The organism is Leptospira semungkisensis (assembly GCF_004770055.1).
In the GTDB taxonomy this organism is placed as follows: domain Bacteria; phylum Spirochaetota; class Leptospiria; order Leptospirales; family Leptospiraceae; genus Leptospira_B; species Leptospira_B semungkisensis.
This window is the reverse complement of sequence record NZ_RQEP01000005.1, coordinates 1,436,676-1,552,018: the sequence shown is the minus strand read 5'-3', so window position 1 is coordinate 1,552,018 and position 115,343 is coordinate 1,436,676. Positions and strand designations below refer to the sequence as shown.

108 protein-coding genes and 2 pseudogenes (2 of these 110 cut by a window edge) are annotated in these 115,343 nt (G+C 43.1%); 50 read left to right on the top strand and 60 right to left on the bottom strand.

Annotated features, from left to right (window positions below; translation table 11 throughout):
* The 10 genes in view from nuoL to EHO59_RS07395 are tightly spaced (at most 10 nt apart) and all read right to left on the bottom strand, a layout consistent with a single transcriptional unit that may run on beyond the window.
* On the bottom strand, window positions 1–589 hold the start of the coding sequence (gene nuoL / locus EHO59_RS07440) for an NADH-quinone oxidoreductase subunit L (protein WP_135586231.1). It extends 1,343 nt beyond the left edge of the window; 589 of the gene's 1,932 nt are visible here — the first part of the coding sequence; its start codon is at window positions 587–589; the stop codon falls past the left edge of the window.
* Between the two features lie 5 nt (window positions 590–594).
* Window positions 595–930, bottom strand: a complete 336-nt coding sequence (gene nuoK, locus EHO59_RS07435) for an NADH-quinone oxidoreductase subunit NuoK (protein WP_135586229.1) — start codon at window positions 928–930, stop codon at window positions 595–597.
* On the bottom strand, window positions 927–1,541 hold the full coding sequence (locus EHO59_RS07430; protein WP_135586227.1) for an NADH-quinone oxidoreductase subunit J family protein: 615 nt from the start codon (window positions 1,539–1,541) through the stop codon (window positions 927–929). The genes nuoK and EHO59_RS07430 overlap by 4 nt, the downstream gene beginning before the upstream one ends.
* Window positions 1,535–2,593 (bottom strand): NADH-quinone oxidoreductase subunit NuoH, encoded by a 1,059-nt coding sequence (gene nuoH / locus EHO59_RS07425; protein WP_135586225.1) that lies wholly within the window; start codon window positions 2,591–2,593, stop codon window positions 1,535–1,537. Before nuoH ends, EHO59_RS07430 begins: the two co-directional genes overlap by 7 nt.
* 3 nt (window positions 2,594–2,596) lie before the next feature.
* On the bottom strand, window positions 2,597–3,883 hold the full coding sequence (gene nuoF, locus EHO59_RS07420; RefSeq protein ID WP_135586223.1) for an NADH-quinone oxidoreductase subunit NuoF: 1,287 nt from the start codon (window positions 3,881–3,883) through the stop codon (window positions 2,597–2,599).
* Window positions 3,884–3,893: 10 nt separating this feature from the next.
* Window positions 3,894–4,373, bottom strand: coding sequence for an NADH-quinone oxidoreductase subunit NuoE family protein (locus EHO59_RS07415; protein ID WP_135586221.1), 480 nt, complete (start codon window positions 4,371–4,373; stop codon window positions 3,894–3,896).
* Window positions 4,373–5,587 (bottom strand): NADH-quinone oxidoreductase subunit D, encoded by a 1,215-nt coding sequence (locus EHO59_RS07410; RefSeq protein WP_135586219.1) that lies wholly within the window; start codon window positions 5,585–5,587, stop codon window positions 4,373–4,375. The genes EHO59_RS07415 and EHO59_RS07410 overlap by 1 nt, the downstream gene beginning before the upstream one ends.
* 5 nt (window positions 5,588–5,592) lie before the next feature.
* Window positions 5,593–6,120, bottom strand: a complete 528-nt coding sequence (locus EHO59_RS07405; protein ID WP_135586217.1) for an NADH-quinone oxidoreductase subunit C — start codon at window positions 6,118–6,120, stop codon at window positions 5,593–5,595.
* Complete coding sequence (locus EHO59_RS07400) at window positions 6,117–6,677, bottom strand: NADH-quinone oxidoreductase subunit B (protein WP_135586215.1); 561 nt, start codon at window positions 6,675–6,677, stop codon at window positions 6,117–6,119. The genes EHO59_RS07405 and EHO59_RS07400 overlap by 4 nt, the downstream gene beginning before the upstream one ends.
* Window positions 6,668–7,045: an NADH-quinone oxidoreductase subunit A gene (locus EHO59_RS07395; protein ID WP_135586213.1), complete on the bottom strand. Its 378-nt coding sequence runs from the start codon at window positions 7,043–7,045 to the stop codon at window positions 6,668–6,670. The genes EHO59_RS07400 and EHO59_RS07395 overlap by 10 nt, the downstream gene beginning before the upstream one ends.
* Before the next feature lie 600 nt (window positions 7,046–7,645).
* Here EHO59_RS07395 and EHO59_RS07390 point away from each other — a divergent pair.
* Window positions 7,646–8,110, top strand: a complete 465-nt coding sequence (locus EHO59_RS07390) for a MaoC family dehydratase (protein WP_135586211.1) — start codon at window positions 7,646–7,648, stop codon at window positions 8,108–8,110.
* Between the two features lie 23 nt (window positions 8,111–8,133).
* Window positions 8,134–8,559, top strand: coding sequence for a MarR family winged helix-turn-helix transcriptional regulator (locus EHO59_RS07385; protein WP_135586209.1), 426 nt, complete (start codon window positions 8,134–8,136; stop codon window positions 8,557–8,559).
* Window positions 8,560–8,565: 6 nt separating this feature from the next.
* On the opposite strand, the gene EHO59_RS07380 is transcribed toward EHO59_RS07385, so the two are convergent.
* Together EHO59_RS07380 and EHO59_RS07375 are read right to left on the bottom strand one after the other, a co-directional pair.
* Window positions 8,566–10,281, bottom strand: a complete 1,716-nt coding sequence (locus tag EHO59_RS07380; protein WP_135586207.1) for an HsdM family class I SAM-dependent methyltransferase — start codon at window positions 10,279–10,281, stop codon at window positions 8,566–8,568.
* 141 nt (window positions 10,282–10,422) lie between these two features.
* Window positions 10,423–11,394: an ankyrin repeat domain-containing protein gene (locus tag EHO59_RS07375; protein WP_135586205.1), complete on the bottom strand. Its 972-nt coding sequence runs from the start codon at window positions 11,392–11,394 to the stop codon at window positions 10,423–10,425.
* Between the two features lie 222 nt (window positions 11,395–11,616).
* Between EHO59_RS07375 and EHO59_RS07370 the strand changes: the two genes are divergently transcribed.
* The 6 genes from EHO59_RS07370 (at window position 11,617) to ileS (ending at window position 20,011) form a co-directional block, all read left to right on the top strand.
* A complete protein-coding gene (locus tag EHO59_RS07370; protein WP_135586203.1) occupies window positions 11,617–13,107 on the top strand; it encodes an amidase in 1,491 nt (496 codons plus the stop codon).
* 87 nt (window positions 13,108–13,194) lie between these two features.
* On the top strand, window positions 13,195–13,674 hold the full coding sequence (locus tag EHO59_RS07365; protein WP_135586201.1) for a flavin reductase family protein: 480 nt from the start codon (window positions 13,195–13,197) through the stop codon (window positions 13,672–13,674).
* Window positions 13,675–13,971: 297 nt separating this feature from the next.
* Window positions 13,972–14,262, top strand: a complete 291-nt coding sequence (locus EHO59_RS07360) for an LA_3696 family protein (RefSeq protein ID WP_135586199.1) — start codon at window positions 13,972–13,974, stop codon at window positions 14,260–14,262.
* A gap of 134 nt (window positions 14,263–14,396) precedes the next feature.
* Window positions 14,397–16,628 carry a phosphoribosylformylglycinamidine synthase subunit PurL gene (gene purL / locus EHO59_RS07355; protein ID WP_135586197.1) on the top strand — a complete coding sequence of 744 codons (2,232 nt, stop codon included), beginning with the start codon at window positions 14,397–14,399 and terminating at the stop codon, window positions 16,626–16,628.
* Window positions 16,628–17,266, top strand: coding sequence for a leucine-rich repeat domain-containing protein (locus EHO59_RS07350; protein WP_135586195.1), 639 nt, complete (start codon window positions 16,628–16,630; stop codon window positions 17,264–17,266). Before purL ends, EHO59_RS07350 begins: the two co-directional genes overlap by 1 nt.
* A 6-nt stretch (window positions 17,267–17,272) precedes the next feature.
* Window positions 17,273–20,011: an isoleucine--tRNA ligase gene (ileS, locus tag EHO59_RS07345; protein WP_135586193.1), complete on the top strand. Its 2,739-nt coding sequence runs from the start codon at window positions 17,273–17,275 to the stop codon at window positions 20,009–20,011.
* Window positions 20,012–20,078: 67 nt separating this feature from the next.
* Here the strand turns inward: ileS and EHO59_RS07340 are convergent, their stop codons facing one another.
* The 3 genes from EHO59_RS07340 to EHO59_RS07330 form a co-directional block, all read right to left on the bottom strand.
* Entirely contained in the window at window positions 20,079–20,777 is a 699-nt protein-coding gene (locus EHO59_RS07340) for an Imm19 family immunity protein (RefSeq protein ID WP_135586191.1), read from the bottom strand.
* A 62-nt stretch (window positions 20,778–20,839) separates the two neighbouring features.
* Window positions 20,840–21,586 (bottom strand): LA_1326/LA_4305 family lipoprotein, encoded by a 747-nt coding sequence (locus EHO59_RS07335; protein WP_135586189.1) that lies wholly within the window; start codon window positions 21,584–21,586, stop codon window positions 20,840–20,842.
* A gap of 58 nt (window positions 21,587–21,644) precedes the next feature.
* On the bottom strand, window positions 21,645–22,007 hold the full coding sequence (locus EHO59_RS07330; RefSeq protein ID WP_135586187.1) for an STAS domain-containing protein: 363 nt from the start codon (window positions 22,005–22,007) through the stop codon (window positions 21,645–21,647).
* Window positions 22,008–22,120: 113 nt separating this feature from the next.
* Here EHO59_RS07330 and EHO59_RS07325 point away from each other — a divergent pair, with 113 nt between their 5' ends.
* The 4 genes from EHO59_RS07325 to EHO59_RS07310 all read left to right on the top strand — a co-directional run bounded on the left by EHO59_RS07325 (window position 22,121) and on the right by EHO59_RS07310 (window position 26,608).
* Window positions 22,121–23,941 carry a hypothetical protein gene (locus EHO59_RS07325; protein WP_135586185.1) on the top strand — a complete coding sequence of 607 codons (1,821 nt, stop codon included), beginning with the start codon at window positions 22,121–22,123 and terminating at the stop codon, window positions 23,939–23,941.
* A gap of 20 nt (window positions 23,942–23,961) precedes the next feature.
* Entirely contained in the window at window positions 23,962–24,678 is a 717-nt protein-coding gene (locus EHO59_RS07320; protein ID WP_135586183.1) for an amidohydrolase, read from the top strand.
* An 83-nt stretch (window positions 24,679–24,761) separates the two neighbouring features.
* Entirely contained in the window at window positions 24,762–25,070 is a 309-nt protein-coding gene (locus EHO59_RS07315) for a DUF485 domain-containing protein (protein ID WP_135586181.1), read from the top strand.
* Window positions 25,070–26,608, top strand: a complete 1,539-nt coding sequence (locus tag EHO59_RS07310) for a sodium:solute symporter family transporter (protein ID WP_135586179.1) — start codon at window positions 25,070–25,072, stop codon at window positions 26,606–26,608. The genes EHO59_RS07315 and EHO59_RS07310 overlap by 1 nt, the downstream gene beginning before the upstream one ends.
* Window positions 26,609–27,168: 560 nt before the next feature.
* Here the strand turns inward: EHO59_RS07310 and EHO59_RS07305 are convergent.
* From EHO59_RS07305 to EHO59_RS07285, 5 genes are read right to left on the bottom strand one after another with little or no spacing between them, the layout of a single operon-like run.
* Window positions 27,169–28,266, bottom strand: a complete 1,098-nt coding sequence (locus EHO59_RS07305) for an AI-2E family transporter (protein WP_135586178.1) — start codon at window positions 28,264–28,266, stop codon at window positions 27,169–27,171.
* Complete coding sequence (locus tag EHO59_RS07300; RefSeq protein WP_135586176.1) at window positions 28,259–28,786, bottom strand: cyclic nucleotide-binding domain-containing protein; 528 nt, start codon at window positions 28,784–28,786, stop codon at window positions 28,259–28,261. Before EHO59_RS07300 ends, EHO59_RS07305 begins: the two co-directional genes overlap by 8 nt.
* Before the next feature lie 2 nt (window positions 28,787–28,788).
* Window positions 28,789–29,346 (bottom strand): lipoprotein signal peptidase, encoded by a 558-nt coding sequence (locus tag EHO59_RS07295; protein ID WP_135586174.1) that lies wholly within the window; start codon window positions 29,344–29,346, stop codon window positions 28,789–28,791.
* Window positions 29,343–31,043: an ABC1 kinase family protein gene (locus EHO59_RS07290; RefSeq protein WP_135586172.1), complete on the bottom strand. Its 1,701-nt coding sequence runs from the start codon at window positions 31,041–31,043 to the stop codon at window positions 29,343–29,345. Before EHO59_RS07290 ends, EHO59_RS07295 begins: the two co-directional genes overlap by 4 nt.
* A gap of 6 nt (window positions 31,044–31,049) precedes the next feature.
* A complete protein-coding gene (locus EHO59_RS07285) occupies window positions 31,050–32,102 on the bottom strand; it encodes a Gfo/Idh/MocA family protein (protein ID WP_135586170.1) in 1,053 nt (350 codons plus the stop codon).
* 90 nt (window positions 32,103–32,192) lie between these two features.
* Between EHO59_RS07285 and EHO59_RS07280 the strand changes: the two genes are divergently transcribed.
* The 6 genes from EHO59_RS07280 to EHO59_RS07255 all read left to right on the top strand — a co-directional run bounded on the left by EHO59_RS07280 (window position 32,193) and on the right by EHO59_RS07255 (window position 38,116).
* Entirely contained in the window at window positions 32,193–33,605 is a 1,413-nt protein-coding gene (locus EHO59_RS07280; RefSeq protein ID WP_135586168.1) for a UDP-N-acetylmuramoyl-tripeptide--D-alanyl-D-alanine ligase, read from the top strand.
* A 48-nt stretch (window positions 33,606–33,653) separates the two neighbouring features.
* The gene (gene purE / locus EHO59_RS07275) at window positions 33,654–34,142 is read left to right on the top strand and encodes a 5-(carboxyamino)imidazole ribonucleotide mutase (protein WP_135586548.1); all 489 of its coding nucleotides are present in this window, start codon (window positions 33,654–33,656) and stop codon (window positions 34,140–34,142) included.
* Complete coding sequence (locus EHO59_RS07270; RefSeq protein ID WP_135586166.1) at window positions 34,139–35,260, top strand: 5-(carboxyamino)imidazole ribonucleotide synthase; 1,122 nt, start codon at window positions 34,139–34,141, stop codon at window positions 35,258–35,260. The genes purE and EHO59_RS07270 overlap by 4 nt, the downstream gene beginning before the upstream one ends.
* Before the next feature lie 73 nt (window positions 35,261–35,333).
* Window positions 35,334–36,434, top strand: coding sequence for a glycosyltransferase family 4 protein (locus EHO59_RS07265; RefSeq protein ID WP_135586164.1), 1,101 nt, complete (start codon window positions 35,334–35,336; stop codon window positions 36,432–36,434).
* 14 nt (window positions 36,435–36,448) lie between these two features.
* Window positions 36,449–37,177 (top strand): class I SAM-dependent methyltransferase, encoded by a 729-nt coding sequence (locus tag EHO59_RS07260; protein ID WP_135586163.1) that lies wholly within the window; start codon window positions 36,449–36,451, stop codon window positions 37,175–37,177.
* A gap of 3 nt (window positions 37,178–37,180) precedes the next feature.
* A complete protein-coding gene (locus EHO59_RS07255) occupies window positions 37,181–38,116 on the top strand; it encodes a lysylphosphatidylglycerol synthase transmembrane domain-containing protein (RefSeq protein WP_135586161.1) in 936 nt (311 codons plus the stop codon).
* Here EHO59_RS07255 and EHO59_RS07250 read toward each other — a convergent pair.
* The 9 genes from EHO59_RS07250 to rsmH form a co-directional block, all read right to left on the bottom strand.
* Window positions 38,106–39,710 (bottom strand): LA_3751/LA_3752 family putative glycosyltransferase, encoded by a 1,605-nt coding sequence (locus tag EHO59_RS07250; RefSeq protein WP_135586159.1) that lies wholly within the window; start codon window positions 39,708–39,710, stop codon window positions 38,106–38,108. The two genes, EHO59_RS07255 and EHO59_RS07250, sit on opposite strands and share 11 nt — an antisense overlap.
* A 15-nt stretch (window positions 39,711–39,725) precedes the next feature.
* Window positions 39,726–40,673 carry a glycosyltransferase family 2 protein gene (locus tag EHO59_RS07245; protein WP_135586157.1) on the bottom strand — a complete coding sequence of 316 codons (948 nt, stop codon included), beginning with the start codon at window positions 40,671–40,673 and terminating at the stop codon, window positions 39,726–39,728.
* Between the two features lie 129 nt (window positions 40,674–40,802).
* The gene (gene murC, locus EHO59_RS07240) at window positions 40,803–42,227 is read right to left on the bottom strand and encodes a UDP-N-acetylmuramate--L-alanine ligase (RefSeq protein WP_135586155.1); all 1,425 of its coding nucleotides are present in this window, start codon (window positions 42,225–42,227) and stop codon (window positions 40,803–40,805) included.
* Window positions 42,227–43,303, bottom strand: coding sequence for a UDP-N-acetylglucosamine--N-acetylmuramyl-(pentapeptide) pyrophosphoryl-undecaprenol N-acetylglucosamine transferase (locus EHO59_RS07235; RefSeq protein WP_135586153.1), 1,077 nt, complete (start codon window positions 43,301–43,303; stop codon window positions 42,227–42,229). The genes murC and EHO59_RS07235 overlap by 1 nt, the downstream gene beginning before the upstream one ends.
* Complete coding sequence (locus EHO59_RS07230) at window positions 43,300–44,451, bottom strand: FtsW/RodA/SpoVE family cell cycle protein (protein WP_135586151.1); 1,152 nt, start codon at window positions 44,449–44,451, stop codon at window positions 43,300–43,302. Before EHO59_RS07230 ends, EHO59_RS07235 begins: the two co-directional genes overlap by 4 nt.
* The gene (gene mraY, locus EHO59_RS07225) at window positions 44,448–45,560 is read right to left on the bottom strand and encodes a phospho-N-acetylmuramoyl-pentapeptide-transferase (protein WP_135586149.1); all 1,113 of its coding nucleotides are present in this window, start codon (window positions 45,558–45,560) and stop codon (window positions 44,448–44,450) included. Before mraY ends, EHO59_RS07230 begins: the two co-directional genes overlap by 4 nt.
* Window positions 45,561–45,685: 125 nt before the next feature.
* Complete coding sequence (locus EHO59_RS07220) at window positions 45,686–47,191, bottom strand: UDP-N-acetylmuramoyl-L-alanyl-D-glutamate--2,6-diaminopimelate ligase (RefSeq protein WP_167882080.1); 1,506 nt, start codon at window positions 47,189–47,191, stop codon at window positions 45,686–45,688.
* Window positions 47,163–47,522, bottom strand: a complete 360-nt coding sequence (locus EHO59_RS07215) for a hypothetical protein (protein WP_135586144.1) — start codon at window positions 47,520–47,522, stop codon at window positions 47,163–47,165. The genes EHO59_RS07220 and EHO59_RS07215 overlap by 29 nt, the downstream gene beginning before the upstream one ends.
* On the bottom strand, window positions 47,519–48,466 hold the full coding sequence (gene rsmH, locus EHO59_RS07210) for a 16S rRNA (cytosine(1402)-N(4))-methyltransferase RsmH (RefSeq protein WP_210413033.1): 948 nt from the start codon (window positions 48,464–48,466) through the stop codon (window positions 47,519–47,521). The genes EHO59_RS07215 and rsmH overlap by 4 nt, the downstream gene beginning before the upstream one ends.
* Before the next feature lie 326 nt (window positions 48,467–48,792).
* Here rsmH and EHO59_RS07205 point away from each other — a divergent pair, with 326 nt between their 5' ends.
* Both EHO59_RS07205 and EHO59_RS07200 read left to right on the top strand, forming a co-directional pair.
* Entirely contained in the window at window positions 48,793–50,790 is a 1,998-nt protein-coding gene (locus tag EHO59_RS07205) for a methyl-accepting chemotaxis protein (RefSeq protein ID WP_135586142.1), read from the top strand.
* A gap of 39 nt (window positions 50,791–50,829) precedes the next feature.
* A complete protein-coding gene (locus EHO59_RS07200) occupies window positions 50,830–52,821 on the top strand; it encodes a methyl-accepting chemotaxis protein (RefSeq protein ID WP_135586140.1) in 1,992 nt (663 codons plus the stop codon).
* Window positions 52,822–52,829: 8 nt separating this feature from the next.
* On the opposite strand, the gene EHO59_RS07195 is transcribed toward EHO59_RS07200, so the two are convergent.
* From EHO59_RS07195 to EHO59_RS07185, 3 genes are all read right to left on the bottom strand, one after another.
* On the bottom strand, window positions 52,830–53,183 hold the full coding sequence (locus EHO59_RS07195) for a rhodanese-like domain-containing protein (RefSeq protein WP_135586138.1): 354 nt from the start codon (window positions 53,181–53,183) through the stop codon (window positions 52,830–52,832).
* A gap of 70 nt (window positions 53,184–53,253) precedes the next feature.
* Window positions 53,254–54,129, bottom strand: coding sequence for a CheR family methyltransferase (locus EHO59_RS07190; RefSeq protein ID WP_135586136.1), 876 nt, complete (start codon window positions 54,127–54,129; stop codon window positions 53,254–53,256).
* Window positions 54,130–54,132: 3 nt separating this feature from the next.
* Window positions 54,133–54,420 carry an STAS domain-containing protein gene (locus tag EHO59_RS07185; protein WP_246052684.1) on the bottom strand — a complete coding sequence of 96 codons (288 nt, stop codon included), beginning with the start codon at window positions 54,418–54,420 and terminating at the stop codon, window positions 54,133–54,135.
* A 158-nt stretch (window positions 54,421–54,578) separates the two neighbouring features.
* On the opposite strand from EHO59_RS07185, the gene EHO59_RS07180 reads away from it, so the two are divergent.
* A complete protein-coding gene (locus tag EHO59_RS07180; RefSeq protein ID WP_135586134.1) occupies window positions 54,579–55,328 on the top strand; it encodes a menaquinone biosynthetic enzyme MqnA/MqnD family protein in 750 nt (249 codons plus the stop codon).
* A 193-nt stretch (window positions 55,329–55,521) separates the two neighbouring features.
* Here EHO59_RS07180 and EHO59_RS07175 read toward each other — a convergent pair whose 3' ends face one another.
* The 4 genes from EHO59_RS07175 to EHO59_RS07160 form a co-directional block, all read right to left on the bottom strand.
* Window positions 55,522–56,196, bottom strand: coding sequence for an LIC11874 family lipoprotein (locus EHO59_RS07175; RefSeq protein WP_135586132.1), 675 nt, complete (start codon window positions 56,194–56,196; stop codon window positions 55,522–55,524).
* A gap of 88 nt (window positions 56,197–56,284) precedes the next feature.
* Complete coding sequence (locus EHO59_RS07170; RefSeq protein ID WP_135586130.1) at window positions 56,285–57,640, bottom strand: ammonium transporter; 1,356 nt, start codon at window positions 57,638–57,640, stop codon at window positions 56,285–56,287.
* Between the two features lie 57 nt (window positions 57,641–57,697).
* Window positions 57,698–59,551 carry a SpoIIE family protein phosphatase gene (locus EHO59_RS07165; protein ID WP_135586128.1) on the bottom strand — a complete coding sequence of 618 codons (1,854 nt, stop codon included), beginning with the start codon at window positions 59,549–59,551 and terminating at the stop codon, window positions 57,698–57,700.
* A 225-nt stretch (window positions 59,552–59,776) separates the two neighbouring features.
* The gene (locus EHO59_RS07160; RefSeq protein WP_135586126.1) at window positions 59,777–61,012 is read right to left on the bottom strand and encodes an alpha/beta fold hydrolase; all 1,236 of its coding nucleotides are present in this window, start codon (window positions 61,010–61,012) and stop codon (window positions 59,777–59,779) included.
* 105 nt (window positions 61,013–61,117) lie between these two features.
* Between EHO59_RS07160 and EHO59_RS07155 the strand changes: the two genes are divergently transcribed.
* Window positions 61,118–61,552, top strand: a complete 435-nt coding sequence (locus tag EHO59_RS07155) for a hypothetical protein (RefSeq protein WP_135586124.1) — start codon at window positions 61,118–61,120, stop codon at window positions 61,550–61,552.
* Between the two features lie 6 nt (window positions 61,553–61,558).
* Here EHO59_RS07155 and EHO59_RS07150 read toward each other — a convergent pair whose 3' ends face one another.
* Both EHO59_RS07150 and EHO59_RS07145 read right to left on the bottom strand, forming a co-directional pair.
* Window positions 61,559–63,109 (bottom strand): glycerol kinase 5, encoded by a 1,551-nt coding sequence (locus EHO59_RS07150; protein ID WP_135586122.1) that lies wholly within the window; start codon window positions 63,107–63,109, stop codon window positions 61,559–61,561.
* 159 nt (window positions 63,110–63,268) lie between these two features.
* Complete coding sequence (locus EHO59_RS07145) at window positions 63,269–63,688, bottom strand: host attachment protein (protein WP_135586120.1); 420 nt, start codon at window positions 63,686–63,688, stop codon at window positions 63,269–63,271.
* A gap of 331 nt (window positions 63,689–64,019) precedes the next feature.
* Between EHO59_RS07145 and EHO59_RS07140 the strand changes: the two genes are divergently transcribed.
* The 7 genes and pseudogenes from EHO59_RS07140 (at window position 64,020) to EHO59_RS07110 (ending at window position 72,462) form a co-directional block, all read left to right on the top strand.
* Window positions 64,020–65,294, top strand: coding sequence for a hypothetical protein (locus EHO59_RS07140; protein WP_135586118.1), 1,275 nt, complete (start codon window positions 64,020–64,022; stop codon window positions 65,292–65,294).
* Between the two features lie 92 nt (window positions 65,295–65,386).
* Entirely contained in the window at window positions 65,387–66,025 is a 639-nt protein-coding gene (locus EHO59_RS07135; RefSeq protein ID WP_135586116.1) for an HmuY family protein, read from the top strand.
* A complete protein-coding gene (locus EHO59_RS07130) occupies window positions 66,022–68,490 on the top strand; it encodes a TonB-dependent receptor plug domain-containing protein (protein ID WP_135586114.1) in 2,469 nt (822 codons plus the stop codon). Before EHO59_RS07135 ends, EHO59_RS07130 begins: the two co-directional genes overlap by 4 nt.
* A gap of 45 nt (window positions 68,491–68,535) precedes the next feature.
* The gene (locus EHO59_RS07125; RefSeq protein WP_135586112.1) at window positions 68,536–69,396 is read left to right on the top strand and encodes a heme/hemin ABC transporter substrate-binding protein; all 861 of its coding nucleotides are present in this window, start codon (window positions 68,536–68,538) and stop codon (window positions 69,394–69,396) included.
* Window positions 69,393–70,529 carry a FecCD family ABC transporter permease gene (locus tag EHO59_RS07120; RefSeq protein ID WP_246052682.1) on the top strand — a complete coding sequence of 379 codons (1,137 nt, stop codon included), beginning with the start codon at window positions 69,393–69,395 and terminating at the stop codon, window positions 70,527–70,529. The genes EHO59_RS07125 and EHO59_RS07120 overlap by 4 nt, the downstream gene beginning before the upstream one ends.
* 8 nt (window positions 70,530–70,537) lie before the next feature.
* Window positions 70,538–71,353, top strand: a pseudogene (locus EHO59_RS07115) (heme ABC transporter ATP-binding protein); the annotation flags it as partial.
* Between the two features lie 17 nt (window positions 71,354–71,370).
* Window positions 71,371–72,462 carry a hemin-degrading factor gene (locus EHO59_RS07110; protein ID WP_135586107.1) on the top strand — a complete coding sequence of 364 codons (1,092 nt, stop codon included), beginning with the start codon at window positions 71,371–71,373 and terminating at the stop codon, window positions 72,460–72,462.
* 62 nt (window positions 72,463–72,524) lie between these two features.
* Here the strand turns inward: EHO59_RS07110 and EHO59_RS07105 are convergent, their stop codons facing one another.
* The 3 genes from EHO59_RS07105 to EHO59_RS07095 all read right to left on the bottom strand — a co-directional run bounded on the left by EHO59_RS07105 (window position 72,525) and on the right by EHO59_RS07095 (window position 74,950).
* Window positions 72,525–72,953 carry a DoxX family protein gene (locus EHO59_RS07105; RefSeq protein WP_135586105.1) on the bottom strand — a complete coding sequence of 143 codons (429 nt, stop codon included), beginning with the start codon at window positions 72,951–72,953 and terminating at the stop codon, window positions 72,525–72,527.
* A gap of 108 nt (window positions 72,954–73,061) precedes the next feature.
* On the bottom strand, window positions 73,062–73,643 hold the full coding sequence (locus EHO59_RS07100) for an MORN repeat-containing protein (protein WP_135586103.1): 582 nt from the start codon (window positions 73,641–73,643) through the stop codon (window positions 73,062–73,064).
* Window positions 73,644–73,738: 95 nt separating this feature from the next.
* Window positions 73,739–74,950, bottom strand: a complete 1,212-nt coding sequence (locus EHO59_RS07095) for a metallophosphoesterase (RefSeq protein WP_135586541.1) — start codon at window positions 74,948–74,950, stop codon at window positions 73,739–73,741.
* 144 nt (window positions 74,951–75,094) lie between these two features.
* Here EHO59_RS07095 and EHO59_RS07090 point away from each other — a divergent pair, with 144 nt between their 5' ends.
* Window positions 75,095–76,858: a GAF domain-containing SpoIIE family protein phosphatase gene (locus EHO59_RS07090; RefSeq protein WP_135586539.1), complete on the top strand. Its 1,764-nt coding sequence runs from the start codon at window positions 75,095–75,097 to the stop codon at window positions 76,856–76,858.
* Window positions 76,859–76,934: 76 nt separating this feature from the next.
* Here the strand turns inward: EHO59_RS07090 and EHO59_RS07085 are convergent, their stop codons facing one another.
* Window positions 76,935–78,080 carry a M14 family metallopeptidase gene (locus EHO59_RS07085; RefSeq protein WP_135586101.1) on the bottom strand — a complete coding sequence of 382 codons (1,146 nt, stop codon included), beginning with the start codon at window positions 78,078–78,080 and terminating at the stop codon, window positions 76,935–76,937.
* A 485-nt stretch (window positions 78,081–78,565) separates the two neighbouring features.
* Here EHO59_RS07085 and EHO59_RS07080 point away from each other — a divergent pair, with 485 nt between their 5' ends.
* Complete coding sequence (locus EHO59_RS07080; RefSeq protein ID WP_135586099.1) at window positions 78,566–78,850, top strand: LIC10816 family protein; 285 nt, start codon at window positions 78,566–78,568, stop codon at window positions 78,848–78,850.
* Between the two features lie 95 nt (window positions 78,851–78,945).
* On the top strand, window positions 78,946–79,608 hold the full coding sequence (locus tag EHO59_RS07075) for a DsbA family protein (protein WP_135586097.1): 663 nt from the start codon (window positions 78,946–78,948) through the stop codon (window positions 79,606–79,608).
* A 111-nt stretch (window positions 79,609–79,719) separates the two neighbouring features.
* On the opposite strand, the gene EHO59_RS07070 is transcribed toward EHO59_RS07075, so the two are convergent.
* Window positions 79,720–80,739: a zinc-dependent alcohol dehydrogenase gene (locus EHO59_RS07070; RefSeq protein WP_135586095.1), complete on the bottom strand. Its 1,020-nt coding sequence runs from the start codon at window positions 80,737–80,739 to the stop codon at window positions 79,720–79,722.
* Window positions 80,740–80,831: 92 nt separating this feature from the next.
* On the opposite strand from EHO59_RS07070, the gene EHO59_RS07065 reads away from it, so the two are divergent.
* A complete protein-coding gene (locus EHO59_RS07065) occupies window positions 80,832–81,434 on the top strand; it encodes a TetR/AcrR family transcriptional regulator (protein WP_135586093.1) in 603 nt (200 codons plus the stop codon).
* Window positions 81,435–81,461: 27 nt separating this feature from the next.
* On the opposite strand, the gene epsC is transcribed toward EHO59_RS07065, so the two are convergent.
* From epsC to EHO59_RS07045, 4 genes are all read right to left on the bottom strand, one after another.
* Entirely contained in the window at window positions 81,462–82,004 is a 543-nt protein-coding gene (gene epsC, locus EHO59_RS07060) for a serine O-acetyltransferase EpsC (RefSeq protein WP_135586091.1), read from the bottom strand.
* A gap of 15 nt (window positions 82,005–82,019) precedes the next feature.
* Window positions 82,020–82,424, bottom strand: coding sequence for a phage holin family protein (locus tag EHO59_RS07055; RefSeq protein ID WP_135586089.1), 405 nt, complete (start codon window positions 82,422–82,424; stop codon window positions 82,020–82,022).
* Window positions 82,425–82,433: 9 nt separating this feature from the next.
* Window positions 82,434–82,622 (bottom strand): hypothetical protein, encoded by a 189-nt coding sequence (locus EHO59_RS07050; RefSeq protein WP_135586087.1) that lies wholly within the window; start codon window positions 82,620–82,622, stop codon window positions 82,434–82,436.
* Window positions 82,623–82,695: 73 nt separating this feature from the next.
* Window positions 82,696–83,295 (bottom strand): hypothetical protein, encoded by a 600-nt coding sequence (locus EHO59_RS07045; protein WP_135586085.1) that lies wholly within the window; start codon window positions 83,293–83,295, stop codon window positions 82,696–82,698.
* 249 nt (window positions 83,296–83,544) lie between these two features.
* Here EHO59_RS07045 and EHO59_RS07040 point away from each other — a divergent pair, with 249 nt between their 5' ends.
* The 3 genes from EHO59_RS07040 to leuA2 all read left to right on the top strand — a co-directional run bounded on the left by EHO59_RS07040 (window position 83,545) and on the right by leuA2 (window position 86,374).
* Window positions 83,545–84,270 (top strand): hypothetical protein, encoded by a 726-nt coding sequence (locus tag EHO59_RS07040; protein ID WP_135586083.1) that lies wholly within the window; start codon window positions 83,545–83,547, stop codon window positions 84,268–84,270.
* Window positions 84,218–84,832 (top strand): tetratricopeptide repeat protein, encoded by a 615-nt coding sequence (locus EHO59_RS07035; protein WP_210413032.1) that lies wholly within the window; start codon window positions 84,218–84,220, stop codon window positions 84,830–84,832. Before EHO59_RS07040 ends, EHO59_RS07035 begins: the two co-directional genes overlap by 53 nt.
* A gap of 318 nt (window positions 84,833–85,150) precedes the next feature.
* Window positions 85,151–86,374: a 2-isopropylmalate synthase LeuA2 gene (gene leuA2, locus EHO59_RS07030; RefSeq protein WP_246052732.1), complete on the top strand. Its 1,224-nt coding sequence runs from the start codon at window positions 85,151–85,153 to the stop codon at window positions 86,372–86,374.
* 43 nt (window positions 86,375–86,417) lie between these two features.
* Here the strand turns inward: leuA2 and EHO59_RS07025 are convergent, their stop codons facing one another.
* From EHO59_RS07025 to EHO59_RS07010, 5 genes and pseudogenes are all read right to left on the bottom strand, one after another.
* Window positions 86,418–87,035: a TetR/AcrR family transcriptional regulator gene (locus EHO59_RS07025; protein WP_135586535.1), complete on the bottom strand. Its 618-nt coding sequence runs from the start codon at window positions 87,033–87,035 to the stop codon at window positions 86,418–86,420.
* A 49-nt stretch (window positions 87,036–87,084) separates the two neighbouring features.
* Window positions 87,085–87,675: a TetR/AcrR family transcriptional regulator gene (locus EHO59_RS07020; RefSeq protein ID WP_135586079.1), complete on the bottom strand. Its 591-nt coding sequence runs from the start codon at window positions 87,673–87,675 to the stop codon at window positions 87,085–87,087.
* 5 nt (window positions 87,676–87,680) lie between these two features.
* Window positions 87,681–89,276, bottom strand: a complete 1,596-nt coding sequence (locus EHO59_RS18380; RefSeq protein ID WP_425460219.1) for an efflux RND transporter permease subunit — start codon at window positions 89,274–89,276, stop codon at window positions 87,681–87,683.
* A 219-nt stretch (window positions 89,277–89,495) separates the two neighbouring features.
* Window positions 89,496–90,980: pseudogene (locus tag EHO59_RS18375) on the bottom strand (efflux RND transporter permease subunit); the annotation flags it as partial.
* On the bottom strand, window positions 90,977–92,545 hold the full coding sequence (locus EHO59_RS07010; RefSeq protein WP_135586075.1) for a TolC family protein: 1,569 nt from the start codon (window positions 92,543–92,545) through the stop codon (window positions 90,977–90,979). The gene EHO59_RS07010 and the pseudogene EHO59_RS18375, both read right to left, overlap by 4 nt.
* A gap of 143 nt (window positions 92,546–92,688) precedes the next feature.
* Here EHO59_RS07010 and EHO59_RS07005 point away from each other — a divergent pair, with 143 nt between their 5' ends.
* The 4 genes from EHO59_RS07005 (at window position 92,689) to EHO59_RS06990 (ending at window position 97,759) form a co-directional block, all read left to right on the top strand.
* Window positions 92,689–92,877, top strand: a complete 189-nt coding sequence (locus tag EHO59_RS07005) for a hypothetical protein (RefSeq protein ID WP_135586073.1) — start codon at window positions 92,689–92,691, stop codon at window positions 92,875–92,877.
* Window positions 92,878–93,112: 235 nt separating this feature from the next.
* On the top strand, window positions 93,113–95,410 hold the full coding sequence (locus EHO59_RS07000) for a PAS domain-containing hybrid sensor histidine kinase/response regulator (protein WP_135586071.1): 2,298 nt from the start codon (window positions 93,113–93,115) through the stop codon (window positions 95,408–95,410).
* Between the two features lie 44 nt (window positions 95,411–95,454).
* Entirely contained in the window at window positions 95,455–96,426 is a 972-nt protein-coding gene (locus EHO59_RS06995; protein ID WP_135586069.1) for a YheT family hydrolase, read from the top strand.
* A 121-nt stretch (window positions 96,427–96,547) separates the two neighbouring features.
* Complete coding sequence (locus tag EHO59_RS06990) at window positions 96,548–97,759, top strand: acetyl-CoA C-acetyltransferase (RefSeq protein ID WP_135586067.1); 1,212 nt, start codon at window positions 96,548–96,550, stop codon at window positions 97,757–97,759.
* 128 nt (window positions 97,760–97,887) lie between these two features.
* Here the strand turns inward: EHO59_RS06990 and EHO59_RS06985 are convergent, their stop codons facing one another.
* Window positions 97,888–99,063 carry an acyltransferase family protein gene (locus tag EHO59_RS06985; protein WP_135586065.1) on the bottom strand — a complete coding sequence of 392 codons (1,176 nt, stop codon included), beginning with the start codon at window positions 99,061–99,063 and terminating at the stop codon, window positions 97,888–97,890.
* A complete protein-coding gene (locus tag EHO59_RS06980) occupies window positions 99,023–100,045 on the bottom strand; it encodes a DUF2804 domain-containing protein (RefSeq protein WP_135586063.1) in 1,023 nt (340 codons plus the stop codon). Before EHO59_RS06980 ends, EHO59_RS06985 begins: the two co-directional genes overlap by 41 nt.
* Before the next feature lie 137 nt (window positions 100,046–100,182).
* Here EHO59_RS06980 and EHO59_RS06975 point away from each other — a divergent pair, with 137 nt between their 5' ends.
* A complete protein-coding gene (locus EHO59_RS06975; protein ID WP_135586061.1) occupies window positions 100,183–101,070 on the top strand; it encodes an LIC_13029 family protein in 888 nt (295 codons plus the stop codon).
* A gap of 46 nt (window positions 101,071–101,116) precedes the next feature.
* Here EHO59_RS06975 and EHO59_RS06970 read toward each other — a convergent pair whose 3' ends face one another.
* Entirely contained in the window at window positions 101,117–101,710 is a 594-nt protein-coding gene (locus EHO59_RS06970; RefSeq protein WP_135586059.1) for a hypothetical protein, read from the bottom strand.
* Between the two features lie 117 nt (window positions 101,711–101,827).
* On the opposite strand from EHO59_RS06970, the gene EHO59_RS06965 reads away from it, so the two are divergent.
* From EHO59_RS06965 to EHO59_RS06940, 6 genes are all read left to right on the top strand, one after another.
* Window positions 101,828–102,649 (top strand): aldo/keto reductase, encoded by an 822-nt coding sequence (locus tag EHO59_RS06965; RefSeq protein WP_135586057.1) that lies wholly within the window; start codon window positions 101,828–101,830, stop codon window positions 102,647–102,649.
* 140 nt (window positions 102,650–102,789) lie between these two features.
* Entirely contained in the window at window positions 102,790–103,236 is a 447-nt protein-coding gene (locus tag EHO59_RS06960; RefSeq protein WP_135586056.1) for a MarR family winged helix-turn-helix transcriptional regulator, read from the top strand.
* Window positions 103,237–103,346: 110 nt separating this feature from the next.
* Window positions 103,347–103,784: a DoxX family protein gene (locus tag EHO59_RS06955; protein WP_135586054.1), complete on the top strand. Its 438-nt coding sequence runs from the start codon at window positions 103,347–103,349 to the stop codon at window positions 103,782–103,784.
* Window positions 103,785–104,106: 322 nt separating this feature from the next.
* The gene (locus EHO59_RS06950; protein WP_135586051.1) at window positions 104,107–105,462 is read left to right on the top strand and encodes a sensor histidine kinase; all 1,356 of its coding nucleotides are present in this window, start codon (window positions 104,107–104,109) and stop codon (window positions 105,460–105,462) included.
* Between the two features lie 73 nt (window positions 105,463–105,535).
* Window positions 105,536–105,814, top strand: a complete 279-nt coding sequence (locus tag EHO59_RS06945) for a GNAT family N-acetyltransferase (protein ID WP_135586049.1) — start codon at window positions 105,536–105,538, stop codon at window positions 105,812–105,814.
* Window positions 105,811–106,152: a VOC family protein gene (locus EHO59_RS06940; protein WP_135586047.1), complete on the top strand. Its 342-nt coding sequence runs from the start codon at window positions 105,811–105,813 to the stop codon at window positions 106,150–106,152. The genes EHO59_RS06945 and EHO59_RS06940 overlap by 4 nt, the downstream gene beginning before the upstream one ends.
* Here the strand turns inward: EHO59_RS06940 and EHO59_RS06935 are convergent.
* Together EHO59_RS06935 and EHO59_RS06930 are read right to left on the bottom strand one after the other, a co-directional pair.
* Window positions 106,124–107,377, bottom strand: a complete 1,254-nt coding sequence (locus tag EHO59_RS06935) for a BaiN/RdsA family NAD(P)/FAD-dependent oxidoreductase (RefSeq protein WP_135586045.1) — start codon at window positions 107,375–107,377, stop codon at window positions 106,124–106,126. The genes EHO59_RS06940 and EHO59_RS06935 overlap by 29 nt on opposite strands.
* A 4-nt stretch (window positions 107,378–107,381) precedes the next feature.
* Window positions 107,382–108,248 (bottom strand): pirin family protein, encoded by an 867-nt coding sequence (locus tag EHO59_RS06930; protein WP_135586043.1) that lies wholly within the window; start codon window positions 108,246–108,248, stop codon window positions 107,382–107,384.
* 75 nt (window positions 108,249–108,323) lie between these two features.
* Here EHO59_RS06930 and EHO59_RS06925 point away from each other — a divergent pair, with 75 nt between their 5' ends.
* Window positions 108,324–108,794 (top strand): SRPBCC family protein, encoded by a 471-nt coding sequence (locus tag EHO59_RS06925; RefSeq protein ID WP_135586041.1) that lies wholly within the window; start codon window positions 108,324–108,326, stop codon window positions 108,792–108,794.
* Window positions 108,795–108,895: 101 nt separating this feature from the next.
* Window positions 108,896–110,605: a hybrid sensor histidine kinase/response regulator gene (locus tag EHO59_RS06920; protein WP_135586039.1), complete on the top strand. Its 1,710-nt coding sequence runs from the start codon at window positions 108,896–108,898 to the stop codon at window positions 110,603–110,605.
* On the opposite strand, the gene EHO59_RS06915 is transcribed toward EHO59_RS06920, so the two are convergent.
* The 3 genes from EHO59_RS06915 to ilvB form a co-directional block, all read right to left on the bottom strand.
* Window positions 110,594–111,199 carry an anthranilate synthase component II gene (locus EHO59_RS06915; protein WP_135586037.1) on the bottom strand — a complete coding sequence of 202 codons (606 nt, stop codon included), beginning with the start codon at window positions 111,197–111,199 and terminating at the stop codon, window positions 110,594–110,596. The genes EHO59_RS06920 and EHO59_RS06915 overlap by 12 nt on opposite strands.
* Window positions 111,196–112,614: an anthranilate synthase component I family protein gene (locus EHO59_RS06910; RefSeq protein WP_135586035.1), complete on the bottom strand. Its 1,419-nt coding sequence runs from the start codon at window positions 112,612–112,614 to the stop codon at window positions 111,196–111,198. Before EHO59_RS06910 ends, EHO59_RS06915 begins: the two co-directional genes overlap by 4 nt.
* A gap of 234 nt (window positions 112,615–112,848) precedes the next feature.
* Entirely contained in the window at window positions 112,849–114,579 is a 1,731-nt protein-coding gene (ilvB, locus tag EHO59_RS06905) for a biosynthetic-type acetolactate synthase large subunit (RefSeq protein ID WP_135586033.1), read from the bottom strand.
* Between the two features lie 357 nt (window positions 114,580–114,936).
* Between ilvB and tpx the strand changes: the two genes are divergently transcribed.
* Window positions 114,937–115,343 carry the 5' portion of a thiol peroxidase gene (tpx, locus tag EHO59_RS06900; RefSeq protein WP_135586031.1) on the top strand. 112 nt of this gene lie beyond the right edge of the window, so the window shows 407 of its 519 coding nt (coding positions 1–407); it begins with the start codon at window positions 114,937–114,939; the stop codon falls past the right edge of the window.

Sequence of the window (115,343 nt, the reverse complement as noted above, 5' to 3'; positions counted from 1 at the left end):
ATCCAACTAACCAATATGTAAGAGCAATCCCGGCGATCATTGCAAGATCCGCGATCCTGTTCGTGATAAACGCTTTAATGCTAGCGTTAGCCGCGTTTTCCTTATGAGTATCGAATCCGATCAATAGATAAGAACAAAGTCCTACTCCTTCCCAACCGAAGAATAGAACTACCAGGTTCTCGGCGAGTACCAGATGAAGCATCGCGAATAAGAAAAGATTCAAATAGGAAAAGAACCGAGCGATTCCAGGATTTCCTTTCATGTAACCGATGGAATAGAGATGGATCAAACTTCCGATCCCGGTAATGATCAAGGTCATGAAAAGAGAAAGCTGATCTACTTGGTAAGCCACATCCACTTTGAAGGCACCTACCTCCAACCAAGGAAAGAAGTTTACGATCTGAGGCTGCTGGTTCTCTAAAGGATGATATTGTAAAAAGGCAATCACCCCCGCTCCGAAAGAAGCAAAGGAGAAAAGAGTTCCCACAATGCCGGCGCTGCCTCGAAAATATCTCCCGAAGGCTGCATTCAGAATGGAACCTGCAAGAGGAAGAAGAACAAGAAGAGGTATGAGAATTTCCCAGCTCATCTAAATTACCATTTCATTAAGTTCATTTCGTCCACGAAACTAGTCTTCTTCTTTCTGTGAATGGCAACAACTAAGGCCAAACCGATCGCTGCTTCCGCTGCTGCAATCGCCATCACGAAGAAAACCACCACTTCTCCCTGCACTTGTTGCAAGGATTTGGAAAAGACCACGAATACTAGATTCACCGAGTTCAACATGAGTTCTATGCACATGAAGATGATCACCGCGCTTCTTCTAAAAAGAACCCCGGCGACCCCGATGGAGAATACGATGCAAGCAAGGATCAGCAGATATTCGACAGGAATGCCGGCGATCATCGGTTTTAGAACTCCAGGATTCATACGTCTCCTTCTCCGGACTTTTTGCCTAAATTCTTTTTTCCTAATATGACCGCACCTAGTACGGCCGCGAGCAAGAGTATGGATACGATCTCAAACGGTAAAAGGTAATCCAGGAACATGGAACTTCCGACTACCGCAGTATTTCCTTCTGCAAGAACCGGAGCCTTTCCTTCTTCAACGGATTGAGTGAGAGGATATTCGTACGATCCGGAATTAGAATAACCTTTGGGGGAAAGATCCGTATTCGGAATTCCTTCCCTCACCGAGTTGACTAACACTACTCCCAAAAGAGCGACCACGATCAGAACCAATGCTTTCTTAAACGGGTGATTCCAGAGCTTTGCGATCCCTTCCTCATGCAAGGAAAGAAGCATAAGAACGAATACCACAAGCACCATGATCGCGCCTGCATAAACCAAGACTTGCATGGTTGCGACAAAGATAGAACCTATAACTGCATAAATTCCGGCTAACGCAAAGAAGGTTAACACGAGAAGGATTGCAGAACTGATCGGATTCGGATGAAAGACCACTCCGAGTGCACCTGCGATCAGAATTCCTCCGAATATAAAAAACAGAAGAAGTTGAGGATTATCGAATACTCCTACCATTTCCAAAAACCGTCCAATCCAACGTAAAGACTAGCGATCACAATATTGGCGACCGCCCAAGGGATCATCTTCTTCCAACCTATGGTCATCAATTGATCATAACGGAATCTAGGAAGTGTCCATCTTACCCACATGAACAAGAATGCAAAGAATAAGACCTTAATCATAAAGAGTCCTAGACCGGCCCAAGCCTGCCAAGGAGAACCTGCCAACCAACCGAAAGGAAGATGGTATCCACCGAAAAACAAAATGGTCACTACGCAACTCATAGTGATCATATTCATGTATTCTGCGATAAAGAAGAGGGCAAACTTAAAGGCACCGTACTCGGTGTGAAATCCGACGACCAGTTCGGATTCGGCTTCTGCCAAGTCGAAAGGCAATCTGTTCGTCTCCGCAAACATGGCAACTACGAACACTGAAAATGCGATAAATCCAGGAAGCTTGAATATATTCCAGAGCCCGATTTGAGCATCGTTGATATCCGTAAGTTTCAAAGATCCGGTCAGAATCACGATAGCCGCAACCGACATTCCCAAAGGAAGTTCATAACTGATCATCTGAGCTGTGGAACGGATCCCACCTATCAAAGAATATTTGTTATTACTGGACCAACCTGCGAGAATGATCCCGTATACGGAAAGACTGGAGATAGCAAACAAGAACAGGATCCCAGTATCCGGATTTGCGATTTGAAGATCTAAGACCGAAAAACCGACTTCTTTAGAAAGCCAGTCAGGCAGAACAATGGAACCTCCGAGAGGAACCACGGCCCAAGCCATGATCGCACAAGTCATAGAGATCCCAGGAGCAATCAGATACATAACCTTATTCACATTCTTAGGAAAGATCTCTTCCTTAGTAAGGAATTTGATCCCGTCCGCAAGAGGTTGCAAAAGCCCGAAAGGACCCGCACGATTGGGGCCCTTTCTATCCTGGATATAACCTGCTACTTTACGTTCTGCTAATGTATAATAGGCGCAAGCCGTTATGAATACAAAGAAGAATAGAACGCTCTTGAGCAACCAGAGTAGAACAGTATGCCAATCCATTCTTTAAACTCCGGTCCCCGCTGGTTGTTGAGCGGACTTATCTTTCAATCTGGCTTCGAACTCATGTTTGAACTTTAGGATCGTAGGACGAACCGCACCCACACAAGCGTCAGAAAGAGGACAGATCGTAGTTCCGCCTTCCATATTCCTGGATAAGGAAAGGATCAGATCTAGATCGGCACTGGTACCTTCTCCTTCTCTGATCTTATGCAGTAAGTCTCTCACCCAATGAGTACCTTCTCTGCAAGGAGTGCATTGCCCGCAGGATTCATGAGCATAGAATCTAGCAAAACGATATGTGGTCTCCACAAGATCCGTGCCCTCTCCGATCACGATCACCGCGCCGGAACCAAGCATCGTCTTATGAGCCGCCATGGATTCGAAGTCCATGTTTGCAGTTTTACATTCTTCTGCAGTGAGAATAGGAACGGAAGATCCTCCCGGAATAACTGCCTTCAAAGGCATATCATCTAACATTCCACCACATAGATCGTTGATCAGATCCATAAGAGGAGTTCCAAGTGGGATCTCATATACTCCAGGGCGTTTCACATGACCGGAAACAGAAAAGAGTCTGGTTCCTGGAGATTTTTCGGTCCCGATCTTAGAATACCAGTCTGCTCCCTTATCGATGATATGAGGAACTGTGGAAAAAGTTTCCACGTTATTCACTACCGTAGGACAGCGATATAATCCGGAAACCGCAGGAAAAGGAGGCTTCAGTCTTGGATGACCTCTCCTGCCTTCTAAAGAATTGATGAGTGCAGTCTCTTCTCCGCAGATATAGGCACCTGCCCCTGCATATAGAACCAGATCGAAATCGAATCCGCTGCCCTGGATATTTTTTCCGAGGTATCCTTTTGCATAGGCTTCGTCTATTGCCTTTTGCATAGAATCGATCCCTTTATTGAATTCACCTCGAATATAAAAGAAACCTTTGTTCGCGCCGATCGCTTTGGCGCCTATGATCATTCCCTCAATAATCTGGTGGGGAAGATTCTCGATCAGTTTACGATCTTTGAATGTACCTGGCTCGCCCTCGTCCGCATTGCAGATCAAATATTTCGGTTTAGGGATATCTTTGGGAATAAAGGACCATTTTAAGCCAGTAGGAAAGCCTGCGCCTCCCCTTCCCCTCAATCCTGATTTCTTGACCACATCCACGATCTCTTCGGGAGCCATTTGCAGGGCTTTCTTCATCCCGTCGTATCCGTGAACTGATTCGTAGAATTCCAGTTCGTTCGAGCGAGGATCGTCTATATATTTGGTGAGGATTTTCATTTCGGCCATCGTATTCCTCCTAATTCAGATCTTTCAGGATCTGATCCATCTTTTCGAACGTTAAATTTTCGTAATATGTTTCGTTGATCTGCACCATGGGAGCGTATCCACATGCGCCCAGACATTCTACTTCTTCTAAAGTGAATTTTTTATCTGGAGTCGTCCCGCCGGTCTCTATCCCGAGCTTGGAGCAGAGATGTTTTTCGAGCTTATCATTTCCTCTCATATAGCAACTAGAAGTGCCACAGATCTGGATATGGAATTTGCCCACCGGTTTTTTATTATAGAGAGTATAGAAGGTAGCTACCCCGTAAATTTGAGCGAGAGAAATAGGAGAGCCTATCTTTTCAGCCAAGGCTTCCATTCCTTCTCTGTCCACGTATCCCAATTCTTTTTGGAGAAGATATAGTCCCGGAAGAATGACACTTCTCTTATCAGGGAACATTTCTAGAAGTTTGTTCAGACGAGATTCGGATTCGGGAGAAAAACGATACGACATCAGCAATCCAACTCCCCTGCGATCACATTCATGGAACTCATGGTCGCAACCGTATCCGCAAGAAGAGAACCCTTAACTAATTCAGGAAAAGATTGATAGAACCAGAAACAAGGCCTGCGCACATGCACTCTCCAAGGAGACTTCTCCCCTTCGGAAACGATATAGAATCCAAGCTCGCCGTTTGCTGCCTCGGTTGCCATATAGTATTCGCCCGGAGGAACTTTGATCCCGTGCATGATGAGTTTGAAATGGTAGATCAACTCTTCCATATTATGATACACTTTGGATTTTTCAGGCAGATAGATATGAGGAATGTCCGCATGATGAGCGCCTGATGGAAGTCCATTAATAAGCTGCTCAACGATACGAAGAGATTGTCTCATCTCTTCCATACGAACAAGAGTCCTGTGTAGAACGGAACCGTCCTCTCCAACAGGTACATCAAAGTCCACCTTGTCATAGAACATATACGGATCATCCTTGCGAATGTCCCAAGGAACTCCTGCGGCCCTCAGGTTCGGACCAGAATAACCGTAAGCGATAGCATCTTCTGCAGAGATCCCACCGATCCCGTCCGTGCGATCCATAAAGATTCTATTATTCACGAGTAAGTCTTGGAATTCTTCGATCGCAGGACGAAGTCCTTTGATGATGGTTTTCACATCCTTCTCGAATTCAGGATAAATATCTTTTTCTAAACCACCCACACGACAGAAGGTAGTAGTTAGTCTGGCGCCGGTTAGCTTTTCCAGAACTTGGTAGATATTCTCTCTATGATGGAATAAATGCAGCATCCCGGAGAATGCTCCCAGGTCCACTCCCAGGATCCCGTTACAAATAATATGGTCCATGGTGCGAGAAAGTTCGGATACGATCATTCTCACGTAAGTCACCTTGTCGGGAACTTCTATGCCTAGCATTTTTTCTACAGCAAGGATCCAACCGATATTATTCAAAGGAGTGGATACGTAATTCATCCGGTCCGTGCAAACTAGGAACTGATTATAAGTATAACGTTCTCCTAATTTTTCGAAGCTACGATGCACATATCCGATAACTGATTCGGCTTCGACCACTCTCTCTCCATCGAGCTGGATCACATTCTGCAAGATTCCATGAGTAGAAGGGTGAGAAGGACCCAAATTCACAAGCAGATGGCCTTCCGGCAATTGTCTCTGCTTGAGGCTGAAATGCTCAGCCGTTTTCTCGTACATAGCCGTCATGGTTGCCCCTCCATGTCTTCCTTCAAATGGATGGTAAGAAGATCCTCGACCAGATAGTCCTGACCGAAACCTTCTAAAGGATAATCTTTTCGTAATGGATGGCCTTGGAAATTATCCGGCATGATCAAACGATCCATTCTAGGATGTCCTGTAAAACGGATCCCGAATAGATCATATACCTCTCTTTCCGGCCAGTTTGCGCCTTTAAAAATACTGAGAATGCTTGGAACTTCCTCTCCGTCTTCGAGCCTAACTCTGAACTGCACTTTTGTAGAGGATTTGTTTCCGGAGCGGAGAAGATAACATACCTCGAAACGAGGAGTCTTCTTTCCCAACCAATCGATAGCGGTCAGGTCGTTAAGATAATTCAGTTCAATGCCGGGAGCAGTTTTCAAAGCGGAGAGAACTGGAACGATCCCTTCCGGTTTCAAGAAGAAAGTAGGAAGATTGGAATGGAGCTCTTCTTCCTTTGAGATAAAATGAGGAAACTTGTCTTTAAGGAAACTCTGGATTGTTTCTTTCATCTGACGACCAGGGGTTTGTTTCTTTCGTTCATTTCCCGGATCTTATCCATGACTTCTTGCCTTCTGGCTTCCAAGCCCTGGGTTTTTACTTTTTCTTGGAGTTTGACCACTGCATCTAACAATGCTTCCGGTCTAGGAGGACAGCCTGGAACATACAGATCCACAGGAAGGATTCTATCGATCCCTTGCAAAACCGAGTACGCGTGAAACATTCCCCCTGAAGAAGCGCAAGCTCCGTAGCTAATCACAAACTTTGGTTCCGAGAGTTGGTCATAGATCTCTCTCAGAACTGGAGCCATTTTATACGTAATGGTCCCGAGCACCAGGATCATATCTGCCTGTCTAGGAGAGAAAGAAGGTCTTTCTGCTCCGAACCTCGCGATATCATAGTCCGCACAAGAAGTACTCATGTATTCTATCCCGCAACATGCTGTCGCGAAAGGATACGGCCAGAGAGAAAAGCTCCTGCCCCAATTGACTACGGACTCTACGCTCGCAATTTGGAAGGAATCTCCATAGGAGGTCCCAGGTTGGCTGAGTTGTTCGTTTAATCCCATTCCAATGCTCCCTTCTTCCGAATATAATACAATCCCACAATCAGGGTGAATAAGAAGACAAACATCTCGATGAGAAGAAAACTCCCGAGCCCTGCTTCCTTAAAGGATCTCAAATTCACCGCGTATGGAAAAAGAAAAATGGCTTCGATATCGAAAAGTATGAAAAGCACCGCAACCAAGTAGAACTTTATATTAAAAAGTCCTTTGGCATCCCCGTAATACGGCACTCCGCACTCGAAGGTGTCATGTGATTTGGATCGTTTTTTCGGATTTAGAAGAAAGGCAAGACCGAGTATGAGAGCAGAGAAACCTACTCCCAGTAGGAATTGAATCAGAAGGGGGCCTAGATGCTCTGGCGAACTTCCCATATCTGACTTCTATCGAAACCCGCACAGGGGACTATGTCAATCTAAAATCCCAAACGCTGCCCTTTTACACGAGAGGAAGACCAGATTCTATTATTTTCTATTTTGGATTTTTTCTCGGATCTTGAAACTTTTCCCTCTTTTGAAATCTGAAAAGCGAAGAAGGGGAATGCCCGCTTCGTTTTTTAAAATGAGATTCTATTTCAACAAAGTTTTTAAAAAAGGGAATGAACGTATATTAAAAACAGAACGAACGTTCTAAACCTTGCACAAAACTATTCTTATGCGCAGAAACTATGTTAACTTTTCATAAAGTAACATTCAGTCATAATTTTTATTTTTTACTTTTCGTGAAAAACAAACTAAGGACTTTATATTTTTGTAAAATAAAACGAGCAAGCTTTAGATTGTTCGTATGTATTACTAATTAATAGCAAAGCGAAAAAACAAGGATATCTCTTTTGAAATATCCGAATGCGAATTAATTTTGCCGGCGAACAGAACAGTCGTTCTACTTTTTACCAAAAAGTTGGTGACAAAACTATTTAACCGGTTACTCTAAAACTATACAGAAATCCGGCCATCCGGAAGGGAAGAATCATAATGCCTAAACTAGTTATCTCCAGTTTTGCGGAACTACAAGCGCATGAAGGAAAAGTGTTGGGAGTCTCCGAGCCCCATGAAATCACTCAGGCTCAGATCGATAAATTTGCAGAAGCAACTCTAGATCACCAATGGATCCATACAGATCCTGCTAGAGCAGCCAAAGAATCTCCCTTCGGAACAACGATTGCACACGGATATTTGACCTTATCTCTCGCACCTTATCTGCTCAGCCAGATACTAGAGCTAAACAATATTAAGATGGGAATCAACTACGGAATGGAAAAACTCCGTTTCCTAGATCCTGTCAAAGTAGGCTCAAAGCTCCAACTAAAGGCAGAGCTAGTGGAACTCAAGGATCTAAAGGGTACTGCAAGAATGACCCTAAAATTGAGCTTCGAGGTAGTGGGTGCTCCTAAGGCTGCGGCCGTGGGAGAAGTTATCTATTTGTACCAATTCGCTTAATCGGCGAATAAAAGTAGGTAATCATGAATCCTCGTACAATAATATATCTTATATCTAGAATTAGAGATGAATTTCACAGAAGACTCAACTCGGAGTTAAAAGATAAAGGCCTAGGTCAACTCACGACCACTCACGCCGATATCCTCTTCGCTCTGGCAATGTCCAAAAAAGTCCCCATGCAGGAGATCGCGAGAATGATCGATCGGGATAAGTCTACTCTGACTGCCCTTGTCGACAAACTCCAAGATCTTGGTTATGTGGAAAGAGTCAAAGACGCGCAAGACCAAAGGATCGTAAATCTCCAGCTGACCCGCAAGGCTTACTCGATACGCCCGGTAATGTTAGGGATCTCCAGATCTTTGCTGGCAGGTCTATACAAAGGATTTTCTGAAATAGAAAAAAAGGACTTGGTCCGTCTTTTGGATAAGCTTTACAAAAACTTAAAATAGCTCAATTTAGATCCCGAGGAAGAATTCCTGCTCTATTTTCTTTAGAGTCGCTTCTTCTTCGGGATTTTTTATTCCTTTCTCCCCTTTTTGCCTTCTTCCGGGAGTCCAGGGGCGGATCATCATCCTATAATTCAGCAAGAGTCTCTCTATCTTTTCTTTTTCGGATTCTTTCAACTTTCTGAAATCAGGTACGATGAGAGAATTCAGATCTCCAGGCTCCACCTTTCGTAAGCCTTGCGCATATTCCCTTGTTCTGGATTCCAATTCCTTTCTGACATGAGGGGTAATCAAATAGGCAAACAAGAATTCTTCGAAGTGAGAATACTCCGGCTTGGCTGAAAATCCATGAAAGCAGGTAAGATGGACCGCAGGACTTTGGTTGAATACGAACCGAACCTCTTCTCTATGAAAAGATGTGGCAAGTATCCTGCATGGTCCTCGATTTTCCTGAGAATGCCAAGGCTTTCTCTTAGAAGGAAGAAAACGAGTAGGCACTCCTCTCTTGATCCCTTCTTCTAAATATCGATTGATTCCGTCTAAATGATCCTCTTTAGGAACTTCCTTCGCGTCCAAAAGCCATACTTTTGCGCCTTGGGATTTCAAAATGTCCCAATCATCCCCGGTAAAGAAAGGAGAAAGAGCATATTGCGCTTTTGGAATGGAAGATCTAAGAAAAGAATGAGGGATAGAAAGGTTGGTTACATCTTTTTCGGAGAGGAGGAAGTACCCGTTGTCTCCGGTCGCGATTCCCCTTCTGAAACTTCCGAACTCTTTTATGGGGACCCAGCCGGGACGCGATCCTTTGGACATAGTCACATAATTATTGTTAGTTGAATTTTTATCATCATTTTTTATATTTTCAGGTTCGCACCCTACTTCTTGCAAAAGCCTGGTCCACTTCGTCTCCGCTCGGAGCTTGATCTTCTTCCATTTTAGATCGGTTAGTCGAATACTTTCTTTTTCATTAAAGGAAGCCTCGGCTCTTGACCAGAGAAATCCTTCCTCTTGATGAACTGAATTCTCAAGAAACAGTATACAGGAAGAAGTAACTGCGCCTGAGAATAAGGACCAAGAAGAATCTAAGATTAGTATACGGCGTAAGAAGCCGGATTCTATAATCGCTTTCTTGATCGGAACTCCGTATCCTGCATTCAAGAATTCGTAAGGAACAAGAACAGAAGCTCTTCCACCCGGACTTAAGAGTTTTAGTATACGAAGTAAGAAGAATACGTACAGATTCGCAGTCCCAGGAATCTCCGCTTTTATCTGCTCTTCAAATCCCTCAATAAGTTTCTTCCCAAGTTTAGAATGACTCAATCGAAGGTAGGGAGGATTGCATAGGATTACATCGAATAGCTCCTTAGGCTCCGCATGAAGAAAGTCTTCTCTAAAGAGAAATAGATCCTCGGCAGAAATCCCGGAGGCTTGTAAATTTTTTGAGCACTCTTCGTAGAGCTCTGGATCAATCTCCCATCCGAAAAATTGTGAATGCACGTCGGGAAATAAGCGATGAAATTCTTCTAAGAAGATTCCCTTGCCTGCTCCTGGATCTAAGATCTTGATTTTGCATTTATCAGAGAGACGATCTTCTTCTGAAATCCAATCTAACATTGGTCTTGCAAGAGGTCTAGGCGTGAAGAATTGACCTAAGGCCTTGCCCTTAGATCTTAAACCCGAATCTTCGGAAGGAAATTTTAATCTATCCGGAAAAGAAAATCGCATGTACGCTATTTTCGCCTATATAGCGTTAATATGACGACCTATCTCCGTGACAACCTTACAACTGTTAAAGGAAATAAGAAAAAAGATGAGATAGTGGAAAATTAGGTTAGTATACAAAAACTGTATACTAAAGAGTTTAAGTCACTGAGGTTTTGCGGAAAGTTTTTCTGTCAAAACTCGCTCTAATTCATCAAGATGATATTCTTTTGCCAGATCTAAGGCTGTCTTTGACTGGTTATCCGTTACAGAAGTATCCGCTCCGAGCTGAAGAAGTTTCAAAGCTGCAGAAGTGTTCTTTCTTTGAGCAGCTTCCATGAGAGGAGTTCTTCCTTCTGCATCTCGATGATTGATATTCGTTCCTGCTTTTGCGAGAACATCATAGATCTTTCCGTCAGTCTGAGTGGATTCGGTCGCAAAATGAAATGCGTTTCTTGCTCCCACTTGCTTTGTTCCCACAGGAGTGGAAACATCTTTGAGACGACTCGTGAAGACTGCTTTGGAACCATTCGCCAACAAAAACTCTGTGATCGGCAAACTAGCAGGTGCAGAAGCTCCGCCTACTGCGAGAAAGAGAGGATATTCTTCGACTCCACCTGGATCATGATTCGGATTGGCTCCGTTCTCGATCAGAAATTTCACAAGAGAAAGAGACTGGTGTCGAATGGCCATATTCAGTAGAGAAACCGGATGAGCATCTTCTCCCTTTCTGGCCATGTACTCTACTAGAGCTCCGGATTCGATCAGACGTTTTGCCTCAGCTAGATCGTCCATGTCAGGGATCTTGACTTTTAAAACCGGGATCAATCTGTAGAATAGTACTGAATTTCCATCCGCATCCTGTGCGTTGATATTCGCACCGTGCTTGATCAAGAACTCTACTACATCTTCGCCTTCGGCAAGCATGAGAGCAGTACGACCTTCGTCGTCTTTGGCATCTATGCCGGCCCCTTGAGTGAGTAGTGTCTCAACCTTTTTCAGGTCTCCCTCTTTTACGGAGGCGAGGAACTGACGATCAAGTTCCGTGGTGGCAGAGAGAACAGAAAGGCTCAGACTGAAAACCAGAATCAGCCCGGCTCTCCAGCCGAGTTTGTATTTTTTTATATATGAATTCATCCGAACGCACCAATAAGGCCCATATTGATTTTCCCCTGGATTCTATAAATGAAAATTCCCCAGGCAAAGGGATTATCCTTGACCCAAGCGGATCTCGGTTTATGCCTCTGTCCCTTAGAGTCATTCAAACGTGGAATAGTTCCCATTATAATGGAATTCAACCTAGGGATTGGGCTTTCGACCCGGTCCTAAACTCAATTAGACTCATATCTGGTGGTAATTATGACCCCTTTAAAACATTCCTTCGATTCCTTCGATACGATCGGACTCTCCGAATTGGTCAGAAAGAAGAAGATCCAACCAAAAGAATTATTAGATTTTTCTGAAGCAAAGATTAACAGGTTCAATCCGGATCTAAATGCAGTCGTTCTAAAAACCTTAGATAAGGCGAGAGAACAATTACGATCTGGTAAAATTCCAAAGGGACCTTTTTACGGAGTTCCTCTTTTAATCAAAGATTTGTTACACGAAGTAGAAGGACAAAGGATCACTTCCGGTTCCAAGGCACTCCTCAATTATATTGCTCCCAAGGATAGTGAATTTGTTTCCAGGCTCAGAAAGGCAGGATTTCTTTTTATAGGTACTACGAATGTTCCCGAATTCGCATTGATGGGAATCACTGAACCAAAGGCTCATGGAGCCACTCGAAATCCTTGGGATCCGGAAAGAACTCCAGGTGGATCGAGTGGAGGATCTGCTGCGGCAGTTGCATCCGGAATGAGCACGATTGCAACAGGCTCCGATGGAGGAGGATCCATTCGAATCCCAGCTGCGTACTGCGGATTATTCGGTTTGAAGCCTAGCCGAGGGATTGTCCCAGTTCATCCTTTAGGTAGAGTTTGGCAAGGCGCCTCAGTGGATCATGTTCTCACAAAAACGGTCCGAGATAGCGCAGCAGTCTTAGATCTAGTCGCAGGTACTAGTGTCTCCGAAGCATTTCATTTAGAAAAACATAAAGGTTCTTATCTTTCCGAAATTAAGAAATCTCCCGGAAAATTAAAGATCGCTTATTCATTCACTTCTCCGATAGGCACTCCAGTAAATCAAGATCATATCGATGCGTTACACGACACAGTAAAGCTTCTCAAATCCCTAGGGCATAAATTAGAAGAAGCTTCACCGAATATAGACGGAAAGAGACTGGCAAAAGCATACGTAACTATGTATTTCGGCGAGGTCGCAGCGGATATTGCCAAATTCGATAAGATCTTAGGCAGAAAGGCAAAGATGAGTGATGTGGAATCCACTAGCTGGATCCTTGGATTATTAGGAAAATCTGTTAGTGCGGGAGAATTCGTTTCCACCATCCGATTCTGGGATGAGGCCGCATACATCTCTGAGGACTTCTTAGGATCTTATGATCTATATCTGACTCCGACAACTGCAGAGCCTCCTGCGAAGATAGGAGAGCTCGCTCCCAAACTATATGAAGAAATCGCAATGCAGATCATAGGCAGACTTGGGACTGGCAAATTGCTTTTAGCTACCGGAATGGTGGATCAACTGGTCGAAAAAAACCTAGCAAGAACACCATTCACTCAATTGGCGAATTTAACAGGACAGCCTTCCATGTCGGTTCCTCTTTCCAGAACGAAACTCGGTCTACCGATCGGAATGCTTTTCACTGCAAAGAGAGCGAGAGAAGATATTCTCTTCCGTTTGGCAGGACAATTGGAAAAAGAAAAACCTTGGGCAGATATCGCGAAAGCTTAAGTGCACTTTAAGTAGAAGGATTTGTAAAATCGGAAAAATTCTTTCAATTCCTCTTTACAAATCCTGTCCAAGAACTATCTACTCCTTATGTCCTTGAGCCCTGACGAATTTAAAAACGCACTCTCTCATTTTGCTTCCGGTGTTACGGTTGTGACTTACTCTGATACTACAAGATCGGGAGGGTTGACTGTGAGCAGCTTCAGTGCTCTTTCCTTGGATCCTCCTCTTGTTCTATTTAGTTTGCAAAAGAATATTTCCAGCCACGACCCTCTTCTTGCTTCAGGACAATTCACTGTGAATATTCTGTCCGGAGAACAAGAAGATCTCTCCAACCAATTCGCTTCCGGAAAAATAGACAAGCATGAGCTCATTCAAAAGCTAAGCTGCGATCTAGGTCATAACGGAGTTCCCTATCTGAAAGGAAGTCTTTCTCGAATCGAATGCCAATTAGAAAAGCAAGTAGACGGAGGAGATCATACCGTAGTGATCGGAAGAGTGATGCACGCAAGCTCTGACGATTCTAAAAGACCTCTTTTGTATTATAGAAGGAACTATTATAATATTTGAATTTATGGGAGAAGTTATCCAGGCGCATGCCGCCCTGGAACTTCTTCTTTCTCATCTTTTTCTTTTCAAAATAATCTTTCTCTTCTTTTTATCGATCTACCTTCTCCAAACACGCCTTGCTCAAAGGTAAAAATTTCAGAAAACAATTTTCCTTTCAGAAAATTTTTTGGAACAAATATTCCGCGAAATATAGATTCACATTAGAATAATATTTTATTCTAAAATGGAAAAAAATAGGAGCAAAGTGATGGGGTGAATACCTGAAAAGCTTGAATACGAACCAGAAGGGAGAATAAAATGGGATTAGAATTGATACCGAGACCTTCCAAAAAGCTCCGGGAAATACTTGGACAGGAAGCTACAGAAGATCTCGAAGAGTATGTACAAAAAATGGAGAGGTTTGAAAACAAGACTATGACAGAATTATTGTTAGAAAAATTCGAACGAAGAATATTGGAAGAAGTGGGCAAAGTCAGAAAGGAAATCTCCGAAATACATGGTGCGATCCATAGCCAAACAAAATGGATCATTGGTGCCATTTTTGGAGCGGTCCCATTCTACATGGCGATCTACAAGTTACTCGGTTGATGCATATCAGGCTGATCTGATCGGAAAGCGGACATTTTCCGGTCAGATCCAGCATGTCGAATCCTTGCTATAAGGGTTCTCTTCTCCCTAAAATAGTTTTCAGTGGGGCCTAAGCGAGAAAAACTGGTCCCGTAATGGAAAAAGAATCCGTTTCCCTCCAAGATGCACTCGAACACGGACTCACGTCAGAAGAATTTACCAAAATCCAGGAAATTCTAGACCGGGTTCCTAACTCCACCGAACTCGGGATCTTCTCCGCAATGTGGTCGGAACATTGCTCGTACAAGAATTCTATTCTTCAATTAAAAACTCTTCCTACAAAATCGGACAAGCTTCTGGCCCAAGCGGGCGAAGAGAATGCAGGCGCTATGGACATAGGCCAAGGGCTCGCAGTTGTCTTCAAAATAGAAAGCCATAACCACCCTACCGCAGTTGAGCCTTACCAAGGCGCAGCCACTGGAGTGGGCGGGATCATGAGAGATATATTCACCATGGGAGCAAGACCAATTGTCTCTTTGAACTCTCTTCGCTTTGGGAATCCGGACGAGCCTCGCAATAAATACTTATTATCCCGAGCAGTAAAAGGGATCGGAGATTACGGTAACTCTCTAGGGATCGCAGTCTCAGGAGGAGAACTATTCATAGACGAATGTTTCTCTAAGAACCCTCTCGTAAATGCAATGACCGTAGGGATCGTACAACATGATCAGATGGCAAGCGCGACCACTGGAGGAAAGGTAGGTAACTCTGTCTTTATCGTAGGATCTACTACAGGAAGAGATGGAATCCATGGAGCTTCTTTCGCATCCAAGGACCTAACAAAAGAATCCGAGTCCAAACGTTCCGCCGTGCAAGTGGGCGATCCATTCATGGAAAAACTTCTAATGGAAGCTTCTCTCGAAGCTATTCAAAAAAAGCTGTTGGTTGGGATCCAGGACATGGGCGCAGCAGGAATTTCCTGTGCAACTTCCGAGATGAGCGCGAAGGGAAATACAGGAATGAAGATCAACTTGGATCTGGTTCCTTTCCGCGAAACCGGAATGAATGCTTATGAAGCAATGCTCTCCGAAAGCCAAGAAAGAATGCTCGTAATTCCTCAAAAAGGGAAAGAAGAAGAGTTAATTTCTATATTCAAAAAATGGAATCTAAATGCGGTCCAGATCGGAGAGGTCACGGACACAGGTCTATTAGAAGTTTATAAAGATGGGAACTTGAAGGCAAAAATCCCTGCAGAGTGCTTAGTCCTCGGTGGGGGAGCCCCTCGCTATGTAAGAGATACAAAGCGACCTGAATATTTGGATAAGGTAAGCAAATGGACCTTGGATTCTTCTCCCGATCTGGAAGAAGGAAAACTGACTCCTACCCTCTTAAAACTATTAAATTCTTGGAATATATCTTCTCGCAGACCTATCATAGAGCAGTACGATACCGAAGTTGGTCTCGTTAAACTGATCGGACCTGGAGCAGACGGAGGTCTTTCCGCTATTCCGAATACGAATATGGCCTTGGCCACCGCAACCGATTGCAATTCCAGGTTCACCTATCTGGATCCTTATAAAGGCGCTGCATTTGCGGTTTGTGAGGCTGCGAGAAATGTGGCAGTGACTGGAGCAGAGCCGTTAGGAGTCACAAACAATCTGAACTTTGCCAATCCGTATATTCCAGAAAACTATTATATGTTTTCTGAATGTGTACGAGGAATGGGAGATGCTTGCAGATATCTAGGATTACCGGTAACAGGAGGAAATGTTTCCTTCTACAACGAATCTCCAGAAGGACCGATCTTCCCCACTCCTACCATAGGCATGGTCGGAATATTGGAGAACCAAAAGGATGCAGTTTGGGCCGCTCCTAAAAAAGCAGGATTAAAATTAGCCCTCATCGGAAAATTCCAGCCAAGCTTAGGCGGAAGCGAATACCAGAAATTGTTCTTAGGAACGGTTCAAGGTGAGATCCCTAAATTCGAACTCTCCGACGAAAAGTCATTATTAGAAACATTGGTTTCTCTCAGAAAGAAAGGAGAGCTCTCCTTCGCAAAAGACTTATCCTTAGGAGGAATTGCCTTAGCACTCGCAAAGTTAGTTCTTCTCTCAGGCTTCGGGATCAAAGCAAACTTGAACTCGATCCGCCAATCCAGAAAAGACCTGACTCTTTTTGGAGAAAGCTCCGCGAGCGTTTTAATCGGCTATGAGTCTAAGAATGAAGAAAGCATTCGTAATTTCGTAAAATCTAAAGGATTAGAATTCCATTCTATAGGAAGCGTAGAGGAAACTCCTGAGCTATCCATCCAAGATTATGCGATCCAATTGAACGAGTCACAATTGCGCGAACCTTACGAATTAGGACTTAGGGAAGTATTCAAATAATGTTCAATAAAAAGCAGCTATTCCCCCTACTCATTCTTGCCTATGTATTCTCTGCGGATTGCAGAAGATCTCCTCAGGAGATCTTAGAAACCGCGGCCAAAAATCCTTCTATTATAGATAAGCTAGATCTTGGCCTCGGAAAGATGGGCCAGATTCCTCCGGTTCTATTTACATTCCCGAATCTGAAATGGCTGGATCTCAGAATGAACGAACTTACTTCTCTTCCGGAAAATACCGGAGATTGGAGTAGTTTAGAATATTTGAATATTTACGGGAATGATATTGATAAACTTCCAGATTCCTTCCAAAAACTTCCCAAGCTGAAGTTTTTCTTTGCGGGGAATAACGATTTCGAGACGATCCCTCTGCAATTGATAGGCACTCCTATAGAAGCTGTTTACTTGGATTCGAACAAGATCATATTCAACGAAGCGGACGTGGACACTGTTCTTAAGATCACTCATCTAGAAGTTTTAGATCTGGCGAGAAACAGAAAGATAGAATCTATGCCCAAGAATTTGAGCTCTCTTGCAAGTCATCCTAAGCTCAGAATGATCATCTTTAAGGAAACAGGACTGAAGCCTTCTCAAGTAGAAGCTGCAAGAAAGCTGCTTCCTAAACTGAAGTTAGAATTTTAATCAAATATGAAAGAAGAAGATAAGAAGAACCCGTACTCGAATACAGTCATCCTCCCTCAAACCGAATTTCCTATGAAGGCCGGCCTCGCTACGAGAGAGCCTGAGCAGATCAAAATCTGGCATTCGGAAAAGATCCTTCATAAAATGAAGGAGAAGAGAAAAGGTCGTCCGGAATTTCTTCTTCATGACGGGCCTCCATACGCTAACGGTAATTTTCATACAGGCCACGCACTTAACAAGATCCTAAAAGATCTTGTGGTGAAATCCAAATTCTTCGCGGGATATTATACCGACATGATCCCGGGTTGGGACTGTCATGGTCTTCCTATCGAAGTGCAAGTACTTAAAAATTTAGGGAAGAAGGCGAGAGAAACCGGCCCAGAAGAATTAAGAAAACTTTGTAGAGAATACGCCGAAGAATTCGTAAAGAAACAAAGCGGAGACCTTTCTCGTTTCCTCTGTTTCTGGGAAGAAGGAAGAATCTACAAGACCATGAGCCCGGATTTTGAGGCCAAGATCGTAGAAGTCTTCGGAAGTCTATTCGAAAAAGGTTATGTATACCGAGGCAAGAAACCGGTATATTGGTGTATAGAGCTCGCAACTGCTCATGCAGAAGCCGAGATAGAATACTATCCTCATAAATCTCCGTCTATCTATGTGAAGTTTCCTGTTAAAGGACAGGCAGGAAAATACTGCCTAATCTGGACGACTACTCCTTGGACACTTCCTGCAAATTTAGCGATCAGTTTTAATCCTAAGTTCTCTTATTCCTATTACAAGGCGTCTAACGGTGATCTTTTACTCATTGCGGACGGCCTAAAAGAAGCTGTAGAAAAAGCTGCCGAGATCCAATTGACTAAGTCAGAAGCAATTTCGACAGAAGAGATCGCCAAGCTTACTTTCAGACATCCTTTCTTGGATCAGGATTCCATTCCTTTATTCGGTGAACATGTGACCCTGGATGCGGGAACCGGGGCAGTTCATACTGCACCTGGTCATGGACAAGACGACTATAAGGTGGGACTCGCAGCCGGATTGGAACCTTATTCTCCGGTAGACGATTACGGTAGATATACAGACGAGTTCCCTATGATGAAAGGGATCAAGGTCTGGGATGCGAATCCTAAGATCGTAGAACTACTGAAAGAGAAAGGTCTATTAGTCCATTACTCAGAGTTCGAACATAGTTATCCTCATAGCTGGAGAAGCAAGAAGCCTCTGATCTTCAGAGCGACCCCTCAATGGTTCTTTCAAATTGATTACCAAGGTCTCAGAGAAAAATCTTTAGAGGCAATCGACAAGGTAAGTTGGATCCCGAACTGGGGAATTTCCAGAATACGCTCCATGGTGGAGACTAGACCGGATTGGTGTCTTTCTCGCCAAAGAAACTGGGGAGTTCCTATACCTGCATTCTCCTGCGAGTCCTGCAGCGAGACGCATCTAGATGCAAAATCCGTAAAGTTCTTCACCGAATTAGTAAGAGAGAAAGGGATCGAGATCTGGTACAGCGAACCTGCAGAATCACTTCTTCCACCTGATACGAAATGTTCTAAATGCGGATCTACTTCTTTCAGAAAGGGAAGAGATATTCTAGACGTATGGTTCGATTCGGGAGTTTCCAACTTTGCAGTATTGAAAGAAAGAGCTTCCGAACCTCCTGCGGATCTTTATTTAGAAGGTTCCGATCAGCACAGAGGTTGGTTCCAGTCCAGTCTTTGGCCGTCAATGGCATTGCGTTCCCTTCCCCCTTACAAGGCAGTTCTTACTCACGGTTATGTTTTGGACGAGCAAGGAAGAGCCATGTCCAAGTCTCTCGGCAACGGGATCGATCCTACTACTGATATTATCAATGTTTATGGCGCAGATATTCTCAGACTCTGGGTCAGCTCCCAGGATTTCAGAGATGATGTTCGAGTAGGAAAAGAAGGAATGAAGATCATTGCGGATAATTATCGCAAGATTAGAAATACATTCCGTTATCTTTTGGGAAATCTTTCCGGTCATACCCAAGCTCAAAATCTGGAGCTTTCCGAATTGGAAGAAGTGGATAAATACTATCTCTCTAGACTATCTCATCTCTCGGAAGAACTAAAGTCCCATTACGAGAACTATCAGTTTCACCAAGTATATCAGAAACTTCTACTATTCTGTACTGTTACTCTTTCTCAGGATTATTTCGAAATGATTCGAGATAGAATGTACTGCGATCGAAGAGATTCTAAGACAAGAAGATCTTCTTCTACAGCTTTACAAAAAATATTAGAGACTCTTTGCATCTACTCTGCTCCTATCCTAAGCTTCACTACAGAAGAAGTTTGGAAGGAGAACGGCAAAAAAGAATCCGTCTTCTTGGAAGAATTCCCGGATCTTTCTTCTTATAGAAATAAGGAATTAGAATCTAAATTCGAAGAAGCACTTGCAGCAAGAGAAACTGTCCATAAGAGTTTGGAACTTGCAAGACAAGCGGGTAAATTAGGAAAATCCTTAGAAGCCGCTGTAGAACTTTCCGCAAAATCAGAAAGCGGGTTAAAGAAAGACTTCTCCTTAGATGTTTTGGAACTTGTATTTACAGTTTCTCAGGTAGGCTTCGAGAAGTCTGACCGAGAACTTCTTTCCGAATATTCGGATGAGAAATTCTTCGTTCGCGTGGTCAAACCGAAAGACGAGGAATGTCCTCGCTGCTGGAGACATCCTGCTGAGGAAAGAAAGAACGGACTTTGCAAACGTTGCGCGGAAGCAGTATAAATTAAAACTAAGTCTTAATAATCTATTGATTCCTTAAGTATATCCGAATACTCAGAAGATTAGTATATTATGCTTTTGATGTGGATAATAGTTTGTTAAATTGAATTATACTGTTTCTATTATCATTTCTTATATTTCGAAAACTATTTGCTTGATTGCAGACGATACCGATCCCGTCAACCTCCGAGAATCCGTTTTCAATCTGCAAACCGGCGACAATAGTATCGATAAGATTGAAGACTTCTTTATTTGAAGCAATGGCAGCAAAAACCTTAATCTTTTCATACAAGACTTTCTTAACTTCGATAAGATCGTCCTCATTTGATATGCCGGCTATCGGCAATAGTAGCCAAAACAATAAGCCTTCATCGGTTGCGCCCTCAGTCAAATCGATAAGTTCGCTCCAAGTCAAACCGTACAACATCCAGTGAGGGCCTGTACAACCGATTTTAAAACCATCAATAAAATATAATGTATCTCCAGGATGAAATTCGATCTTAAGTTTTATCGATTTCTTAATTTCAATTTCAAGAAAATTAGGATTATCCAAATAACCGTCGGATTCGTCCATTACCCCTTCATAAGAACCCGTAAAATCGTTAATCCATTCTAAATTGGAATCTAAGTCGATTTTATAAATCCCCTCAACCATTTCGCCAATCGTCAAATTAAGAGATTTATTATATGCATTGGGAAAAGAAATACTAAGATAATAGCACCAAAGTAGATCGTTGTCGTATTTGAAATCGAATGTGCTATATCTCATTGAATAGACCGATCACAAAACAAAACTGGCCCGCCTTTATAGCTTGGGCCTAAAGAACTATCTTAAGGGCGATCGTTATCGTCAGTCAGCTTGAGAGGCTGGTATTGCTTGCGTGGTAAGAACTTGTATTTGCCAGGATTCTTCTGATCAAAGAGAACCCATCTACGAAGCGGAATTCCATCCACGACCCCGAAATCCACAGTCTCTCCGTCCGAGATCTCAGTCCCATCAGAACTATGAGAAAGACGGATCAGGTCTATCTTGGTCCATCGATTGAAATCTAGACCGACATCCTTGTCCACCAGCTCTCTTTTGATCTTTCCGAAAAGGATATTCAACCTTCCTTCTGCGGCCCAAACGATGCAACTTGTGATCTCATCAAAGGAAATTACGGATTGAGTATCATCATATTTGCTCACGATCAGAAGAAGCTTGTCTTTAGGAAGATTCTTAAGCGCGAAAGGAAGATCCCGAGCCAACAGATCCAACTCATGATCCGAAAATACGAAATCGTTAAAGTAACCGATAGTAGAACGTCTTGAGTATCTTAAATTTCCGAAGTAATCTTTGATCCGAGCGGAATCGATCTGAATCGGATGATCTAAAGATTTGGTTTTTGTAATGGATTCGAAATCGGGAATATCGGAACTATCGATCGTGAAGAAGCCCATGCTCTCCGAACGAAATACTTTATCTCGAAAATAATAAGCAGAACAATCTGAAAAGCTAACGTATGTTAGAAGAATTACGAAAACGTGGAATATTTTTCCCGAATATTTTGCGATCTTGCTTGGGAGTAAAAAATTCATTACAGGGCTGCCGGTTAGAATGTTCTGTTTGTTGGAACTTTTTCGAAGAGATTCCGGTTCATTCCGAAGCCAGAAATTCCTTAAAGTCGGGATATTTCTCCAGAAATTCTTCGATCGTGTACAGATTTACAATTCTATCCAGCCCGGAAAGCCTAAAAACGGAATGCAGAGACTTATTTAACCCGAATATGTTTACTGTACCGCGATGGTCCCTGATCTGATTTCTTACCTTGATAATGATCCCGATCCCGGACGAATCTATGAATTTTACGAGGCCTAGATGAAAACTCACTACTGGAGGGTAACCACCCTTGATACTCTCCTCGAATTCTAGGTAAAAGTCCCGGGAATTATCCATTAAGATATCTTCCTGTACCGAGAGTACCAGGTGATTTTCTCGGGAGAGACTTTTCAGAATCATGGGAAAATAACAGGCCCAGGAATTGGGAGTATGTCAAGAAATAAGTATCTTTGTTGATTTATTTCGGCGGACAGGCAGGATACAATTAGAGCGGTTTTCCAGGTATCCAATCCATGTCCGAATTCGATAAAACTAAAAAGAGCATTGGGGTCAATAATCTAGACGATAAAGCCCGTCGAGAAATGTTCGATAAGTTCCAATCCGCAGGGGGCAAGGTAGTCTCCGACAAGGATAAAAAACGGGACGAAGCAATTCGCAAACAGAGGGAACAACCTCAGGTGCGCCAAGGACAGAGAAGCCAAGCTGGCGGAAAAGATCCTAGACAAGGTTCTTCTTCTAAGTCGGCAAAACCTCCGATAAAGCAGGCTCCTCCTAAGATCAATCCTCTTATAGATAGAAAAGCGATGGAAGCGGAGATGGGAAATTTCTTCAACCGCATGGCTGTTCGCTTCAAGTGTTGGGTGTCTAGAGTAACGTCTTTTTCTTCCAGTGATCTTTTGCCTAGCTTCTTATCTGAGATGAATATCGCTGGCAAGAAAGCTATTTTGGAAATGAATTTTGTAGGAAATGATCTTTTGGGAAATCCTGCCTACGCGGCTAAGATCGCTAAAGAGTTAGACACTCAAAATCCTCTATACATAGAACTATTGGGAAGAATGCATAAGGTTTACGATAACGTGGAATTGAACCAGTTATTAGAGACGCATAACGCAGCACCCGATATGCCGGTTTCCATCAGCAGAGTTAGACAACCTCTCTATTCTATCTTCAAAAAACTTTATTATATGTATCCTTTTCAGGGTTCCTATGTCAAGGCTGTCAGCCTAGGTTACCAGGCCTTAGAAAAACTAGAAGGCAAACCTTCTTCTGTTTATAATACAAAACGAAAAAGAGCCCTACAAGAGTTTGATGCTCTTTACGGAAGTATTTTCGATAAGCTTTATCTTGCTATTTTGAGAAGTGAGGACAAGAATATCCCTCTTCTAAGCACTTATATGGAAACCGTCTTAGGTATCCTTCCAGAAGAGAAACTAGGCCAAAGAAAGCAGGGAGAAGAGTTAGACGAAATCTCCGGTGGGGCCCATGTAGACGAGGAAGAAACCGAAGAGGCTCCTGAAGAAAAACCTGTGGATCCTGAAGAAGGATTGAGCAAGGAGCTGAAATACGGCCTGAAACTCATGAGATCCATTCCTTTGGATCAGCTCAGAAAGCGTCATGATGCAAGAGGAGAGCACGAGCTCATTCCATCCGGAGATAAGGCTCTTCTTACCTGGCTATTCTTTAGAGAGTTCGACGAGGAATATTCCTTCGTAATGACTACGAAGAAGATCGACCTTAAACCTACCATAGTCGCCGGCTCCAAAATGGACTATCGGGAGAAGATGATCGATCTTTACGAAACCACGAGAGCGATCCACGAGCAATTCCGTATCTACGACCAATATTACAAGGAATTGGACACCCATCTCAAGAATCCAGGCGCGAATTATATCGAAGCTTCCAAGAAAACTTCTGCCCTTGAAACGAAAAGAAGCCAACAATCGCGTAACGTGAGAGTGACGGCAAAAGATTTCCTTCAGAAAAGCGCAGAACTTCTCTCCAAATTGATCGCAGATATGAAGGGCAAAAAAGAGATCGTTACGAATATGGAAGCTTTGATGACTTTCGATCTTATGGAAGCCAAAAAGAGGTTGAATAAGAAACCGATTAAGCAATGTATTATGGAATCTTATTGCTTCGCACTTGCCCTCGCTGAACGTCTCGAGAACGGAGATCTTTTCGGTGGAGTGCCGGAACTTTCTCCTGAGGAAATGGAGAAGGAATTCGGCATTAAAATGCAGAGTAACGTTCCTGAGGGAGAAATCCTGGAACCGAATCCTGAAGGCGAAACGGACGATAATTTCGGTGTGGACCCGTCCATACTCTCTGATTAAATCACATTCGCAGGTAAAGAGTGTCGTCTGTAAAAATAACCCTTTTCCAAAAGGATCTTTCCCAACCCGTCTCTCCGGAACAAAGATCGAAACTTTCCAAAGAGAAATCTGATTTTTTAATTCTTCCTTTGTATTTTCCGGGAGGAGGAAACGGTTCTCCCGAGTCTCTCGCTTCTAGATCCAAATCTTTCTTGGACGAAGTCTTCGCAGTTTCCGAAGTTTATAAAGGCGCAATCCTAGGTGGAGCAATGTTCAGAAGGGATGACGAAGGTCAACTTCGTCTTTCTGTTCCGATCGTGCAAAACGTAGTGTTAGTGGATTGGTACGACGTAAAATCACTTTCTTCCGAAGACTCTCCCGCAGTTCCAGGAAATGGAGAAGACTCTTTGATCTTGGGAGGATTTCGTTTTGGGATCTTTGCAGGTAAAGAGATCAATGATGCTGCAAGATTGGACAGATTGAGATCGGATAGAGTCAATCTCGCCTTTCATTTGGATGCAGTCTCTGAGAATGGCTCGAATTATTCACAAGATCTAAAAGACTATGCGGACCTTTCCTTGAAATATGGGATCTTTCTCATTCGATCCTCCGGTTATGGAACTCCTTTCGGCAAGAAGAGAATTGGCAGAAGTCTTCTCTCCACTCCGACCGGAGTTACCTGGAAGGTTGCGGAAACGGAACAAGAGAAAGAGATCATCAAGACAGTGAACATCAACGGCATTAACGGCCTATTTTAGAATTCCTAGAAAGATCTTTTTTTCCTTGCAACAACTTCCTCCTATCTTATTCTCCTGGATTGCATTCTTGGAGGACAATAGGGATGAAATCTAAAGCCCATGAATTGATCGAGTCTCCCGAATTTAAAAAATTAGTTCGGACCAGATGGATCGTTAGCTTTCTATTATTATTTTTACTTTTTGCCAACTACTACGGCTTTATCCTAATCATCGCCCTTAAGAAAGAATGGGTTGTAGAAAGGATAGGCCAGTTCGCCAACTTCGGGTTAATCGCCGGAGCGGGAGTGATTGTTCTCTCTTGGATTTTAACCTTTATCTATGTGATTTGGGCGAACCGAGTCTACGACAAAGAAGTAGATGCACTTAAATCCAAATTAGAAGGAGGAAGATAATGGAATCCGCATTAGGACAACCTAATTTTATCTCAGTCGCTTTCTTCTTTCTATTCGTAGTTCTTACCTTAGGGATCACATATTGGGCCGCCAAAAAAACCAAGAGTTCCAGCGAGTTCTATGCAGCAGGAAGATCCATCACAGGTTTTCAAAACGGTTTGGCCCTCTCAGGAGATTTCATGTCTGCGGCTTCCTTTTTGGGAATTTCAGGAATGGTTGCTTTGAAAGGATACGACGGAATCATTTATGCAGTAGGCTGGCTCGTTGGTTGGCCAGCTCTCATGTTCCTACTCGCAGAGCCTCTTAGAAATCTTGGAAAGTATACATTCGCAGACGTATTGGCATTTCGACTGAAGCAAAAGCCAATTCGTATCGTTGCCTCTATCGGAGGAATTTTAGTCACAATCACCTACTCCATCGCTCAGATCGTAGGTTCAGGAAAGCTAATCAATTTAATGTTTGGACTTTCTTACGAGGTAGCAGTTGTGATCGTAGGCGGGGTCATGCTTCTCTATGTTTTATTCGGAGGAATGATCGCGACCACCTGGGTTCAGATCATCAAAGCCTGCCTTCTTCTTTTCGGAGTAACTCTTTTAGTGATCCTTTCTTTATCCGTATTCGGATTTAGTTTAGAAAATCTTTATGGAGGAGTAGAAAGTAAATTCGGAAGGGCAGCCTTAGAACCGGGAGGACTGGTCGCCAATCCGATCGATGCAGTTTCTTTAGGACTCGCTCTTATGTTTGGTCTATTAGGTTTACCTCATATTCTAATGAGATTCTATACAGTTCCCGACGCAAAAGAAGCCAGAAAATCAGTAGCATACGCCACTACATTCATCGGATATTTCTATATTATCATTCCTATTGTAGGTTTTGCTGCTGCTGTGCTCATCGGTAGAGAGCAGATCGCAGGAATAGACAAGGGAGGAAATATGGCAGCGGCCCTTCTCGCTGAATTATTGGGAGGAACACCTTTCTTAGGATTCATTGCGGCAGTAGCCTTTGCTACTATCTTAGCAGTGGTCGCTGGACTTACTTTAGCGGCAGCGTCCACCATCTCCCATGATCTTTACTTCAATGTTTTTACGGAAGGAAAGGCAAGCGAAGAAAAACAAGTCTCTGTCGCAAAGAAAGCTACCGTAGTATTTAGTATTGTTAGCATTCTCTTGGGCATTCTATTCAAAGATCAAAACGTTGCATTTATGGTAGGCCTAGCATTTGCGATCGCTGCAAGTGGAAATTTTCCGGCTTTGTTCTTGTCTATTTTATGGAGAGGATTCAGCACGATGGGAGGAGTTTGGTCCATTTTAGTCGGATCTATTTCCGCCACCGCATTTATCATCCTAAGTCCTACGGTTTGGGTAGATGTGTTTAAATTCAAGGAGGCAATTTTTCCTCTCAAGAATCCGGCCATCGTATCCATGAGTCTTGCCTTTATTGTTGCATTCGTTTTTTCTAAACTATTCCCGGATATGAACGCGAAAGAACGATACGAATCCGAAAAGGTAAGAGTATATTTGGGAGTAGGAGCAGAATAATAGGATAATATGGTTTATTACTTATTCGCCAGTCTGATCGGCGTATTTTTGATTTTTGAAGGTTGCGGATTCCATCGCATAGACTCCGTATTTTTCGATAAAAAAATTCCCAAATCCGAAACGGTCTTTGTGAGAAGTTTTGAAATGAAAATCCTATCGATCGATGGGAAAAAAATGTCAGAGGATCTTTCCCATGATTTTTTGATTCCGCAAGGCACTTATAAATTAGAAGTGCAGCCGTATCCTGTGACTTCCAGGGGCTATTTTGATTTTCATGATCTTTCCGAAGAGGTACAATTTCTTACGATTGATGCCAAAGTTGGAAATACCATTTATCTTTGTTTGGGTATAAAAACGGATACGTCTCGGAAAAAAAGTTGGTCCCCGTATTTTGTCTCAGTACTTCCCTCGGAATCTGCGGCTTTAAAAATTCGTTCTGAAATTGGCTCTAAAGGAGGTTGCACCGGATCTACTTCTAGTCTGCCTTATATTTGGACCCATAATTAGTTTTTGCGAGTATCGCTAAACTTAAATAGTGAATCATTTAACTCTTATATAAATTATAAAAGTCTATGATCCTTCATGGATCGATAGAGTGAGGCGATCGTAACCTTAAGAATAGCGGCAGCTGGAACTGCGACTAGCATTCCTGCGATCCCTAACAAACTTCCACCTACTGTGACTGCTCCTACAACGATCACCGGATGCAAAGAAACCGCATCCGAGATGATCACAGGCTGCACAAAGAAATTGTCCACAGCCTGAGCGATCAAGATCACAACAAAGATAGCGACCATAAGCTCATACATTCCCATTCCATCATTGATTCCATTCGGAGAGAAGATATTCGCTCCTTGGGTCAATGTCATGAAAAGCGGAGGAGCCATTCCTATGATGGGACCCAAATAAGGAATCGAATTCGCGATCCCTACGAATAGAGCGAATATATAAAAATATTTTAATCCGATTATATAGAAGCCGACCATAGAGACTGCAGTAATGATCAAACTCTGGATCACCAAGCTACGTAGATAATTTGTGATCTGCTCGTTGATCTTTGCAGTGACCATTAGAGTCATCTCAAAGTATCGATTCGGAACAAGGCTCACCAGATTCTTATACACTCCATTCCCGTTCAGAAGGAATAAGAAAGTGAATAGAGGAGTAACGACTAAATATCCCAACAAAGTAGGAATCGCAGAAACTAGGCCGTTCACCTGTCCATGGATCATCTCTGCAAGATTCTTGACCAATTCTTCAGGATGAATGGTCTCTTCCCAGCTTGCGGGATAATCGTTAAACTTAAGTTGCAGACCCACAATAAGATATTTGAACTTAGCATCGTCTATGCTCTGTTTCCAATCTTTGATGATAGGCTGCAGGGTCGAAACGATTGGAGGAGCCACCTCTGTCGCAAACCAGTAAATAGGAAGGCAAAGCAAGATAATGACGATTGCTACGGAAACGATTCTCGGAATACCCAAGGTCTCGAAATAGTTGATCGCACCGTTGAATATATAAAACAGGATCAAAGAAAGAGCTATCGGTACGATCAATAACTGCAAACCGATCGAGAAGAATACGATCGCAGCTCCTACTAAAAAGAAGAAGATGATACGGATTACGTACGTGGATAGCGGCTTAGTCGATTCAGGCATTCTTTTGCTTGCCCTTATAATAAGCTTTTTCTAATAGTTGGTTCGTTTTTTGAAGCCTTTCTACAACCACACCTGTAAGACTAAGAAGGATCTCAATCCCGATCTTTGGTTTGGTCTCTATGATTTCCTTTAGGTCCGGTTGAAAGAATCCCAATAAAGTAGAAGGTTCCTGAGCGATTGCTGTTGCAGTCCTTCTTTCTTCGGAGAATAAAGAAAGCTCTCCAAAAAAGGAATGCTCATCCAAATGAGCCAAGTCCAATTCCACTCCGTCTCTAACGGAACGGATCACTACCTTTCCATCGAAGATCATATAGAAGCCAGCTCCAGCCTCTCCTTGTCGGAAAATTTCTTCCCCTTCCGAATACTGCCTAACGTGTACGAGCCTTGCAATCTCATGCAAGGTTCTGCGTTTTAGTTTTCCGAAAACGGAAGTCTCTCTTAAGAAACGGATGATCTCTGGGTTCGAGGTCCCTTTCTTCTTAATGATCTTTTTCCAGATGGGAAGTTGGAGGAGATTCAATGTTACTTCTTATCCTCTTCGAGTTTCATCGTTAGAATTAGTATGACTAGACCTACGCTTACGCAGGAATCTGCGAAATTAAATGCAGGCCATCTTTCTATAAACAACCAGTTCGGCCAGTCGAAGTCCAAAAAGTCTACGACCCCGATAAATCTTCCTGCATACGGATTTTGAATGAAGCCGAACTCAGCTCCGATCCCGATCAATTTTACAAAAAACTTATCAATGAAATTCCCGAACGCTCCTGCCATGACAAGCGCCCAGCCGGCAGGATGTCCCAAATCAGGATTCTTCCAGCGATATGCGATAAGGACCAAAATGGCAACCGCAGTCAACGCAAGAGATGTTCTCGGGAATCCTTGAAAGAATCCCATCACGAATCCAGTGTTGAATGTCAGGGTCAAACGGAAGAAGTCTCCGATGACTTCGATCGGACTATGAGGTCTCAGATATAAGATGGCGATGTATTTGGTAACAAGATCGATAACGGTTCCAAGAACTACGCTAACGATGAATACTGGCGGATATACCTCTAAGAATTTCTTTTCGAAATATTTCACTGACGATTCCTTTTAGAGCTGAATTTATTTTTGATAACGGATAGAGCAAGGAGGATTCCGAAGAAAATGGAAACACCGAATCCGATCATAGCGTGAGATTCGATCCCCTTATCCAATCGATCCGTTCCATAATGTATCCCGAATAATATGAATGAAGTGGAAATGATCTGGTGTCCTAAAGCATACATTCTCTTTGTATGGATCTCCAGATCCGGAAGCTTATATGCCTGTTTTCCTCGGTTTAAGTTTTTAACAGCCTGTAATAATTCCCCAGGAAGGGAAACTGCCTGTCCCCAGATGCCTCCCTCTTGCAAAAGCACCTTCTGCCATTGGTTTTCACCTTGAAAGACCAGTCCCTTGAACGGTTTCTCTCCATAATCCAAAACTGTCCTGTAAGGATCCAATGTGGCAGTGATCCCTACAAGTAATCCCAGCACTCTTTCTAAAGGAATAAGAGAAGTGGGAAGTTGCACCATTCTCAAAAGACCACGTAGACTAGAATTGATCTCTTTTAAGAATTTCAGATCTTCTGGAGTATGGATCTGCTCGAACTTGATATTCTTGAATGAATCCGTATCCGATAGAAAACGAGAAAGCTTTTCCATGGAATAGCGAACCACTTCTTCTAACTTATCCCGGTCCGCTTTTTTAGAAATAAGTCCTAGCTCGTCTAAAGCCTCCACTACCGCAGGATAATCCTTTGCCATGGCACATAGAATGATCTTTCTTAATGCGACGGATTGGCTAGGAGGAATCTCCCCTACTGCTCCAAAATCAATAAAGCAGAGCTTTTCATCGGGAGTATAGATCATGTTTCCGGGATGAGGATCCGCATGATAGAATCTATATTCAAAAATCATTAAGATATAAGCTCTGATGAGAAGATCCACTGGGCGAGACTTGGCCTGTCCTTTTTTAAGAGAAGCAGCCTGAGTGATTCGCATCCCTTCTATAAACTGAGCAGTTAACACGCTCTTGCCGCTCCATTCAGGAACGTTCTTAGGAAATACATAGTCCGGCTCTTCTGCGAAATAGCGTGCCATTCTATCCATAGACTCCGCTTCCAAACGCAGATCTGTTTCTCTTCCGACTAACTTTGCAATTTCCTTATGAACCACTTTAAAATCAAAGCTGACTAGATAACGGTTGATCCTTTTTAGGAATTTACGAACTGCCTTTAGATCCTTGGAGATAACTTCTTCGATCCCAGGATAAAGTATCTTAACCGCAACTTTCTCACCCTTGTATGTGGCGGAATGCACCTGGGCAATCGACGCCGAAGCCAAAGGTTCTTCTGAAATATCAGGAAATACTTCTGCGATATCTTTCCCGAATTCTTTCTTAAATCTTTCTCTGATCTCTAAGAATGGATGAGCGGGAACTCTATCTTGCAGGTCCTGCAAAGGTTCCGTAAAACTTTCCGGAAAAAGATGAGAGAGGCTTGCTAGATACTGACCTAGCTTCACATAGACTCCTCCCATTTTCAGAAAGAAGTCCCTGCATTCGAAGCCAAGGTTACGAAAGAATTCATTCTCTCTTTCTTCTCTCGTTTTGGAAGAAAGGAACAATCTTACAAATTTATAATACCAGAATAGACCGAGTATCTTCTTCCAAAGAAAGAAGCTGCCTCGATAATATCTTCCTCTCGCGGAATATTTGGGAAGCTGGTTGCCGGTGCTGGGAGAACTTTTGGACATGCCTTTTTAAATCTCGGAAACCGTTTGGATCTCTGCCTTCGTTTTGATCCGATGCAAGAGTTCCATGATATTTAGATTCTCGCTGATATCTCCCGTCATACTTTCGGACTTGCCAGTAAGCACTTTGCGAATCGACGAATATAGATTCTCGAACGGATTTGATCCGAGGAATGATTTTTCGGGAAATGAGACTTCCGTCAAACTATTAAATCCCTTGTATATGCGGGAAGGACGGGATTCGAACAGTTTCATTCCATCGTTGGAAAGAAGGATCCTTGCCTTCTCCGTCATGATATCCATTTCGAATTGAAAGTAATCTCTAGCTCCGCCTGCTTCCAAAAAGACGATCGGTCCCGACTTATATTCCAAAAAGGCAACTGCTCGATCCTCTACCGGGATCCCTTTTCGACGAGTGAGAGAAGAACGCACTCTGTCCGGTTTTCCAAGCAACCAATAGATCAGATCCACAGCATGAGTTCCATCATGGAATAATGGTCCTGTCCTTCCCTTATACGCTCTTCCGGGCGCCAAGGCAGAAGTCAAAACGGAAGCGCGAATGGTCCGAACCTCTCCGTACTTTCCGGATTCAATGACAGACTTGGCCCAGGCATATTTGGGATGGTATCTTCTCTCGTGATTCACCCAAATTCGAACCCCTTTTTTTCTTGCGAACTTGTCCAAGTCTTTGGCTTGAACGAAGGTCTCACAAACAGGCTTTTCTATAAGAAGGTTTTGAATGCCGAACTCGATACAATCCAACGCATTTCTATAATGAGATTCGGACGGACTAGAGATAATAGCAAGGTCAGGGATTTGCTTGAACTTCTTCCAATCTTCCCAATCCTCATGCAAAAGCTCTGGGGATAATTTCCATTGCTTGGAGAAGGAGTCACGCTTGTCGGCATTCGGCTCGATCCCACCTATAAACTGAAAATTCTTTTTTCCCCATCCGGAGAATAAGACTCCAGCATGAGTACATGGCTTGTTTCGATACGGATCTTTTTCTAAGGAAGAAGCAATCCTGCCTAGCCCGATCAAAACTACCGTAGATTTCCGCATCTCGCATACAAGATCCGAATTGGAGAAGTCTGCAAGAGGAATTTTTAAAAATAGACTGCCAGTATTTTAGGGAAGAAGAACCTGGGTTGGATGAAAGCTCCATTCCAATACGATCCGGAAACTGTTCGAAGAATACTCCAAAGTCCATCCGAGTTTTCTTTCCAAGTGGAAGAGCAGATCCTGAGCATCACAACCGCTTCTTCTATGGCAGAGCCGAATTCATTATTCGTTCCTTTAAGAGGAAATCGGGACGGACATGATTTCATTGCGGATGCATTGAACAGAGGAGCAAGTTATTTTCTATGCGAGAAGGATCATCCGATCCTAGAAACTCTTTCCGATCTCGAAAAGCGTAAGGCGATCCAGGTAAAGGACACATTACTTGCTCTCGGAAAGTTAGGAGAATTTCATAGATCCAGATTCAATCCGATCGTGATCGCAGTCACAGGCTCTAGTGGAAAGACTACTACCAAAGAGATCTTAGCTTCTTGTCTTTCTCCTTTAGAAGATTCTATGATCGTGACTGAAAAGAATTATAATAATGAGATAGGAGTTCCTTTCACTCTATTTCGCATCGGACCTAAGACAAGATATGTGGTCTGTGAGATGGGAATGAACCATAAAGGCGAAATTGCAAGGCTGACCAAGATGGCAAGGCCGGATTATTCCATCATTACTACGATAGGCACGGCTCATATAGAGATGCTTGGCTCTCGCAAAGGAGTCGCAAAGGCAAAGTCGGAGATATTAGAAGGAATGTTCAAGCCAGGAATACTCTTTTATCCGGAAACGGGAGAATATAAGAATTTCCTAAAGCGTAGAAGTCTCCGTTATGGGATCAAATTCAAATCAGTTCCACTTCAGAAAAGAATAGATATTATAGAAACCAACCGAAACGGATTTAAGATCTCTTTTTTAGATAAGACCTTGGATTGGAATCTTCCCGGAATCCGATTATTAGAGAACCTCGCTCTTTGTATCTCTCTGTTGGAAGAAATAAAAACTCCTACAAATTGGATCCAAGAAGGGATCCAAAATTTCAGATCTTCTGACAAGAGATTGGATCTGCAGATCGGAAACTATAAGATCCTAAATGATACGTATAATGCGAATCGAGAGTCCATGCTTTCTTCCTTAGAGGCCTGCTCCCAGATCAGTGCTGAGGATGGATTCTACGCAGTGCTCGGAGACATGAAGGAAGTCGGAAATTATTCCCAAAAATTCCATACGGAGATAGGAGAATTCGCGGCCTCCTTATCTAATTGCAAAGGGATTTTCTTGTATGGAAAAGAATCGGCGCACGCACTGAAGTCCTTTCGAAAGAAAGCAAAGCAAGACCTGCCTTCCTTCTCCTTTCCAGGAGACGAAGAAGGATTGAAACTTCTAATAGAAACAGTTCGCAAAGAAGTACCTGCAGGCTCTTATCTTCTAGCCAAGGCATCTAGAGGAATGAAATTAGAGAGAGCCGTAGAGGCCTTAAATTCCACAATAACCGTTCCTTAAATCAGTTTCGGACTTGCCCTCGGACCAGGTTCGATGGACTTTGATAGCGTGCAAACCAAAGTGGCCGTGATTATGGGTAGTAGTTCCGATTGGGAAACCATGAAGGAAGCAGTGACCATTCTAAAAGAATTCGGGATCGAATGCCATAAAGAGATCGTCTCCGCACATAGATCTCCCGAACTCATGGTGGACTTCGCAAAGTCCGCAAGATCCAAAGGCTTCGAAGTCATTATCGCGGGTGCAGGAGGAGCGGCTCATCTTCCTGGAATGGTCGCCTCCTTGACCACGTTACCCGTATTAGGTGTTCCAGTGCAAAGCAAGGCTCTATCAGGAATGGATAGTCTTCTCTCCATCGTTCAGATGCCTGGAGGAGTTCCTGTGGGAACTCTTGCTATCGGAACTGCAGGAGCAAAAAATGCAGGGCTACTTGCTGCAAGAATTCTTTCCTTAAAAGACGAATCTCTCTCCCAGAAATTAGAAAAATATAGAACCGATATTAGAGAAGAAGCCTTGTCCAAAAACAAAGATCTGATATGAAGAAAGTTTTACTTCCTCCCTCACGCTTGGGAGTAATGGGTTCCGGACAACTCGGAAGGATGTTCGCGCAAGAAGCGATTCGCATGGGTTACAAGGTTTCAGTATATTCTCCGGAAAGAAATAGCCCAGCCTCTCTTGCTGGCGCAGAAGAGATCGTTGCTCCTTATGAGGATGAAACTACTCTATTAAATTTTCTAAAATCTGTAGAAGCACTTACATTCGAATTTGAAAATGTTCCTGGTGGTGAGTTGAATTTCATTTCTAAGTATGCAAAAGAAAATTCACTTCCTGTTTTTCCGAGTCCGGACTGCATTCGCATTGCACAGCACAGGATTAGAGAAAAAAACCAGTTCGCACAACTTGGACTTCCCACAGTGCCTTTTTTTCCGATCACAAACAAATCGGAAGCGAGCCATGCAGCGGAAACCTGCAAATTCCCCGCAGTATTAAAAACTTCTTCCTTCGGTTACGACGGCAAAGGTCAGACAAAATTCAAGACAAGAGAAGAGTTTAGAGCCTGGGTAGGATCTCTTGGGCAAGGACCGTTGGATCTAATCTTAGAAGAATGGTTCGAGTTCGACAAAGAAGCCTCAGTGATCCTTGCTAGGGATCAGGATGGAAGAATGCTTTCCTTTCCACCTTCCGAGAATATTCATAAGAATCATATCTTAGATCTCACTATCCATCCCGGAAATTTTTCAGAAAAGCTCACGAAAGAAATGGTCCGTGCAGCAGAGACTCTTGCAGAAGGAATCAATTATATCGGAGTCTTTGGACTCGAGTTTTTCATTAAAGGAGAGAAGGTAGTATTAAACGAATTCGCTCCCAGGCCTCATAATTCCGGACACTTCAGCCAGAATTCCGCAGATATCTCTCAGTTCGAATTGCAATTGAGAACGTTAACCGGTCTTCCTTTTCCGAACAAGATCCATTCCCAACCTTCTTCCATGAAGAATATATTGGGGCAGAATTATCTGCCAGGCTCCCAAGCTTGGGAGAAATATCTCTCTGATCCAAGATACACTCTGCATCTCTACGGAAAGACCGATCCTAGGCAGGACAGAAAAATGGGACATTGGAATTATGTAGGAGAACATCCGGAGAAAGCGTTCGATTAAAATCTTGATGGAATCCCAAGACCTCAAAGTATTACTCTAATACCCTTTTAAATCCAATCTAAGTAGAAATCCATTGTCCAAGCCAAACTTATTATTCGTTTCCAGAAAATGGCCACCTGCAGTAGGAGGAATGGAAACATATTCTTACGAACTCTATTCCGGATTATTAGAAAAATATGATATAACCCTGCTTGCCTTACCAGGAAAACCGAACGGAAGGCCTCCTTCCCTTTTATCTCTCGCTCTATTCATCTTAAAGATCACTCTTTATTGCTTCTTTAGAGGAAGAAAATTTTCCAAAGTAGTTTTTACAGATACTCTGATCTTTCCTGCTGCTCTCGCTCATGCCTTAGTAAACCCGAAAGGTAACAGGATCTCGGTATTTTACGGATTGGATCTAGTATATGCCAATCGTCCGGGGTTTTTACCTTTTATCTATGGATTCGTGATCGGTTTCATTTCTTTGGTTCAGAATGTATTCTCCAAGATCGTTGCGATCTCCAAGTCCACACAAATGATCGCAGTCGAGAAAGGGTTTAAGAATATTGCGATTGTAGTTCCCACATTACCGAGCCAAGGGTTTACTTCTCAGATCCCGAAAGAATTCGTCGTTCCCGAAAAATACTCAGAATGCAAATACCCTATCTTCTATTTCGGACGTTTGATTGCGAGAAAAGGATCCCTCTGGTTTGCTAAAGAAGTTCTTCCTTCCATAAAGCAGGACGTCTTATTCTTCGTTTCGGGAAACATTATGGATCCCGAATATGCGAAAGAATTAATCTCTCTTCCGAGAGTGGTGTATTTGGGCGCTGTTCCGAGCGATCAGATCGTAAATTATATTCGTACAAGTTCTTTAGTAGTCATGCCCAATATAGAGATCCCCGGAGGAAAGGACAAAGAAGGCTTCGGGTTAGTTGCCATTGAAGCTTCTTCCGTAGGATGCAGACTACTCGCAAGCGACCTAGAGGGTTTATCTGACGCTGTCCAAAACGGGATCACTGGATACCAAGCGCCTCCAAACCAGCCAGAAGCCTGGGTCCAAAAAATAAATGAGATACTCAAGCAGTCCGAAGCGGATCGCAAGAAATGGATAGAGTCGTCTGCAAAAGCTACCAGAGAGATCTACTCCCCCAAAGAATTGATCCGAAAATTTTCAGAACTATTAGAATCCTGATCTAGGACCGAGACATGGAAAAAGAAACTAGAGAACGAAAGCCTCACGCGATCCTGGATGAAGACTCCAGATACAAGAAGGCAAAGAAGATCCATGTGATCGTAGAAAGATTCGGGCCGAGTAAGACCGGAAATTTTCTAGAAGTAGGAACAGGCTCCGGTTTTATCGCTGCTTATTTTACGAAGATCTTTTCGAAAGTAAATGCAATCGATGTAAACGATCAAAGGCAAACCAAAGAGAATATAAATTTCAAATTGGTGTCCGGTACTAAGCTACCTTTCTCCGACGGATATTTCGATCTAGCGGTCTCAAACCATGTGATCGAGCATGTTGGGGATTATACGAGCCAATTAGATCACCTCTCCGAAATCTATAGAGTGTTGAAGAAGGACGGAATCCTGTATTTGGCCGTTCCGAATCGATGGAGAATTATAGAACCGCATTACAGATTGCCTTTGCTCAGTTGGTTCCCAAGATTCTTATCGGATCTTTATGTGAAACTAACCGGAAAAGGAAAGTTCTACGACTGCCTTCCTCTATCCAGAAACGGCGCGTTCGAGATCTTGCAAAAATCGGGATATGAAGTCCAAGAAGTGACTATAGACGCAATCCGAATCTACGGAGAAGTAGAAGCCAAGAATCCAATCGTAAAATTCATTGCAACGCTCCCGCGTTTCTTCTTTTTGCTATTCAATCCTTGGATCGCCACATTGATCTTTGTCTGCAAAAAGAAATCCAAATAATCCATGAGCATCAAATCCATCAAAAAGATCTCGACTTTCGCCTTTCTTTTGTTGGCGTTTTCATTTTTCGTTTATTATATTTTCGTTAACTATAAGAACCTTCCTCAAATCCATTGGAATTCGATCTCCCTATTCGGTTCCATCGGCTCCGTATTCTTATATTCTTTGAATATATTGGCGGGAGGATTGATCTGGCATGTTCTATTAAGGGATTATGGGGTTACAATTTCCGTGAAGGAATCCATTCATATCGTATGCTTGGCTCAATTCGGAAAATACCTCCCTGGAAACGTTGGACAACATATCGGAAGAGTCGCTATTGCAAATGAGAAAAAGATCCCGGCTGCGATCACATTGCAAACGATTCTGATGGAGTCGATTCTTCTGGCTGTCATCGGAATCTCGATTAGCCTGGTCGGTTTTTTTGCCTATGAGTTTGCGAATCTAAATGATTCTAGAGGTTTTATCCTGCAAATGGTAGTAATATGCTTAGGAGCCTTGTTTCTTCCTAAGATTCTAATACTTCTCGCAAATAAATTTGCAAAAGGGAAATTAGAAAAGCTGGCCGGTGGAAATCCATTAAGAATTCCTAATTTTTCCGCATTATCAATCGCTGCACTTCTCTATGTATTTACCTTCGTAAATCTGGGGATCATTCTAGATATTATTGCAAAGACGATTTTTCAATATTCGGAAAGCAATATATTCTTTTTAACAACTGCATTCGCTTGGTCTTGGATACTTGGATACTTGGCTCCCGGAGCGCCTGCCGGGTTAGGAGTAAGAGAAGCGGTTATCATTGCAAGCCTCTCCTCAAAATACGATCCGGGAATCGCAATAGGCTTGAGCATCGTATTAAGATTTATTACTACGATCGGAGATGGGGCTGTATTCTTAGTTGCACTGGCCTTTAAGAACAGAAGCTTTCTTAAGTCTTAAATAAATACGCAAAATAATCTCTGGCTTCTTTTTCTTCCGAAGATTTTGCCTTCTCTTTCAAGATACGAATGATCTTTTGATTTTCTTCGGCAGAAAGATTCGTATAGTTCAGCACATGAGGGGTCGCCTTCTTTAAAAGAGAAAAGAATGAATCGGAACCGCCACTTTCTAACTTCTCTTCTACGTCCTTCATCTCATGCTTAGAGACTAAGAATAGAATCGTCTTATCTTTTTCTTTGGCAAAGATGCGATCGGTTAGCACATTCACGTCCGCTTCGGAGTAGACCAAAAAGCAAGGCTTGGTCATCACCAATTTGCCGAAATGCCCCGAGATCAATTGGCTTCCGGTAATCACATAATCCGGGTTTAGATCGTTAAGCTCTTTGGAAATCCCTCCTATCTGCTTATAAGAGGCGCGGATCATCTGGAATCCCTTGACCGTGGCCCATAAAGAAACGGAGGTTAATAAAACTAAAGCTACCAACTTCAACTTAGGAAATCCGGATTGAAATGTTCTCAAATACCAATCGTCCAAGACCATCAAAGAAGGAAAAAGAGCAAGAGCCAGATATCTGGGTCCCCAGTTCACGAAGGCTTCGGTTCCCACAAGAAAGCTAATACAAGGTATATAAATTAAATTTAATGTAACAAGCAATTTGACTCTTGGACTAAGCGTCTTGAACTTACCAAGCTGAGAGATAAAAACCCAAAGAAGTAGTGGCATATAACCGAAATAGCCAAGCTTCCAATACCCGAAGAAGAATAGAACAAACATCTGCTTGAGTTTGATCCCCAAGTCCCAAACATTCTTTCCGCTCGCTGCAAACCTCGGTCCAAGAATATTCCCATACATTATAGAATTATAAAGTAAAAAGGAACCGGCGGAGAGCAATATCCCGGAGGCTAATGCAAGGTTCTCTTTCCAAAACCTTAGAGAGAGGATCTCTCGATTTCTCACGAGCAAGATGGAAAGCCCAAAAATAGGAATAAAGATCAAAGGTTCCAAGCGAAGCCAAACCGGAAGGGCAATCAACGCTCCGGAAAGGAACAACTCCGAATACTTTAAATTCAATTCAGAATCTTTAAAGTAGATCGAAACTCCTAAGGCGCTTAAAAGTAAAAACAGAGTATTTTCACTATATTCCAATGAATAGAGCAGAATGGGAGTGCAGAGCAAGGCAAAGAATACTGTAAACTTACTTGGCTTATAGATCAATTCGAAGGAAAGCACCGAGAACAAATAGAGTAGGATACAAAAGGGAACCAAGGCTCCAGTCCCGAGAAGTGCGAGGATAGGCGCAGAAATACAGGAGAATAACCAAGAGTACTGACCGAAAATTCGTCCGTCCGCAGTTTTAATTAAGAAATCTTTATATAGATTAAAGGAATAATCAGGATCTACATCCTTTCCCGGATAAAACACTTCTTGCTTGTGTATGCCGCTCGATAAGATCCCTCTAGTTTGCAGCAACTTCAGTCCAGAATCGGAATTGAAGCCCTTATCCAAAGGAACAGTAGAGATCACATTGGCCAAAAATAAAAGAGGTACGATCCAATAAGAATAGGAAACAAAGAAATTGCGGACGGATGTCATTGAATTGATCTCCTTTTATCCGTTTTTCTTGAAATACTCTCTTTTTCTTTGCAGATAAAGTGTTTCTTCCAAAAACTTTCGATTCATCCCGGTCAAGAATGCCAAGATCCCCGATATAATAAATAAGCCGGAAAGAATGACTAAGACCACTGCAAACAATAAAGACTGCACATGACCCTGCCCTTCTCCCATAGAAAAGAAAACCAAGAAACGGACCGCGATCGCTAACGCAGGTAAAAAGGAAATCGAAGCAAGTAATCCGAAAAAATAAAAAGGTCTATGAATGATCAATAGACGAATGAGTGAAGTTCCGGACTTCCACATATGTTGGAAGATATTCTTGAACAACCTTGATTTTCTAGTTGGAGGATTTGTATGGATCGGGATAGAAGAAACTCCAAGATCCATTTTCACTGCTTGCACGATCGTATCTAAAACATAGGAAAACTTAGTAGTAACGTTTAAGCGAAGAAGACTTTCCCTCGAATAAGCTCTGAATCCGGATACGGTATCCGGCACATCCGTCCCGATCAGATTGCGAACGATAAAATTTCCGAACCACTGCAGCACTTTCTTTAAAGGAGAAAAATATTCCACCTTCCAAGGAACACGGTTCCCGATCACTATATCGGAAGTGCCTTCCATCACTCCTCGGATCAAGTCAGGAATATAAGAAGAAGGATACTGATTGTCCGCATCCGTATTTACGAAAATATCCGCGCCTCTAGATAAGGCCGCCTCAACTCCGGACTTGAACGCCCGCCCTAGACCCAAATTCCTTTTATGAGCGATGAGCTTGCATCCATATTTCAAAGCAATTTCAGAAGTGCGATCCTTAGAACCATCGTCTACGATCTGAACTTCTATAGTTTTGATACCTGGGATCTTTTTAGGAATTTCGGAGAGAACTAAAGGAAGAGTCTTTTCTTCATTATAGCATGGAATATTGATAACTAATTTCATCAGACGATCAGAAGAATCTCCCGGTCAATTTGACCCTATTTACGCTTTCGTCCAATACTTTTTGAAAGCTCATTCTTGCTTTCTATGTAGTCGATCCACGAACTAAGAAATTTATTTCCAAAGTAAATCTTAGGAATTTAAGAATTCCAATCCCCAATCTCTTACATTTCCAGCGCCTAAACTCACGAACACATCTCCCGGAGAGAGAATCTTTTTCAAAATGGGTATATCTGATTTTAAGTTTCCGGACAGCAAGTTCGGCTTCTTCTTCATTTCGTTTGCAATGAGCTCTGAAGAAACTCCTGAAATCGGATCTTCTCCAGCAGAATAGATAGGAAGAAGTAAAACTGTTTCTCCTAGATCTAAACTTTCTGCAAAATCCTTATACAAATTCTGGGTGCGAGTATATCGATGCGGTTGAAATAGAATGACTGCCTTTCCTGACCCCTGAGAAAGCTCTCTTACCGAAGATAGAACTGCCTTCACCTCAGTGGGATGATGTCCGTAATCGTCATATATCTCGACTCCATGCTTGCTTCCGATATACTCTAACCTTCTCTTCACACCTGCATATTGAGAAACCGATCTGGCAGCCTGATCAGCAGGAACTCCTACACACTGAGTGGCCAAAACTGCCGCCAAGGAATTCGTTAGATAATGCCTACCCGGAAATCTGGACGAAAAAGAAAATTCCTCTTTGCCAATCCTGAATATTAGGAATTTATTTACTATTTTATAATATACTAACTGATCAAGGCCCAAATCCGCATGGCGACCGTTGATGCCTTGCGAATTCCAATCTTCTTCCGAAACCTGGGTAAACCCTACAATCCGAGTCTTATCTTGTATCTGAGAAAGACAGTCTTGGATGCCTATATTATCCAAATCTAAAACGATCTTTCCGCTTGTATTGGTAATGAATTCCGCAAAAGCGTTAAGTAGCTTTTCTCTCGTTTTATAAAAATCTAAATGGTCCTCATCTATATTCGTGAGGATCCTGAACTCGGCCTTATGTTTTAAAAAGGTTCCGTCTGATTCATCCGATTCGAATACTCCGAATTTTCCCTGAGAGAATCTTCCTCCGATCCCTCCTAAAAATGCAACATCTCCTCCTACCATCAGAGAAGGAGAATATCCTAGATCATTGAGTATATGAGCCGTCATCGCAGTGGTAGTAGTCTTTCCGTGAGACCCTGCTACCGCGATACAAGTCAGATGCTGAAAGCAAGAATGCAGAACTTCGGAGCGATGAAAGAATCGGATCCCCTTCTTCTTAAAATGAGAGGCGATGGGATGAGAGTCTAAACGAATTGCGGAGGAATAAATTGCGGCGTCATAAATCTCTTCGTCCGGGATCTCAGATAAAGAAGAGAAGATTCGGACTCCCTTCTTTTCTAATGTCTCGGTTACCTGACTTTTTTTGCCATCATATCCGGTCACAGAGAGGCCTGCGTCCGACAATATATGCGCCAGACTAGACATTCCGGATCCCCCGATCCCTAGAAAAAATGGTTTAGAAAATCCTAATGCTCTTTCAAGAGAAGCTTCGGACATCAAATTTTGCTCTCGAAAAAGAATCTAGCCGTTTCCAGCGAAGCTTCCACATGCGAGCATTCTAAAGACTTAATGGACATTTCATTTAATAGTTCAGGATTTTCGGCAAACTCATCCAAGATACGGAATAGCTTGCTTTCGTCTTCGTCTCTTTGTTCCAAAAGAGCGGCAGCTCCGTTCGCTTCCATATACTTTGCGTTGGCAGTCTGATGGTCGTCTTTTGCAAACGGATACGGGATTAAAACCATAGGAAGAGCGTATGCGGCACATTCGGACAGAACACCGGAACCAGAACGAGCCACGACCAAATTGGCCCACTCATAATGTTCAGCCATATTATCCGAATAAGAGATCAGATCTGCGGCCTTTGTCTTTTTAGAAACCTCGTCGTACAGAGCAGTCCCGGTCAGCATTCTGAATCTGAATCTTTCTTGGATCACTTCGTGCTTCATCAGGCTTACGACAATATTATTGATCTGTCTTGCACCTTGGGAACCACCCATTACTAAAACGTTAAATTGTTTCTTCTTCTTAGGGTCCCACTTCTCGCTGAATTTGAGAGCGAGCTTAGGAACAGTCTTGGATCTAAGAGGATTTCCGAGAATCTCCCATTGGCAGGAAAGCTTTGTATCTTTCGGAGGAAAACTGAAAGATACCTTGTCTGCGAATCTAAAGAAGATACGGTTCACTTTTCCGGGAATGCAATTCTGTTCGCAAAGATAGAGCTTCTTTCCGAAGAGGACAGCGTATAGAAGTGCAGGCACGCTGGAATATCCGCCCATTCCGATTATAGCATCCACTTCTAGTTTACTGAATGTAATCCAAGAGCGGATCAATTGGAACACATATCGAAAAGGCAATAAGAGAATATTTCCGGAAAGAGAAGGAGTATTATGCCAGACCACTTCGCAAGGAGCCTGCTTTAGATCCGGATTATCTTTATTACGAATCAGTGAATGAAGGTAAACTTTTTGGATTCCGAAAGCCTCTTTATTTTCTACGAGACTTTCCGCAAGAGCCACCCCTGGAGATATATGTCCACCGGTTCCTCCTGCTGCAATTAAAACGGATCTCATACGCCTAGGTTTTCACGTCTAGTTATATTGACAAGAATTCCGAAAGAGGCCAAGACAACTAGTAGAGAAGATCCTCCATAGCTCATAAAAGGTAGACTGATCCCGGTGATAGGGAGAAGACCGGTTACCACATAACTATTAATAATGAACTGGGTACCTAATATAAAGAGCAATCCTGCTCCTAGATAGAAACCGAATGGATCCTGGACCCTTTTCAATAATACATAGGTTCTCGTTAAAAGTGTTAAGACCAGGAGAAAGAAAAACAAAAACCCGATAAAACCGAAGTCTTCTACATAAGTAGCGAGCACGAAGTCTGTATGACTATACGTTAGATACCTATGTGCATATCCGCTGGCTAATTTATTCCCGAACCAGCCACCGTCCAAGAATGCTCTAAAAGAAGTCACTAACTGGTGACCCTCATCATAACGAAATCTGTACGGATCCAACCAGACTTCCATTCTCTTTCTACGATATCCTACCTGGCTTACCAATACATAAGCTAAGGGAAGAGATACGAGTCCGACTAATAATAGATTTCGAATCGGAAAACCGAATAAGAATACGAATGCGATCACCACGAATAAGATCTCCATGGTGGTCCCGAAAGCAGGCTCTGCTAAAATCAAAACCAAAACGGCAAGAAGAAGAACTGCAGGAAGTATAAATTTCTTAGGATCACGATTCTCTTTCAATTTCAATTTTACGATTAACGAAGAAAGATAAATGACTACGGCAAGTTTAGCAATTTCCGAAGGTTGCAATTGGTACGGACCAATCCCGATCCATCTATGGAAATTTCTTCCGTAATAAGTTCCTACAGATCTACCTATCCCAGGAATAAAAACTAGGATCAACAAAAGCACGCTAGTGATCATTCCCGCCAAAGCGAATCTTTCTAACTTTTGGTAAGGAAAATTTGCAAAGAATAGGAACACTACAAGGCCTATCACTGCCCAGGCGACTTGCTTTTTTAGAAAATATTCAGAATCTTGAAAGTCCCTCCAGGCAGTAATGGAGGAACTGGAATACATAACTCCGATCCCGAAGAGAAGAAGAAAGAAAACCGAAACGATTAAGAAGAGATCGAAAGGAGAATCGGGAGACTCCCAAAATTCTTTGAATTTTCTCCCGATGCCTCTCATTGTATTTTCAAACTGGATAAGGAGATGATAGCAAGAATGATTGCCGCGATCCAGAATCGGATCACTACCTTTGTCTCCGGAACTCCGGCCAACTCAAAATGATGGTGGAGAGGTGCCATCTTAAAGATCCTCTTTTGAGTGAGCTTGAAAGAACCAACCTGTAAGATCACAGACAAAGATTCTGCCACAAAGATACCGCCCAAGATTACGAGAAGTATCTCCTTCTTCAACATCACGCAAGTCAGACCGATGGTAGCACCTAGAAAAAGAGAGCCAGTGTCTCCCATAAAGATCTGAGCAGGATGACTATTAAACCAAAGAAAGCCGATCAATGCTCCGGTAAGAGCTGCCAAGAATACACTGTATTCATGAGCATGAGGCAAATAAGGAATATTTAGATAATTCGCAGCAACCGGAGTTCCGGAAACGTATGCGATGAGAGCAAGAGTAGCAACTACGATTCCTGCAGTTCCACCGGCCAAACCATCTAAACCGTCTGTCAGGTTCACTCCATGAGAAGATCCTAATATTACTAAAATCGAAAATGGAATTGCGAAAAGACCCAATGCTAATACAGGCCCCTTTACGAACGGCAGGAACAGATCCGTAAGATGGAATAATATTTTTCCAGAGGAACCCTTTGGAGCCTCTCCGGTATAGAATAAGAACACTCCGCAAAAGACAGTAGCAAGAACTACGGAGACTAAGAACTTAGTTCTAGCTCTCATTCCTCCTTTGATCTTCTTTACCGACTTCATGTAATCATCCACGAAGCCAAGTGTAGAAAAAGAAATAGCGCAGACTAACAGAAGTAGTGTGTTCAGGTTTCTTAGATTTCCCCAAAGACAAACCGAAAGAACCAAGGCTCCTACTATCATCAATCCGCCCATAGTGGGAGTTCCGGATTTAGCGCTGTGGGACTTTGGTCCATCATCCCTTACACTCTCTCTGAACTTTAATCCATGCAAGAAATGGATTACCCTTCCCCCAAACCAAAAGGTGAGGAACATAGAAGTCAGTCCCGCCATTAAAGCGCGAACCGTAACATAGCTGAAAATTCTTAAGGAATCTAGATCTTGGGAAAATTGTTCGTAGATAAAATAGAACATAGGGATTGGATGAAGACAGGATCGATCGGCGTCGGTTCTCGTAAACGTAAAAAACGGATCGAACTGCTTTCTCTTTTTCTATCGACGAGTTGCCGGGAACCTAGGCAAATTTTTTGACAGGGAACTTACTTTTGCTCTGAATCGAAAGCCTTACGGATCTCTTCCCCATCATCAAAATGTCTTTTTTCTTTCCCGATGATCTGGTAGTCCTCGTGTCCCTTTCCTGCAACAAGAAGACAGGCTCCTTCTGCCAAAGCCGAGATCCCGAAGCGAATTGCGGCTGCTCTGTCTGCCTCCCTTAAGAAAGGAAGATACCCTCCAGTAAAACCTTCTTGTATATCATCCAAGATGGATTCGGGACTTTCCGTTCTGGGATTATCGGAAGTAAGGATGACCTTATCCGCGAGATCTTGGGCGATCTTTCCCATCTTAGGACGCTTGGTCCTGTCCCTATCTCCTCCACAACCGAAGAGAGCGATGAGCTCCTTAGGTCTCGACTCTCGGATACTTCTTAAAATATTTTCGAGTGCGTCCGGAGTATGAGCATAATCCACCACTGCCATTCGTGTCTTGTCCGGACTATAATAAATTTGAAATCTACCTGGGATCTGAGGAATGCTCTTCAGAGAAGAAAGTAACTTCTCCTTTTCCCATCCGAGAGCAAGAGAGGTCACAAAAGCTAAGGCGGTATTTCGAATATTAAAACCTCCTAATAGATTCGTAACTACTTCCGTATTTCCTTTCCAAGTAGAAGGAAGATCGATATTGTATACCGTCCTTTCCAAAGAGAAATTCGGATCTTGAACGGAGATCTCCCCTTCTCCGCTACCTAACGCGAACACAGGAAGATTAGGTGCAATCTTTGGAAGAATAGAAGCGAAGTCTTTGCCTCCAGGCGCCTCAGAATCAAAGACTCCGAATGTGTTCTCGTACGAACTTAAGGAAGAGAATAGAAGTGCCTTACTCTCTAAATAATCCTGCATGCTTGGATGAAAATCCAAATGATCTTGGGTAAGATTGGAGAAGATCCCAGCCTTGAATCGGATCCCGTTGGTGCGTCCTAATTTTAATCCGTGAGAACTAGTTTCTATAAATACGTATTCTACTCCGTCCTTGGACATCTCTAGCAAGATTTCCTGTAAGCTTGCTGGATCTGGAGTCGTGTAACCTGTGTCGACTACTCTACCTTTAAACTTCACTCCTGTGGTTCCTATAATCCCGCAGGACTTTCCTTGAGATTCTCCAAGAAACGCAAGAATATGAGTGAGAGAGGTTTTTCCGTTCGTTCCGGTAACTCCGATCACTTTCATCTTAGAAGAAGGGTCGCCTAAGATCCTGGAGGCGATCGGCCCCGCGAGACTTTCCGGATCGACAGACGACTTCAATAAAACTTTATTTTCTAATTTAGAAATCTCGAATGTATTTGAGATCAGAACAAAACGGGAGGACGAATTCTTCGCGTATTCTATCCCTTTCTCGCCGAGAGATAATGGAACGCAAAAAAGGTCCGAAGCATTCAGCTTTCTGGAGTCAGTGCGTACGAAGGAAATTTCTTCCTCCGTATTTGGTTTGGGATCCTCTAGTTTGATCTCCGGAAAAAGATCAAGGACTTCTGAAATTTTCAAGTTCAGCCTCGTTTCTTTCGGGAGGAAGAGTGACCGTAATAATTCGATCTCCTACGGTGATCGGTAAATAATGATATGTCTTTCTATACAAGGCCTCTATCCTTCTTGCGGAAGTATAGGTAGCCATTCCGATCTTCAAGTCGTCATTCTTCTTTAATAACTTTTCTTTTTCTTGAGAAGCGATCGCGATCTCTCGGTTCAATCTTGCGACCTGAACGTTTTGCCAAATGAATAATAGCACAATGGAAAATGGAAGAAGGATCCAGATAAAAACCCTAGATAAGAATCCCAGATCGGACCAAACTCTGTTGGATAGAAAATCGGAGATGCGGCTCATTCTTCTTCCTCGTCTTCCTCCATATCAATATCGGTGGGAACTGCCTTATGTATGACACGTAATTTTGCAGATCGGGATGCCGGATTTTCCTTAGTTTCTTCATCTCCCGGAATCACAGGCTTCTTGGTCAGAAGCTTGGCGGCCCCATTCCTTGCAAAGTCCCGAAACAAATTCTTAGTGATCCTATCTTCTAAAGAATGGAAGGAGATCACTTGCATAAGCCCGCCGGGCGCGAGAACTTCTAACAACTTCTTCACACCTACTTCGATATGTAGAAGTTCCTGGTTCACTTCGATCCGCAGCGCCTGAAAGACCCGAGTGGCTGGATGTTTTCCTGGAGGCCAAAACTTTCTAGGAATCACTCTTGAAACGAGTTGAGCCAAATCTCCGGAGTAACCTATATGAGAATGTCTCCTTCTCTCCAAGATCGCTTCTACGATCTTCTTGGTCCAACGTTCCTCGCCATATTCATAAAAGATCTTGCTCAAAGCTTTTTCAGGATATGTGTTGATCACATCTTCTGCGGAGATTCCTCCCGAGGATGACAATCTCATATCCAAAGGTTCATTCTCTCTAAAGCTAAATCCCCTTCCCGCATGCAGTAAATGAAATGTGGAAATCCCCAGATCCAAAAGAATTCCATCGGGAGATCCTGAGATCCCATGTTCCTTTAAAAACTCCGGATCCACTTCGGAGAAATTGGCTTCGATCGGAAATATTCTATCCTTGAAATCGGAAAGTCTTGCCTGGGCTCGCGATAGCATAACGGAGTCCCGATCTAATAGTATTAATTTGGATTTGGGGAAGGCCTGTAAGAGAAGTAAACTATGTCCGCCTTCTCCAGCAGTACCGTCTAAAAAAAGGATTTCTCGGTCTTTCTCAAAAACAGACTGGAAGAAGGAAACGATCTCCCTGTAAAGCACCGAATAATGGACAGGTTCCAATTCGTTTTCCAGGTTCTCTTCCCTCATCCAAAACGCAACCAAGAACCTTATCTTTGGAAGTTTCTTTCTATAGGGAAGTAGGAATTCCTAAAGGTAATACTTCCAATAAGACAATAGCTTTTTTCAAAAGATCGAAAAGAGCCGAATTAGACCGAAACGTAAAGATTCTTGACTCCTAGCTTTTACCACGTTACAATGTGCCACTCGATCCAAGAGGGGATTCTTGTATCCTTTTCGTTTTTAAAAAATTTCTTACAAAAGAGACTATTTCTCCTGACGCAATCATCGGACCTCACAAGAACCGATAGGGACCTTATTAAAACCGTATGCAGAAAAGCAGTTTAAAATTCATTCTTCTCGGCGCTGGGATCACAATACTAGTTATACTTACCACGTTAATCTCCGGAGCTGCGTATTATATCGGGCAAAGAAAGATAACTCAGATATATATGGATCAGATGCAGAATATCACTACGGTGGTTGCTCAAGAATTCGACGGATTTCTAAATTCCCATGTCAATGTTGCCAAAACATTGGCTGCAGATTCCAGAGTGATCCAAACTGTTCTAACCCGTAAGCCTTTGGCGGGTGATCTCTTGAAAGAAGTTCATGAACGTTACGGAGTATACGAGAACGTTTTCGTGTTCGCACTAGATGGCGGTCCTGTGCAAATCCTCGCGGACAGCTTGGGTGGAAAATCAGTTGGATATAAAACTCAAGGCACCGAGCTCAAGGAGAACCAAGAAGCCGCCTTACAAGGAAAACATTATTTAGGACCTCCTCAAAAATCCCCGATCACCGGACTTCCTGTTGCGGTGGTCTCGGTTCCTATCAAGGACAACGGGAGGATCATCGGTGTATTAAATATCGCTCTTTCGTATGATGTTGTTTCTGAAAAGATCATCAAGAAGATCCGAGTAGGAGAACAAGGTTACGTTTCCATCATGAGTGATAAGGGATTGGTTTTCGTTCATCCTAAAAAGGAAATGATACTCAACCTGGATGTGATGAAAGAACCGTACGGCCAGCGCATGTTATCCATGAAGACTGGAGAGGTCTTAGAATTCACATTTAGAGGAGCCGACAGATTCTCATCGGTTGCTCGCTTGGATGAATGGAGGATCGTAGTGGTCGCAATCCAACCCAAGTCAGAGGTCAGAGAAATACTTACTGAACTTTTGCTCTTCATAGCATTTGCAGGCTTAGTGACAGTTGGGATCTCCAGTTTCTTACTTTATGTTCTTTTAAAGAAGAGATTAGATCCTTTGGAAAATGCAAGCAAGCTGTTCCAAACCATGTCCCAAGGAGATCTTACTTCGGACGTCCAAGTAGTTTACAACGACGAGATCGGAACTATGAGCGCCGACTTGAATACTTTCATAGGAAGCCTAAGAGCCTCCCTAAAAGATATCCAACGTATCGCCTTAGAATTGGCATCTTCTGCGGAGGAGTTGACAGTTTCTTCCCAAAGCTTTGCAACAGGAGCACAATCCACTGCTGCATCTTCCGAACAAATGTCGGCCACTGTAGAGGAAATGTCCGCGGGTATGGAAAGTATCTCTGCGACCACGGACAAGCAGTACTCGAATATATTAGAATTTCATAGTAAAGTAAAAGAGCTTTCCTCCGGAGTCCGACATATCGGCGCCGAGATCCAAAACACCTTAGGCGTAGCAAAATCCATTTCCGCAGAGGCCAAAAAGGGAGAAGTCTCTCTGACAGGAATGAGCAATATGATTGAAAATATTCTCAAATCCTCCGGAGAAATGAAATCCATCATCGGGATCATCAACGATATCTCCGACCAGACCCAGCTACTTGCATTGAATGCTGCGATCGAAGCGGCAAGAGCAGGAGAGGCAGGAAAAGGATTCGCAGTCGTTGCAGAAGAGATCTCAAAACTATCCGTAAAGACTGCATCTTCTATCAAATCCATTGGGGAAATGATCAATAAGAACAACTCCGAATTGGACGAAGGAGCCAAAGGGATCCGTTCTTCCGTTGATATTCTGCATAGCATTATCAGAAATGTGGACTCGGTTGGAGAAGCGATGAATCATCTCTTCGAGATCACTTCCACGCAAGAATCTGTGAACAAAGAAGTAGATACTCAATCTGATCGGGTCGGCACAGAAGCTGAAGCAGTCAAACTTGCCACCGACGAGCAAAAAAGAGCTGTAAACGAGATCGCTCAAGTAATCACCCAGATCAACGAACACACATTGAATACTGCTTCGGGCTCCGAGCAAATGTCCTCTTCCGCTCAGAACCTGGCAACGACTGCAGAAATCCTCAGAAACATAACAGAAAAATTTAAAATATAATCCGGTTCGAAATAGCTCTCCATCAGGTCCATCTTAGAAATGCAAAGAAATAGTTTAAAGATCATCATACTCGCGGTGAGCACTGCCACCATCGTACTTCTTACTGTAGGAGTTTCTACATTCGCTTACTTTACTGCGAAAGGTTATGTAGAAGACGTTTATATAGATGAGATGAAAAAGATTTCGAGGCTGGGTGGAAAATACATTAAGTTCTTCTTTGATCAGCAATTCATTCTAGCCGAATTCGTATCCACGAATGCTTCCTTTGTTCGTGCCGCAGAAACCAGAGACGCAGCAACACTCATTCCAATACTTGCAAATCTAAAGGAAAGATACGGGACTTATGAGAACGTATTCATTTCTACTCCAGAAGAGAATCCGAATATCTTCGCAGATGCCAGCGGTAAAGCAGCAGGTTTTCACTGGGGCGGGACCGGCTTCGACGAGAATATCAAGGCAACTTTAGAAGGTAAAAAATTCCTAAGTAAGGTTGGTCGTTCTCCGGTTACCCAAGAAGCGGTCACTCTTTTAACTGTTCCTGTTAAACAAGGGAACAAAGTGATAGCGATCTTAGGTTTCTCTATTTCCTTGAACACTCTTACGGAAACGATCGTTGCCGGAATCAAGATCGGTAACGACGGTTATATTGCGGTTGTAGATTCAAGTGGAGCTGTCATAGGACATCCAGACAAGTCTTTGATCCTTAAATTGGATCTAAGTAAGTCGGAATGGGGACAAAAGATCCTTTCGCTCAAGACTGATGAGCATATTGAATATTTCTTCAAGACAGAAAAGATCGCGACTACCTACAATATTGACGATTACAACATGAAGATCTCGGCAGTAGTTTCGAAAGCGGAACTTGCCCAAGTAGTCCATCAGATGCTTTATAAGATCGTGATCTTCGCTATCGTCTTTTTAGTAGTTTCTATATTTGTAATATATAGGATCGTAAACGGAAGACTTCGTCCTTTAGAAGATGCAAGAGAGCTCTTCAAATCGATGTCCACAGGTGATCTACGTTCCGATCTACAGATCTTCCATGAGGATGAGATCGGCGATTTGAGCAAGGACACGAATTCCTTTTTGGAAAGCCTTCGCAATTCAGTCAAAGAGATCCAAAAGATCTCTTACGAATTGGCTACTTCTGCCGAGCAACTTTCCTCCAGTTCGGAGAATTTCTCCAATGGAGCCCAATCCACAGCGGCTTCTACAGAGCAAATGTCGGCTACTGTAGAAGAGATGTCCGCAGGTATGGAGAATATCGCAACTTCTACATATAAACAATATTCGAATATGTCGGAGTTCCAAGGAAAGATCACTGAGCTTTCCCAGAGTGTAAGACAAATTGGAGAAGAGATCCAAAATACCTTGGACATGGCTAAATCCATTTCTCTCCAAGCTAAGAGAGGAGAAGAATCCCTTTCCGGAATGAACAGCATGATCGGGAATATTCTCAAGTCTTCTGGAGAGATGACGGCTATCGTCGGGATCATCAATGATATCTCCGACCAAACGCAATTACTTGCGTTGAACGCAGCGATCGAAGCCGCAAGAGCAGGAGAAGCTGGAAAAGGATTCGCAGTCGTTGCAGAGGAGATCTCTAAATTATCCGAAAAGACCGCTTCTTCTATCAAATCCATTTCCGCAATGATCTCCAAGAATACTGGAGAATTGGATAGCGGAGCAAAGGGGATCCAAGCTTCTACCGAGATCATTCATGCTATTATCAAAAATGTAGATCAGGTATCTGAGGCAATGGACAGGCTCCATGCAATCACAGGATCTCAAAGTGATATCAACCGAGTAGTAACAGATAATGTGGACCGAGTCAAATCCGAGTCCGAAGCGGTCAAACTAGCTACGGATGAACAGAAGAAGGCGGTTCATGAGATCACTCAGGTAATTGTTCAGATCAACGAGCATACGATCAACACTGCCTCCGGTGCGGAGCAAATGTCTTCTTCTGCGAGAAACCTTGCAAATACTGCGGACATTCTTCGCAATATTGCAGAGAAGTTTAAATTATAGATCTAAGATTATTTGGAAGTCGCCGAGAAGAGATGATCTAATCCTCCGGCGTCTTTCACTTTAGTAAAGCCTTCGTCGTTCAATAGAGTCTTGGCTCTTAGGCTTCTGCCGCCTGATTGGCAATACACCACGATCTCCCTATCCTTTGCTCCAAGTTCATCCAATCTTAAGGCAAGACTGCTGATAGGAATATTTGTCGCTCCCGGATAATGTTCGATCGAGAATTCGTTCGGAGTCCTCACGTCGACAACGAGAGCTCCTCTTGCAATGGATTCTGCGAGCTCTCTTTCTTCTTTTCCATTACCACAAGCGATCGACAGGAAAGACAAGAAAAGACATACGATAAAAAGAATTCGGTTCATAAAAAATCTCTAATATAGAAACAGGATCGAAAGCAAGATTCGGGCTCAAAAAAGAACCGAAATTAGGATCTCAGATCTTAGGCTTCTTCTGGTATATGGTGTGACCTAAAAACTTATATGCTTCGGAAATACCGAAGAGTGTCTCCGAATGTCCAATGACCAAGAGGCCTCTGTCCTTCAGAACATTCTCGAAACTTTCGAAGATCTTCTTCTGAGTAGGTTTATCAAAATAGATGATCACGTTCCTACAAAAAATACAGTCCACCTTCTCTCGGATCGGATACGGAGTTTCTAAAAGATTTACCTTTTGGAATTCGACCATTGCCCTCAACTCAGGCTTCACTTGGTACATATCTTCGCTCTTTCCGGAGACATCCTTTACTTTCAGAAAGTATTTCTTCTTCCAAGCTTCACTAACTGGATCCAAACGATCCGGCTTATAGATTCCTTCCTGAGCGGTCTTGATCACATTGGTATCAATATCGGATGCAAATATCTTAATGTCCCAACCAGGCTTGTACTGAAAATATTCTGCACAGGTAATCGCGATAGTATAAGGCTCCTCTCCAGTAGAAGACGCGCTAGACCAGATACGAAGGTTTTTCTTTCCAGACTTTGCAGCTTTCTCCTCCAAGGAAGGAAAGAAAGTATCCTTTAGAAACTCGAAATGGTGATTCTCCCGAAAGAAGTCCGTCTTGTTCGTGGTGATCCGATTGATGAGCTCAGTAAGCTCGCTTTGAAAGAACTTGCGATCGGCCTGTAGTCCTCGAATGTACTCGGACACATTCTGCATTTTATGCATGCGAGCCCTAGAATTCAATCGAGACTGGACCATGATCTTCTTGTGGTCTGCAAGAAAGATCCCGGTTTCTTTATACATCAGATCTTTAATAAACTTAAATTCTTCGTCGGTGATTTGAGAGATATGAGAAAAGGATTCTTCCATAAATTAGCGGATACCCAGAGATTGATCTAGAGAAACTAATTTAATAATTTCTAAAAGTTTGGGACTTACGTTAATCGTTTCGAGAGAAACTCCCTGCACCGTTAAACGATTCGCGAAAGCCACCAGAGATCCTAAAGCCACAGAGGTCAGAACTTGGACCTCGTCCAGATCTAGGATTACGGAACTAGGATTGCCTTCCAGATAGGAATTCAAGTAGGTGCGCAAAGCCTCATGATCTCCATTTAGGATCTCATAATCCACTTTGATCAGAATCGGTTCCGAACGACTCATTCTTTTAATTGGACGAAGAAGTCCCTACAAGAGAATACAGTCGGGAAACTCCCTGGAAAAGGAAAGGAAAAACTATTTTTTCTGGATTAGAAGGGAAGCATCGTTTTTTTGGTAAATGGGCCGAAAAACAGAACGTTTTTGCGGAAAAATATTCGTAAGTGCGAATCGGAATCGTTAAACACCTAAACGCCAGACCCTTGACCTGGGGATTCGAACAGGATTCCGAACATAAGGTAGTCCCAGAAAACCCTTCCCTATTAAAAGATTATTTATTAAGAGGCCTAGTGGATGTAGGCCTAATCTCCTCCATCGAATGCTTGAGACATTCCGACGTATTATCCGTTTCTATGAAGGTGGGGGTCTGCGCCTCTGAACAGGTCCGCTCTATAAAGTTTTTCAAAAATAAGAAGGAGCCGTATCCTCCCTATCGTATCCTAACGGACAACGGATCCAGGACCAGTATGGCCCTTGTTCGAGTCCTTGTGCATAAGGATTCCGGACAATTGCCCGAGGTATCTCCCACAGACCCCAAGATCATTAAGGAAGAAATTGCCATGGGAAGGGGCTCTCACATGCTATTTGGGGACAATGCGTTGTTTGCAGAATGGGATCCCGAAGTCTACGAAGCGAAGGATCTTGCAGAATGGTGGTATGAGACCACAGGCACGTCATTCATCTTTGCACTCTGGGCCTCTAAGAAGCCGCTTGAACTACCCGACGAATTCTACCAAAAATCCCTCGAATACGGCATCGCTCATATCGAAGAAATCATCCAGAAAGAAACCCGCCTGCCCTCGGATCTAGTCCGCAAATATCTGACCCAAGAACTCCACTACGAGATCACAGAATCCGACCGCAACGGCTTCGAACTCTTCGGTCAATACTGCAACGAACTAGGGATTCTATAGCACAAGTCGCCCAACCCAACAACTGGGCGCCAACTTCGCTGTACAAGTCGCCCTTCAATACATCAAGGCGACCTATTCCCCCTAAGCACAAGCTTGGCGACGTTGCCCGAAGGGCAATGTGCCGCAGGCCGAGCGCGAGATCGCAACGCGATACTCGCAGCGAAGCGCCAAGTAAAGATTTATAAGTACAACCTTAATAGACGAAGGTGATGCGATAGTCCCAGGACTTATTCCCGAACTTTTCAATCGTATCCGCGAGAGGCAAACGATAGGCTAATTTTCCTAAGCTTTGCTCTCCTCGATTCGTATAGCAAACGGAAGTGATTGGAAAATTTACCTTGAACACCAAGGCATTTCCCTTGATCAATCTCAAGGTTTCACCTAGAAGTTTCTTCTCTCCATCTCCTTGAACGGACTCCAAAGACTTAGTGATGGATGGGAATTCTCTTTTAATATAGATCGTATTCACCTTCTCTTTTTTGATCTGCACGTTTCCGAGAAGGATACTCTCTAATTGAGAAATATCTGTGAATTCTAATTTATAGCTTACCTTTGCCTTTTCTCGGAACGCACCTGGTTCCGCTTCAGGGCTTTCCATTTTTTGGTAGGTATAGTCTTTTAAGACAAGGCTCTTGAAGAAAAATCCCTTATTCAAACGATTCAATATTTCTTCTTTGCGAGTGGGAAGGAATTTGATGAGCGATTCGTCCGACTTTCTCTTAGTGGGAACTACATAAGTGACTTCTAAGGTTCCGCTTAGATTCGGATTGATGGTAAGGGTCTCTTCATATTCGAAGCATCCGACCAACAGACAACCGAAAAGGATGAGAAGGATTTGTGAGAGGCGGAAGAAAGAACCCGAACGCATTCTCTCAATTCGGGTATAAGTATTCTTTCCGTCAACGGGAAAAGAAAACCTCCGCAGGGCAAAATACGGAGGTTTTCACCGATAGGAATTATTTGGAGATAGGATATGCCTCGTTTCCGTGTTCCAGGATATCCAAACCTTGGATCTCCTCGTCTTCGGATACTCTGAGACCGATGGTGTATTTCAATGCGAGGAAGATAACCGCGCTTGCACCGAAGGCCCAAACGAATGCGATCCCTACTCCAGTTAACTGAACCAGAAGTTGACTGATCCCGCCTCCGAAGAATAAACCGTTAATTCCACCGAACGCTTCCTCCGCAAAAAGCCCCGCAGCAATGGTTCCCCAAGCTCCGCAAACTCCGTGAACGGAAACCGCTCCGACTGGATCGTCGATCTTGATCCTATCGAAGAATAAAACGCTGAATACAACGAGAACACCGCCTACTAAACCGATGATGATCGCAGAGCTAATGCTTACGTTCGCGCAAGGAGCAGTAATAGCAACAAGACCCGCAAGAGCACCGTTTAAGGTTAAACCGATATCAGGCTTCTTGAAAAGGATCCAAGTCACGATCATAGAAGAGACCGCTCCAGCTGCCGCTGCAAAGTTAGTCGTAACAGCGATGATCGCAAAAGTTCCTCCGCCTACGGAAGTAGTGGAGCCAGGGTTGAATCCGAACCAACCTAACCAAAGGATAAAAACACCTAAGGCAGCGATAGTCATGTTATGACCAAGGATCGGTACGACTTTTCCATCTTGGAACTTACCGATACGAGGTCCTAAAACCATGGTTCCGGCAAGACCTGCCCAACCACCTACGGAGTGAACCACTGTGGATCCCGCGAAGTCGATAAACCCTGCATTCACCAAATATCCTTTGTTTTCTGGTTCGAAGAGATTCGACCAAGCCAAAGATCCGAATATAGGATACACGAAAGCTGTAATCAATACAGAGAAGATAACGTAATCTACGAATTTCGTTCTTTCAGCCATCGCCCCGGAGACGATCGTTGCCGCAGTTCCTGCGAACACCAACTGGAAGATAAAAAAGGTAAATTTACCTGCGTCTGGCTTTCCTCCCACGAGCAATAGACTGTCTGCGATAGAAGGAAGTCCTACGCCTACAGCATGAACCAATTGAGGTCCGAACATGATGGAAAATCCGATTAACCAGAATGCCAAGGACCCAAGAGCGAAGTCCATGAAGTTCTTCATGAGAATGTTTACTGTGTTTTTAGCTCTGGTGAACCCGGCCTCTACCAGCGCAAACCCTGCTTGCATGAAGAATACTAAGAAGCCTGCGATACAGGTCCATAGCCAATTCGTTTCATTCCTAAGGACTCCAACCGCGCTCAAAGCTGCCTCGGCTGTAACCGGTGCGGCTTCGTCGGCCCAAATTCCGCTCGAGACAAACGCGAGCATAAGTAATGCTAATATACGCATATTTAATCTAAGTCTCCTTTCTCTTTATTAATAATTCCTGACTTCGCTTATGATTCCTTAAACTGCTTCTTTTCTTTGTTCGGCGCCTACCTCTGCGGTCTTACGTTTCACAAGTTCTTCCAATTTCTTGAGAGAGATCTTCAGATACTCGTTCGTAGGCGCACTCTTGATCCCTTGTTGAAGGACCTTGATCGCTTTAGGAGTTTCATTATCTTTCAAATAACATCTAGCTAGTCTTAAACTAGACTTGGCATAAGTATGGTCTATCGCCAAGGAACGTTTCAACGCTCTCTTCGCTTCAGGGATATTGTTCAATTCGTAATAAGCTCTTCCGAGAAGGTAATGGATATGCTCTGACTCTTCTCCACTTGTGCGGATGTATTTCTCCAAGAACTGAACGCTCTTCTCGAAATTTCGATCTCTGTAATACATTTTTCCTAAGAGCACAAGACTGTCTTTGAGAGACTCATCCATGGAGAATACTTCGAGCGCCTTATCGTAAGCGACCTGATCTTTCTTGGCTTTAGCAGCAGACTTCGCAAGTGAAAGAAGTGTCTTTGCTTTTCCTAATTCAGGATTGCATTGAAGTGCTAACAGAGATACGTCATCTCCATTGCGAATATCTCCCTTGTATCTTTTGAATCTTCCGAGCAAAGAACCCACTAAATCTGAAACATAGATCTTATCTCTTTGTTCTTCGATGGTTGCCTTTTCTTGGCGGATCCATTCTATGAAACGCTGGTTTCCTAGTTCTTGTCGTTGGTCGTTCTTTTGTTCAACGATCCCATCGGTAGGTAAGAACAGAATATCTCCAGGAAGGATCTTGCCGTGCTTCTCTTCGAAATTGCTTCTTTCTACTTCAAAGATCCCTAATGGAACTCCTTGTGTATCCAGTTCCTCGATCCTGCCGGTGCCGTTATGATAATGAAGCATTTTCTGGTGAGCAGCATTCACATAAGAATATGTGTAATCGCTATAGACTTTCAGAATGAACGCAGTGAAATACGTTCCGTCCGGAAGTTGAGGACGAACAGATTCTCCCAACTCTGCCATGGTTTCGGACAATCCCATACCCAAAGCAGTACATCTTTGGAATTGATAGTGAATGGACATTGTTACCAAGGCAGCGGGAATACCGTGACCGGAAACATCCACGATGATAGCAGTGATCGAGTTTCCTTGACGAACCACATTGAAGTAATCTCCGGAAACTTCTGTCATAGGCTCATAGTATGTACCGAAATGCAAACCGTTCCAAGGGGCGATTACAGTCTCAACGATCTGACTTTGGACGTTGCGTCCCATGCGCATGTCCCATTCCAACTGCTTTAAGATCTGAGCCTCTCTTTCATTGGCTTTAACCAAACCTTGGATCAGACGTACGCTTGTGATCGCAAGTGCGAGTTGAGAACCTAGGGCTTCTAGGATCTCCAAGTCATCTTCTCTATAAAAAAATTCAGTGTCCGATTCTACTGCGATCGTTCCGAGACAATCTTCTTTGTACATGATCGGAACACACATAACGGCTCGGGTCGTTTCACCCTCATCGATATATTCCACATGATGGCTTAAGTCTTGGATCAGAAGAGGCATGCGAGTCTTGAAAGTGAACCCGGAATATCCTTCGTCTTGGCTCAAGTCTCTGCGAGGAGGAATGGTCTCCTTAAAAAATCGGGAAGGCACCAGAAGATCCCCTTTCCACATTCTGAGAGTAGTGTTATCGCATTCGAAAATATCTTTACAAAGGCTAATTACGATATCGTAAAGTTCTTCTTCTTTATCCGCGTTTGCAAATTCCTTACTGATATAGAGAAGAATATCGATCTTATTCTTCTCCGTTAATCCTCCGACGACCTTTCTCGCCCCTCGGAAGTTCACCACCTTTCTTTGCCCGAATTTTAGTTCTATCATGGTAAAGCACCTCTACGAATCGGATTCTATCTCTCTTAAGATTCGTTTCGCTCTACCGGGTTTTATGCAAATAGCGTACCAATTCTTCAAACTTCAAAATATGCCCAAAATTTGGGATAGTTTTAATTTAATGCTTATATAATAAGCATATTATTTCATTAAGGAGGCAATGATTTGGTGATATTCCGGGAAGAATGCTACTCTTTTGAGGTGGAAAATGAATGGTTATGTCGTTCTAAGGCCGACTCTTTTGCGAATTTTTCTCTCTAATTGTCCGAACCAACTTAGTTTTTTGGAGGTTCCAAACTCTCGTAAGAAAGATTCCACCTTAGGAAATACATCGTCTTCGGCTTTTTCTCCCAGGATCAGACAGCCATGGCCATAGTCTTCGGTGCAGCCTTCTTCCTTAGAGATTATTAGAAATTTCTTATATTTGGCGCCGGCCCTGTCATAAACAAATTTAACTGTCTCAGGAGTTGCAATCGCATCCTTTGCGCCTGCAATAAATAAACTTGGAACGGTTATCTCTTTTTGTAATTCTATATAATCATGAAAGCCATTTAAAGAACTCATCTTCTTGGTTTCTATCCAGGACATGAATTGCTCTATCAGCCCCTCGCTTATATTCTCGATCGCATTCTTCATGACCTTCTTAACCGTTCTCGGTCGAGTGGCCTTCGGATTGTATAAGATCTCATCGATAGGAGTATAGATCTCCCCTGCGAGAGGCGCAAGCATGGAGGCTCCGAATTTCAGATCCAAGACCTTTCTTGCTCTAGGAAATCTAGAAAGTAGGCCGATCAGGCTCAAGCCTAGATGATTTAAATTTCCCGGCCCACCGATAGAAACAAAGGATGCAACCTTCTCCTTTTCTTTCTTGGTAGAAACTCCCAGATAAGAATAAAGGATCATAGCTCCCATCGAATGCCCTACCCAATTCACTCTCTTACTTCCAGTAATCGAAAGCACTTTGGAAAGAATTGCAGGAACATCATATTTTACTAAATCATCAAAAGTAAAATCCTCATACCCTCCTCTACTTTCATGATAGGACGCGCCTGCTCCTCTCAAAGAAACGGCAAACACCTCGTATCCTCTCAGTTTCAAATAATAAGGAAGAGAGTGTCTCTTGTCCAGATCGATCACATACTTGTTCGTTGCGATCCCGTGCACAACAATCACTGGAGCAAGAGTGTGGTTCGGAATCGGGGGAATATGACGATGCAGAGCTATATTCCATCCATCCTTGGTCTTAGCATAATGAACTTCGTCCGCAATATCTTCCTGACCATACAGCCGAGAGATCCAATCCAAAAGAATCGGATATGAGATGAGGATCGCGATCAAGAATAGAGAGAATAAAATGGCCAGAGAAGATGCAAATATCGCAAAAAACACAATGGCGAAGAAGGTTGTGATAAGATAGAAAGGCCCTCTTCTATTTTTAAGGATGGCGATCACAATCAGAGAAGATCGCTCCAGATAATGCGAATGTCAAGTCTTCCCAAACATGCTTGCAGGTATTTTTACTCAGGACAAGATGACTGAAAACCCGGAGTCTTTCCCATGGACAGCAAAACAGAATACAAATTGTATCGATCTCCCTCCGGATGGTATACTATGGTGATTCCGGGTCACTGGCAGAATATAGTGATCGAAGGCATACCTGCCTTTTTCGAAGAGAATGGATCCGGCGCGATGCAAGTATATGCATTCGAGAACAAAGATGGGGTCTTTGATCCAGAAAAGGAATTGGAAAGATATCTAGGGACTCACGGGATAGAATACGAATCGGATAAGGCAGTCGTATTCAACAATAACGAAGGGGCAAAGATCATTGCCTGCGAATTCCTAAAAGAAGATGGCAGACATTGGATGGTATATCTGGTCTCAGCCCAAAAAAGAATGGTGCTCGTCACTTATAACGGAGACGAGGAACCTACAGACGAGTTGGCCGAGCAACTAACGACTGTAGTTAGTTCGATCCGGATCTCTAATTAGAATTTCTTAATCTATCTTAAGAGTAGATTGAACGGCCCTATGCCAACGTTCTAATTTTTCCTTTCTGAGTTTCAGATCCATCTTCGGTTTGAATATCTTATAGCCTTTTTCTAGACTTCTAAGCTCCTCTTTGGATTTCCAAAAACCGGAACCTAGACCGGCCAAGTATGCTGCTCCTGTCGCAGTCATATCAGGCTCGGGGGCTCTCTTCACATCGACCTGGCAAAAATCCGCCAAGCATTGGAGTAGAATGTCCGACTGAGAGACTCCTCCATCCACCATGATAGAACTTACCGGAACATTCGTATCCTTCTTAATTCCTTCTAGAATATCAAATAAAGATAATGCAATTCCCTCTAGGACTGCTCGAGCCACATGCCTTCTGTGAGTTGCGAGAGAAAGTCCAAAAACAGAGGCCTTTGCATTCGGGTTAAAATGAGGAAATCTCATCCCGGAAGCTGTAGGAACAAAGATCACACCTCCCGTATCTTGTGTCTGGGAGGCCAATTCATTCAATACCTTAGGAGTGTCGGAGAGGCCGATTCCCTTTCCCAACCAATCGATCAGAGTTCCCACTGTACCAGTAAACCCTTCTAACATGTATGTTGGTTTTCCGTTCAATCTCCATGCAACAAGAGGAAACAGCCCTCTCTTAGAGATCTTAGGTTTGTCGCCCATATTCATGTCCACAAATGCTCCCGAACCTTGAGAGATCTTAACTCCTCCCTTTTCAAAGCATGCATGACCGAATAACGCAGCCATCTGATCCCCAACTACTGCTCGGATAGGAATTGCAACTCCACCAAAGAGAGAAGGATCCGTAGATCCGAAATCGGCCGCAGTATCCTTTACATTCGGAAAGATCTTAGTCGGGATCCCGAATATGCCGCAAAGAGGTGCATTCCATTGCAACTGGAACGGATTGAACATCCCGGTAACAGTCGCATTCGAAGGATCACTTAAATGTTCCTTCCCTTTTGTGAGTTTGTATACGAACCAAGTGTCCAAGGTTCCGAATAATATTTCCCCCTTCTTAGATCTTTTGCGCAATTCAGGATGATGATCGAATACCCATTTCAAACGAACGGAAGCATGGTCCGTAGTAAACTTAAGTAAATACGTCGCGATCAACATCGGATGACCGGTGATCCCTCCGAGTATACGGGAAACGAATTGGATCAACTTCCATATCGTATTAGAATTCATTTGGTCGGAGGTCTTGCCTGCTCTTACATCCGCCCAACTGATTAGCTTGGTCAGAGGCTTGCCTGTTTCCTTCTCCCATAGAAGGAAAGAACCTCTTTGGTTACAAATACCGATGGAATCTATATTAGAAGGTTGGAATTTTCTATTTCGAAATGTCTTCTTCAAAATGGAAAGAAGAGCCTGCCAAAGTTTATCGGCATCGTGCTCCAAGGCACCCGGCTCGACTATGATAGGCGGAGTTTTTTCGTACTGTCGCGAAACTATTTTGCCTTTCTTATCGAATAAGATCGCACGGATCCCGCTTCCTCCACTATCGATAGAAAGTACGTATTTATCTTTGCTGGCAGCCATTTCCCCTCCGGTTTTTTCTGAGGTAGGATCGAGCATTATCTGCTCTCGTCAAGTGAATACCAGACAAGATTACGAAATAGGATCCTCTTAAAAATGAAAAGGGGCCGACGATAAAATCGAAGACCCCTTTCTTTTTCGAAAGTTTCGGATACTAACGGATCACATCAAAACAGTTTTGAGATGATTCATCAAACTAGCTTCTCTCTCATGAACAATGTCCTTTGGCATTTTATGATAGATCTTTTCTCGAGATTTATCGTCCAGTTTGCCTAGGATCATTCCCATAAAGCCTGGCTCGGAGATCAGTATGAAATTGGAAAAAGAATCCTTCTTTCTTTCAAGATTTACGAAATCACAAAGTTTACCGGCAAAGGCCGCCGCCACTCTCTTCTTAGGTTCGTGAAAAAAATCAAAATCGGATCTAGAAGCCTGTCCAGCCCCGGTTACCAGTTCGGAATTTCTAAGTCTTCCTTCTGGATTCTCCATGGATTGCACCAACTTCAATCCGTTCGTCGGCCCTTGGTATTCAAAAATTTTTGCCTCACTCCGGTTCGCAACCACCACCCATTTTTTCTTCATATCATACCCTCCTTTTTGCGAAGTCATCCTCTTCCAAATGAAAGAGTTTTCGGCCCGATAGTTTTATCCCAGGAGAAGGGGACTCGCAATTACTTTTCCCAAAAAGAAGTGGCTCCTTCTCGAAATAGAAAGGGGAGAGAATCTTTCGGATAACAATTGCTCGACTAAACCTGAACTAAATCAATTCAACATTCTGAGAATTAATCTCATTTTTGTTTGACAAAAGAACCTTCTTATCGATTTTGAGTCCTAGACTCATTTTAAAAAAGCAAACACAGAAACATGACTCCTCGAAAAAGCTAATGAGAACTGAGTCTCATCAGGAGAAAACATGAAAAGATCTATATTGGGAATCTGTCTTTCCGCCTTATTCGCTCTTAGCTTTGCGAATTGCGACGGATTGGCTTCTAAGGGAAGTGATAATTCGCTTTCCGCCCTTGCGTTAGCGGGCCTAGGCTCGTCCACTAGTTGGCCTCCGGCCAGTGTCAGTTGCGAAACTGATCTAGAAAGTTCCTACACTACTGGAACCTATGCGACCCTCTGTACTCCCGCTTCCGGAACAGATTCTGTTCACTTCCGAGTAGAAGGTTTAGAGGCTCTTGGCTTTAACGGATACTTCTATTTATTCAAAGGTCCAAGCGCCGCCCCAGCAAGTACGAGCACTGCTTCAGGTTCCGGAAACCTTGCCCTTGTTCATGGTAGGAACACCGGTGATACGAACTCCAATACTTGGACCAAGTTCGGAGCGGATGGAAACTACCAAGCGGGCGATTCAAGCACTGTATTTGCAGATGCTACCTTCGGAAATCCAGGTCCCTCTGAGCTTTGCGTAGATATTGTTCGTAGATCCGGCAAGACTCCTAGAGCGATCATCTGGGTCACCGGCAAGAACAACGCGAACTGCAAAGTGAAGAATACACTCAAAGAAGCTAATGCGACTAAGGTGATCTCTAACTGGACCAGTGAAACAGTTTCTCTTGCGTCTGGAACCGGAGCTTATTTCAGATTCAGCAACACTTCTCTTTTGACCGCAAAGAAAATCGTGGTATCTAGCGTGACTGCAACTGATACAACCGAGTGCAACACTTCCCTATCTTCTGTCACCACTCCACAAGCTCTTTGTGAGCCTGACGCAGGAACAGGAAAGCATTATAGATTCAATGGAATCCAACTGAGCGGAAACCACGTCGCATTCTGTATGACCAAGGGCTGGTCCGACGCAAGCTGCATGACTGCCGCCGGAACAGGACAGTTTAAATTTACCTTATATAGCGGCGGACCTCCTCCTCCACCCATGAGCTACGTGGACTTCAGCACGGAAGAAGTAAATACCTCTAGCGTTCCAAGCTTCAAAACTAGCAGCGCAGATATTTGCTATGACCTGACTCAAACGTCACCGCCTAGAGTGACAGTATGGGCAACCGGTACAAGCGGAGCAGATTGCGGAAATAAATCCAGTCTGACCGCGAGCAATTCCATCCTGAACAAATCAGATTGGGTTGATACTTCCATACCAGGCACAGGAACAAGCTACGCTACGATCTCTAATACGACAGGAACCACTCCGGGAACTGTTACCGTATCCAGCGATAGCGTTCTTCCTTAAGAAAACGATCACCAATGTCTTCTCTCTCGTCTCTTTTTGGAGGCGTTAGGGAAGACACTGATCTCTGAATTCGAATAGGAAACTATAACATCATGAAATCAATATATTCTTTTATTATAATTCTTTTGGGAATTTCCCTTACATTTTGCGGAGGACCTGACAACGGAGGCGACGACGCGTTAGCTCTTCTCGCAGCTTCTTCCGATCCCGTAGATCCTTGCCTTAATTTTACAGGAGAAGCGACTACGACCGGTTCTTCTACAAAGTCCAGCGAGATAAACGCCAGCTCTGAATCCTGCTGGGTCTATGTGGATCTAAAATCAGGTGGAGTTATAGTCAGCAAGTCAGGCTCTTGGGACATGAAATTCAAACGCTTCGTTCTGGGTACGAATAGTGGAACAAGCGGAGCCGGATCAGGAGGAGCTTGCTTCAATGCGAGTAATGCTTCTTTGGATGATGTAAATTCTTCTAGCTGCACTTTAGAAGTGGATAAGGAGATGACACAAACAGGAGGCGGAGGATTCGGAAATGCGGACGAGAATGCAAGTCCTAGTTTCTGGGATTGGTATGATTATGATTCCGTCACTCATATCTTAACTCCCAAGACTCGTTATTATTTGGTAAGAGCCTCGGATGGTTCTACTTACTTTGCAGTAAAGATGACCGGATACTATGCGAGTGTAGGAGGAACAAGCGGTTATCCACAGTTCCAATGGAAGATAATTCCATGAGAAGAATTTCGAATTCTTCTTACTATAGAATTCTTTACTTTCTTCTCTTCTCTATTCTATGCCTCTCGGGAGCTCCATTGCTTGCGGAGGCAGATATAGCTCCTGAAAAGACTACAGACGAAAAGCAGGAGAAGGAAAAACAAAAGGGCGACTCCGGATCTGGCACAACTTCTGAGACCGGAAATGGAAACGGGAATAGCGCAAATGATAAAGGCTCCATTATCACAATCACAGGCACCAGAAGAAAAGGTCTTCTCAAAGATTCTACGATCACGACAGAAGTAATCACTCGTAAAGACATCGATGCGATGGGAGCTCGGGATCTGTCCAACACGTTAGGCAACGTTCCCGGGATCGAGGTGAGGCCCGCACAAGCTGGAGAAAGAGGATCGACAGTAAGATTGCAAGGTCTATCCGGCCAAAACGTTCTAATCTTAGTGGATGGACAAAGAACAACCGGACGTTTCAGCGGTTCCATCGACCTAACTCGCTTCAAAGCAGAAGATATCGAAAGAATAGAGATCGTAAAAGGCGCATCCTCTGCGCTATACGGCTCCGATGCGATTGCAGGTGTAATCAATATCATCACTAAAGATCAGAAGGATCCGTACTCTTCTAACTTCAGGACATTTGCAGGAGGAGGCAATCCTCTCTATTACGGAACCGGATTGGAGTTTAGGAATTATGCAAGTGTTGGAGTCCGAAGAGGAATCGTGTCCACTCAGTTCACTGCCGGTTGGCATAGAGGAGATGGCTATGATCTTACTCCTGATGCAACATTGGGCCCTAAGAACGGAAGAATAGAAAGTCTCTCTCCGAATTATTCTCCCTTTCCTACAAATATGCCTCTTGCGACAAAGTTGCTGATCGCAAAGAGACATCTGCCTTATACTCCCCCATTAGAATCCACCTCAGGCAGTGCGTTCGAAGATCTCAACGTTTCGAACAAGACCACATTTGATATCAGCGAAGCTTTGAAAGTAGGATTCCAATTTTATTATAGATATTTAAACCAAAGTGCAGTCGATGCTTCTCTTCCTAATACAGTTTATGATCGTAATAATAAGACCCACGATTTTATGGGAGCCTTGAATGCTGATTGGGAATTAACTAAGAATCTGAATTTAAACTTAAACGCGAATTATGCTCGCTTCTTCGATACATACACTTTGGACCAAAGGCAATCGGATGCCTTGGACAAAAGAGAAAAGTTAGACAATGCGGTTACCGAATTTCGTTCTCGTTTAGATCATAAGATCTCCGAAGGACACGTGATCTCTTACGGAGCTGAGACATTGATCGATCAACTTTCCTCCGCAAGGATTGCCCCGGATTGTAAACGCAATTTCCCGTATGTATGTGTGGATGATCTTTTAGGAATCTCGGATACCTACCAAACCAAGAATGGTTACGCGGAGAGACAGAGAACCGCATTCTATGTCCAAGATGAATGGAGGATCTCGAACGCTCCTAGGATTCAGATTGTTCCAGGACTTCGCTCCGACCACGATTCTATCTACGGAGGACAAACTCTTCCCAAACTTGCAGTTCGCTTGGATGTTACCGATAAGTTCAAGATAAGAGCCGCAAACGGGTTGGGCTATCGTGCTCCCAGCTTTCAGGATCTATATTATAATTTTATAAACCCTGGAGTGGGTTATAGAGTGGCAGGAAACCCGGATCTCAAACCGGAGCTTTCTCGCAGCTATAATCTAGGAGGAGAATGGGAACCGAATCGGACCTTCTGGTTTAGTTTTAACTTCTTCTATAATAACGTAGATAATCTCATCGGTTTCAGAACGAATCCGAATCGAGATGCTTCCGGTCTGATCATCTATTCTACTTCGAATTTCCAAAAGGCTCTCAGCAAAGGATTCGAATCTTCTGTTACTGTCAGAGTACATCAAAACGTTTCCTTAGGAAGCGGATACACTTATACAGATACAAAAGATGAACTAACAAATCTTCCTTTAGAAGGAAGGGGTTATCATAGATGGAATGCGAATATTCGATTAGATCATCCTTCCAGCGGTTTTAGCTTCTCCTTATTCGCGGTAGTGTTCGGCAAGCAACCTTACTATTGTCAAAAGAATCCACTTTGGTGTGATCCTCAGCTTTCTTCCGATTACTCGGCGATCACAAGCCTACTCCAAGCAAATACAAATCATCTAATCCAAGAATTGTTCGGCTCCATTCCTCAAGGTATCCAAGACTATTGCACCGAAAGAAATCTTTCTTATTGCACGAGTGCTCCTACATACGGGGTTCGAATGGTGAACCCACATACAAACCTGAACATTCGGGTTTCTCAGAAAATTTTAGGTGCCTTCGAGTTCTTTGCGGGAGTGGACAATTTATTGGACACCTTTGACCTAACTTATAATCCGCAAAAACCCAGGTTCTATTACGTAGGCATCGACGGAAAATTCAGCGGAACTGAATCCTCAGGGGCCTTTTCTAGATAATCGAAATAATATTATAAAAGTAGAATATAAAATCAGGAGAATTTTATGAAACATTTCTTTCTAGCTCTTTCTTTGCTTCTTGCTTCCTTCTCGGGGATCTTTGGAGAAGAGAAATCACTTCGAATCGTCACATTGAACGGAACGGTAACAGAAATCGTATTCGCTTTAGGAAAAGGGAATTTAGTCGTCGGAAATGATACTTCTTCTCTTTATCCTCCAGAGGCAACCAAGCTTCCTAAGATAGGCTACCAAAGAGCACTTTCTACAGAAGGAATCCTTTCTTTAAAACCAAATCTTGTCCTTGGCTTGGAGTATGCGGGACCACCCGAAGTGATCGATCAGTTAAAAAGCGCAGGCTTACAAGTGATTATTTTTCCTGGACTTCCTTCCCTAGAGCAAACACTGCAAAACATTCTTTCTATAGGAAAAGAAATAGGAGCTGAGGAAAAAGCAAAAAAGCTTACACAAGAAATTCGTAAACAAGCAAATCGAGTTACTGAAAAAGTTTCCCGTCTAAAATCAAAACCTAAAGTCTTATTCGTTTATCATAGAGGCACGAATCTAGCGCAAGTCTCCGGAACAGAGACACCCGCAGACGAAATGATCCGACTCTCCGGTGGAGTGAACGCAGTTACAGGATTTAAAGGATTCAAACCGATCAGTCCGGAAGCAGTTATTTCTTCTCAACCCGATGTGATCCTCATACCAAGCAGAGGATTAGAAGGTCTAGGAGGTATCTCCGGAGTACTCGCCCTACCCGGCTTAAAAGAAACTCCAGCGGGCAAAAATGCAAGAGTGATATCTATCGATGATCTAGTTCTTTTAGGTTTCGGCCCAAGACTTGGACAAGGAATGGAAGAATTATACAACAGCTTGCATGCTCCTAATTCCGGAAAGAAACCTTGAGCATTTCGACCAAAGAAAGAAAAGCGCAAGGAACTTCTCTTAACATGCAAGTCGGAGAAGTTTCTGTAAGAAAGAATCAAAGGATCGCTTCTTCCTATGTTTTTATAGGACTGGGGATCCTGATCATATGCGTTGGGATCCTTTCTTTACGATTGGGGTCTGTATCTATTTCCTTCTCTGAGATTTGTAAATTGATTTTCTTAGGAGAAGATTCTCTCTCTTCGTTAGAAGTCCCACACTCTCTTTTGGTTTGGGATCTAAGACTTCCGCGCTTCCTTCTTTCCTTATTGATAGGAGCAGAACTTGCCTGTGCTGGAGTTTGTATCCAAGGATTATTTCGAAACCCTCTCGTAGAGCCAGGCTTTATCGGAGTCGGCCCTGGAGCCGCACTTTCCGCTGCAGTATGGATTGTTTGCTCCGAAAAAATATTCTCCTTTCTTCCTCCCGAACTTAGAGGAAAAGAAAGTTATTTTCTACAAGCATTCGCATTCGGAGGAGCACTCTTAGTTTCCTTCTTCCTTCATTTAGTTTCCAGAAGAGAAGGAGGAGGATTCTCTCTTGTGCTCGTGCTTACCGGGATCGCAGTGAATGCGACTGTGATCTCTCTTTTGGGATTCTTATCCTATCTAGCCGACGATACTCAATTGAGAAATCTCACCTTCTGGAGTTTAGGGAGCATAGCAGGAGCAACATGGCATAAGGTTACTTTATTAAGCGTAGTCTTGACATTCGTTGCCTTATCCTTTCCTTGGTTAAGTAGAGGCTTGGATGTATTAGCCTTGGGAGAAGCGGAAGCATTCTATAGCGGATTTAAAATAAAGAGAATCCGTAATATAACGATTATCTTATCTAGTCTTTTAGTCGGAAGTAGTATATCGATCAGCGGAAATATCGCCTTCGCAGGATTGATCGTCCCTCATATTCTGAGGATGCTATTAGGACCGAGTCATAAAACACTTTTGCCTGCCTCTATTTTAGGAGGAGGACTCTTAGTTTCCTGCGCAGATCTGGCTGCAAGAACCATAGTATTTCCTTCCGAACTTCCGATCGGAATTATTGCCGCCGGATTAGGTGGTCCCTTCTTCTTATCACTCATCCTAAAAGCGAAACGAAAAGAAGGAGAATTCAGATGAGCTTAGTGCTATCTAACGTTTCCTTGGCCCGAGGAGGAAGACTTCTACTTTCCGAGATCAATCTGAGTTTGTATCCAGGAGAATTCTTAGTCATACTCGGTCCGAATGGAGCAGGAAAATCCACTCTACTCAGACTTTTATCGGGAGAGATCTCTCCAGACCAGGGATTTGCACTGCTTGATGGAGTTCCCATCTCTTCTTTCTCTCCGGAAGAATTGGCCGTTCGTAGATCCGTTCTCTCTCAAGAAACTGAGATCCATTTTCCATTCTTAGCGGATGAGATTGTTCGAATGGGCAGATCCTCTTTTCAGCTCAGGGTTTCGAAAGAAGAAGAGGACAGAATGTCTTCGAGAGCGTTCGAAGAAGTTGATTTAGGAGAAAGAGAAAGATTCCAAATTTATAATAAACTTTCAGGGGGAGAGAAGCAAAGAACCCAGATGGCAAGAGTCATTCTGCAAGATATGGATCCTCCTGTGAGAGAAAGATACGTCCTCTTGGACGAGCCTGGATCATCTCTGGATCCGAATCGACTTCATTCATTATTAGAAAATGCAAAGAATCTAAGCAAGAGAGGAAGAGGAGTACTATGTATCCTTCACGATCTAAACTTAGCTCTACGGTATGCGGATCGGATCGCAGTCCTGAAAGAAGGTAAACTGGTAGCCGATGGAACTCCAGATCTGGTCCTGGAGGAAGATTTCGTTCTCGAACATTTTCGCCTCAGAACGAAACGCATATCATTTCCAGAGGGAGGCTTCTATCTTCTTCCCTTAGGACCTGCCAGAAATGAAATTCAAGAAAACTTAATATATAAATCTAGCTAATAAGGAGCACGAAAAAAATGTCCGCCATCGAATCGTCGAACGCAAAAAAACTGATCCAAGCCTGGAAGACTTTAAGAGAGTCAGAACCACGCTTAAGAATGAGAGATATCGCCTCTCGCTTGAATATTTCTGAGGCAGACCTACTCGCTTCCTCTGAGATCACAGAAGAACAAGACTTTCCGAAAGTAAAAAGCCTGGAAGAAAACTGGGGAGATCTATTCTCCAGATTAGGAAGCCTAGAATACGTCATGGTATTGACCAGAAACGAGGCTTGCGTGCACGAAAGAAAGGGTCGTTTCGAAGAAGTCAGTTCCGGCCCCGGAAACATTCTAGTCGTAGGCCCTGATATCGATCTCAGACTATTTCCAGGTGCTTGGAAATTCGGTTTTGCGGTAGAAGAATCCAAAAAGGAAGGAGTCCAAAGATCCTTTCAATTCTTTGACGCAAAAGGAGATGCAGTACATAAGATTTTTCTAACAGAGAGATCTAATATAAAGGCCTGGGAGGATCTAAGATCCGAATTTTCCAAAAAGAATCCTCTCACAGACTCACTACTCCTTCCTAAAGAAGTATTCTCTCCTTCTTCTTTGCCTAAGAAAGAGATCAATGCCGAGACCAAGGAGCAATTCCTTATGGATTGGGGAAGATTAAAAGACACTCATGAATTCTTTCCTTTATTAAGAAAACATGGAGTATCCAGAATCCAATCCATGGAATTGGCAGAAGGAAAATTTAGTCGCAAGCTAGACTCCTCATTGGTCCTAAAAATGTTAGAACTAGCTTCCTTGGATAGAATTCCTATCATGGTATTCGTAGGAAACCAAGGAGCCATTCAGATCCATACAGGAGAAATCACAAATATTAAGGTTTTGGAAAGTTGGTGGAATGTATTAGATCCTGAATTCAATCTGCATCTTAGATCCGATCTGATCTCAAGTTCCTGGATCGTGGAAAAACCCTCCAACGATGGAACAATTCATTCTATAGAAGTCTATGACGAGAACGGAGAATTGATCGTGCAATTTTTCGGAAAAAGAAAACCGGGACAGCCGGAAAGAACGGATTGGATAGGAATACTAGACAGTCTCTCCTCTTCCGTCTCTGCGTAAATAAGAGCGATTTAGATCATCCGAGAAATCGGATGATCTAAACTTACGAATATTTTAAAATTCTAAACGCTCTTGTGTGTCTCTATATAGAAATCGGCGGAGATACGGCCCGATCCATATAAAGAAAAATGCAAAAGTAGCAGTAGTATCATGGAAGCATAAGGTAGATTCGATCCTGGAGATACAAATCCTTCTCTTGCATGGATGAATAGAACAGCGCCGACTAATACAGGCAATTGCAACATCGCCGAGAATCTAGTCAGAAGTCCTAACAATAACAATACTCCTCCGCAAATATGCGCGATCACTATGTAGTGAGCGAGCAATGTAGAAGCATAGGGAGCGTTATTCAATTCCATCAATCGGATCAATGAATCCGTATCCGCGAGGAACTGCAGTCCTTTATAGACAAGAACTCCTCCCAAATACATACGAACTAAATCGATCCACCAATCCCGATGATTTTCTAACCAATCATGCCATCTTTCCATACGGACCTCCGTCCATCGGAAAGATATTCTATCTGTCTTTATATGAAATGCAAGAGCACTTAAAAAAAAGATATCTCTATATCGAACAAACGTTTATTAATGACCGGGTTACTTACAAAGAACTTTATTATTTTCTAACCTACATTTACGAGACTTGCCATTCTTTGTATAGTTACCGTTGCCGGTTCCTTCTCCCGTAAAAGAACCGCTGAATATGGATCCATCCCTAAAAACATAACGTCCGTTACCTGCTTTCCTATCTCCGGACCAGTTCCCTTCGTATCTATCTCCGTCCGAGTAGGCTAGTATTCCCCAACCTTGTCTGAGTTCTCCGGAGAATCCTCCCGAATAAACATCGCGGGTATCATAGAGATAGATACCTTCTCCATTCTTGCAATTTCCCTTCTTACATCCGGGAGCTCCACTTGCATAACTTCTCAAACTAGAAGAAGGAGAAGCTGGTTCCGGTTTTCTTTCGATGCGCTTTCCGTCCGCGTCCTCATCGAAGTATTCTCTGTTCGAAAGATCCGCGTCTTGGTCCCTGTCATCCACCTTCTTCTTAGGTTTCAATCTCTCGATCTCGGTATTGGACTTAGGCTTGGGCTTAGAGCAGTCTAGAAGAAATAAAAACGAAAAGGAGAGAAGAAGAATGGAAGAAACAAAAAATTTAGAGATACGAGCAATATGCATTCTGATTCCTGAAACTCACACTAAGGAGCCTCAGTAGATCAGAATGTCAATTCGAATACGAAAAGATAGAGATCTCTTTGCTTACTATCTGAAGTCTAGGAATGTTTTTCTAATACCAAGACTGTGATCTCGGAAGGAGCTCCGATTCGGAGAGGTGGTCCCCAATATCCAGTCCCGCGACTCACATACAATTGCGTCCCTTCCCACTCACTTAAACCAGCTACGAATTTTTGGAAAAGATGAATGAACACATTCCCTGGGAAATATTGTCCCCCATGAGTATGGCCGGAAAGTTGAAGATCAAATCCTGCCTTTGCAGCTTCGAAGACCGAATTCGGTTGATGTGCAAGTAGAAGTTTGTAATGAGCATTCTCCGTACCTTGAGAGGCTTGCTTAGGGTCTGTCCTATGTCCAGGTATGATTGTATGAGCCTTATAATCCGTCACTCCTGCGACTGCAATCGTAGCTCCATTATGTTCTAGTAATTTATTTTGATTTAATAGAACATGGATACCCATTTCTTCCAGCTCTCGGATCCAAGCCAGAACTCCGGAATAATACTCATGGTTTCCGGTCACGAAGAAGGTTCCATGTTTGGATTTCAGTCCTTTTAGAGGACTCACATGATCGCGCAGCATTCCTACTGTTCCATCTACGAGATCTCCCGTAACGGCAACCATATCCGCTCCTAAAGAATTCGTCTTTCTAACTACTTCCTCGAGGAAACCGCCCTTGATCGTGGGCCCGATATGGATATCAGAAAGTTGAGCGATCTTAAAGCCGTGAAGTCCTTCTGGAAGATCTTTTACCTTAATGCTTACTCTCTTAACGGAAGGGCTTTTCTTTGCCTGGTACATTCCGAATGCAGTCAATCCTCCCGCCATTCCGAGTAACGCGAATGAGGAGAAGCGAGAGATAAAATCCCGTCTGGAGAATCCGGAGCCTTCTTCTGTTTGCGTGGCACTCGCTTGCAATTTATCCGAGATAAAGAGACTTCCTTTCCAAACTAGATTTCCAAGATCTCGGAACACTACGAAAGAAACTAGAATGGTAGAGAAACCCAAGGTGGTGAAAGCAGAGTAGGCCCAAAACTTCTGCCAAGGAGTTTCTCTATAAAACAAGCTAAGAATGTATGCGCTCGGAGTAAGAAGAACCAGAAAAACAACGGCACACCAAAGAAGCACGGACTGGAAAGTATTCAATTCGAAAGGAGCGCTGAGACGACTCGCCGCGTACGAATATCCAAGAAACAGTATTACCGTAAAAACACTGAGAAAAATCACTAATCTTTGCAAATCGAACTCCATCCAAATAGCTCTTACTATCCGACCAAAAAAAGGTCGCATAGTTCCGCGAAAATCGCAACTTCCTTCTCTTTCCATGATTTTGTGGCAGAAAGAAACGACAATCCGTTGACTTGGTTCAGGATCTGTGAGAGTCTTGCCCCATCTATGACCAATACCGACCCGGAAGCCAGGAAATACAGGAGTCTTTTAAATACTAGTACGATCCTGAATGCAAATCTGGATCTCTACCAGTTATTGCCTCTGATCATGTTGTATTCCAAGGATTTACTGGAAGCCGAGGCAAGTTCTCTCTTTCTTTTGGAAGAAAAAGACGGGTTTCTGTATTGCGAGGTAGCCTTGGGAGAAAAGGGAGAGATCATACAAAAGTATGCTCGTCTAGAACCTGGCCAAGGAATTGCGGGTTGGGTAGCTAAAGAAAAGAAACCAATCGTTTTAGATGACGCATATACGGATCCTAGATTCAATCCCGCTCTAGACCAGAAAACAGGGTTTAGAACAAGATCACTCGCCTGCGTTCCCTTGTTCATACAAGACAAGGTGATCGGCACACTTGAAATTTTAAATAAATCCCAGAATAGAAGCTTCGACTCTTCTGATATTGAAGTGCTCAGCTCTCTTTCAGAGATTGCGGCTATCGCGATCAAGAATGCTCAAACCCATGAGTCCTTAAAGAAAAGAGTTCTGGAGCTAAGACTACTTTACGAATTTGAGAAGTTAACTGTAGCTGAAAAAAGTATCCACGAACTTGGGAACTGGCTATTAGATAAGGTACTCGAATTTTTAGAGGCAAAGGCTGGTACGATCTATATCGCGGACCCAACCTTAGAAGTCTTACGTATCCTTGCCGCCAGAGGGATCCCTGAAGATGCGATTCATAATATTCAAGTTCCTTACGGAGAAGGAATCTCCGGCTGGGTTGCTGAGGAAAAGCAAAGCCTTTTGATCCAAAGCCTAGATGAGGATCCAAGATACGACAAGAATGCTAAGTATAAGTTCGAGGCTAACTCTCTTATCTCCGCGCCATTGCTCTATAGAGACGAGCTTCTAGGAGTTATCAGCGTAAATAATAAGTATTCAGGCTTTGCATTTACGAATGCCGATCTAGAAATGCTAGGCGCCATAGCAAATCGACTCAGTGTAACCATCAAGAATGCGAATCTATTCCATAAAGTGATGGATTCAGATAGAGAGTTGAAAAGAGCAAGAGAGGTAATGCATAAGATACTTCCTTCCTCCTTGCCGTACATACCTGGATTGGATTTTGGACTACAGCATCTCCCCTATGATAATGTGGGTGGAGACTTCTATAATGTGATCAAGCTGGACGAAAATAGATCCGCAATCCTAATCGCTGATGTTTCCGGACATGGACTTTCTGCATCGGTCGTTGCAACTGTGATCCATACGGTGGTGGAGACCTTCGAGCATGACACTCTTTGCAGTCCTTCCAAATTTTTTACTGCACTCAATTTTGCATTATACAACAAGCTTGCGGGGAATTTCCTAACAGCCTTCTACGGAGTCATCCATACAGGCACAAATACATTATGTTATTCGAATGCAGGCCATAATCCTCCTATTCTATACAGAAAGGGAGAAGGCACTTCTTCTCATTTAGAAACCAAAGGAAAATTGGTAGGAGTGATCCCGGACCTATTCTTCGAAGAGTATGTAACCGCTTTTCAACCGCAAGACAGATTGGTAATGTATACAGACGGATTGACCGAACATTCAAACGCAGATCGAACTCGTAGATATAGTGAGGATCTCTTGACACTTGCAGTCAGAACATATTCCCAGTCTTCTGCGAATGAGTCTGCCTCTTCACTGATCAAAGAATGTAGGACTTATTGCCATAGATCCGATTTCGAAGATGACGTGACCCTGATGATCGTGGATCGCATCTGAACCTATCTGCAAATTAAACGATTGGCTAGAGGAGATCGAAACCTTCTTCTGTAGAGATTCAACCAGATTGAATTTCTCAAACCTTTGAGAAGCGAGTGATTGTCTCCGGCAAGATCCCGAAGACATGATCCATAGCGGCTAGCCTCCAATCTTCCCTACTCGGATAGAACATCTCTCTAAACTCTTCTTTGATTCGATTTGCAGAAGATTCGGATTTGGATCCTTTAAAACGGATCCGATTCTCGCTGATCATTAAAAAACTGCCTTTCAATGCGCCGGTCAGGCTCATATTCCCGTTGGTGCCCAACTCTACTGTGATCGGAAAGAAATCCTTTTCCTTATTAAAAATCTTTCCAAAGAAGTCTGTGAAATCACCGGAAGTACGATAGAAGTCTTCTTCTCCTTCGTTCAATAAAAGGCCAAAGTCTCCGAATACTTTTCGTAGATTCTTATCTTCCTTAGAACCTGCAGGAGCGTTCTGCATGAGACTCAAACCGTTTCTTTCTCCATAACCTGTATGAAAATCCAAGACCAAGATCTGATCATAAGGCTTTAGAACCTTCTTAAAGAATTTACGAAGACGACGAACCACTGGCTCCGGCTTTCTTCCCCCATAATAGATTCCTTTAGGGAATTCATACTGACCATTCACCGCGGCATCCATCACATACTTAGCGCCGAACCTTGCGACCACTCCCAAGAACCGGATCACAAAGAGAGAATACTCTAATAAATAATTCGTAAAAGGAGTTCCTGGGTTCAGAAAGGTTTGGATCTTTCTGTAATTCTTATTCTTAAACTTCTTATGCAGTTTCTCTCTTTTCAAAGCGAAGTTTCGGTTTAAGTCTACATTCCTTTCGTTCACCCTAAGTTGGTTCTTGAAACCATGAGCGTTAATTCCGTGGATCAGAAGGAAGTCAACATTCTTAGGAAGTTTAAAATGACTCTTTTCGTCCAGAAGGTATTCCTCGATCCATCTTCTTTGAAAAGCAGAACCGGCAAAGCCCTCGATCCCGTGGATCCCTGAGCTCATCACAACGATCCGTCTAGCCGGTTCCTTCTTTTGGCCCAGAAAATAGGTGTCGACCTCTCCTCCGTCTTTCGGAATTTCCAAGGTCTCGAATTGAAACTGCCGAAATCTGGCCTTGAGTTGCTTTTTATAAGTTACGAAAGCCTTTCTGCAAGCCTCGTAGGTCTCCAGATAGTATGAAAGAACGTCCACTCTCTGAAAGATTTCCAGCCGGCCCAGTTTGGTCCAAAGAAATTCTTTCTTTTGGATTACGATTTGATGAATGTTTTCAAACTAGAGTCTAGTAGAAGGAGCCGAATTTCCGCCGATTTGCGTAACCTATAGAGACGAAATACTCTCTTCTTTGCACTATATCGATTTACTCTAGATCAACATACGCATCTATTCACCACGAATAACGGCCCACACGAAAGAAAACACAGCAAAGAGCAAAAACGAAAATCAATATATTATATTTTAATAAAATACTAATACTCCACTACTCTCTTTAAAAAGAAACTGTCCCTTTTGTGATAAATAAAAGAAGTATATGCAATTAATCCTTAAGCGGTATAAAATAATTCCTATATAAACCGCTCGTTATATTACATGCAATTTTTTTAAAATTATTTTTTAGAAACTTTGAAATAAGAGAGAACCCCTAGCGGTCTAACCTAGTACCTTAAGGAGGTATGAACATGGATACAGTGACCATCTTCGCATTAGCGCTTTTGGCTGTTCCTGTGTTTGCCCGGTTTGCCCGAGTATCAAAGGATGCAATGAACCGTTATCACCTGATCGGATTGGGAGGTCTCTTCCTAATTCTTGGTGAAGCTACGAAGATCACTGCGGTTAAGGTAACACCTATCGCAACTGTTCTTCCGATGATAGACATTGCAACTGCGATCCTAGCTTACGCGGGGGTACTTTTCGGGGTAGTGTGGCTGTCGCTCTACTACGTCAAACACCCGAACGAAATCTAAAAGGATCCTCCTAAACGAAAAAGGAATGGAAGGCGGGACTAATCTCCCGCCTTTTTTCGTTTGAAAAGACTGAGGTGTACTGATCTCTGTTATCTGTGGATCTCGAAATCAAGCGTCCTGAAGGCAAACATTCCATCGTTTATGTGGCGGATCCAATCTGCACTTGGTGTTACGGATTCGCTCCCGTCTTCGAAAAAATCAGAGAAAAATACTCGGACAAGATAGACTTCACCCTAGTTTTAGGCGGACTCAGATACGCTCAAGAAGTGGAGTCATTTACGGAAGAAGTCACCGACAAACTCAAATACCTCTGGAAAGAAGTGGAGAGAATGTCCAAGAGATCCTTCCATTATGAGATCCTAAACAATAGATCCATTCGATACGATTCCGAACCTGGTTCCAGAGCGGTTATTACCGCCCAAAGATTAAATCCTAAAATATCCTTTGCCTACCTGGATCGATTGTCCGAAAGCTTTCATGCGCAAGGAAAGGATCCGAATGATTTCCAAAACTATCTGGATATCGCCCAGGAATTATCCCTTTCTCCCGAAGAATTCAAAGAAGTCTACGAGAGAGAAGAAACTCTTTTAGAAACAAGAAACGATTTCAATTACGGGTATATCTTGGGAGTCACAGGCTTTCCCTGTTTGGTTTTTTCGGATGGGATCGACAGAGGGATCCTCACGAAAGGTTTTCTCCCTTTTAACGAAGTGGATGAAATTCTATCCGATTATTTCAGATCGATCGGCAGCTTTTAGACATTACGCGATTTTATATAGTCGATCCTATAGATGAAACTAGAATAAAGTGTTTTAGAAATACTTAAAAAGAAGTTTAGGACCAAGTGCAAGTCCTAAACGAATAAATCACTATCTAACTACGATAAGCTTTGTTTCTTCTTCTAAAAACGCTTCTGCGGCCTCGGACCAGGATGCAGTACGTGTAGTTACCTTAGAAGGATCAAATCCAGCCTCTACTTCTCTTAAAATCTCAGGGATCCATTCTCTGGATCTTACTCTTCCTATCTTGATCGTTGCTCCATTATTATATAATTCTAAATAAGGAATAGGAACATTGTTCGTCCAGAATATGGAAGCGGCGCTAAATATTCCTTCTATTCCCACGGATCTTAGCCCGCAATCCCAACCTTCTGATGTGCCATTCGCCTCTGCGACAATATCGAATTTGCCGAAGCTCTTAGGCATGCTCGACACCTTCTCCACTTGGATCCCGTACGACTGCGCAATATCCAAACGCTTATTGTCTGTATCCAAATATACTACTTTGGGCGAACCCATGTGCTTTGCAAGTGCCGCAGTATATAAACCTATACTGGATGCGAAACCGCCGAGAACTAGAACAGACTGATCTTTGTTTTGTTTTAAGTAAATGCCTGCAAGCTTCCAAGCCTCTACGATATTATCACTGATGCTTGCGATCGAAACAGGATCTATCTTAGAAGAAAATGGAATTAACATCTCCTTAGCATAAGGAACTAAAATAAGATCGGATAAGGCACCGCCATAATCCTTAGCCCCTTTTCCCATTCCATACGCACTGGTATGAGGCACCGTGCTGCAACTCTTTGTTAGCCCGGACTCGCATTGCTCGCAATGACCGCAGGAGATTTGAAAAGGAACTGCTACTCTCATTCCTTTCGAATAGGCCGAAGAAATATCCTCGCTGACCTCTACGATCTCTCCCACAAACTCATGTCCTACCGGGAACGGAGCCCTAAACAATGTCTGTCCTCTAAGAATCGGTAGATCCAAATCGCATCTTGCGACTGCCATTGGCCGAACCAGGGCTTGGTTGAGTCCCGAGATCTTTGGCTCGGGGACTTCTTCCCAATTTAATTGGTTTCTCTTTGTAAATTGTAACTGCTGCATACCATTCTCCGAAATAGACCAATTGGTCTATCATCGCAACTTCCAAGAAGAATACGAATAGACTAACTAGTCTATCATTTTATAATTGCCCTATGAAAAAAAAGAAACCGGAGTTAGCAAAGCCGGAAGGTCCGTATGAAAGAATCGCCGAAACTGCCGTAAGACTGATGTATGCGCAAGGGTATGCTGGGACTTCTATCAATCAGGTGATTGATGAATCTTCTTCCCATAAGGCAAGCTTCTACCGTTATTTTCAAACCAAGGAAGATCTAGGAAGAGAATATATCAAAAGGCAGGGGCAAGACTTCAGAGAGGTTTGGGAAAGACTTATGGAGAAATCCAAGAGTCCTGAGGAATTCATAGGCCGCTGGATGGCTCTTCTTAAGAAGCAAGTCAAGATGGAAAAATATTTCGGATGCCCTTTGGCTAGATTCATGGGAAGTCTGGATCGCCCAGATCCGGATTGGGCCAAGTTAAGTTCAGACGTATTAGGATCTTGGATCTCTTGCTTAGAGAATTATTTCGAAGCGAACAAGGAGAATTCCCTTCTTCCTGCTTCCTTTCCTTCTAGGAGAAAGGCGGAACTATTTCTAAAACTTTTTCAGGGGAATTCTCAGTTTTATGTGATGACCCATGATCCTTCTTATTTCCAAGAGCTGGAAGAAGAGATGATGAGAGAATTAAGGGCTTCTTAAGAGGAAAGCATATTAAGAAAATAGAAATTAGATCTTTATTTTCTTTAGGGACTTTCGGACCTTTTTTCCCTTTAATCTTACGATCTGCCCCGGAGCTCCGACAACGGTGCAGTCATCCGGAATATCATGATCGATCACTACAGCTTCCGCTCCGATCTTTACATTATTTCCGACAGTGACAGGTCCCAGAACAGTTGCTCTTGCACCGATCAATACATTATTCCCGATAGTAGGATGGCGTTTCCCCTGGTGATTGCCGGTCCCTCCCAGAGTCACTCCGTGAAATAGAATGCAATCATCTCCGATGATAGCAGTTCCTCCGATCACGATCCCCATTCCATGGTCTATAAAAAGCCCGTTCCCGATTTTAGCTCCCGGATGGATTTCTATTCCCGTAAGAAATCGGGAAAACTGTGATATGAAACGAGCCAAGAACTTTAAATGGATCTTATATAAAGGATACGCAATATACTTATGCAAAAAGATTGCATGCAGTCCGGGATAGAGCAGGAATTCCATACCTCTGGCTGCCGGATCATTTCGAAAGATTGCCTGGACTTCTCGGATCATATTATAGTAAACCGATTATCTTCCGCTTCTTCTGTCGGAACGTGAGTCTCTATTATGATTTTCTTTTGATTCCTTCTTAGCTACGTAGTTGGCTAAGGATAAAATGGCTCCTCCCCAGAACGCTGCCCAGAATCCAGGAACATAGATCTTGCCAGGAAACAAATCTGCGATCCATAATAGAACGATTGCGTTGACCAAAAGTCCAGCCAGTCCTAAGGAAAGAAGATAGATCAAGTAGCCCAAGCCCAGAGTGACTAACACCAAGAACCAACGGAGAAGGAAGTTCAAGAATCCGAAGAATAAAACGATTACGATCGCATCCCAAAGACTGCCACTGACACGAAACCCGTGATCAATGAGTGGGAATACGAAGATGACCACCAAGGATTGGAGCAAAATGGAAAATATGAATTGGAACATCCAATGTCCTTAAATGGTAGTATCCAAGAACTGTCCCAAATGAGGGGGAAGGCCTCCCGGAGGAACTACCAAGGTTTGAGGTTGTACAATAGCGTTATCTGAGACCGAAGCGACTTCCCTAGGTTGATCGCCAACCAAAGCGGGAGCACTCGAATCGGAATACAAGATCTGCCTGGACCCGACAGCCATATAAGGCATATTCTACTTCCTAAAGGATACTTTCCTTAATTAGACGAATCCGAAAACTAAAATATGAAGGTGTTAGAAAGGATTAACCTTCTACGATTAAGCCGCAGTCCATTTTTTCGACTACGAAACCTGTAACAAAGAGAGGAAAGATCATGTATGTTGCGAGCCCAAGAGCAATCGAGAATCCGGTAGCAGGAATATCCTTTTCACCTGTAGGAGAGAAATAGATCTTAATAGAGCGAAACTGTTTACGGGCAGGACTCGCATTCGGAGCAGAAGCCTCTTTAATTCCCAAGCCGCAATTGTGAGAAAGCTTATTGCCTTCGATCATGAGATAGATCTCTTTTCTGCTGTACTTGTAGCTTTGTTTTCTGGTGACAGTCCCTTCGATCTCCAGTTCCTTAGCTCTTGCGCCATTTCCAACTAACAAAGGAAATTTGGCATATTCTCTATCTGCTCTTCTATCCTTTCCCTCTACTCCAGTAAAGAAGGTAGCCATCACAGTTTTAGCATTATATTCCTGATCGTCTTCAAATTGCACTAAGACAGGGATCTCTGTTCTTCTAAGCTCTGCAGCAGGCAGGTCCATAGAATCCAATTTTTTTTCGGCTCCGGAGCAATTCGGAAGTAAAAGGAAGGCAAAGAATAAGAAGAAAAGAACTCGCTGAAAAAAGGAGACCATGTAAGAAACCTGACCCTTCTAAAAATATCCCAAAACTTATTCTGTCGAGCAAAAACTTGCATGAAAAGCAAGAGTCGAATTTTCAAGATCCCGCAATTTAGATTTACAATCGATTCTATCCTAGTAAAGTTTAGTCCGTTGGCTTACGTCATATCCCATTCAAATCCTTTGAGATCCGGATCGATCCCGATCTACTTAAGTCTATTTCTCTTAGTTTCCTGTTCTTCCTTTCCCAAAAGCGAGAGATCTATGCTTTCTCCTGATCATAGATACTATTTGATCTACACGAATGAAGAAGGTCATACATACGAAGCCAACCTGAGTATGCAAACCCAGCACAAAGACGCGTTAGCCGATCTAGACAAATTCGATAAGGAAATATTAAATCCTCTTAACGTCGCTTATGAACAAAGATTAAAAGACGTAACTACTTACACTGCGGAGCTTAAAAAGGAAAGCACCTCTCTTGTAAGAAGATTAGGAGGAGTACTCGCAGTCGCACTCATCACTCCTGTTCCGGGAGCATTCGAGACCGCTCTTACAGTGGGACTAATCTATGTGGCTTATAAGAAGTTTACCGAAAAACCGGGAACTGCAGAACGAAAAAAGCATGTTGAATTTCTAATCGGAGAATGTGAGAACGCGGAAACCAGTCTCGAGGAATTCAAGGAAAAGCATCTAGATCCTTTCAATAAGAAATGGAAGAAGGAATTTGAGAAGGATTCAAATCACTATGTGAGCGCAGAGAATGAGACCGACATACGAATCTTGGACATCGTCGTAGAGAAGTATGTTATAGATAAAGCTTGGATCAAGAGAAACGGAGAATGGGAGATCAAATCCTCTCTAGAACATTGCAAGAGAGAAACCCAAGAAGAAAAGGATAGTCGGATCCAAGAGCAAGAAAAGAAATGGAAAAAGAATGGACCCAAGACTCCAAATCGCGTTGAACCACTTAAAGCAGGGAAATTCTGAACTAGCTAAATCGATACTCTCCGCTTGGACCGAAAGCGAACCAGAAAATCCGAACGCTTTCTTTCATTACGGGATGTGTCTTTCTCAATTAGGAGATTTAACCCAGGCAGAGGTTCAATTGCAGGAATGCATTCGATTAGAACCGGCGCATGTCCAAGCCTGGGTAGGTTTAGGAGTTTTATTCGCAAGAAAGAAAGACAAACCGAAAGCAGAGTTCCATTTGTCCAAAGCCTTAGAGTTAGATGATACCGATGTATTTGCTAAAAAGAATCTAGCGGCAGTGTATACGGGAGCCTCTAAATTCGACCAAGCGCTCTCACTTCTCAAGGATCTGCCTGAGTCCGAGCTTACGGATTCCCCTACTCTATATGCATTAGCAATCTGTTATGTTCGTACCGATCGTTTCGAAAAAGCTAGAGAGATCTTTCAAAAGTTAGAGATCGTGGGAGTTCCGGATCAGGTCAAAAAGGAATACGTGCAACTCAAGCAACTCTTAGAAGAAAAGCAGTTTGAACGTGGGGGCATCTGGAGTTTCTTAAAACAGGAAGAAGAAGATACCTGAGTCCAGGCCACACTTCTCGCTTCGATTTTTTTCTTTTCTACTTGACTTCTTCCTTTAGTTTGCCGAGTCTAAAAGTATACGTATGGCGCAAACATCCTTCAAAGCCAATTTGCTAGGACTCCTCCTCCCTCTACTCGGAAGCTGAGAGGAGCTGTAGGATATTGCGTATGCAAAAACCCGCTCCTCTTGAGCGGGTTTTTTTGTATCTGGGCTCCCGTCCCGACAAAAATCCCGCTTCGGGGACGGAAAAACAAAGAGAAGCCCATGGAACAAAAAACGAATACAAACTTAACGTCTTATTATCCTTCCATCCAGGAGATGATCGTACCCGGCCAAGGCTTGAGGACTCCTCCCAAGTCTCCATTCTTTATGGATGTGACTCTTAGGGACGGAAACCAAGCGCTGCGCAAGCCTTGGAATCTAGAAGAGAAGGAGATCATCTTTAAACAACTCTTGAAATTAGGAGTGCAAGGGATCGAAGTCGGTTTCGCTTCTGCGAGCCACCAAGACTTTGAAGCATGCTCTCATCTTGCTTCCTTGGCACCGGAGAATGTTGCGATCTCTAGTCTCTCTCGAGCTGTGGAGAAGGAAATAGATCTTTCTTGGGAAGCGATCCGCAAGGCTCCTCGCCCCAGGATCCATATAGTTTATCCGATCAGTGATTTTACAATTCGAAACGTACTTGGACTGACCGAAAAACAAGTTAAAGAAAACATAATACGATCCGTTTCTTATGCAAGAAAGCTTGCCGGAAATTTCGGAGAAGTGCAATTCTCCGGTGAACATTTCGGGGACTCTTTGGAGAATATGGAATTCACTATAGAAGCATTCCAAGCGGCCCTGGACGCAGGTGCGGATGTGGTCAATCTTCCTAATACGGTAGAAAGATATCGCCCTTATCTGTTCGTCGCAATGGTGAGAAAAGTGGCAGAGTCCCTTCCCCAAGGAACCAATATCTCTGTTCATACTCATAACGATTTGGGAATGGCAACGGCTACCACTGTCGAAAGCTTCTTCGCGGGAGCAGTGCAATTGGAAACTGCATTAAACGGATTGGGAGAAAGAGCCGGCAACACGAATACATACGAGGTAGCGATCGCTCTTCATAATTGCGGAGTAAAGGTGGATCTGAACTTGCAAGCAATCTATGAGACTTCTCGTATAGTTTCCCGCATGTCCCAGGTTCCCATTCACGAAAAGGCTCCTTTGATTGGAGAAGATGTAGTGGCTCATAGAAGTGGGATCCACCAGGACGGAGTCTCCAAGACAAAGGAAATGAAGAAGGGTGCATACAGAGCCTTCGACGCGAATCTGATCGGTCGTCCAGAGGGAGATAGAATCGCATTCACAAGCCAATCCGGTAAATCAGCAGTTTATGAAATTCTAAATCAATCCGGGATCTCTATCTCTAAGGAAGAAGCTTCCAAGTTGCAACCGATCCTGAAGGCTTTATCCGAACAGTCTGGCGGAGGAGAATTAGCTATAGAAGAGATCCAAGAAGAATTGGAGAAGATGAGACTGCTACCGAACTTGGATCAATAAAGGAATGACTCGATCGAGAAGAACGAGAAGGACTAACAAAACGTTAGATATCTTCTCGTTTTACGATCCCGTAAAAGATAATATTATCCAGCTCTTGCACAAGATCACGAATGGAATAAGGAGTCTGAGCTAAAAAGTTTGGATCAAACATTGCTTCAGAAGAAGCGGAGTGGATCAGAAGTACGATATCAGGATTTACGTCGGGGCGAATGTCCCCGTTCTTGATGCCCGCCTCTACCATCGCTCTCATGGTGCGATTGACGTTGGCTTCTTTCATCGCATGAAAATGTTTCCAAAGATCAGGAGCTTGGTCTCTGATCTCTCTCAGGAACTCGTTCATTCCGTGAGGGATCTCAGAAGAGAGACAGGTTCTCATTGCTTGGATTTTTTCTTTGATGCTTTTGGTGGGATCTTCGTGGATGGAGTGGATTTTGCCGTGAATTCTTAGGTGCTTGTCCGTCATGACTGCTTTTAACAATTCGTATTTGTTTGCGAAATGTTTATATAGAGTCTTGCGGCTAATTCGAAGGGTTCTCGCAATCTCTTCCATACGAGTCTTCGCAAAACCGTATCGTAAAAATAACTCAAACGATTTTTCGAAGATCCTTTGGCGGACCTCATCCTTCTCTACAGTTAACTCTTTTTCCACAGCGGTATGCACTTTCTTGTCCCCCTCACTCATAGGAAAAGATTTAACAGTCGTCAACTGTTTAATCTTTTCCTCTTTCCCTCTCTATTATGCCATATAGGATGATATTGTCCAGTTCACCGATATCTTCCCGACGATCGGTCGGGTTTTTTTCCTGAATGGATAATGCTTCTGAACATGCGTTTAATACCATAATAAACAGATCAGGATGCAAATCTTCTCTAATCTCTCCCAAAGCCTTTCCCTCTTCGAGCAAGGCGGTAATCTCAGTATCTATTAATTCGACTCTTTTTTCTCGAATAATTCTCCAGATTTCTGGGATCTGATCCTTCATCTCTTTCCAAAGAAAAACATGTTTGGGCCTCGTAATATCTAACAACTCTTCGTGGACTTTCTTCATTCTTTTAGGAAAGCCGTACGCACGATTGAGCCGAATTCTTCTGATCCGTTTTGCCACCTCTGCTTGTCTGTATAAGGCGGCGGCTTTTAAAACTTCATCCTTATTCGCGAAGAACTGGTAGAGAGTCTTTTTGGCTATCTTACAAGCCACTGCAAAATCTTCCATACGAGCCTTCGCGTATCCTTGGTCTAGAAAGATACTCGTGGCTCCGTTAAGTATTCGGAGCCTGAGTTTTTTCTTTCCGAATTCCATTTCTCTTAAGCGTCCGGATTAGGTGAATTCCTACGAACCATCTGGTTCAGCTTTTCGATATAGGAGAACGCCGCAGGAACTACCACCAGGGTAAGTATCGTAGAAGAAATCAATCCTCCAATGATCGCAACACCCATACTGGTTCTTTGTTTAGAAGCCTCGTTCAATCCGATTGCGATAGGTGCCATCCCTGCAATCAATGCAAAGGAGGTCATTAGGATCGGACGAAGACGTTCTCTTCCCGCTTCTATGATCGCTTCCTTCATCTCTACGCCTCTTTGTATAAGCTGGTTCGTGAAGTCCACGAGCAAGATTGAGTTCTTGGTTGCTACCCCGATGAGCATGATTAGACCGATCATGGAGAAGATGTCCAAAGACTTCTGGGTTAAGAAAAGAGCGATGAAGGCACCACAAAGTGCAAGCGGTAAGACCAACATAATCGCAATCGGAGTGATAAAACTTTCATACAAGGAAGCAAGTACCATGTAGATAAAGAGCACTCCCAGTAACATCGCTATCCCCAAAGAAGTTCCCATTTCCTTAAAGTTCTCCGCTTGTCCGGTATATCCGATACGAACTCCCGGAGGAAGAGGAAGTTCAGTTTGGGTCAACTTAGTGACTTCTTCCATCGCTCCTCCCATCCCTGGTCCGCCAGGATTTACGTCTGCGTAGATCTCTACGGATTGGTTCCTGTTCATACGATTGATGGTCGCAAGCCCCGTTGTTTCTTCTGCAGAAGCGACGTTCTGGATCGGGATCATCATATTATTGAAGTTAGGAACAAATGAATTATAGAAGTTATCCTTCAAGTCTCTCTGTCCTTCTTTCAATCGAACTCGAATATCGTATTCCACTCCGTTCTCTCTGAAGACTGCTGGAGTAGTTCCTTCTACCAATGTTCTCAATTCGTTACCGATCACTGTTCCAGGAATTCCGAGAAGAACTTCTCTTTCGCGGTTCGGAACCACTCTGAACTCTGGAGCACCCGCTCTGTAGCTTGTGTCCACATCCAGAAGAGCTTTAGAATCTTTTAATTTATTGAATAGTTTGCGGGAATATTCTTCGACAACCTTACCGTTCTGTCCGCTGACTACGAGAGTGAAAGGTCTTTGTCCTCCACCCACGTTATCCACATCTTTTACGATCGGGTTCGCAAAGGAGAAAGATTCCAACTCTTTACGAAGAGTATCCTTGAACTCGGATGTGTTCATGGTTCTTTCTTTCGCAGGGATCATCTCTACGAACATGGTAGCGGTCCTGTTCGTATTGAACATTGCCACTAGTTTGATCTCTTTGTGAGCCGAAAGATTATGATACACATCTTGTGCTACTTCCGCCATACGTTGCACCGAAGTGCCAGGAGGCATGTCCAGAGTTACTTGGAACTTACCTTGGTCCTGAGCCGGCAAGAATGTCTTAGGAATGAATTTAGTAAGAACCAAACTCGCTACGAAGATGAGGATCGCACCGCTCAATATGAAGATTGGTCTCTTCAAAGTGAACTTCAGTACGGAAGCATATACATTCTCTAAGAAAGTTTGGAATGTATTAAACTTAGCCAAAACATAATCCAAACCTTTTTCGACAGGAGAAAGAATCACGCCTAAGAACTTAAAGATTACTTTCAAAATTTGGAATGGAACTCCGAGAACCGTTCCCACAATTCCTTTCGGGTTTTCTTGGGCTCTTATCTTGGAGAATGCGATCTCTTCCAAAGCAGTGGTCTCTGGCTTCTTTTTCTTCTTACCGTTAGAAGGTATTGAAGTAAACTCAGCGCTCGGAGAAGAATGGGATGCCCCGTGTCCGCCATGAGCTCCGGAAATTTTTCCTCCGAAATAGGCAGAAAGCATAGGAGCGATGGTCAACGCGTCATAGAGAGAGATCAAGAGAGCAAAACAAACCGTTAATCCGAATTCTCTCAAGAACTGTCCGACCACACCGCTTACGAAAGCGATCGGCAAGAACACGGCGATCACTGTCATAGTAGTCGCAATCACAGCGAGGGTTACTTCCTTGGTTCCTTCCGTCGAAGCATCTCTAGCAGTCTTACCCATCTCTCTGTGTCGGAAGATATTTTCGCGGACCACGATCGCGTCGTCGATAAGCAGTCCTACTGCCAAACTCAATGCGAGAAGAGTCATTACGTTCACGGTGAATCCGGCAACCGCCATCAAGATGAACGCTCCCAGGAGAGAGTTCGGAAGAGCAAGTCCTGTAATCACAGTGGATCTTACGCTACCTAAGAATAAAAGCACCACTACGATCGTAAGTGCGATCCCTATGATGATTGTCTCTTTAACGTCGTAGATATTGTCGTCGATCTGAATCGAGTTATCATTCGCGATGGAAAGTACTGCGTGACCTTCTCTTCGTGCGAGCTCTTTGTTTAGATCTTCGACTCTCTTCTTGACTTCCTTAGCGACTGCGACAGTATTCGCCCCGGATTGCTTGAATACTAATAAGAACACGGCCTTCTTGCCGTTAAAATATGCGCGAGTGGTTTCGTCTTCGAGAGTATCCGTGACCTGTCCGAGTTGTCCTATCTTAACAGGAACCTCATTTCCGAAGAGAGAAATAGGCGTATCTCTGATCTCCTGAGGAGATTTGAATTCATTGATGGTCCTATACACAAGCTCCGAGTCGGACTTACTCACCTTACCTGCTGGAATATTTGTACCACCGGAAGCGAGTCGATTCGAGACAACAGAAGCAGGAATCATGTGCTGCTTTAATTTTTGTCTATCAAGCTCTACATGGATCTCTCTCTTTCTACCGCCATAAATGGTGATATTACCTACGTCCTTAGCGGTCAAAAGGTTCTGCTTGATCTCTTCGTTTGCGATATCATAGATCTGGGCTTCACTCAATTCTGCATTCAATGCAAGAATGATGATCGGCTGATCCGCGGGGTCTATCCTACGAATGACAGGCTCTTTGATATCGTTCGGTAGCTTTGGTTTTACTGCAGATACTTTGTCTCGGATCTGCTGCTCTGCGTACTTCACGTCCGTTTCCAAAGTAAATTCAACGATCACAACTCCGGCACCTTCGTTACAGGTGGAGCGGATCCGTTTTACTCCGGAGATGGTGGAGAGTTCGTCTTCGACCGGCTTAGCGATCAACGTTTCGATCTCGTTGGGAGCAGCACCGGGGTAAGGAACAGTAACGGTCACTACCGGGATCGTTACGTTAGGAAATAAGTCCACTCCCAACTTGTTCAGGGATAAATATCCCGTCACAAGAATAATGAGAACGGTACAGGTGATGAAAATCGGTCGTTTAATCGACAGTTCTGCAAAATTCATTTTTTGTCTCCGTCTGTTTGATTCAGAACCTCATCCACATCCAATCCGTGTTTACGAAATAGCGTACCTTTGGAGAGTTCGTATTGAACAAGAGCTGTGTTATAATTTACTTTCGCTTGCATGAGTCCGTATCTAGCTTGTGCAACCAGATCTAACGCGTTTTTGACATTTACGGAAGTGGCTCTTCCATACTGATATCTTGGAAGGATTCCCGAATAAAATTTCTCTGCTTGGACCAAATTCTTTTTAGATTCCTCTAAAACGATGTAAGTGGTCTTGATCCTTTCTAGACCTTGTTTCACATCTGTCTTAACCTGTTCCCGGGTTTGATCATAGAGCATATCTATTTTTCTGCTCTGAGTGAGAGAATTTCTATACTCCGCTTTAGCGGTGTCATTTCCCAAAGGATAATCCATCTTGATCTCGGCGGAGTTCTGTCCGTACCTTCCCGCAGTGATCCCATTGAAACTTTGAGGGAATTCCCTGTCGTATTGTCTCATGTTATACGTACCACTTACATAAAGAGAAGGTAATAATCCGTTTTTCGCGATTTCCAGTGAGGCTGTAGCATTTTGTTTTTGTAATGCAATACTCCTGAAATCATAACGATTGATGAATGCCTCACCTAATTCATCCTCTTCTCCTTTAAAGATAGGAAGAGAATCCTCCAGATTCATCGCGACACTCATCTTTGTCTCAGGATCCTTTCCAAGAGAAACCAAAAGATCCCTACGGGCTCTGTCCTTCTCCAGTTTAGTTTGTCTGAGTTGATTCTCCGCGGAAATTGCGAGAGCATTCCATTGGCCCGATTCGTAACCCTCTGCGACTCCCAAGCGCACCTTAGAAGAAGTGATATCCTTTACAGTCTTCACGCTTCTAACTAAAAGCTCGGCTGTTTTCTGATTCTCGTCCGCAAGAGAAAGATTCCAAAAAGCTAATAGAGAATTCACTACGGATCTTGAAAGAGTATTCATCGCGTCCAATTTGCGGACCGAAGTCATCCTACGGCTGATCTCGTAGGATCGTTTCTGTTGATAACCGAATACGTTCTTTAGTAAATCTTGCTTCAGAGTGAATCCTATATTCGCAAAATGTAAACTTGGCTGAGCGAATTGCTGCGCAACAGTTCCTATCTGCTCCGGCCTCTTACCCGCATCCGTTTCAAAGCGGTTGTCCGAGACGGTTAGATTTGTAGTTGTTCCTGTAGTGAAAGCCTTAGAGAGCCCACCGGAAATGGTATTACTGGTAATCTCCCGACCTTGCAGATTGAACTGAGGTAAAGGAAGGTTGCTTGTTTTCTGGGTATTGGCGCCCAAGGTCCCGATAAAATTGTACTTACCGTTTTCCTTTTCCCAATCGTATTCGGCATTTTCCAGATCCAAACGAGCGAGTTTGGCCTGAACGGAATTTTCCAACGAATAACGAATGAGAGAAGAAGTAGTCCAAAGGCTTTCCTTCTCCAAATCATGATTTGTTTCTGGGAAGAGAGCGAACCCCCAGAAAAAAATTCCAAAGCTAGCGATTGATCGAGCGATATGCTGATTCTTTTTTTCTTTCTGTTTCATAGTCTTTATTGGAAACATTTATAGTATATTTTGTTTCCACGTTTCTGGAAACAAAATCCCATTTTTTTGTTTCCATAGTCAACAGAAAAATTTGTAGCCGAAAGATTTTTTATTGATATTAAGTCTCAAAATCATAAAAATGAATGATGAGCATCCAGAAGGTTTCTTCCCAAAAGTCATTTTTAGAGATCTATCGTAATTACGAATCCTTTCAGATCGGTTTTACAGAAGAAACGGAAACATCCGGTCGCCAAGAAAAGGAGATTGAGGCATCTTCTCGCAGGATTTCTTCTCCCTCGGATGGGACAATATCCTCGAACCAAGAATTCTAAGATCGCTCGGCAAGTTTGCTTAAGGCGAAAGCAATTTTAGAAGAAGTCCCCTTCTTTCTAAAATCAGAAGTTTGCAGGCAGGGATCTTTCTTAAAATTCCTTGCCTTTCCATCCAAAATGAATTCTAAAATTAGCCTGAGAGACGGCTTTTTTACAGACTTAACGCGTCAAATTCTCAAAAGACGTTTCCCACAGATAACGAGTCCTTCAGTTCCCAGAGAGCAGAAAGAGAATTATGCCAAAGACCCCACCGGACATTCAGGCCTTTATTCAATTTTTTGCACATTCCAATGTAAGTTCCATATTCTTGAGCCATATCATCCGCGATGAAAGCGGAAAGATATACGATATACAGATCGTTCATTGCAACGACCAAGGCGCGAAAATGATGAATGCAAGCTCAGCAAAGGAATTGTCCGGAAAAACATACCGAGAGCTGAGGCCGGGTGATATAGAGAATAACTCGGAATATGTGCAATTCATGGAATCGATCAGCAAGTCCGGTTCCGAATGGAGAGGAATTCGCGCTTCCGTCATCACCGGAAAATTCTACGATAGTACACTCCTTTGTCCGAAGGACGACTGGGTCCTTTCTATCGCGCAAAACCTTCATCAGGAAATGAAGGAGAAAGATATCTTTAGAGAAGCAGCAATGCAAAGCACGGATCCTCTGTATTATTTGGAACCGGTCTTTAATGACACAGGAGGATTAGAAGATTTTCTCTACATGGATCTAAACCCTGCTGCAGAAGCAGAGTTAAATATGAGTAGAGAAGCTGTCTTAGGACATTCTCTTTGTAAATTATTCCCCCAAAACCTTCTGATCGGTACCTTCGAATTATATGCGAAGACATTTAAAGAAGGCGGGACCAACGAAAAAGAATTCATGGTAACCGATTTTTTCGGACATAGAAGTTATCAGATCCGAGTGAGCAAGATCCAAGATGGGATCTTAGTGAATAATAAGAATATTACGGAAATCAGAAGTGTAGAGGAACAGATCCGAGTTCAGAAAGAACAGCTAGAGTTTACTTATCTCGCTTCAAATGACGGATACTGGGATTTTAATCTTAAGGAAAACAAACTATTCCTTTCCGCAAGATGGAAGACCATGCTTGGATACACGGAAGAAGAGATCTCCAACGACGATCCTCAGATCTGGAAAAAATTGGTGCATCCTGACGATCTAAGGATCGCTATTTCCGCATTCCGAAGACATAAGAATGAGGAAACAGAACGTTTCGATAAGGTGCTTCGATACAAGAAGAAGGATGGGGATTTTATCTTTATACGATCCCGCGCACTGATCATCAAGGATGAGACCGGAGAACCAACACGGATCGTAGGAACTCATACGGACATATCCACTGCAAAACAATCCGAGCTTGCTCTCGAAAAAGCGAAAGAAAGGGCGGAGAAGGCTGATAAAGCAAAATCAGAATTCTTAGGAATGATCTCTCACGAAATGAGAACTCCTTTGAACGGTATCTCCGGGATGGCGCATCTGCTTGATGATATAGTAACCGATCCTTCTCAAAAAGAATATTTAAGAGATCTAATAGATTCCACAGAGATACTTTCCAGATTGATAGACGACTTATTGCAAGTGGTCACTTTAGATTCAGCAAAGATAGAGATCAGAGAAGAAGTATTTTCGGTCCAGACTTTGATCGATATGGTACGCACACTGATAGAACCGAGCGCGAAGGCAAAGAATATCAGTCTGCAGATCCTCATATCCAATAAACTTCCTGCAAATATTGTAGGCGATAGAACCAGGATAGAACAGATCCTTCTGAACCTTCTAATGAACTCCGTAAAATTTACCGAGAAAGGTTCCGTGTCTCTTTCCATCGATCGAGAAGGAGAAAATTATATCGTATTCAAGATCAGTGATACAGGCATCGGCATCAAAGAAGAAGCGAGACAAAAGATCTTCGAGGCATTCCACCAAGAAGATCTGGCAGATACCAGAAAGTATAAGGGAGTCGGCTTAGGATTGTATATCGCCAAGAGAATCGTAACCTTAATGAAGGGAGACATACGTCTCTATTCAGAACCGGGAGAAGGTTCTGAGTTCACTGTGCTTCTTCCTTTAAAGACCGAGAATGAATTCCCAACAAAACAGGCTCCCAAAGAACAAGACTCCGTTCCATTCTTTCCTTCCGGAGCAGTCTTAGTAGTAGATGATAACGAGATCAATCTCAAGATCCTCTCCAAACAGATCAGCAAAACCGGCCTGAAAGCTGACGTAGTTCTCAGCGGTTACGAAGCGCTAAAGCTACTAGAAGCCAACGAGACAAAGTATGATCTGATTCTTCTGGATTTGCAAATGCCGGGCATGGACGGATATCATACTGCGGATGCGATACACGCTTTAGATTCTTCTAATTCAAAGATCCCGATCGTCGCGGTAACTGCTAGTTCCTTTTCCGAAACCTATGAAAAATGCGCACAACACGGAATAGAAGGTTTTATAGGCAAACCGTTTCAACCGACCCAACTGTACAAAGTTCTAACAGAGTTTCTATAACGAATCGCTTGCGCTTGCCGGCCTGAATGGAAAAAAATGTCGGCATGGATCAAATCCATCCTTTTAAACCTCCCATTCATCTCAGACATCCTTTTATCCAAACTGTCCTCGCTTCACTCATGAGGCAGAATACTCCGGATCATCCCATGGATAAGAATTCCAAGGCAGCGGTCATCGATGCTGGCAAAGGAGTTAGACTTTTAGGTCATTATTCTAAAGCTTCTGCAAACAAGGGATTGCTCATACTCATTCACGGTTGGGAAGGAAGTATGGATTCCAATTATATCCAAAGGACCGCCAGAAGATTCTTTGATAAAGGAATCTCCATCTTTCGTCTGAACTTAAGAGATCATGGCGACACTCATCATTTAAATCCGGAACCATTTAACGGAAGTTTAATACGAGAAACGTATGAAGCTGTGCGCAAAGTAGCAAAGGACTTCGGCCCGAAGCTCCCCGTATATCTAGGTGGGTTTTCTATGGGGGGAAATTTCACTCTCAGAGTTGCAAGAGAGCATTCCCGCAATAAGCAGCCCGTTCCGAACTTAAAGCATTGTATAGCAGTCAGCCCTCCTCTTCATCCCAAAAGCGCCACGGAGATGATGGATTCTAAACTGATTATAGGAAAATACTTTTTAGAAAAATGGAAACTCTCTTTGGCAAAGAAGAATGTTCATTTTCCAGATCTACATCCGTATCCCAATATCATGCAGGGCAAAACTGTGATGGACATGACGGATAGGATCGTTGCCTCAACTTCTCAATTCAAAAGTACAGATGATTATTTCAATACGTATACTTTAGGTCCTGAGGATTTCAAGAATCTAAAAGTAGATGTTACTATCGTAACTGCATCCGACGACCCGATCATTCGCCCCAAAGAATTTAAGGAAATACCTAGCGTCCCCAAACTTAAGATATTGATGCAAAAACATGGGGGCCATAACGGATTTTATGAAAATCTAAAAGGGGATTGTTGGTATTTCAAAGTGTTCGACCGAGTGATTTTCGGCTGAACTCCTAAAACAAAACGACTTGCTTTTCCGCGCTTTACGATAAACTCGAGTCGTAAGCAGATCTCGTTTTTGAACCCATGTTCAAGAATAAACGAACGGCTTTCGTTATAGGAGAAATACTATGTCCAACGCATACGTTATCGATGCGGTTCGTACCCCTCGCGGAAAAGGAAAGAAAAGAGGCACTCTCGCTTCTGTTCACCCTCAAGAACTTTCCGCAGCAACCTTAAAAGCAATCCAAGAAAGAAACGGCCTCAAACCAGAAGTCGTCGAAGAAGTAGTACTCGGTTGCGTCTCTCAGGTAGACGACCAAGCGGCCTGCATTGCGCGTTATGCGGTCATGGCAGCACAATGGCCTAATTCAGTTCCAGGTTATACCGTAAACAGATTCTGCGGATCCGGATTACAAGCGGTAAACAATATCGCGAACCACGTTCAATCCGGAGCGATGACCGTAGGACTCGGCGGCGGAGTAGAATCCATGAGCCGCGTCAAAATGGGCGCTGACTTAGGAGACCGTGATTTTAATATAGGAAATCCTAATATTCAAAAACATTATAATCTGGTTCCTCAAGGTATTTCTGCCGACCTAATCGCTACAAAATATAATATCTCCAGAGAAGAGGCGGATAAATTCGCAGAATCTTCTCAATTGAAAGCCGACAAAGCTATCAAAGACGGAGCATTCAAAAAATCTATTATTCCGGTAAAACTGGAAGACGGAAGCGTAGTGGATACCGACGAAAATCCTAGAATAGAATCCGATTATGCATTCCTTTCCGGACTCGGAGCAGTGTTCAAAACTATCGGAGAAAAAGAGTTAGATGCGATCGCTCTTAGATCTTATCCAGATGTAGGCAAGATCAATCATATTCACACTCTCGGAAACTCTTCGGGTATTGTGGATGGTGCCGCTTCTGTTCTAATTGCTAACGATGACGGGATCAAGAAATACGGCCTGAAGCCTAGAGCAAAGATCCTTTCTACTGTTGCAACCGGCGAGGATCCAACCATCATGTTGACTGGCCCTGTTTCTGCTTCCAAAAAGGCTTTGCAAATGGCGGGACTGAAGGTAGAAGATATCGACCTTTGGGAGATCAACGAGGCATTTGCATCGGTTGTTCTTTATACCCAAAAAACTCTCGGGATCCCTCTTGAGAAGATCAATGTGAACGGGGGCTCTATCGCTCTCGGACACCCTCTCGGAGCAACTGGAGCAATCCTACTCGGAACCGCTCTAGATGAATTAGAAAGAAGAAACCAACGTTACGCTCTCATCACTCTCTGCATTGGCGGGGGAATGGGAATCGCTACCGTAATCGAAAGAATCTAATTCTTAAGATCCTGAGATCAGAAGACGCCGTTTTTCTTCGGAGAAGCGGCGTTTTTCATTTTATAGAGCAAAAGTGCACACATTGGCTCTCTCGCCTCGGCCAAACATCTGATCGTATAAGCAGAGACTTAGATCTTCCAATAAATCTTTTTCTTATCTAAGAAATACAGGATAAAGAACCAAAGCAAAATCACTGTGATGGTATATGCGAAAGAACTTAGTTCCGGACTCTCGATCCAGCTTTTATAATATTCTACGTATATATAATTCTTAAGTGAGGTCTTCTTTCCATCGGCAAAATGGACCGAGATAATATTCAGAGATCTCGCATACATTCCGGATCCAAAGAATACCAAAAGCGCATTCCTACCAAAAGGCAAAAGCAACGCCTGAAGAGAACGAAACAAGAATGTATCCTGATTTTCTAATAAAGAAAAAAGAGATAAGAATAGAACGGCCCAACCCGCGGTCCAAAGAGTGTAGCTGCTAGTCCAGAGACTTTTATTGATCGGAAACCAAAGATCCCAAATTCCTCCAAGCAATAAGAATCCGATTCCTAAGAAAAGAAGATGGAGAGGAATCTGAAAGCCGGACTTTCCAATCTCCAGTTCTTTCTTCAGGAATTCTCCCGTAAAGATCCCTGCTAAGACGGAGCCAAATGCACTGATAGAAGTGAGAAGGCCTTCTGGATCCCAGACCTTGCCGAATTTCCAAAGATGCTTTTCTCCGAAAACGGTTCTGTCCAACCAAGCTCCCCAGTCCTTCCCTTCCGTCATAGTAGGAAGATCGGCTCCTGGCGGAGGCAAGAATCCAAGTAAGATCCAATAGCCGATCAACAGAACCGAAAAGATAAATATTCTGAACTTTAGATTCTTTTCGGTATAGATTAAAGCGCAGAAGAAGTATGTAAATCCTATCCTTTGCAGAACTCCTGGAAATCTTAACTCTGCAAAACTCCATTCTCCAAATATGTTCAGAAAAAGGCCAAGCCCGATCAGGATCAAAGAACGCTTTAGTATTTTAGGAAATACTTGTAAACCATTGCGGACAGAAAATGGGATTGCTGCGCCTACAACGAATAAGAAGAACGGAAATACTAGATCAGTAGGAGTGCATCCATTCCATTTAGCATGTTTGAGAGGCCAATACATATTGGACCATGTCCCAGGATTATTCACAAGAATCATCCCGGCGACAGTAAGGCCTCTTAAAAGATCTATGGATATATTACGACGCGCCGACTCGGATTTCAAAACGAAAAAACTACCAGAGGGACCTATGAAACTCGGTAAATCCCCAAACATCTTTGAACTGGACTTCTTGTCCGTTCTCTGGACGGAAACTTCCCGAGAACTTTCCTACAAATTGACGAAAATATAATTTAGTCCAGATTAAATTCATTTTCTCTCTTCGTTCGCCCTTAGGTTCGAACTCTAAGCGCATCCTTCCCTCTTCGTCCCAAAGCCTCCAAGGCTTGTAGGGATCTTTTTGAGAAAAATCGAATATACAACGACTTATCCTTTGGCGATTCGAATCGATCCAATACGCATTCTCCGGAAAGAAGCTCTCATTCACTAACGCTGCAAAATTTGCGCCTATCTTAGTCCGATTCGGAAGAACAGAAGAGAAAGCGGCCCAATACCAATTCGTTTCCCTTCTTAAATATCCACCCGACCAATCATACACCAAAGTCGTACGACTCGGATCTCTGACTAATTCGCGGCCTTCATACTTTACGGAAATACGATCCGGTAAGAGAGGAGAACACTTCTCGGTAAATGTCCATCTACTTGGTTCCGAAGGATTCAAGACTCTCAAAGGTTGATGAGTTAAGAGAGAATATGGAAACTCTCCGGAGATCTCCAATTTCTTTCCGAAGTTCGCTTCTAAGGAAAGCTTTCCTTCAGAATGAGATTTACTTATGTTTAAGAAGGAACTTCCCTTTTTAAAACGGATCTCATACTCGTCTGGGTTTGCAGGGAACTTTAATGCCATTCCCAAATCTGGTCCTTTAGTATCAAATTCATAGACCTTGCCTTGGTCGAATTTGTACAAATAGGCGAATACGTTATACGCATAGCCAAGACTGACTGCGGCAATACCGACTAGACAGTCTTCCATTAACAGCCCTAGATAATTGAAAGAATGAAACGCAAATTTTTTGCGAAGACCCTTGATCTCTTTTCCGAAGAAGTCCATCAAGGCAAAGTCATGATGATTGAATTCTATCGGCCCATCCCAAACTCCGTAACGTACTTGATTCTCGGGGCCGATAATTTTTTGCATAGATTCGATCGATTTTTGAAAGCCAAGCGGAAAAATCAATGGATTTCTTCCTCTACTTCCAAATCTGCTTTACAATTAACTTTTTCTTCACAAGATAGACCTAACAAACGTTCGGGAATATCGGCATAACCAATTCTATGGGAGAAATCCAGAGCAAGCATGCAGGATCGAGCGAGATGCTCGAAGCATCCGACTTAAAAACTCTGAAAGATAAGAAGACCTCCCGAGAGATTTCCGTCCTTCTATATCGAGTTTTATTTCGTAGCGAAGAAGTCAGAGGCGGATCGGTCAAGGTCGTCAAAGAAACTTTTATCCGCACTCATTCCAATCATCCAGAACTCTTTCCCATCTTAGACAGAGCTAAATTCGTTCGAGACATGCTCTCTGTTTTCAAGACCTCCAGCGTTCTTGGTATAGATAAACTAGAACCTTTTTTTGCAGGGATCCATGCAGCCTTCCAAAGCGAGATCCGTTATCTTCTAGGCAAGTCCACTCAGTTCACTTTTGATATCATGTTCCAGGTGATTGAGTCCATTTTGCAAGAGATGAGCCACCCGGAAGACCAACGGACAGTCGACGTAAAAGATAGAGAGATCATTCTGAAACATTTCAAAGCGTATAATGATCTATCAAAATTCTTTAATAAGATGGGAACTTCCAAGGCAGTCATCGACAAAAAGGATGAGATCATTACAGAGATCTCGATCGCTCATAAAGAAATTACGATCGTATCCATCGAGAATATGTTCAGAAATATTCTGGCTCAGATCCTTCTTTCCAGAAAATACAACTGCGGAAATTTGATCGATAAGTGGTCCACAGAATACGGCTTCGGGCCGGAGCAAGCTCAGGCAATGAGAGTGCATATCCAACAGACTGCCACTCTTACCGATTTCAGAACCCAATACGCAAACGCGTTACGCGCTATTGGAACGGAAAATGAGATGGATCTTATGTTCCTGAGGACCCTATCCAACTATTATGCTTCCTGGGTCACTCAGGTCTCAGAACAGATCCCTGCTTAAACTTATTATAGTATTTCGGGGAAGGCCCCTTCCCCGCATCAAAAGATTAACCCAGCTTTCTTTGGGAATATCCTAAACAATAAACCGCAACCGCCAAAACATAATGGAATACATCCACTCTCGGGATCCCGGAGATATGTCCGACTGTTCCGATCACAAGACCTGCTAAAATAAATAGCAATGCACCTGCAATCCCGTAGAGAGCTGCAGTCTTATGTGAGCCTTTGTATTTTTGGATACAGACTATGATCACAGTAACAAAAGAGATCGCTCCGATCGCAGTGGAATATGGTCCTAACGCATAAAGAGAATCTAAAATAAAAAGAACGAGTAAGCCCGCGCTTAATACGTACCAGTTTCGAGGAGGAATCTTACCGAAACCTAGATAGAAGAATGCGATCCCTATCCAAGGAATTCCTACTGTTCCGGCAAATTGAACCACGAGCCTATAGATACCAGTGATCCAATCTCCACCTAGAAAAAAGATCACTCCTAGATAGGCCCCAGCAGCAACTGCGAATAGACCCCAGGCTCCTCCTCTCTTAGGAAGACTTCCTTTTGCCGAAGACAGAGCTCTCAATCCCGCCCAAGTAGCGGAGACTGCCAATACTAAATCAGAAATAGCGGTGCTTAATTGCATGACGAACAAAGAATCCCATTCGATCCAAATTGCAAGAAAGAATCTGATACGAAATGAAAACGAATGAAAACCTGTCTTTCTATAAACTAAAAACCTCTTGGACCGTCTAAGTCTGGTATGCAAAGTTCTATTCTCAATCAATCGATCCGTTTAAACAACGGAGTGGAAATGCCTGTATTCGGATTGGGCGTTTGGAAGACGAAATCCGGAAACGAATGTGTAGAGGCGGTAAACTGGGCCCTAGAAGCCGGATATAGACATATAGATACTGCCAAAATCTATGGAAATGAATCCGACGTAGGAAGAGCGATCCGAGAAAGCGGTATTCCAAGAGATGAATTGTTTATCACCACCAAGCTTTGGAATGGAGACCAAAAAAATCCACGCAAAGCGATCGAAGAATCACTCAAGTCTTTAGGATTAGATCGTGTGGATCTCTATTTGATCCATTTCCCTGTAGGGAGTACAAGAAAACAAGCCTGGAAGGAATTGGAGAAATTCTATAAAGAAGGATTAGCCAGGGCGATCGGCGTCAGCAATTATATGATTCCACATCTTCAGGAATTATTCGAATACGCTGAGATCACTCCTACAGTCAATCAGGTGGAATATCATCCCTTCTTAAACCAGAACGAACTCCTAAATACTTGCAAAAAGAATAATATAGTCTTGGAAGCTTACAGTCCTCTCGCACATGGACAACGAGTCTCCGATGCAAAATTGCTCGATATTGCAAAGAAATACGGAAAGACTCCGGCGCAAATATTGATTCGTTGGGCCATTGATAAGGGAATGGTAGTCATTCCTAAATCGGTGCGCAAGGAAAGGATCTTAGAAAATTCACAAGTTTTTGATTTCAAACTTTCTCAGGAAGATCTGAACGAAATAGAGACTTGGAACGAAAACTTCCGCACCTGTTGGGATCCTACGGGAGCCTGAGGATATTTAGTTTCCCAAAGAGAAGAATGCAAAAGACTTTCCTAGGTTCGAAAAAGCGGCCTTCTAAGAATTCCTACTTTTTTGTTGACTTTTTCGAACTTAGTCAGTCTATATAGTAATAGTTCAATCTTAAAGTATTTATGGCCACTCATTTCAAAGGAAAGGCGAGAGAGATAAAGGTACTAGATGCCTATATTAAATTGAGTCGATGTGCAGATTCAATCAAGGCTATGGAAGAAAAATTCCTGAGCCAACACGGACTTACCAGCGGCCAATTCGGATGCTTGGAGACTCTTTATCACTTGGGTCCGATGTGCCAAAAAGAAATTGGCCAAAAGATCTTTTCCTGCGAAGGCAATATCACTCAAATCGTAGACAACCTTGAAAAGAGATCCTTGGTCATTCGAGTCAGAAGCGAAGAAGATAGACGTTATTTTATTATCAACCTTACACCCTCGGGCAAGGAACTAATCGGCAAGACTTTTCCAAATTATGTGGATCAACTGAAGGACAAGATGTCTTCTCTCAGTGACGATGAGTTAAAACAGCTCGGACAGATCTGCAAGACCGTAGGGCTCTCGACTTAAACTGCATAGGAGGAATGACCATTGTTTTTCGGACTCATCGGCCCATTACTTTAACAATAAACTATTAATGAATAGACTATATATGATGAAATCATTTCAGGAGAAATATTATGATTCAAAGACTTCTTAAAACAGACTCGGACCTCACCTCGCTCATACTTAGAATAGTTTTGGCAGTGGTCATCTTTCCTCATGGAGCTCAGAAAGTATTGGGTTCGTTCGGAGGCTATGGCTTCTCCGAAACCTATGCATTCTTAACTAACGCAGGCTTTCCAGGAGTGCTGGTACTCTTGTTATTCGTAGCAGAGTTTTTAGGACCTCTAGGATTGCTAACCGGTCTACTGACCAGAGTCGCAGCAGCGGGGATCGGAGTCATAATGATCGTAGCAGGTGTAACTCACTTTGCGAACGGATTCTTTATGAATTGGGCGGGCGGACAACAAGGGGAAGGTTTCGAATATCATATACTCGCAGCCGCAATCTCACTCGTGCTCGTAATCAAAGGAGGAGGAAAGGCTTCCTTGGACGGAGTGATCGCAAATAAATAACGAATTACTGCATACCTAACTACCCATTTGAGAGGCCCACAGGCCTCTTTTTTTTAGGTTCTTGGATCCTTGCATTTTGCTTTTCTTCGCCGAATCAGTGACGAAATTTATTTCCAAAAACTTATCTTTGTCCGAACAAAACAAAAAAGACTAATCTAAAGGGTTTAGTGTCCTTTTTCTTTCAGGTTAAAATCCTCCGTTATCCGAAACTATATTACATAATTGGGAATAAAAAGAGAAAGAAAAAGAAATCGAAACATTTTTTTCAAAGAGATGGAGTATCATATTTTTTTCGGATTCGAAGAGTCTATTACTAGCAATCATGGAAGATGAAAAAAAATCCGGCTTGCTGAATCGGATTTTCAAATTGATCAAAGAATACTCTATTCCCAAGCTATCCGTATCCTCAGGACTTTCCTTTTGGAGAGAACTGATACTTACCTCCTTAATCTTTAGTATCTCTTTACTCGGAACATTAGCCTATATTCCTAGCGTTTACTTAGCCTGGAAAGAAGGTAAAACCGAGATCCTCTGGATCGACACATTCGCTCTCATCCTAATTTATATTCTAGTGATCGGAAAAAGAATCTCCTTCGGAATAAAGGCAGCGTTGATACTCTTTTTGAATTTTCTCCTGGGCACAGCCTTGCTGATCGCCTTAGGCCCGGAAGGAGGTGGAATGCTTTGGCTTTTTCCTTTTCCGGTACTCGCGGGAGTTCTTTTCGGGCTCGTCCCTTCTCTACTCGGTCTCTTAGCAAATGCGATCGTAGTCTATTTAGTGGCCCAGGCTCCGTATTACTTTTCTCTTCCTTGGTACATGGCTCCCGAAAGAATGTATGTGGTTGGCCTGAATTTTCTCATAGCGAATACCATAGTTTGTGTGCCTCTTACTATCCTAATGAGAGGATTGCAAACGAGCATAGAGAGAAGGAACGAATACCTTTCTAACCTTAGATTAAGAAAATCTCATATATATAGATCTAAACGAATTCTGGAAAACGAGGTTGCCCGTAGAATAGAGATCGAGAGGACTCTCGAAGAGAATCTGAGAGAAAAGGAAGTTCTTCTTCACGAAATCCATCATAGGGTTAAGAATAACTTACAGATCGTATCCGGAATGTTAAACCTGCAAAACATGTATTCTGGAGAATCCACTAGCTCTGAAGTACTCACAAAGGCACAGAGTAGGATCTCTGCCATGGCAATGATACATGATCATCTCTATAAGCAGGACAGATTTGCAAACGTAGACATGAAGAATTATTTAGAGTCCTTACTCCAGCATCTAGTGACCTCTTACTTTCCTACGGGGAATAGGATCGGCTTCGAATCAGATCTAGATCCGGTTCGAATCTCTATGGAAAGAGCAATACCTTGCGGTCTTATCGTGAACGAGCTGATCTCCAACTCTTTAAAGCATGCTTTTCCCGGAGAGACCAAAGGAAATATTAAGGTCCAGCTGAAGATCAAAGGTTCTCATCTCCATTTAACTGTAGAAGATGACGGAGTAGGAATGCCTTCTATCCAAGAATGGTTCGGAGTAGGTTCTTCTAAAGCCGAGCCCTCCGATTCTCTAGGTCTTATGATCATTCGTTCTTTGTGCAGCCAGTTGAAGGCAGAACTGGATCTGAAAAACACAGGTGGAACTTCGGTTTGCTTGATTTTTTTAGCTCAATGAATTTTCGTTGGACCAGGATCAAATTCGACTCTTTCTTCCAGAATGTTGAGAGTCGGATCTAAAGAGGCAAAAGATGAGTTCAGTCGAACACGATACTTCCGCTAGAAAGTTTTTTCTGATCGAAGAAGGAAGAGAGGCCCATCTTATGTACAGAGAGATCGGAGCTAATGTCTGGGACTTGTATCATACATTCGTGCCTAGCGAGTTCAGAGGAAAAGGAATCGCATCTCAATTAGCGGATAAGGCTTTAAGCGAGGCTCGCAAGTCAGGCAAAAAGATCATTCCGAACTGCTCTTATGTTCAAACCTATCTCAAAAGACATCCTGAATATTCCGATATAGTTATAGAATGATCCATCATATCGCGATCTCCACCGAAGATCCGCAGAGACTCAAACAATTTTACGAAAAGATCCCTGGACTCGTTTTCGAGAAGGATCATTTCTTTAAGGACGGAGAACTCAGATCTTCTTGGTTCTTGGCAGGAAACATTCGCCTCATGATAGAAAAGGAACCGATCAAAAAGGCTCCGTTCGCATTGGTATTCTCGGCTTCTTCTCCCGAGGAAAGAAAGAAAATAGAATTAGATTTTGGGGATATTCTGAAAGAAGAAACGGATTATACTAAGTATTTTCTGGATCCAGACGGAAATCGTTTAGGTTTCAGTTCTTATCCGGAACGTTGGAATTAGTTTCTTTAGAAATAGACGAGCCTGCTATATAAGAAGTAGTCCAGGCATTTTGAAAATTAAATCCGCCGGTAATCCCGTCTATATCCAAAACCTCACCGGCAAAATACAATCCTGGCACAATCTTACTTTCCATCTTGGAGAAATCCACTTCCTTGCGTTTGACTCCTCCGCAGGTCACGAATTCATCCTTAAAGACTCCCTTACCTTGTATCTTTAAAACGGTTCTCTTTAAGGTCTCTTCTACTTCGTGAAGTTCTTTGGAAGAAACTTCCGACCATCTCTTGTCGGAACCGAGTGCCTTCTCCCAAACTCTTTCCCAAAATCGAGAAGGCAAATCGAACTCGGAGTAACTTCCTGGTTTACGAGATGGATTTTCCTTCTTCTTTTTCAAAAGGAAATCCCTTAGGTCCTGGCGAGAAAGATCGGGAATCCAATCTATAATTAAGTTTTCCTTATATTCAGTTTGGAACAAAGATCTAGCGCCCCAGGCAGAAAGCTTTAGGACTGCAGGCCCGCTCAATCCCCAATGAGTGAATAATACGGGACCTCTTTGTTTTAATTTAGAATTTTGTAATGATAGCTCTGCGTCGGATATGGAAAGGCCCTGAAAACCATCCAACAGATCATTCTGTATTTCGAACGTAAAAAGAGAAGGCACCGGAGATTCTATCGTATGTCCCATATTCTCCAGCCAACCCCAGACTTTTCGGGAAGAGCCGCTCGCGACTAGTACTGAATCGAAATCTTCTTCGCCTTCTTCTGTTTGGATTCTGAATTTCTTGCGAGAAGGGTCTTCGTTCGTATAGATCCCTGTGATTGGGGCCTTAGTGCGAATCCTGATCCCTAATCGTTTCGCTTCCTGTAACAAACATTGTAAGATGCTCTCTGAGTCATCCGTGACGGGGAACATTCTGCCGTCCGACTCCGTCTTTAATTTAACTCCCCTGGTTTCGAAGAATCGGATCGTATCCTTAGGTTGGAAGATCTCGAACGCTCTTCTTAATTCCTTTTCTCCTCTCGGATATCTTTTAGATAATTCCTCAGGTTCAAAGCAAGAGTGAGTGACGTTGCACCTTCCCCCGCCAGAAATCTTTACCTTAGAGAGAACATTAGGAGACTTTTCGTAGAGAGAGACCTCTATCTTGTTCTCAGATAGAATGCGGGTTTGGATCGCTCCGAAGAATCCAGCGGCTCCTCCCCCAATCACTACGAGTCGTTTGGTCATCCAGTTAGATTGTGCCCATCTTGCCGTCCGAATAGTCTTCGAAGGCTTGTTGGATCTCTTGAGGAGTGGTCATCACAAAAGGACCATAACGAGCCACAGGCTCATTCAATGGCTGTCCACCTAAGACCAAGATTTCCCAAGCAAAATTTTCAGGAGCACGGAAGCCTATGATTCCTTCTCCCCCTTGGTAATACGTGGTCTCACCTTCTTCTAGATCCCATTCTTTCTCAGGATCGATTACTGTTCCTCCACCCACAAAAGGATAAGCCAGAATATTGTATCCCTCAGGGACTGGAACCTCTGCATACGCTCCTGGAGAAAGTTTCAAATGAAAGAATACGATAGGAGTCTCTGTTTGAATAATTGCCTTGGTTCCCCAAAGTTCTCCTGCAATCACTCGAGCCCAAGCCCCGTCTTTCTCAATGGTAGGCAATTCAGAGGAGTCAACTTCCTGATATCTCGGGGAAATAAGTTTTTTCTCGCGAGGAAGGTTTACCCAGATCTGAAATCCGTGCATTCTTCCGCCTCTGGATTGAAAATCTGCAGAAGGCAATTCGGAATGTACGAGCCCCGCTCCTGCAGTCATCCATTGGATGCCGCCTTCTTTTAATTTTCCCGCGTGTCCCCAGGAATCTCTATGTTCCATCTCTCCGGATAAAAGATACGTAACGGTTTCGAAACCGCGGTGAGGATGGTCAGGTGCTCCGATCGCTTTTCCCGGTTCATAAATTACAGGACCCATTTCATCTAGTAATAAAAAAGGATCCCAGTAAGAAAAGCCTGGCACGGGAAATGGTCTTCTTACAGGAAACCCTCCTCCCTCTAAAGTTTTTTCGGCGATTCTTGTTCCGGTTATTCGTCTAAAACCCATATTTCCTCTCAATATAGATTGGACTTTAGAAAGCTCTCTTTCGGAAATTCTTTTTCGAAAACAAGAATAGATTCTATGGCGACTACTACGATTGCATTTACTGTTCCTGTTTCCCTGATCAGAGCGTTCGAATATGTTTCCGATCCAGAACATCTTTCCGATTGGTCGGAGAATGTTTTCCCTTCTTCCAAGATAAAGAAGGAAGAAGAATTTTATGTTAAGATAAAATTCTGGATCTTTAAATTTAAATCCGAATATAAGATCTTAGAATCTCAGTATCCGAATCGATTCGTGGTGAATTTGAAGAATGGATTATTGAACTTTAGGGAAACATTTTCTTTCTATCCGGATCCGAAAGGTTCAGATACGGATACAAAAATACTTTTCACGAGCCAGCTAGAATTATCCGGATTTGCCAGATTGTTTTTTCCTTGGATCCATCCTAAGGCGGGAGAAAAGATCCGAAAAGATATTAGGAAACTTCAGGAAAACCTCTCCCAAGGAAAGGTGCTCGGAGCCAGAAACTTTCAAGTCATTAAGGGATAATTCCGAAATAGCTCTCCCTTATTTCGTTAAATCCTTGCGTTTTTGCTTTCGAGTAAGAGGATAAGGCCCGTTCTTTTAGTCAATTTATCCTAGACGCCGATATGGAAAACAAACGCCCTCATGCAGTCGCTTCTCTCGCCGCAAATGAAGCGGAACGAGTTCAGGCATTAGCGCGTTATAAAATACTAGACACTCCTGCTGAGGAAAAATACGACCAGATCGTAAAGGCGGCTTCCCTTATTTGTGGGACACCGATCGCACTCATCTCCTTATTGGATTCTAAGAGACAATGGTTTAAAGCAAAGATCGGTCTGGATGTGGACGAAACAGAGAAGGAAATCTCTTTTTGCCAGTTTGCTCTCTCCGAGCGCAAGTTATTGATTATAGAAGATGCCGACAAGGACTCTCGATTTCAATCCAATCCTCTCGTAACCGGTCCGCCTTTCATTCGTTTCTATGCGGGAGCTCCCTTAAACACTCCGGACGGATTCACTATAGGAACACTTTGTGTAATCGATAATAAACCGAATCATCTGGAACCTCATCAAATAGAGGCACTCCAAGCGCTGGCAAACTCAGTTATCTCTTATATGGAGTTAGAGGAAAAGTCTAAGAAGCTGATCCAACTCCAGGTTGCGGCGATCGAATTAGAAAAAGCTAAAGAACAATTTTTCGTAAATATGAATCACGAATTCAGGACTCCTGTGCACGGGATCTTGGGAATGGTGGATCTTCTTCGACAAACGGAAACCACGAATGTGCAGAATCAATATTTAGATTCTCTCACGGATAGTGCGGATCATCTGATCAGGCTCATCAATGATGTGATTGATTTCAGTAAGGCAGAATCCGGATCCTTGCATTTCAGTTCCATGGAATTCGATCTCATATCTCTCATCGAAAAACTAAGCATAGACGCTTCGGACGAAGCGTTTAAGAAAGGACTCGCGTTTAAGACAATCCTTCCTCCTGCTACTAACTCCTTATTCGTTCTGTCTGATCCGATACGGATCAGACAACTGCTCTCCAACCTAATTTCAAATTCTTTAAAGTTTACGGAGAAGGGAGGGATCACAATAGAACTCTCTATCTCTTCGGAGACCGATCAAAAGATTGGCCTCTCCTTAAGCGTGAGAGATACAGGCATCGGGATCGATTCGCATAGAATTCCAGCATTATTCCAAGCCTTTTCCCAAGCAGATATTTCTTCTTCTCGGAAGTATGGAGGAACTGGACTCGGACTTGCTATTTGCAAAAGAATTTGTGAGAAGTTAGGTTGGAATATCAGAGTCGAAAGCGAATATAAAGTCGGTTCGAATTTTATTTTAGATTTCGAGTTGGAAAGAGCGCAGACTCCCGTTGAAAAGGCTCAGCCAATTAAAAGCAATGCAAAGGTGAATCTTGATTTTTCAGATTACTCCAGCTTGAAGATCCTGATCGCAGAAGACAATCCAGTGAACCAAAAGCTGATCCAAAAGATGCTCGAAAGACTGGGATTGAGATCCTCTGTGGTCTCAAACGGATTGGATGCTCTCGCATTTTGGGAAGAGCAGGAAGTCGATCTCTTATTTCTAGACATCCAAATGCCTGAACTAAGCGGGATTGAAACAGCTAGAATATTAAAGAAGAAGCCTAGCTCCCGCAAGATCCCTTGGATCGTTGCTGCAACCGCTCACGATAGTCCTGAAGACAAACTCGCTTGCTCAGAAGCCGGTATAGATGACTATTTAGGAAAACCTTTTCGGATAGAAGATCTAGCCGAAAAGGTAAGAGAGTTCCTAAAAAATTTTCCTTCTTCCTTAGCTTCCTAATCCTTGTATTAAGAAATTTGAAAGCATTCTTCGTCCTCCCTCCGTGGCAAAGGATTCCGGATGAAATTGTATTCCTTCCATTTTCATTTCCCTGTTCCTGAGACCCATGAGCTCATTTCCCGCATACGCGGTCCTTTCCCATTCTTTCGGCAGACTTTCTTCTTCTACTATTAAGGAATGATACCTCATGGCCTTGATCTGTTTCGGTAAGTCTTCGAATATTCCCTGGCCATCGTTCTCTATTTCCGAGATCTTTCCGTGCATTGGATAATCCGCTTTCTTGATCGAAGCTCCAGCAAAGTATCCCATTCCTTGCATTCCTAAACACACTCCAAGTATAGGGATTTTACCACCTAACTCTTGTAAGATTCTTAAAGAACCACCGAAGTATTCTGGCTCAGTAGGAGTGCCTGGCCCTGGAGAAAGAATGATCCGATCGTACTTCGAATCTACAATCTTAGAGAAGTCCACCTCATTCTGACGGATCACATCCATTTTGAATCGAAACGGAAACTCTTCTTCTAAAATCTCTCCCGCAAGTTGGAATAGATTGTAGGAGAATGAATCGTGATGATCTACGAGTAAAACCTTCATTTCAAAACCTCCATTGCTCTCAGGACAGCTCCTAACTTGTGGCCTATCTCCGCGTATTCATAATCCGGATCGGAATCGAACACGATCCCACCGGAAGCTCGGATCACTCCCTCTTCTTTTTTTCTAAAGTAACTTCGGATCGGAATGCAGAAGGAACAATTTCCATCGAAGCCGAATTTTCCCACTGCTCCACCGTATGGTCCTCGAGGATCATTCTCTATTCTCTGGATGATCTTCATAGACTCGATCTTGGGAGCCCCACTCAAGGTTCCCGTCGGAAAAGAAGCGGCCAGTCCGGAAAACATATCCTTTCCTGGTCTCAAAATTCCGGAGACTTCTGTTGAGAGATGCTGCACATGACTGAAACGTTTTAAGGAAAAAGAATCTCTCACCTTTACCGTTCCAAATTTAGAAACCCTTCCTAAATCGTTTCGATGCAGATCCACAAGCATATTATGCTCTGCGATCTCCTTAGGATCCGAGAGAAGTTGCAATGCAAGTCTTTGGTCTTCTTCAGGAGAGCTTCCTCTTCGGATTGTGCCGGCCAGAGGAAAACTTTCCGCAAGCCCATCCTTCAATCTAAACAAAAGTTCTGGACTCGCTCCTAGATGAACTTCGTCCGAGAAGGAAAGAAAGAACATGAAAGGAGAAGGATTCACTTTTCTTAATGCTTTATAAAGTTCCAGATCTCCTTTCTTGAGTTCGGAACTTTCTTCTCCGTTTCCGATTCTAAAAGTCTTTCTGAAACCGATCTGGCATTGGAAAGTATTTCCGCTCTTGATCTCTTCTAAGGCTTTACGCACCATCTCTCTATGTTCATCTTTGGTTTTGGAAAATCCCAAATCGGAAGCAAAGAATTGACTGCTCTTCGAAGCGTAGCTTCTATAAACTTCTTCGAATAAGATATAGCGATCTGTTCCGTAATGGAAATATTTAGACTCTCCAGTCCTTCGATCGATCAGTATCCCATCTTCCATCCAAGCGAACTGAAACTTAGAAAACTCGGGATGTTCTCTTAGCTCCAAGCTCGACTCCATATCATTTGCAGCTTCGTAAGAGAGATAACCGTATAACCCTCCACCTCCCGCTTCGGTATATTCCAAAAAACTTCCCACAGGGCTGAAGATCTGAGAGAGAAGTTCATACGGATTTCCTGCTCCGATCTGTTTTCCATCCGAATACAATCGATCTTCTTTTGCGGAGAAGATCCGTTTCGGAAATGCTGAAATAAAACTAAATCTAGAATTATCCGTCTCCGGCCCCAAACTTTCCAGGAGAACCGCAGTATCCGATACTTCTAAAATTTTTTGAAAGAATTCTAAAGTATCCTCCTCTTTCAAGGGAAAGGATCTAAGAATCGGTTTAGGGGAAAGAGATTGTGCTTCTTTTCTTAAATTTTGCACTTCTATAGACATATTGCCTCCTTATAACTCGGACCATCAGTCCGGTAATACATTAAAGAAAAGGAATATATAGATATACTTAGGCCCGGGAGGGCCACCAAGAAGCGCAAATAGAAATGAATCTCTCGCCACCGAATTGATCAACGAGAGATAAAAAAGCGAGCCTATAAAGATAGAGAAGCACCCCATCCAGAATATAGAATGAGGTACGTTCTATCAAAAATACTCGCTTGTTAGATTGGACTTTCAACCTAAGAGCATCTCCAAATTGCTTTTGCCCGGAGGAACCATAGGTAGAACTTGCAGATCCGGATGGATCGGGATCACCACAAGCCCAGGTCCATCCGCAGTCAGAAAGGACCTAAGATCTTCTAAGGTTTTTCCTTCTTCTCCCAGATCCAAACTAGGGATCCCGAATGCTCTTCCGATCTTAGAAAACTTAGATTCGGAAGGATAAGCGCTCCCATTGTATCTAGAACCGTAAAATAAATTCTGCTGCTGTCGAACAAGACCTAGATTCCGATTATCGAATATTATAATTTTAACATTTACCTTCAGCTCACTCAAAGTATCCAACTCTTGGATATTCATTAGGATAGAACCATCGCCCGAAAAACATGCGACAGTTCTGTCAGGACTCGCTAAGGCCGCCCCTATAGAGCAAGGCAATCCGAATCCCATTGTTCCAAGTCCTCCGGAAGTCAAAAAGGTTCCTTGCTCTTGGAAAGGATAATATTGAGCCACCCACATTTGATGTTGGCCTACATCCGTCGTTACGATTGCTTTAGAACCCAAAAATTCCGCACAAGTACGGATGATAGAATCCGGAGAATAGCCTTCCTGAGTAGAAACAGGGCTCAAAGGAAAGCGATCCTTATACGAACGAACCCTTTCCAGCCAGCCTGCTCTCCTTCTTTCAGGAAACTTCCCTAAACTTTCTAGAAAGAATTTCAGATCGGCGCAAAAACCAAAATCAGGTTTTCTTAATTTTCCAATCTCCTTATAGTCTATATCTACATGTATTACCTTAGCATTCGGACAGAAAGTATCCAGTTTGCCAGTGGCTCTATCGTCGAATCGAACACCGAAAGCTAAAAGCAAATCGGCCTCTGCCAAAAGCATATTCGTATAAGGAGCTCCGTGCATTCCAAGCATTCCCAAAGAAAGAGAATGAGTTTGTGGAAAAGAATCCAAACCCATCAAAGTGGATACAACTGGGATGTCCTGCGCTTCCGCAAGCTCCATGATAAGCCTTTCAGAGCTAGATTGCTTTACTCCTCCTCCTATATAAAGAACAGGTTGTTTAGAATTTTCTAAATAAGAGAAGAATTTAGAAATGTCTGCCTCCGAAATGAAAGGATCCATTTTGGGAGCACCTACTTCTTCTCTTTTCCAAATCTCTTCGATTTGAGGCATAGAGATCGAAATAGGAGAAGCTTGTATGTCCTTAGGAACATCAATCCAAACAGGTCCTGGTCTCCCTCCTTCCGCAATTTTAAATGCTTCCGGCAGTACATGGATTAACTCCGCAATAGAACGCACTAGATAATTCTTTTTAGTAATAGGTAAAGATAAGCCGTATGTATCGATTTCTTGGAATGCATCCGTTCCAATCAGGGAGAGAGGCACCTGCCCTGTAATAGCGACTAACGGAATAGAATCTGATTTTGCATCCGCAACGGCAGTAATTAGGTTTGTAACCCCTGGCCCAGAAGAAGCCAGACAAACCGAGGCTTTCTTTGTGATCCTTGCCTCTCCTTGAGCCATAAATCCCCCGCCTTGTTCCTGTCTGGCAAGAATATGACGGATACCGCTTCCATGCAGAGCATCGTATAACGGTAGATTGGCGCCGCCAGGAATCCCATAGACATTTTGGATTGCCCTGCGTTTCAAATAAGTTACGATTAGCTCCGCTCCGTTTTGAGGAGCCTTCTTCTCGTAAATCCAGGCCTTATCTTCCTTTGTGATCGTTTCCATTCTTTGCCTCATGCAGTGTAGAAATAAAAAAAGCCCCTCCCGGCTTTACGCCAAGAGGGGCTTTTCGAGGATTGCTGCCTACGAAAGTTCCTTAGGGCGTAAAGCCTGACCTCGGTAGCGTGACCACTACCACCATCCAGAGGACGACCCAAAGGGTGAGATTAGACTGTAGACCTAAGTTCTTCATTATGTAGGTATAACTTGCGGTTTCCCGCTAAACATATTCACAATACTATATTCAAAATTTGCAAGAATTTTTTTAGTTATAACTCTCCACCAAAAAAGCTTCCTTAAGAAACGGATTTTCGTTGCCCAAATCCGATTTGAACGTATCATCCCCATGCTAAGGAAAACAAAATGGCAAGCGTTACTCTAAAAGGAAGTCCAGTCCAACTGGAAGGAAAATTATTAGAAGTTGGTGCAAAGGCACCGGACTTCTCAGGAATCGGAAAAGATCTAAGCTCGAAATCATTAAAGGATTATAGTGGAAAAGTCAAGATCCTAGTCGGAGTCCCAAGCCTAGACACATCCGTCTGCGCAATGGAAACCAAAAAATTCCATGAAAGAGCGGCCAAGCTCGACAATGGGATCGTAACGTTAGTCATCTCGGGAGATCTTCCTTTCGCGATGAATCGTTTCTGCACTATGGAAGGATTGGATTCTCCAAACCTGATCACTCTCTCACAATTCAGGGACTTTTCCTTTTCCAAAGCGTATGGAACCCATATCGCCGACGGTGGATTAAAAGGCCTCTCCGCAAGAGC

Coding starts and splice junctions, on each gene's coding strand:
- nuoK (WP_135586229.1), bottom strand. CDS start 930: ATGAATCCTGGAGTTCTAAAACCGATGATCGCCGGCATTCCTGTCGAA.
- EHO59_RS07430 (WP_135586227.1), bottom strand. CDS start 1,541: ATGGTAGGAGTATTCGATAATCCTCAACTTCTTCTGTTTTTTATATTC.
- nuoH (WP_135586225.1), bottom strand. CDS start 2,593: ATGGATTGGCATACTGTTCTACTCTGGTTGCTCAAGAGCGTTCTATTC.
- nuoF (WP_135586223.1), bottom strand. CDS start 3,883: ATGGCCGAAATGAAAATCCTCACCAAATATATAGACGATCCTCGCTCG.
- EHO59_RS07415 (WP_135586221.1), bottom strand. CDS start 4,373: ATGTCGTATCGTTTTTCTCCCGAATCCGAATCTCGTCTGAACAAACTT.
- EHO59_RS07410 (WP_135586219.1), bottom strand. CDS start 5,587: ATGTACGAGAAAACGGCTGAGCATTTCAGCCTCAAGCAGAGACAATTG.
- EHO59_RS07405 (WP_135586217.1), bottom strand. CDS start 6,120: ATGAAAGAAACAATCCAGAGTTTCCTTAAAGACAAGTTTCCTCATTTT.
- EHO59_RS07400 (WP_135586215.1), bottom strand. CDS start 6,677: ATGGGATTAAACGAACAACTCAGCCAACCTGGGACCTCCTATGGAGAT.
- EHO59_RS07395 (WP_135586213.1), bottom strand. CDS start 7,045: ATGGGAAGTTCGCCAGAGCATCTAGGCCCCCTTCTGATTCAATTCCTA.
- EHO59_RS07390 (WP_135586211.1), top strand. CDS start 7,646: ATGCCTAAACTAGTTATCTCCAGTTTTGCGGAACTACAAGCGCATGAA.
- EHO59_RS07385 (WP_135586209.1), top strand. CDS start 8,134: ATGAATCCTCGTACAATAATATATCTTATATCTAGAATTAGAGATGAA.
- EHO59_RS07380 (WP_135586207.1), bottom strand. CDS start 10,281: ATGCGATTTTCTTTTCCGGATAGATTAAAATTTCCTTCCGAAGATTCG.
- EHO59_RS07375 (WP_135586205.1), bottom strand. CDS start 11,394: ATGAATTCATATATAAAAAAATACAAACTCGGCTGGAGAGCCGGGCTG.
- EHO59_RS07370 (WP_135586203.1), top strand. CDS start 11,617: ATGACCCCTTTAAAACATTCCTTCGATTCCTTCGATACGATCGGACTC.
- EHO59_RS07365 (WP_135586201.1), top strand. CDS start 13,195: ATGTCCTTGAGCCCTGACGAATTTAAAAACGCACTCTCTCATTTTGCT.
- EHO59_RS07360 (WP_135586199.1), top strand. CDS start 13,972: ATGGGATTAGAATTGATACCGAGACCTTCCAAAAAGCTCCGGGAAATA.
- purL (WP_135586197.1), top strand. CDS start 14,397: ATGGAAAAAGAATCCGTTTCCCTCCAAGATGCACTCGAACACGGACTC.
- EHO59_RS07350 (WP_135586195.1), top strand. CDS start 16,628: ATGTTCAATAAAAAGCAGCTATTCCCCCTACTCATTCTTGCCTATGTA.
- ileS (WP_135586193.1), top strand. CDS start 17,273: ATGAAAGAAGAAGATAAGAAGAACCCGTACTCGAATACAGTCATCCTC.
- EHO59_RS07340 (WP_135586191.1), bottom strand. CDS start 20,777: ATGAGATATAGCACATTCGATTTCAAATACGACAACGATCTACTTTGG.
- EHO59_RS07335 (WP_135586189.1), bottom strand. CDS start 21,586: ATGAATTTTTTACTCCCAAGCAAGATCGCAAAATATTCGGGAAAAATA.
- EHO59_RS07330 (WP_135586187.1), bottom strand. CDS start 22,007: ATGATTCTGAAAAGTCTCTCCCGAGAAAATCACCTGGTACTCTCGGTA.
- EHO59_RS07325 (WP_135586185.1), top strand. CDS start 22,121: ATGTCCGAATTCGATAAAACTAAAAAGAGCATTGGGGTCAATAATCTA.
- EHO59_RS07315 (WP_135586181.1), top strand. CDS start 24,762: ATGAAATCTAAAGCCCATGAATTGATCGAGTCTCCCGAATTTAAAAAA.
- EHO59_RS07310 (WP_135586179.1), top strand. CDS start 25,070: ATGGAATCCGCATTAGGACAACCTAATTTTATCTCAGTCGCTTTCTTC.
- EHO59_RS07305 (WP_135586178.1), bottom strand. CDS start 28,266: ATGCCTGAATCGACTAAGCCGCTATCCACGTACGTAATCCGTATCATC.
- EHO59_RS07290 (WP_135586172.1), bottom strand. CDS start 31,043: ATGTCCAAAAGTTCTCCCAGCACCGGCAACCAGCTTCCCAAATATTCC.
- EHO59_RS07285 (WP_135586170.1), bottom strand. CDS start 32,102: ATGCGGAAATCTACGGTAGTTTTGATCGGGCTAGGCAGGATTGCTTCT.
- EHO59_RS07280 (WP_135586168.1), top strand. CDS start 32,193: ATGAAAGCTCCATTCCAATACGATCCGGAAACTGTTCGAAGAATACTC.
- EHO59_RS07270 (WP_135586166.1), top strand. CDS start 34,139: ATGAAGAAAGTTTTACTTCCTCCCTCACGCTTGGGAGTAATGGGTTCC.
- EHO59_RS07260 (WP_135586163.1), top strand. CDS start 36,449: ATGGAAAAAGAAACTAGAGAACGAAAGCCTCACGCGATCCTGGATGAA.
- EHO59_RS07255 (WP_135586161.1), top strand. CDS start 37,181: ATGAGCATCAAATCCATCAAAAAGATCTCGACTTTCGCCTTTCTTTTG.
- EHO59_RS07250 (WP_135586159.1), bottom strand. CDS start 39,710: ATGACATCCGTCCGCAATTTCTTTGTTTCCTATTCTTATTGGATCGTA.
- EHO59_RS07245 (WP_135586157.1), bottom strand. CDS start 40,673: ATGAAATTAGTTATCAATATTCCATGCTATAATGAAGAAAAGACTCTT.
- murC (WP_135586155.1), bottom strand. CDS start 42,227: ATGTCCGAAGCTTCTCTTGAAAGAGCATTAGGATTTTCTAAACCATTT.
- EHO59_RS07235 (WP_135586153.1), bottom strand. CDS start 43,303: ATGAGATCCGTTTTAATTGCAGCAGGAGGAACCGGTGGACATATATCT.
- EHO59_RS07230 (WP_135586151.1), bottom strand. CDS start 44,451: ATGAGAGGCATCGGGAGAAAATTCAAAGAATTTTGGGAGTCTCCCGAT.
- mraY (WP_135586149.1), bottom strand. CDS start 45,560: ATGTTCTATTTTATCTACGAACAATTTTCCCAAGATCTAGATTCCTTA.
- EHO59_RS07215 (WP_135586144.1), bottom strand. CDS start 47,522: ATGAGCCGCATCTCCGATTTTCTATCCAACAGAGTTTGGTCCGATCTG.
- EHO59_RS07205 (WP_135586142.1), top strand. CDS start 48,793: ATGCAGAAAAGCAGTTTAAAATTCATTCTTCTCGGCGCTGGGATCACA.
- EHO59_RS07200 (WP_135586140.1), top strand. CDS start 50,830: ATGCAAAGAAATAGTTTAAAGATCATCATACTCGCGGTGAGCACTGCC.
- EHO59_RS07195 (WP_135586138.1), bottom strand. CDS start 53,183: ATGAACCGAATTCTTTTTATCGTATGTCTTTTCTTGTCTTTCCTGTCG.
- EHO59_RS07190 (WP_135586136.1), bottom strand. CDS start 54,129: ATGGAAGAATCCTTTTCTCATATCTCTCAAATCACCGACGAAGAATTT.
- EHO59_RS07185 (WP_246052684.1), bottom strand. CDS start 54,420: ATGAGTCGTTCGGAACCGATTCTGATCAAAGTGGATTATGAGATCCTA.
- EHO59_RS07175 (WP_135586132.1), bottom strand. CDS start 56,196: ATGCGTTCGGGTTCTTTCTTCCGCCTCTCACAAATCCTTCTCATCCTT.
- EHO59_RS07170 (WP_135586130.1), bottom strand. CDS start 57,640: ATGCGTATATTAGCATTACTTATGCTCGCGTTTGTCTCGAGCGGAATT.
- EHO59_RS07165 (WP_135586128.1), bottom strand. CDS start 59,551: ATGATAGAACTAAAATTCGGGCAAAGAAAGGTGGTGAACTTCCGAGGG.
- EHO59_RS07155 (WP_135586124.1), top strand. CDS start 61,118: ATGGACAGCAAAACAGAATACAAATTGTATCGATCTCCCTCCGGATGG.
- EHO59_RS07150 (WP_135586122.1), bottom strand. CDS start 63,109: ATGGCTGCCAGCAAAGATAAATACGTACTTTCTATCGATAGTGGAGGA.
- EHO59_RS07145 (WP_135586120.1), bottom strand. CDS start 63,688: ATGAAGAAAAAATGGGTGGTGGTTGCGAACCGGAGTGAGGCAAAAATT.
- EHO59_RS07140 (WP_135586118.1), top strand. CDS start 64,020: ATGAAAAGATCTATATTGGGAATCTGTCTTTCCGCCTTATTCGCTCTT.
- EHO59_RS07135 (WP_135586116.1), top strand. CDS start 65,387: ATGAAATCAATATATTCTTTTATTATAATTCTTTTGGGAATTTCCCTT.
- EHO59_RS07130 (WP_135586114.1), top strand. CDS start 66,022: ATGAGAAGAATTTCGAATTCTTCTTACTATAGAATTCTTTACTTTCTT.
- EHO59_RS07125 (WP_135586112.1), top strand. CDS start 68,536: ATGAAACATTTCTTTCTAGCTCTTTCTTTGCTTCTTGCTTCCTTCTCG.
- EHO59_RS07110 (WP_135586107.1), top strand. CDS start 71,371: ATGTCCGCCATCGAATCGTCGAACGCAAAAAAACTGATCCAAGCCTGG.
- EHO59_RS07105 (WP_135586105.1), bottom strand. CDS start 72,953: ATGGAAAGATGGCATGATTGGTTAGAAAATCATCGGGATTGGTGGATC.
- EHO59_RS07100 (WP_135586103.1), bottom strand. CDS start 73,643: ATGCATATTGCTCGTATCTCTAAATTTTTTGTTTCTTCCATTCTTCTT.
- EHO59_RS07095 (WP_135586541.1), bottom strand. CDS start 74,950: ATGGAGTTCGATTTGCAAAGATTAGTGATTTTTCTCAGTGTTTTTACG.
- EHO59_RS07090 (WP_135586539.1), top strand. CDS start 75,095: ATGACCAATACCGACCCGGAAGCCAGGAAATACAGGAGTCTTTTAAAT.
- EHO59_RS07080 (WP_135586099.1), top strand. CDS start 78,566: ATGGATACAGTGACCATCTTCGCATTAGCGCTTTTGGCTGTTCCTGTG.
- EHO59_RS07070 (WP_135586095.1), bottom strand. CDS start 80,739: ATGCAGCAGTTACAATTTACAAAGAGAAACCAATTAAATTGGGAAGAA.
- EHO59_RS07065 (WP_135586093.1), top strand. CDS start 80,832: ATGAAAAAAAAGAAACCGGAGTTAGCAAAGCCGGAAGGTCCGTATGAA.
- epsC (WP_135586091.1), bottom strand. CDS start 82,004: ATGATCCGAGAAGTCCAGGCAATCTTTCGAAATGATCCGGCAGCCAGA.
- EHO59_RS07055 (WP_135586089.1), bottom strand. CDS start 82,424: ATGTTCCAATTCATATTTTCCATTTTGCTCCAATCCTTGGTGGTCATC.
- EHO59_RS07050 (WP_135586087.1), bottom strand. CDS start 82,622: ATGCCTTATATGGCTGTCGGGTCCAGGCAGATCTTGTATTCCGATTCG.
- EHO59_RS07045 (WP_135586085.1), bottom strand. CDS start 83,295: ATGGTCTCCTTTTTTCAGCGAGTTCTTTTCTTCTTATTCTTTGCCTTC.
- EHO59_RS07040 (WP_135586083.1), top strand. CDS start 83,545: ATGCTTTCTCCTGATCATAGATACTATTTGATCTACACGAATGAAGAA.
- EHO59_RS07035 (WP_210413032.1), top strand. CDS start 84,218: ATGGACCCAAGACTCCAAATCGCGTTGAACCACTTAAAGCAGGGAAAT.
- leuA2 (WP_246052732.1), top strand. CDS start 85,151: ATGATCGTACCCGGCCAAGGCTTGAGGACTCCTCCCAAGTCTCCATTC.
- EHO59_RS07020 (WP_135586079.1), bottom strand. CDS start 87,675: ATGGAATTCGGAAAGAAAAAACTCAGGCTCCGAATACTTAACGGAGCC.
- EHO59_RS07010 (WP_135586075.1), bottom strand. CDS start 92,545: ATGAAACAGAAAGAAAAAAAGAATCAGCATATCGCTCGATCAATCGCT.
- EHO59_RS07005 (WP_135586073.1), top strand. CDS start 92,689: ATGATGAGCATCCAGAAGGTTTCTTCCCAAAAGTCATTTTTAGAGATC.
- EHO59_RS07000 (WP_135586071.1), top strand. CDS start 93,113: ATGCCAAAGACCCCACCGGACATTCAGGCCTTTATTCAATTTTTTGCA.
- EHO59_RS06995 (WP_135586069.1), top strand. CDS start 95,455: ATGGATCAAATCCATCCTTTTAAACCTCCCATTCATCTCAGACATCCT.
- EHO59_RS06990 (WP_135586067.1), top strand. CDS start 96,548: ATGTCCAACGCATACGTTATCGATGCGGTTCGTACCCCTCGCGGAAAA.
- EHO59_RS06985 (WP_135586065.1), bottom strand. CDS start 99,063: ATGTTTGGGGATTTACCGAGTTTCATAGGTCCCTCTGGTAGTTTTTTC.
- EHO59_RS06980 (WP_135586063.1), bottom strand. CDS start 100,045: ATGCAAAAAATTATCGGCCCCGAGAATCAAGTACGTTACGGAGTTTGG.
- EHO59_RS06975 (WP_135586061.1), top strand. CDS start 100,183: ATGGGAGAAATCCAGAGCAAGCATGCAGGATCGAGCGAGATGCTCGAA.
- EHO59_RS06970 (WP_135586059.1), bottom strand. CDS start 101,710: ATGCAATTAAGCACCGCTATTTCTGATTTAGTATTGGCAGTCTCCGCT.
- EHO59_RS06965 (WP_135586057.1), top strand. CDS start 101,828: ATGCAAAGTTCTATTCTCAATCAATCGATCCGTTTAAACAACGGAGTG.
- EHO59_RS06960 (WP_135586056.1), top strand. CDS start 102,790: ATGGCCACTCATTTCAAAGGAAAGGCGAGAGAGATAAAGGTACTAGAT.
- EHO59_RS06955 (WP_135586054.1), top strand. CDS start 103,347: ATGATTCAAAGACTTCTTAAAACAGACTCGGACCTCACCTCGCTCATA.
- EHO59_RS06950 (WP_135586051.1), top strand. CDS start 104,107: ATGGAAGATGAAAAAAAATCCGGCTTGCTGAATCGGATTTTCAAATTG.
- EHO59_RS06945 (WP_135586049.1), top strand. CDS start 105,536: ATGAGTTCAGTCGAACACGATACTTCCGCTAGAAAGTTTTTTCTGATC.
- EHO59_RS06940 (WP_135586047.1), top strand. CDS start 105,811: ATGATCCATCATATCGCGATCTCCACCGAAGATCCGCAGAGACTCAAA.
- EHO59_RS06935 (WP_135586045.1), bottom strand. CDS start 107,377: ATGACCAAACGACTCGTAGTGATTGGGGGAGGAGCCGCTGGATTCTTC.
- EHO59_RS06930 (WP_135586043.1), bottom strand. CDS start 108,248: ATGGGTTTTAGACGAATAACCGGAACAAGAATCGCCGAAAAAACTTTA.
- EHO59_RS06925 (WP_135586041.1), top strand. CDS start 108,324: ATGGCGACTACTACGATTGCATTTACTGTTCCTGTTTCCCTGATCAGA.
- EHO59_RS06920 (WP_135586039.1), top strand. CDS start 108,896: ATGGAAAACAAACGCCCTCATGCAGTCGCTTCTCTCGCCGCAAATGAA.
- EHO59_RS06915 (WP_135586037.1), bottom strand. CDS start 111,199: ATGAAGGTTTTACTCGTAGATCATCACGATTCATTCTCCTACAATCTA.
- EHO59_RS06910 (WP_135586035.1), bottom strand. CDS start 112,614: ATGTCTATAGAAGTGCAAAATTTAAGAAAAGAAGCACAATCTCTTTCC.
- ilvB (WP_135586033.1), bottom strand. CDS start 114,579: ATGGAAACGATCACAAAGGAAGATAAGGCCTGGATTTACGAGAAGAAG.